The organism is Streptomyces sp. NBC_00286 (assembly GCF_036173125.1).
GTDB lineage: Bacteria > Actinomycetota > Actinomycetes > Streptomycetales > Streptomycetaceae > Streptomyces.
Genome location: NZ_CP108054.1, coordinates 394,051 through 509,393, shown reverse-complemented (window position 1 = coordinate 509,393; position 115,343 = coordinate 394,051). Strand labels below are relative to the sequence as shown.

General features: G+C 69.8%; 94 protein-coding genes (2 of these 94 only partly in view). 51 read left to right on the top strand and 43 right to left on the bottom strand.

The annotated features are described in order from the left end of the window. Positions 1–454 carry the end of an RICIN domain-containing protein gene (locus OHT21_RS02420; protein WP_328766499.1) on the top strand. 854 nt of this gene lie to the left of the window's left edge, so 454 of the gene's 1,308 nt are visible here — the last part of the coding sequence; its start codon lies off the left edge, out of view; it ends in the stop codon at positions 452–454. Between the two features lie 94 nt (positions 455–548). On the opposite strand, the gene OHT21_RS02415 is transcribed toward OHT21_RS02420, so the two are convergent. From OHT21_RS02415 to OHT21_RS02375, 9 genes are all read right to left on the bottom strand, one after another. After that, positions 549–3,662, bottom strand: a complete 3,114-nt coding sequence (locus tag OHT21_RS02415; protein WP_328766498.1) for an alpha-N-acetylglucosaminidase — start codon at positions 3,660–3,662, stop codon at positions 549–551. Between the two features lie 75 nt (positions 3,663–3,737). Further along, complete coding sequence (locus tag OHT21_RS02410) at positions 3,738–4,652, bottom strand: beta-glucosidase (RefSeq protein WP_328766496.1); 915 nt, start codon at positions 4,650–4,652, stop codon at positions 3,738–3,740. Then, the gene (locus OHT21_RS02405; RefSeq protein WP_328766495.1) at positions 4,649–5,593 is read right to left on the bottom strand and encodes a hypothetical protein; all 945 of its coding nucleotides are present in this window, start codon (positions 5,591–5,593) and stop codon (positions 4,649–4,651) included. Before OHT21_RS02405 ends, OHT21_RS02410 begins: the two co-directional genes overlap by 4 nt. Before the next feature lie 5 nt (positions 5,594–5,598). Further along, on the bottom strand, positions 5,599–7,047 hold the full coding sequence (locus OHT21_RS02400) for an alpha-L-fucosidase (RefSeq protein WP_328766494.1): 1,449 nt from the start codon (positions 7,045–7,047) through the stop codon (positions 5,599–5,601). A 45-nt stretch (positions 7,048–7,092) separates the two neighbouring features. After that, on the bottom strand, positions 7,093–8,313 hold the full coding sequence (locus OHT21_RS02395) for an SGNH/GDSL hydrolase family protein (RefSeq protein WP_328766493.1): 1,221 nt from the start codon (positions 8,311–8,313) through the stop codon (positions 7,093–7,095). Positions 8,314–8,327: 14 nt separating this feature from the next. Beyond that, positions 8,328–11,927: a beta-galactosidase gene (locus tag OHT21_RS02390; RefSeq protein WP_328766491.1), complete on the bottom strand. Its 3,600-nt coding sequence runs from the start codon at positions 11,925–11,927 to the stop codon at positions 8,328–8,330. A 44-nt stretch (positions 11,928–11,971) separates the two neighbouring features. Further along, the gene (locus OHT21_RS02385) at positions 11,972–13,846 is read right to left on the bottom strand and encodes a DUF4091 domain-containing protein (RefSeq protein WP_328766490.1); all 1,875 of its coding nucleotides are present in this window, start codon (positions 13,844–13,846) and stop codon (positions 11,972–11,974) included. A gap of 112 nt (positions 13,847–13,958) precedes the next feature. After that, positions 13,959–16,937 carry a TIM-barrel domain-containing protein gene (locus OHT21_RS02380; protein ID WP_328773936.1) on the bottom strand — a complete coding sequence of 993 codons (2,979 nt, stop codon included), beginning with the start codon at positions 16,935–16,937 and terminating at the stop codon, positions 13,959–13,961. 436 nt (positions 16,938–17,373) lie between these two features. Then, on the bottom strand, positions 17,374–18,267 hold the full coding sequence (locus OHT21_RS02375) for an SIS domain-containing protein (RefSeq protein ID WP_328766488.1): 894 nt from the start codon (positions 18,265–18,267) through the stop codon (positions 17,374–17,376). A 195-nt stretch (positions 18,268–18,462) separates the two neighbouring features. Between OHT21_RS02375 and OHT21_RS02370 the strand changes: the two genes are divergently transcribed. The 3 genes from OHT21_RS02370 to OHT21_RS02360 are packed head-to-tail and all read left to right on the top strand — an operon-like array spanning position 18,463 to position 21,577. After that, positions 18,463–19,722: an extracellular solute-binding protein gene (locus OHT21_RS02370; RefSeq protein ID WP_328766487.1), complete on the top strand. Its 1,260-nt coding sequence runs from the start codon at positions 18,463–18,465 to the stop codon at positions 19,720–19,722. Between the two features lie 26 nt (positions 19,723–19,748). Then, on the top strand, positions 19,749–20,693 hold the full coding sequence (locus tag OHT21_RS02365) for a carbohydrate ABC transporter permease (RefSeq protein WP_328766485.1): 945 nt from the start codon (positions 19,749–19,751) through the stop codon (positions 20,691–20,693). Positions 20,694–20,749: 56 nt separating this feature from the next. Then, on the top strand, positions 20,750–21,577 hold the full coding sequence (locus tag OHT21_RS02360; RefSeq protein ID WP_328766484.1) for a carbohydrate ABC transporter permease: 828 nt from the start codon (positions 20,750–20,752) through the stop codon (positions 21,575–21,577). 50 nt (positions 21,578–21,627) lie between these two features. On the opposite strand, the gene OHT21_RS02355 is transcribed toward OHT21_RS02360, so the two are convergent. After that, positions 21,628–22,416 (bottom strand): DeoR/GlpR family DNA-binding transcription regulator, encoded by a 789-nt coding sequence (locus OHT21_RS02355; protein WP_328766482.1) that lies wholly within the window; start codon positions 22,414–22,416, stop codon positions 21,628–21,630. Positions 22,417–22,580: 164 nt separating this feature from the next. Here OHT21_RS02355 and OHT21_RS02350 point away from each other — a divergent pair, with 164 nt between their 5' ends. Beyond that, the gene (locus OHT21_RS02350) at positions 22,581–23,435 is read left to right on the top strand and encodes a class II fructose-bisphosphate aldolase (RefSeq protein ID WP_328766480.1); all 855 of its coding nucleotides are present in this window, start codon (positions 22,581–22,583) and stop codon (positions 23,433–23,435) included. Between the two features lie 81 nt (positions 23,436–23,516). Here OHT21_RS02350 and OHT21_RS02345 read toward each other — a convergent pair whose 3' ends face one another. The 3 genes from OHT21_RS02345 to OHT21_RS02335 form a co-directional block, all read right to left on the bottom strand. Next, on the bottom strand, positions 23,517–25,403 hold the full coding sequence (locus OHT21_RS02345) for a glycoside hydrolase family 5 protein (RefSeq protein WP_443050614.1): 1,887 nt from the start codon (positions 25,401–25,403) through the stop codon (positions 23,517–23,519). Positions 25,404–25,631: 228 nt separating this feature from the next. Next, positions 25,632–27,155, bottom strand: coding sequence for an acetaldehyde dehydrogenase ExaC (gene exaC, locus OHT21_RS02340; protein WP_328766478.1), 1,524 nt, complete (start codon positions 27,153–27,155; stop codon positions 25,632–25,634). A gap of 172 nt (positions 27,156–27,327) precedes the next feature. Next, the gene (locus OHT21_RS02335) at positions 27,328–28,416 is read right to left on the bottom strand and encodes a GAF domain-containing protein (protein WP_328766476.1); all 1,089 of its coding nucleotides are present in this window, start codon (positions 28,414–28,416) and stop codon (positions 27,328–27,330) included. On the opposite strand from OHT21_RS02335, the gene OHT21_RS02330 reads away from it, so the two are divergent. Next, a complete protein-coding gene (locus OHT21_RS02330) occupies positions 28,403–28,726 on the top strand; it encodes a hypothetical protein (RefSeq protein ID WP_328766475.1) in 324 nt (107 codons plus the stop codon). The genes OHT21_RS02335 and OHT21_RS02330 overlap by 14 nt on opposite strands. A gap of 25 nt (positions 28,727–28,751) precedes the next feature. On the opposite strand, the gene OHT21_RS02325 is transcribed toward OHT21_RS02330, so the two are convergent. The 3 genes from OHT21_RS02325 to xylB all read right to left on the bottom strand — a co-directional run bounded on the left by OHT21_RS02325 (position 28,752) and on the right by xylB (position 32,512). After that, complete coding sequence (locus OHT21_RS02325; RefSeq protein ID WP_328766474.1) at positions 28,752–29,363, bottom strand: N-acetylmuramoyl-L-alanine amidase; 612 nt, start codon at positions 29,361–29,363, stop codon at positions 28,752–28,754. 415 nt (positions 29,364–29,778) lie between these two features. Continuing rightward, the gene (locus tag OHT21_RS02320; protein ID WP_328766473.1) at positions 29,779–30,987 is read right to left on the bottom strand and encodes an ROK family transcriptional regulator; all 1,209 of its coding nucleotides are present in this window, start codon (positions 30,985–30,987) and stop codon (positions 29,779–29,781) included. Between the two features lie 79 nt (positions 30,988–31,066). Further along, positions 31,067–32,512: a xylulokinase gene (gene xylB, locus OHT21_RS02315; protein ID WP_328766472.1), complete on the bottom strand. Its 1,446-nt coding sequence runs from the start codon at positions 32,510–32,512 to the stop codon at positions 31,067–31,069. A 164-nt stretch (positions 32,513–32,676) separates the two neighbouring features. Here xylB and xylA point away from each other — a divergent pair, with 164 nt between their 5' ends. Both xylA and OHT21_RS02305 read left to right on the top strand, forming a co-directional pair. After that, entirely contained in the window at positions 32,677–33,843 is a 1,167-nt protein-coding gene (gene xylA, locus OHT21_RS02310) for a xylose isomerase (RefSeq protein WP_328766470.1), read from the top strand. Positions 33,844–34,229: 386 nt separating this feature from the next. Beyond that, positions 34,230–34,859, top strand: coding sequence for a hypothetical protein (locus OHT21_RS02305; protein WP_328766469.1), 630 nt, complete (start codon positions 34,230–34,232; stop codon positions 34,857–34,859). Between the two features lie 67 nt (positions 34,860–34,926). Here OHT21_RS02305 and OHT21_RS02300 read toward each other — a convergent pair whose 3' ends face one another. The 3 genes from OHT21_RS02300 to OHT21_RS02290 form a co-directional block, all read right to left on the bottom strand. After that, complete coding sequence (locus OHT21_RS02300; RefSeq protein ID WP_328766468.1) at positions 34,927–36,276, bottom strand: esterase-like activity of phytase family protein; 1,350 nt, start codon at positions 36,274–36,276, stop codon at positions 34,927–34,929. Positions 36,277–36,399: 123 nt separating this feature from the next. Beyond that, positions 36,400–37,677, bottom strand: coding sequence for an SWIM zinc finger family protein (locus tag OHT21_RS02295; protein ID WP_328766467.1), 1,278 nt, complete (start codon positions 37,675–37,677; stop codon positions 36,400–36,402). Then, on the bottom strand, positions 37,674–40,538 hold the full coding sequence (locus tag OHT21_RS02290; RefSeq protein ID WP_328766466.1) for a DEAD/DEAH box helicase: 2,865 nt from the start codon (positions 40,536–40,538) through the stop codon (positions 37,674–37,676). Before OHT21_RS02290 ends, OHT21_RS02295 begins: the two co-directional genes overlap by 4 nt. Positions 40,539–40,783: 245 nt before the next feature. Here OHT21_RS02290 and OHT21_RS02285 point away from each other — a divergent pair, with 245 nt between their 5' ends. Then, positions 40,784–41,824, top strand: a complete 1,041-nt coding sequence (locus OHT21_RS02285; RefSeq protein WP_328766465.1) for an acyl-CoA desaturase — start codon at positions 40,784–40,786, stop codon at positions 41,822–41,824. A gap of 106 nt (positions 41,825–41,930) precedes the next feature. After that, entirely contained in the window at positions 41,931–42,113 is a 183-nt protein-coding gene (locus tag OHT21_RS02280) for a hypothetical protein (protein ID WP_033322903.1), read from the top strand. A 121-nt stretch (positions 42,114–42,234) separates the two neighbouring features. On the opposite strand, the gene OHT21_RS02275 is transcribed toward OHT21_RS02280, so the two are convergent. The 3 genes from OHT21_RS02275 to OHT21_RS02265 all read right to left on the bottom strand — a co-directional run bounded on the left by OHT21_RS02275 (position 42,235) and on the right by OHT21_RS02265 (position 44,338). After that, positions 42,235–43,089, bottom strand: coding sequence for a hypothetical protein (locus OHT21_RS02275; protein ID WP_328766464.1), 855 nt, complete (start codon positions 43,087–43,089; stop codon positions 42,235–42,237). A gap of 177 nt (positions 43,090–43,266) precedes the next feature. After that, positions 43,267–43,560: a hypothetical protein gene (locus OHT21_RS02270; RefSeq protein ID WP_328773935.1), complete on the bottom strand. Its 294-nt coding sequence runs from the start codon at positions 43,558–43,560 to the stop codon at positions 43,267–43,269. A gap of 178 nt (positions 43,561–43,738) precedes the next feature. Beyond that, positions 43,739–44,338, bottom strand: a complete 600-nt coding sequence (locus OHT21_RS02265) for a class I SAM-dependent methyltransferase (protein ID WP_328766463.1) — start codon at positions 44,336–44,338, stop codon at positions 43,739–43,741. Positions 44,339–44,489: 151 nt separating this feature from the next. Here OHT21_RS02265 and OHT21_RS02260 point away from each other — a divergent pair, with 151 nt between their 5' ends. From OHT21_RS02260 to OHT21_RS02240, 5 genes are read left to right on the top strand one after another with little or no spacing between them, the layout of a single operon-like run. Further along, positions 44,490–45,263: an MHYT domain-containing protein gene (locus OHT21_RS02260; RefSeq protein ID WP_328766462.1), complete on the top strand. Its 774-nt coding sequence runs from the start codon at positions 44,490–44,492 to the stop codon at positions 45,261–45,263. Between the two features lie 54 nt (positions 45,264–45,317). After that, positions 45,318–47,873, top strand: a complete 2,556-nt coding sequence (locus tag OHT21_RS02255; RefSeq protein ID WP_328766461.1) for a sensor histidine kinase — start codon at positions 45,318–45,320, stop codon at positions 47,871–47,873. Continuing rightward, complete coding sequence (locus OHT21_RS02250) at positions 47,870–48,307, top strand: roadblock/LC7 domain-containing protein (RefSeq protein WP_328766460.1); 438 nt, start codon at positions 47,870–47,872, stop codon at positions 48,305–48,307. The genes OHT21_RS02255 and OHT21_RS02250 overlap by 4 nt, the downstream gene beginning before the upstream one ends. A 16-nt stretch (positions 48,308–48,323) precedes the next feature. Then, complete coding sequence (locus OHT21_RS02245; protein WP_328766459.1) at positions 48,324–48,737, top strand: DUF742 domain-containing protein; 414 nt, start codon at positions 48,324–48,326, stop codon at positions 48,735–48,737. Between the two features lie 53 nt (positions 48,738–48,790). Further along, positions 48,791–49,396 (top strand): GTP-binding protein, encoded by a 606-nt coding sequence (locus tag OHT21_RS02240; protein ID WP_328766458.1) that lies wholly within the window; start codon positions 48,791–48,793, stop codon positions 49,394–49,396. A gap of 13 nt (positions 49,397–49,409) precedes the next feature. On the opposite strand, the gene OHT21_RS02235 is transcribed toward OHT21_RS02240, so the two are convergent. Then, complete coding sequence (locus OHT21_RS02235) at positions 49,410–49,838, bottom strand: PPOX class F420-dependent oxidoreductase (protein ID WP_328766457.1); 429 nt, start codon at positions 49,836–49,838, stop codon at positions 49,410–49,412. Positions 49,839–49,932: 94 nt separating this feature from the next. Here OHT21_RS02235 and OHT21_RS02230 point away from each other — a divergent pair, with 94 nt between their 5' ends. Both OHT21_RS02230 and OHT21_RS02225 read left to right on the top strand, forming a co-directional pair. Then, positions 49,933–50,346: a roadblock/LC7 domain-containing protein gene (locus OHT21_RS02230; RefSeq protein WP_328766456.1), complete on the top strand. Its 414-nt coding sequence runs from the start codon at positions 49,933–49,935 to the stop codon at positions 50,344–50,346. Between the two features lie 152 nt (positions 50,347–50,498). Next, positions 50,499–51,440, top strand: coding sequence for a DUF6397 family protein (locus OHT21_RS02225; protein WP_328766455.1), 942 nt, complete (start codon positions 50,499–50,501; stop codon positions 51,438–51,440). 52 nt (positions 51,441–51,492) lie between these two features. On the opposite strand, the gene OHT21_RS02220 is transcribed toward OHT21_RS02225, so the two are convergent. Together OHT21_RS02220 and OHT21_RS02215 are read right to left on the bottom strand one after the other, a co-directional pair. Beyond that, positions 51,493–52,362: an acyl-CoA thioesterase gene (locus tag OHT21_RS02220; RefSeq protein WP_328766454.1), complete on the bottom strand. Its 870-nt coding sequence runs from the start codon at positions 52,360–52,362 to the stop codon at positions 51,493–51,495. A 19-nt stretch (positions 52,363–52,381) separates the two neighbouring features. Further along, on the bottom strand, positions 52,382–54,895 hold the full coding sequence (locus tag OHT21_RS02215; RefSeq protein WP_328766453.1) for a DEAD/DEAH box helicase: 2,514 nt from the start codon (positions 54,893–54,895) through the stop codon (positions 52,382–52,384). A gap of 154 nt (positions 54,896–55,049) precedes the next feature. Between OHT21_RS02215 and OHT21_RS02210 the strand changes: the two genes are divergently transcribed. Next, the gene (locus tag OHT21_RS02210) at positions 55,050–55,844 is read left to right on the top strand and encodes a metal-dependent hydrolase (protein WP_328766452.1); all 795 of its coding nucleotides are present in this window, start codon (positions 55,050–55,052) and stop codon (positions 55,842–55,844) included. 11 nt (positions 55,845–55,855) lie between these two features. Here the strand turns inward: OHT21_RS02210 and OHT21_RS02205 are convergent, their stop codons facing one another. The 3 genes from OHT21_RS02205 to OHT21_RS02195 form a co-directional block, all read right to left on the bottom strand. Continuing rightward, complete coding sequence (locus OHT21_RS02205; protein ID WP_328766451.1) at positions 55,856–56,326, bottom strand: DUF5709 domain-containing protein; 471 nt, start codon at positions 56,324–56,326, stop codon at positions 55,856–55,858. Positions 56,327–56,610: 284 nt separating this feature from the next. Continuing rightward, complete coding sequence (locus tag OHT21_RS02200; protein WP_328766450.1) at positions 56,611–58,401, bottom strand: ABC transporter ATP-binding protein; 1,791 nt, start codon at positions 58,399–58,401, stop codon at positions 56,611–56,613. Beyond that, positions 58,398–60,197, bottom strand: a complete 1,800-nt coding sequence (locus tag OHT21_RS02195; RefSeq protein ID WP_328766448.1) for an ABC transporter ATP-binding protein — start codon at positions 60,195–60,197, stop codon at positions 58,398–58,400. The genes OHT21_RS02200 and OHT21_RS02195 overlap by 4 nt, the downstream gene beginning before the upstream one ends. A 189-nt stretch (positions 60,198–60,386) precedes the next feature. On the opposite strand from OHT21_RS02195, the gene OHT21_RS02190 reads away from it, so the two are divergent. Next, a complete protein-coding gene (locus OHT21_RS02190) occupies positions 60,387–61,130 on the top strand; it encodes a hypothetical protein (protein ID WP_328766447.1) in 744 nt (247 codons plus the stop codon). 67 nt (positions 61,131–61,197) lie between these two features. Here the strand turns inward: OHT21_RS02190 and OHT21_RS02185 are convergent, their stop codons facing one another. Further along, on the bottom strand, positions 61,198–62,697 hold the full coding sequence (locus tag OHT21_RS02185) for a glycosyltransferase family 39 protein (protein ID WP_328766446.1): 1,500 nt from the start codon (positions 62,695–62,697) through the stop codon (positions 61,198–61,200). A gap of 120 nt (positions 62,698–62,817) precedes the next feature. Between OHT21_RS02185 and OHT21_RS02180 the strand changes: the two genes are divergently transcribed. Next, complete coding sequence (locus OHT21_RS02180; RefSeq protein ID WP_328766445.1) at positions 62,818–64,446, top strand: peptide-N4-asparagine amidase; 1,629 nt, start codon at positions 62,818–62,820, stop codon at positions 64,444–64,446. A gap of 144 nt (positions 64,447–64,590) precedes the next feature. After that, a complete protein-coding gene (locus OHT21_RS02175; protein WP_328766444.1) occupies positions 64,591–66,051 on the top strand; it encodes a cation:dicarboxylate symporter family transporter in 1,461 nt (486 codons plus the stop codon). 65 nt (positions 66,052–66,116) lie between these two features. On the opposite strand, the gene OHT21_RS02170 is transcribed toward OHT21_RS02175, so the two are convergent. Further along, complete coding sequence (locus OHT21_RS02170) at positions 66,117–66,566, bottom strand: MarR family winged helix-turn-helix transcriptional regulator (RefSeq protein ID WP_328766443.1); 450 nt, start codon at positions 66,564–66,566, stop codon at positions 66,117–66,119. A gap of 94 nt (positions 66,567–66,660) precedes the next feature. Between OHT21_RS02170 and OHT21_RS02165 the strand changes: the two genes are divergently transcribed. Next, on the top strand, positions 66,661–68,460 hold the full coding sequence (locus OHT21_RS02165; RefSeq protein ID WP_328766442.1) for an ABC transporter ATP-binding protein: 1,800 nt from the start codon (positions 66,661–66,663) through the stop codon (positions 68,458–68,460). A gap of 43 nt (positions 68,461–68,503) precedes the next feature. Beyond that, positions 68,504–69,337, top strand: a complete 834-nt coding sequence (gene mltG / locus OHT21_RS02160; protein ID WP_328766441.1) for an endolytic transglycosylase MltG — start codon at positions 68,504–68,506, stop codon at positions 69,335–69,337. An 18-nt stretch (positions 69,338–69,355) separates the two neighbouring features. Here mltG and OHT21_RS02155 read toward each other — a convergent pair whose 3' ends face one another. Next, complete coding sequence (locus tag OHT21_RS02155) at positions 69,356–70,441, bottom strand: NAD(P)-binding domain-containing protein (protein WP_443050613.1); 1,086 nt, start codon at positions 70,439–70,441, stop codon at positions 69,356–69,358. Between the two features lie 129 nt (positions 70,442–70,570). On the opposite strand from OHT21_RS02155, the gene OHT21_RS02150 reads away from it, so the two are divergent. After that, on the top strand, positions 70,571–70,993 hold the full coding sequence (locus OHT21_RS02150) for a secondary thiamine-phosphate synthase enzyme YjbQ (protein WP_328766439.1): 423 nt from the start codon (positions 70,571–70,573) through the stop codon (positions 70,991–70,993). Between the two features lie 119 nt (positions 70,994–71,112). Here OHT21_RS02150 and OHT21_RS02145 read toward each other — a convergent pair whose 3' ends face one another. Beyond that, positions 71,113–71,883, bottom strand: a complete 771-nt coding sequence (locus OHT21_RS02145; protein WP_328766438.1) for a FadR/GntR family transcriptional regulator — start codon at positions 71,881–71,883, stop codon at positions 71,113–71,115. 144 nt (positions 71,884–72,027) lie between these two features. Here OHT21_RS02145 and OHT21_RS02140 point away from each other — a divergent pair, with 144 nt between their 5' ends. The 6 genes from OHT21_RS02140 to OHT21_RS02115 all read left to right on the top strand — a co-directional run bounded on the left by OHT21_RS02140 (position 72,028) and on the right by OHT21_RS02115 (position 79,984). Beyond that, positions 72,028–73,293 (top strand): ABC transporter substrate-binding protein, encoded by a 1,266-nt coding sequence (locus tag OHT21_RS02140; RefSeq protein WP_328766436.1) that lies wholly within the window; start codon positions 72,028–72,030, stop codon positions 73,291–73,293. A gap of 4 nt (positions 73,294–73,297) precedes the next feature. Continuing rightward, positions 73,298–74,284 carry a carbohydrate ABC transporter permease gene (locus OHT21_RS02135; protein ID WP_328766433.1) on the top strand — a complete coding sequence of 329 codons (987 nt, stop codon included), beginning with the start codon at positions 73,298–73,300 and terminating at the stop codon, positions 74,282–74,284. Further along, positions 74,284–75,111: a carbohydrate ABC transporter permease gene (locus OHT21_RS02130; protein ID WP_328766432.1), complete on the top strand. Its 828-nt coding sequence runs from the start codon at positions 74,284–74,286 to the stop codon at positions 75,109–75,111. Before OHT21_RS02135 ends, OHT21_RS02130 begins: the two co-directional genes overlap by 1 nt. 1 nt (position 75,112) lies before the next feature. Next, positions 75,113–76,348 carry a mandelate racemase/muconate lactonizing enzyme family protein gene (locus OHT21_RS02125; protein ID WP_328766431.1) on the top strand — a complete coding sequence of 412 codons (1,236 nt, stop codon included), beginning with the start codon at positions 75,113–75,115 and terminating at the stop codon, positions 76,346–76,348. Positions 76,349–76,387: 39 nt separating this feature from the next. Beyond that, entirely contained in the window at positions 76,388–78,424 is a 2,037-nt protein-coding gene (locus OHT21_RS02120; protein ID WP_328766430.1) for a right-handed parallel beta-helix repeat-containing protein, read from the top strand. Between the two features lie 258 nt (positions 78,425–78,682). Further along, the gene (locus OHT21_RS02115; protein WP_328766429.1) at positions 78,683–79,984 is read left to right on the top strand and encodes an MFS transporter; all 1,302 of its coding nucleotides are present in this window, start codon (positions 78,683–78,685) and stop codon (positions 79,982–79,984) included. Between the two features lie 19 nt (positions 79,985–80,003). Here the strand turns inward: OHT21_RS02115 and OHT21_RS02110 are convergent, their stop codons facing one another. The 10 genes from OHT21_RS02110 to OHT21_RS02065 all read right to left on the bottom strand — a co-directional run bounded on the left by OHT21_RS02110 (position 80,004) and on the right by OHT21_RS02065 (position 91,938). Beyond that, positions 80,004–80,756 (bottom strand): SDR family NAD(P)-dependent oxidoreductase, encoded by a 753-nt coding sequence (locus OHT21_RS02110; protein ID WP_328773934.1) that lies wholly within the window; start codon positions 80,754–80,756, stop codon positions 80,004–80,006. 32 nt (positions 80,757–80,788) lie between these two features. Next, positions 80,789–81,859: a phosphotransferase family protein gene (locus OHT21_RS02105; RefSeq protein WP_328766427.1), complete on the bottom strand. Its 1,071-nt coding sequence runs from the start codon at positions 81,857–81,859 to the stop codon at positions 80,789–80,791. After that, positions 81,856–83,058: an acyl-CoA dehydrogenase family protein gene (locus OHT21_RS02100; RefSeq protein WP_328766426.1), complete on the bottom strand. Its 1,203-nt coding sequence runs from the start codon at positions 83,056–83,058 to the stop codon at positions 81,856–81,858. The genes OHT21_RS02105 and OHT21_RS02100 overlap by 4 nt, the downstream gene beginning before the upstream one ends. A 38-nt stretch (positions 83,059–83,096) precedes the next feature. Further along, positions 83,097–83,924, bottom strand: coding sequence for an SDR family NAD(P)-dependent oxidoreductase (locus OHT21_RS02095; RefSeq protein ID WP_328766425.1), 828 nt, complete (start codon positions 83,922–83,924; stop codon positions 83,097–83,099). Next, on the bottom strand, positions 83,921–85,660 hold the full coding sequence (locus OHT21_RS02090; protein ID WP_328766424.1) for an ABC transporter permease: 1,740 nt from the start codon (positions 85,658–85,660) through the stop codon (positions 83,921–83,923). The genes OHT21_RS02095 and OHT21_RS02090 overlap by 4 nt, the downstream gene beginning before the upstream one ends. A 4-nt stretch (positions 85,661–85,664) precedes the next feature. Continuing rightward, on the bottom strand, positions 85,665–86,840 hold the full coding sequence (locus OHT21_RS02085) for an ABC transporter ATP-binding protein (protein WP_328766423.1): 1,176 nt from the start codon (positions 86,838–86,840) through the stop codon (positions 85,665–85,667). Positions 86,841–86,937: 97 nt separating this feature from the next. Next, entirely contained in the window at positions 86,938–88,002 is a 1,065-nt protein-coding gene (locus OHT21_RS02080; RefSeq protein ID WP_328766422.1) for an ABC transporter substrate-binding protein, read from the bottom strand. Positions 88,003–88,376: 374 nt separating this feature from the next. Continuing rightward, positions 88,377–89,438: an NADP-dependent oxidoreductase gene (locus OHT21_RS02075; protein ID WP_328766421.1), complete on the bottom strand. Its 1,062-nt coding sequence runs from the start codon at positions 89,436–89,438 to the stop codon at positions 88,377–88,379. Then, positions 89,425–90,861, bottom strand: coding sequence for an FAD-dependent oxidoreductase (locus tag OHT21_RS02070; protein ID WP_328766420.1), 1,437 nt, complete (start codon positions 90,859–90,861; stop codon positions 89,425–89,427). The genes OHT21_RS02075 and OHT21_RS02070 overlap by 14 nt, the downstream gene beginning before the upstream one ends. A gap of 36 nt (positions 90,862–90,897) precedes the next feature. After that, a complete protein-coding gene (locus tag OHT21_RS02065; RefSeq protein ID WP_328766419.1) occupies positions 90,898–91,938 on the bottom strand; it encodes an NAD(P)-dependent alcohol dehydrogenase in 1,041 nt (346 codons plus the stop codon). A 97-nt stretch (positions 91,939–92,035) separates the two neighbouring features. Here OHT21_RS02065 and OHT21_RS02060 point away from each other — a divergent pair, with 97 nt between their 5' ends. The 5 genes from OHT21_RS02060 to OHT21_RS02040 all read left to right on the top strand — a co-directional run bounded on the left by OHT21_RS02060 (position 92,036) and on the right by OHT21_RS02040 (position 99,867). Beyond that, the gene (locus OHT21_RS02060) at positions 92,036–92,839 is read left to right on the top strand and encodes an SDR family NAD(P)-dependent oxidoreductase (RefSeq protein ID WP_328766418.1); all 804 of its coding nucleotides are present in this window, start codon (positions 92,036–92,038) and stop codon (positions 92,837–92,839) included. Between the two features lie 184 nt (positions 92,840–93,023). Then, positions 93,024–94,178: an acyl-CoA dehydrogenase family protein gene (locus OHT21_RS02055; protein WP_328766416.1), complete on the top strand. Its 1,155-nt coding sequence runs from the start codon at positions 93,024–93,026 to the stop codon at positions 94,176–94,178. Between the two features lie 123 nt (positions 94,179–94,301). After that, positions 94,302–96,266, top strand: a complete 1,965-nt coding sequence (locus OHT21_RS02050) for an oxidoreductase (RefSeq protein ID WP_328766415.1) — start codon at positions 94,302–94,304, stop codon at positions 96,264–96,266. 478 nt (positions 96,267–96,744) lie between these two features. Next, positions 96,745–98,202 (top strand): aldehyde dehydrogenase, encoded by a 1,458-nt coding sequence (locus OHT21_RS02045; protein WP_328766414.1) that lies wholly within the window; start codon positions 96,745–96,747, stop codon positions 98,200–98,202. A gap of 135 nt (positions 98,203–98,337) precedes the next feature. Continuing rightward, complete coding sequence (locus OHT21_RS02040) at positions 98,338–99,867, top strand: GMC family oxidoreductase (protein ID WP_328766413.1); 1,530 nt, start codon at positions 98,338–98,340, stop codon at positions 99,865–99,867. Positions 99,868–100,167: 300 nt separating this feature from the next. On the opposite strand, the gene OHT21_RS02035 is transcribed toward OHT21_RS02040, so the two are convergent. Beyond that, positions 100,168–100,968 (bottom strand): alpha/beta fold hydrolase, encoded by an 801-nt coding sequence (locus OHT21_RS02035; protein WP_328766411.1) that lies wholly within the window; start codon positions 100,966–100,968, stop codon positions 100,168–100,170. A 457-nt stretch (positions 100,969–101,425) separates the two neighbouring features. Here OHT21_RS02035 and OHT21_RS02030 point away from each other — a divergent pair, with 457 nt between their 5' ends. From OHT21_RS02030 to OHT21_RS01955, 16 genes are all read left to right on the top strand, one after another. Then, entirely contained in the window at positions 101,426–102,886 is a 1,461-nt protein-coding gene (locus OHT21_RS02030) for an FAD-binding oxidoreductase (RefSeq protein WP_328766410.1), read from the top strand. A gap of 404 nt (positions 102,887–103,290) precedes the next feature. After that, positions 103,291–104,079 (top strand): enoyl-CoA hydratase/isomerase family protein, encoded by a 789-nt coding sequence (locus tag OHT21_RS02025; RefSeq protein ID WP_328766408.1) that lies wholly within the window; start codon positions 103,291–103,293, stop codon positions 104,077–104,079. A 5-nt stretch (positions 104,080–104,084) separates the two neighbouring features. Next, entirely contained in the window at positions 104,085–104,471 is a 387-nt protein-coding gene (locus OHT21_RS02020) for a Zn-ribbon domain-containing OB-fold protein (RefSeq protein WP_328773933.1), read from the top strand. Beyond that, positions 104,468–105,622: a thiolase family protein gene (locus OHT21_RS02015; protein WP_328766407.1), complete on the top strand. Its 1,155-nt coding sequence runs from the start codon at positions 104,468–104,470 to the stop codon at positions 105,620–105,622. The genes OHT21_RS02020 and OHT21_RS02015 overlap by 4 nt, the downstream gene beginning before the upstream one ends. A gap of 47 nt (positions 105,623–105,669) precedes the next feature. After that, positions 105,670–106,890, top strand: coding sequence for an acyl-CoA dehydrogenase family protein (locus OHT21_RS02010; RefSeq protein WP_328766405.1), 1,221 nt, complete (start codon positions 105,670–105,672; stop codon positions 106,888–106,890). Between the two features lie 16 nt (positions 106,891–106,906). Beyond that, the gene (locus OHT21_RS02005) at positions 106,907–107,887 is read left to right on the top strand and encodes a phosphotransferase family protein (protein WP_328766404.1); all 981 of its coding nucleotides are present in this window, start codon (positions 106,907–106,909) and stop codon (positions 107,885–107,887) included. A gap of 75 nt (positions 107,888–107,962) precedes the next feature. Further along, positions 107,963–109,219 carry an acyl-CoA dehydrogenase family protein gene (locus OHT21_RS02000; protein WP_189322679.1) on the top strand — a complete coding sequence of 419 codons (1,257 nt, stop codon included), beginning with the start codon at positions 107,963–107,965 and terminating at the stop codon, positions 109,217–109,219. After that, positions 109,216–109,992 (top strand): SDR family oxidoreductase, encoded by a 777-nt coding sequence (locus tag OHT21_RS01995; protein WP_328766403.1) that lies wholly within the window; start codon positions 109,216–109,218, stop codon positions 109,990–109,992. Before OHT21_RS02000 ends, OHT21_RS01995 begins: the two co-directional genes overlap by 4 nt. Then, positions 109,989–110,762, top strand: coding sequence for an SDR family NAD(P)-dependent oxidoreductase (locus OHT21_RS01990; protein WP_189322681.1), 774 nt, complete (start codon positions 109,989–109,991; stop codon positions 110,760–110,762). The genes OHT21_RS01995 and OHT21_RS01990 overlap by 4 nt, the downstream gene beginning before the upstream one ends. Continuing rightward, complete coding sequence (locus tag OHT21_RS01985) at positions 110,759–111,568, top strand: enoyl-CoA hydratase/isomerase family protein (protein ID WP_328766401.1); 810 nt, start codon at positions 110,759–110,761, stop codon at positions 111,566–111,568. The genes OHT21_RS01990 and OHT21_RS01985 overlap by 4 nt, the downstream gene beginning before the upstream one ends. Positions 111,569–111,598: 30 nt before the next feature. After that, the gene (locus tag OHT21_RS01980) at positions 111,599–112,747 is read left to right on the top strand and encodes an acetyl-CoA C-acetyltransferase (RefSeq protein WP_328766400.1); all 1,149 of its coding nucleotides are present in this window, start codon (positions 111,599–111,601) and stop codon (positions 112,745–112,747) included. An 85-nt stretch (positions 112,748–112,832) separates the two neighbouring features. Further along, positions 112,833–113,456, top strand: a complete 624-nt coding sequence (locus OHT21_RS01975) for a TetR/AcrR family transcriptional regulator (protein WP_328766399.1) — start codon at positions 112,833–112,835, stop codon at positions 113,454–113,456. A 201-nt stretch (positions 113,457–113,657) separates the two neighbouring features. Continuing rightward, positions 113,658–114,029 carry a nuclear transport factor 2 family protein gene (locus OHT21_RS01970; protein WP_328766398.1) on the top strand — a complete coding sequence of 124 codons (372 nt, stop codon included), beginning with the start codon at positions 113,658–113,660 and terminating at the stop codon, positions 114,027–114,029. After that, entirely contained in the window at positions 114,026–114,418 is a 393-nt protein-coding gene (locus tag OHT21_RS01965) for a nuclear transport factor 2 family protein (RefSeq protein ID WP_328766397.1), read from the top strand. Before OHT21_RS01970 ends, OHT21_RS01965 begins: the two co-directional genes overlap by 4 nt. Positions 114,419–114,482: 64 nt before the next feature. Continuing rightward, a complete protein-coding gene (locus OHT21_RS01960) occupies positions 114,483–114,803 on the top strand; it encodes an EthD family reductase (RefSeq protein WP_328766396.1) in 321 nt (106 codons plus the stop codon). Between the two features lie 106 nt (positions 114,804–114,909). Continuing rightward, on the top strand, positions 114,910–115,343 hold the start of the coding sequence (locus tag OHT21_RS01955; RefSeq protein WP_328766395.1) for a class I adenylate-forming enzyme family protein. The gene runs 1,102 nt beyond the window's last position; 434 of the gene's 1,536 nt are visible here — the first part of the coding sequence; the start codon lies at positions 114,910–114,912; the stop codon falls past the right edge of the window.

Genomic DNA, 115,343 nt, shown 5'->3' with positions numbered 1-115,343 from the left:
CTGTGTCAACCCGGCACAGCGTTTCGCCACGGGATTCAGCTGGGGCGGCGGTATGAGCTACGCACTCGCTTGCAGCCGGGCGAACGCCTTCAGGGCCGTCGCGGTCATCGCCGGCGCTCAGATCAGCGGGTGCAGCGGCGGCAGCCAGCCCATCGCCTACTTCGGAATCCACGGCATCAGCGACAACGTCCTCAACATCGGGCAAGGACGGTCCCTGCGCGACAAGTTCGTCGCCAACAACGGCTGCACTGCCCAAAGCCCGCGCGAGCCCGGGCCGGGCAGCCGAACGCACATCACCACCACCTACTCGGGCTGCCGTGCCGGATACCCGGTCCAATGGGCCGCGTTCGACGGAGGCCACATACCCGGTCCGGTCGATGGCTCGCCCAACGAAAGCGGCGTCACCACCTGGACCAAAGCAGAGATCTGGAGGTTCTTCGCACAGTTCCAGTGACACACCCGCACCACGGAGTGGAGCCAGGATCATCCTGGCTCCACTCCGGCTACGTCCGGCAATGGTCCGGATCTTGATCCGTGAGCGGGACCGATCACGCCACCGTGAATCCGTCGAACGTGGCGATGCCCCGTGCGCCGTTCCAGCCGTTGGCCGCGGTCATGAAGACCCCCACGTCCTGTGCGGCCGCCGCGCCTCCCGGCGTGGCCGTGCCCACCGTCGTCCAGGTGACGCCGTCCGCGCTGGCTTCCCCGATGTACGAGGCGCCGGACCTGGTCAGCCGCAGCCGCACCGGCGCGGTGAAGGAGCCCGACAGCGCGATCGAGTCGAAACGGCCGTCACCGTCGGCGTCCCAGCTCAGCGCGCAGCCGTTGGACGGCGTGACCGCCAGGTTCACATAGCCCACGCTGCCCTGAGCGCCCAGGTCGTTGCGGACGACGAGGCCCGCCCGTGCCCAGCCCCCGGTCGCGTCCTGGGACGTGACCATGACCTCGGCCACGGTTCCGTCGCCGTACGCGCCCGCCCGGTACACCGCCCCGAACTCGTTGGTGGCGCCCCACAGGTCGGCCCCGGCGCCCTCGACGGCGATCTCGTCGCCGGCCTGACCGAACACGGCGTCGTTGTAGGAGACCGTGCGGTACGGGTCGCCGATCCCGGCCGCGGCCATCAGCCGTACCGGCGCCACCGCCTTCCCGCCCCCCGCGTACGCCGCCGCTGCGACGACACGACCGACCAGTTCCGTCGGCTCACCCGCAAGAGAGACCTCGAAGCGAGCGGCGACCGTCTCGCCGGACGCCACCGACGCCGTGCGCACCGGATCGAGCGGCTTCACCGCCATGCCCTCGGGGGCGGTGACGGAGAGGGTCACGCCACGTGCCGCCGCGAACCCGTTCCTGTTGGTGAAGGTGACCGTCACCGTCGCGGGCGTGTCCTCGGCCACCGCTCCCCGGTCGGTCCCCGCGGTGAGGGCCGCCTGATGGGGAGTCGCGGCCAGCAGGTCGCGCACGCGGCGGGCCAGGGCGTACGGGGAGCCGTGGGGCTCGGTCGGGTGTGTCTCGTGCGCGTGAGCCCAGCGGTCCTCCAGGGCGAACCAGTCGATCGTCGCCGGGTCCTTGCCCGTGGCGAGTCCCTTGGCGAGCGCGTCGAAGTACGTCTTCCAGCGGGTCCGGTACAGGCCGCCGACCAGCCCCGCCCACTCCCGGTTCGCGTAGTCGTGCAGGCCCTCTTCGCTGCTGGCGCGTCCGCCCCAGGTGGTGAGGAGAGAGCGGGCGTCGTATTCCAGGCGGTCCTTCTCGGTGCGGTCGGCGCCCCAGGAGCGTGCGTCGGCGAGCCACCGCCCGAGCAGGTGCGGGCCGGAGGCCGCCAGCAGATCGTCGAGGAGGTTCATCCAGTGCAGCCAGGTCCCGGTCAACCTGCCGAACAGGGCCCTTTCCCCGGCCTCGTACGCGGCCTTGATCTGCGGCAGCAGGACCCGGCTGCGGTTGGACAGGACCTGCCGGGCCACGTCGACGACGTCGTAGCGATACGCCGAGCTGTCCCTCAACTCCACGCGTACGGCAAGGAGTTCGGTGAGCGCGGTGTCGAAGGCGGTGGTGTCGTAGCGGTCCTTCTCCGGGCCCCAGGAGGCGGCCTTGTTAGCCGTCAGGCTCGGACGGGCGCCGAACAGGCCGTCGGGCGCCTCGCTCCAGGAGTCCGCGCGGGACATGTTGTACGCGGTGCCGCGGATCGTCTGCCAGGCCGCGGCGGCGTGCCGGTCGGGGCCGCCGTAGCGGGAGAGGGCGTAGGCGGCGAACCAGTCGTCCAGGTCGATGACGCCGGGTGTCCAGGCCAGGTCGGTGAGGAGGGCGAGGGCGGGTGCGTTGTTGTCGGCGGCCTCCGGCATCGCCGCGATCCCGGCGAGCGCGCTGCCTTCCTTGTCACGCCACTTGGGGTACTGCTCCACCCAGTCCGGGGCGTTGGCGCCCATCGGGGTGTGGCCGCCGAAGTTCCAGATACTGCCGAAGGCGTATGGGGTGCCGTCCCAGTCGCTTTCGCGGTCGGTGACGGTGGTGTAGCGGTCGGACAGGCCGTCGACGATCAGCATCCGGGATTTGTCGACGCCGTCGAGAAGCGCCTTGGACGGGTTGGACTGCCAGCCCAGGATGGCCCAGATCGCGCCCGGGTGAGCCTTCTGGAGCGCCCCTTCGACGGCTGCCGCGGCTTCGTCCACCGGAACGTCACCGGGGTTGCCGCCCTCGTGCAGCAGGTCCATCTTGTACATCGTGCTGTCGCCGAACCGCTCCGACTGGGCCCGGTAGAAGGCGGCGGACACCTCGTCGAAGGCCGTCGTGCGCGGGTCGAGCCAGTCGGGTCGCTTGAAGGCTCCCCAGTCGCCCTGGGGGACCACGGCCGCGTCCCCGCCGTGTTTGGCGACGAAGTCGTCCGGCACGGTGCCGAAGTAACCGGGCAGCACCGGTGTCATGCCCAGTGCGCGCACCCGGTCGGTGATCTTCCGGGCGAGATCGGCGCGCCTCTCGATGAGCCGCCTGGACACCGGGCCGCCGAACCCCGACATGTTCTGCAGCAACCACCACGGCTGATGGGCCGGTGCCGGAATCCACGCCCGCATCTCGGCGTCCGAGTAGCCGAACTGCCGGAAGGTGTCGTAGTAGACGGCGTCGCCGCCGGTGTAGACCAGCACCCTGTTGATGCCGTGCAGCGCGAGCACGTCCAGCTCGCGCTCCCACGCGTCCCAGTCCCGGTAGGGGCCGGTGTAGCCGTCGTTGGTGTCGTTGAGGGCGAACCGGTGCGGCACGTTCGCCGATCCGGCGATCTCCCCGTCGGGGGCGGGCAGCAGCCTGGGGAGGTTCAGCTGTTCGCCGTTCCAGGAGATGTCGGCCTTCGCCACCCGCGCGAGATAGGTGTTGAGGCCGGTGAGCAGCACCGCCGGGCTGGTGCCCTCCACGGTGATCGCCCCGGCCCGGCCGGTGACCTTGAACCGGTCGGCACTGCCGGCGTCCAGCGCGCGCAGCGTCACCTGCCGGTGGTGGTCGGGAAGCAGGCGTCGCAGCGCGACCGATGCGGGGGTCGTGTCGAACGGCTTCGCGGCCTTGTCCGCAGCCGCTGGTGCGGCGTGGGCACCTGGCTGCGGGGTCAGCAGCACCACTCCGCCGAGCGCGGCCGCTCCGGTCAGCAGGCGTCTGCGGCTGAGGCGTTGATTGCCTGTCATGAACGTCCTCTCAGAACTTTTCGGATCTTCCGAGCCGCGGTGCGATGTGATGGTCGCACCGCGCCGCGGCTCGGTTCAGGCGACGGTCATCGCGAAGATGTGCAGAGCGGGGCCACCGCTCGACAGGCCGTCGCTGACCTTCGGCAGCACGACGGAGTGCAGTTCCTTGTCCTCCAGCTCGACGCCGAAGGTGTAGAGGCTGACCGGGTTGTTGTCCTGGCCCGAGGGGGTGTTGCGGTACGGCAGGACCGCCGCGGCCGCGGAGTTCGCCGAGTACCAGTCGGGGACCTCGACGGAGAAGGCCTGCTCCGTGCCGTCCGCGTACACGACCTTCCCTGGCCCCTTGCCGTCGCCCCAGGTGGAGGTGCCGAGGAAGGCCAGCCGCGAGCCGGTGCCGGACAGCCGTACGGTCTGCCCGGAGGACACCACGTTGTCCTTGGCCCCGGGCTCGGTGTCCGGCCAGGTGAAGGGGGTCCCGCCGTAGGTGACCGAGGCCCCGGGAGTCAGTCCGACCGAGGCCAGCGCCTGGGCGGACAGGCTGGAACGCGAGCCGTCGATGTCGGCGGTGGTGGTGGCGTCGTCGGAGGAGATGCCGGCGTTGTCGAAGGCACTGGCCAGCGAGCGGTACGGCAGCCTCAGTGACGAGGTGGCGCGGGTGCAGTCGGAGCCGTGCCGGTGGACGTCGAAGAGCGCGTGGGCGGTGCACGCGATGCGGCCCTCGGCGTCGTCTGGGAGCCGGGTCCGCCAGGTGCGGGTGACCGACCGTCCGGGGGCGAGGCCGCCGAGGCCGTCCGACTCCGCGATGTCGCCCACGGCGAGGTAGAGCACGGTGCCGCGCAGGGTAATGCCAGTGGTGTTCTTGAGGGTGGCGGTCAGGGACACGGCCTGGCCCGGCCCGGGGGTGGCCGGGGTGACGGTGAGGGAGACGGGCGGCGGGAGGAAGTCCTGTTCGGGGCGGTAGGCGGCCTGGGCGAGGCGATGGGTTGTCATCTCGTCTCCACTGAGAAGTGGTCGAACACGGCCTGCACGGTGGTGCCGGGGTAGTTGAGGTTCACGGCGCTTGCCACCACGCCGGCATCCAGGGCGCCGCTCGCGGAGGGGACGTTCACGCTCGCGATCTCGATCCAGGAAAGACCGCTGTTGGTGCTGGAGTACGCGGTGTACGTGGTGCCGTCGCGGACCAGGCGCAGCCAGGCGGGGTGGGTGGAACCGCCGCCACCGGCCCAGGTGTCGAGCCGTCCGTCGCCGTCGCTGTCGGTCATGAACTCCAGGCCGAACGACTTCGACATGGTGAGTACGGCATAGCCGCCCTTCTCCGGAGCGGTCAGGTCGTTGGCGACCGCGATCCCGTACTTGGCGGTGGGGTTGTCGCTGCCGGTGAGGCTGACCGTCTTGACCTGCACCACGCTCGCCGCGGCAGCAGAGCCGGGAAGGCGGATGCCCCCTTTCTCGTCGGTGCCGCCGGAGAAGTCGCGGCCGCCCGCCCAGATCACCAACTGGCTGCCGTACTGGCCGAACTCGGCGTCGTCGGTGGTGGCGAACGTCCGGTACGGGTCCCGCACCCCGTTGGGCTCGTAGGGCACCGTGACCGTCTTCGCGGACCGCGCGCAGTCGCTGCTGCGCCCGTCGACGTCGAAGACCACGTGCGCGGTGAACGACACGTTCCCGGCCACGTCGGCCGGCATCGCCGTCTCCCAGCGCCGGGTTGTCCTCGCGCCGCGCCGCAGGTCGCCGAGCGGGATGGTCTTCGCCGCCGTGGTGGCGCCGGGGTCGATCAGGTGGAGCACGGCGTTGCGGAGCGGGAAGGGGCAGTCGTTGGTGAGGACCGCGGTGGCGGTGACCGTGTCACCGCCGGCCGGCTCGGCGGGTTCCGTGGTGACAGTGAGCGTGGGGCCCAGGGTGTCGAACTGGGTACCGTTCCTGATTCCCATGCCGCTCACCGGGCCCAGTCGACGGTGAAGACGTTGGCGATGTCGCTGGGCAGGGAGGACGGGACGGTGATGTTGATCTTTCCGTCACGGCGGGTCCACCGCAGACTGCCGCTCTTGCCGAGCAACCGGATCCGGGAAGTGGCGCTGATGGGGATGTCGCCGGGCACCGAGAGGGTGCCGCTGGGCGCGCCCAGCACGATGATGTTGAACTTGCCCGGGGAGACGGTGTAGCGGACGCCGAGCGAGCCGCCCTCCTCCTCCGCCCGCACCCAGGGCGTGGACCCGTAGATCGCCGGGCCGTTGACCTTCAGCCAGGCGCCGATGTCCTTCAGCCGCTCCTGCATGATCTCGGGGATCGTGCCGTCCGGCCTGGGCCCGATGTTGAGCAGCAGGTTGCCGTTCTTGCTGACCACGTCGGCGAGCAGCTGGATCAGGAACTCGGAGGTCTTGTAGTCCTCGTCCGGCTCGTGCTTGTTGTAGCCCCAGGAGTAGCCCATGGTCATGCAGCACTCCCACTTCTGCGGATCCATCGTGGGGTTGGTGCGCTGCTCGTACGTCGCGAAGTCGAAGTGGGTGTCGAACCGGTCGTTGATCACCACCCCCTTGGGGTGCCTGCGGTTCTTGGCCTGGTTGTAGTAGTGGGCCAGGGGTTCCTCACTGCGCCACGGCGGTTCGCCCGTCGGCCGGAACCACTGTCCGTCCGCCCACAGCAGCTCCGGGTCGTAGCGGTCGATGATCTCGTAGAGCTGCTCGAGCTCGTAGTCGCCTATGTAGTCCTCGACCGGCTTGTAGCCGGTCATCGGGATTTCCTCGTCGGTGTAGAAGTTGCGCATCGGCCGGCCGATCGCCGGGTTGAAGTACTCGCCGAGCGAGTAGTACAGGCCTGGCCGCACGGTGCCGCGCTTGCGGGCCGCGGTCATCAGCTCACCGACGAGGTCGCGCTTCGGGCCGTACGCCACGGAGTGACGGTCCGTCACCTTGCTGGGGTAGAGGGCGAATCCGTCGTGGTGCTTGCTGGTCAGCGCGAAGTACTCGGCGCCCGCCTGCTCGAACAGCTTCACCCAGGCGTCGGGATCGTACTTCTCGGCCTTGAACTGGGGGATGAGGTCGTCGTAGGTGACGTCCTCGCCGTAGGTGTCGCGGTGATACTTCCACTCGGCGGTGTCCTTGGTGCTCTGGTACCAGAGGTACCACTCGGAGGCACTTCTCGGCGTCGCGCCGGCGATCACCGAGTAGATGCCCCAGTGGATGAAGATGCCGAACTTGGCGTCCTTGTACCAGCGCGGCACGGGATGGGTGTCGAGGGACGCCTTGGTGGGCTCGTAGTCGGGAATGCCCGCGGCGCGGGGCGTCGCCCCTCGGGCGAGGGCCTGGGCGGTGCCCGGCGGGGCGAGCAGCACCGCGCCGCCGAGGGCTGCCGCGGTGGTCATGAACTGTCTACGGTCGACTGCCATGAATGTGCCTCTCACTCGTGGGTGGAGAAGGAGTCAATGAGTGCGTCAGGAACAGCCGCGGCCGAGCCCGAGCGCGGTGAGGTCGATGGAGTCGGCGAAGGCCTTCATCCCGGCGTCGTTGGGATGCAGATGGTCGCCCGAGTCGTACGCCGCGCCGAGCCGCCGCGGATCCACCGGGTCCCGTACCGCCTTGTCGAAGTCGGCGTAGCCGTCGAAGACCCCTCCGGAGTCCCGGACGAACGCGTTGACCTGCTGCCGCCGGGCCTCCGTCGCCTCGCTCCAGCCGCCCCAGGTGAAGTCCTTGTACGGCGTGATCGTGGCGGCGACGACCCGCATCCCGCGCTGGTGCGCCCGGTCGGCGATCTCCGTCATCCCGGCGATGATCTGCTCGGCACTCGCCCCGCCGAGGTCGTTGATGCCCTCGAAGAGGATCAGGGTCCTGGCCCCCGGCTGGGAGAGCACGTCCCGTTCGAGGCGGTCCAGGGCCGAGGGGTTGGTCGCGGTACCGGCGGTGATCCGGTTGCTGGTGATGCCCGCGTTGAGCACCCCGGCGCCGGGCCGGCAGGCGTTCAGCCGGGCGGAGAGCAGGTCGGGCCAGCGCTGGTTGGTGTCGGGCGTCGAGAAGGACCCGTCGGTGATGGAGTCGCCGAGCGCCACCACCGACCGGGCACTCGGCGCGGTCACATCGACGCCGCTGAGGAAGGGCCAGCTGGTGGTGGTCCAGGTGAAGGCGTCACCGGCGGTGTCGGCCGCGTGGTCGCCCGCCCCGTAGTCCGTCCAGTAGACGGTCTGCTGCGCCCACCAGTGATCGGTGATGTGCGTCACCTGGCCGGGCAGATGGAGACTGACCACCAGGTCGGCCAGGGCCGGCACGGCGAGCCGGACCGGATCGCTGACCGCCTCGCCGCCCGCCGGGATCGTGACCTCGTGCTTCCCGCCGAACCGCACGTCGTACGGGCGCGCAACGGCAGAACCCCCATCACGCAGGCCCACGGTCGCGTGCCCGATCGTCACCGGGTCGGTGGCGTAGGCGTTGGTCAGGCGGATGCGTACGGAGGAGCCGCCGACGCTGGTGTGCACCGGCATCCGTACCGTCACTTCGGACATCCCCGAGACTTCGTAGTGCTCGCTGGCCGCCGTCGCCCAAGTTCCCGTCCAGCCGCGCCGATCGTCCTGCTGACCGGCCTCGGCGGGCGCGACCGTCCCCGCCACGAGACCCATGACCGCGAGCAGCAGCACGGTGAACCTGCCGCGTGTCGAACGCATCCCGCTCACGGGCATCAGGCACCGCCGCCGCAGGTCAGCCTCGCGTCGGCCCAGTCGGCATGGTCCGTGGAGACATCGCCGTCTCCGTCGACCAGCAGGTCCAGCCAGCGGGCGCCGGTCACGTCCACGTCGATCGCGGCGCCGCCGTCGGAGCCGTACAGCACCGGGCTGTCGAACAGGGAGCGGCCGTCTGCGATCACCTCGAAGGAGACGCTGCCGTTGTCGCCGACCTCGTCGTCCACCCCGGCGGTCGCGGTGAACCGGGTGCAGCCGCCGCCGAGATAGACCCGGACCTGGCTGTTCGCGTGCACGCCGAGGCCCTTGTCGTACGAGGTGCCGCCGACCGAGAGCGTCCGCCCGTCGCCCGCCGCGGACTCGCCGTTGGAGGCGTCCTTCTCGACCGGACCCCAGCCGTTGACCGCCTTGGCCAGGGTCAGGTCGCTGACATAGGCGTCGGCGGACAGCCCCGGCGGCGGCACCTGCACGGCCCGTACACCCGTGACGGTGCCCGGACGGCCGGGCTGTGTGAGCGTGGCGGTCGCGGACAGGACGGCGTAGTGGACCGGGTCGCCGGGCGGGGTCACGGTGTAGGCCGCGGTCACCGTGTCGCCGGGCCGGACCCGGGCGAAACGGGTGGTGTCGTCGGTGGTCGCGGTCCATCCGTCGGGCGTCGTCAGCGTCAGCTGTACGTCCCGAGCCGTGGGCGCGCCCTTCGGCACGGTGAGCGACACGGGAACCTCGGTGGCGGTACCGGTGTTCAGGAACGGCTCGGCGTCGACGGTGACATGGGCGCCAGCGGTCGGCATGGCGTAGGTCTTGGCGTCGTACGACGGCGCGGCCACCGTACCGACCTTGATCCCGCCCGCCGTGGCGCCGAGATCGACGAGCTTGGCGGAACCCGGGCCCGCGCCGCCCTCGGTGGACCACGCGGCCAGGGCGATGGTGTTCGTGCCCTGTTCGCGCAGGATGCCCTTGGGGATGACGAAGCGTGTCTGGGGTCCGGTGTCCGGCAGGTAGCGGCCGATCAGCCAGCCGTTGACGAAGATCTGGGCGCGGTAGCCGGTGCTGCCGCCGTCCGCTTCGGCGAGATCGAGTGCGACCGCGTTGTCCTGGCCCTGCGGCAGGTCGAGCCGCGCGGAGGTGCGGTACCAGCGCACGCCGGGTCCGGTCTTCTCGGTGCCCGCCGCCAGGGTGCTGCGCTTCCAGCCGCCGTCGGGGTAACCGGACAAGGACCAGCCGGCCCGCTCCCCGTACAGCCCACCGTTGTTGTACGGGCCCCGGGCGGTGTCGACCGGATCTTCGCCTCCCCGGCTGCCCTGGATCTTCCAGGTGAAGGTGGAGGCCCCGCCGATCACCTCGGCGCCGAGCAGACCGCGCGGCTCCTTGGAGTAGTCGTGGCCCCATTCCTCGTTGTGGCCCGCGTTCTCGACGAGCACGGAAAGGACGTTGTCGCCTTCCGCCTTGAGCGTCCCGGCCGGGATGTCGAAGGTGTGCGCGCCGTCGCCGGAACTGCCGAGGTAGCTGCCGTTGAGCCAGACCGCGTACTGGCCGGTCGGGCCGGTGTTGGCGTTCAACGCGAGCGCGGTCGCCCGGCCAGTGGTCTTGAACCGGCCGCGGTACCAGACGTTGCCGTGGTGGTAGCCGTACTCGTCCATCGCGAGGACCGGCAGCGACCCGGCCAGGTCTGGGTTGTTGGCGGTAAGGTGGTCGGCGGTGGTCCAAGTGGAGTCGTCGAAGCCGGGGGCCGCCTCCGGCGCCTCCTCCTTGTACTTCCACGTCGTCAGCTCAGGCAGCTCGACCGGGCGCGGCGCCTGGGTGACGGCGACCTTGCGGCCGTTCCAGGTCACCTTCTTGGCGTCCGCGATGACCTCGATCTTCGCGGCCTCGGTGGAGTCGCCGGTCAACTTCAGAGTGCCGTCCGCCTGTTCGGCCGTACGGACGAGGGAAGGGCCTCGTACGAGAACCGGGCCCGCGGCGGTGTCCTGCCGCCACCAGTGGGCGGTCTCGGCGGTGTCGGCGATCAGCAGTTCCATGCCGTTCACCAGCACCCGGGCCAGGCCCTTGTGCGTGTAGTTCAGCCGCAGGTCACCGCGTTCGGCGTCCCAGGTGGTGGTGACATCGCCGTCGAGGACGGTGACCTTCGGCCGCTCGGCGTACCGCAGCACGGTCTCGCCGGCCTCGCCGTCACGCCCGTACAGCAGCGCCACGTCCCGGTCGGCGATCCGGGCGTGCGTCATGATCTCCGAGGTGGAGTAGACGAGCCGCTGGTCCTCGCGCAAGTCATAGCCCGCGACGAGGAGTTTGGCGTCCCGGCCGTCGACGGTGATCGTTCCCTGCTGGGGTACGCGCGGATACTCGCCGTCCGCGCCCTTCAGCGACAAGGTGGTCTCGTCCTTGTCCTTCACGCGGGTGTCGGCGTGCCGGACGGTGAAGAACTGGGTTCCGGCGTCGGGATTGACGCGCCGGTCGATGCGCAGGGCGTCGTCGGACGGGGCGGGGGCCTCGGCCTTGTCGGTGCGTGCCAGCGAGGTCACGGAGTTGACCATGTATCCGAGGCGCTTGAACTCCTGGTATTTGTCGGTCAGTTGGCGGGACTCGTTGATCGGGGCCCCGTAGTCGTACGACGTGTAGACCGCGTTGGGATCGGCGAGCCAGCCCCAGTTGGTGCCGCCGTACGTCATGTAGAAGGACTGGCCGCTCACCCCGGCGGCGATGTTCATCTTGCTGAACACCCGGGTGAAGTCGGTGCCGGTGAGCTTCGCGCAGTCCTGGTATCCGGTGCCGCCCCAGGGGTCGAAGGCGCCGCCCTGTGCCTCCGGGATGATCAGTGGGGACTCGGGCTTCCACTCATTGACGTACGAGTAGTCGGGCAGGTTCTTCCAGGTGTCGGGGTCCTTGCAGTCGAAGCCCTGCGGATAGGCGTCGAAGCCGTAGATGTCCGGGGCGCCCTTGCCACTGACCCAGTTCTTGTTGGCGCCGCCGTCGTTGACGAAGGTCGGGACGTCGATGCCGTCCTGGCGCGCCCAGTCGATGAGGGTCTGCATGTAGTCGGCGTCCTGGCGGCCGCCCTGGTACTCGTTCTCGATCTGATAGAGGATCACATTGCCGGTGCCACGGGTGAGTTGGTGCCGCGCGATGATCGGGTTGATCCGGCTCATCCACTCCCGGGCCGCCTTCATGTACTCCGGCTCGGAGGTGCGGTTCACGCCGGCCTGTGTCTTGCGCCATGCGGGCATGCCGCCGCCGGAGACCTCCGCGTTGATGTACGGGCCCGGCCGGGCGATCACATACAGGCCCGCGCGCTCGGCCTCGTTCAGCAGCCGCTCCACGTCACGGGTGCCGGTGAAGTCGTACGAGCCCGGCTTGGCGGAGTGGAAGCCCCAGTCGAAGTAGAGCGAGACGGCGTTGAATCCGCCCGCCTTGATCTTCTGCAGTACGTCCCGCCACGCGTCGGGGCTGGGCAGCCGGAAGTAGTGGAACTCGGCGCCCCAGATGTACAGGGGTTTGCCGTCGACCTTCACGGAGTACTGGTCGTACGTGACGGTGCGCGGGGCCTGGGCCTGCGGCTCCGCCTGAACCGGTTCCGCGGCGGCACCTGTGCTGGTCAGGGGCATGACAGACAGAGCTCCGGCGAGCAGCAGAGATCTCCACTTGCCCCTCATGACGTCAGCCCCTTCACGACGGCCGCCCGCGCGGTCTCGATGTCGCCGACGTCCTTCGTCCGGCCGTCGAGGTTCCGGGTCGCGGTGGTGAGGGCCTCGGTCAGGGCCTCGCTGTCGGCGCCGCCGTCCTTCTTCCGCAGCTGGGCGATGAGTTCGTAGTCCTCGATGCCCTCCTTCAGCTGCTCCCAGCGGATGCTGGACATCGGGCCGTCCCTGCCCGGGTAGACCAGGTACTCGTCGCCCTGCGTGAAGACGTGCACCGGCTGCTTGAAGGGGTCGCTGGTCCAGCTGTTGTACGACCAGCGCAGGAAACCGTCCAGATTCCGCTGGGCGGAGATCCACGGCAGCATCCGCGACTCGACGGCCGGCGAGTACGACAGCGTGTTCGGGTGGGCCGGCGAGCCGTACACGTAGAAGGTCGTGGTCTTGCCTGCCTTGCGCCGCTCCGCCACCTTCTCCTTCGTCATCGCGTCGATGCCGCCCCAGTCGACGGACAGGTTGGACGCGACGCCCTCGGTGCTGATCGAACCGGCGACGGAGATACGGTCGTCGAAGACCGGTGCGACCTCGTGGACGAAGTCCTTGACGACCGTCATGGTGTCGATGGGCCGCTCGTCGAACGACAGCCAGGTGTCCTCCAGCCAGCCCTTCGCCTTCAAATGCTTCTCGAAGGCGGGCAGGAACGCTCCCCACGCCTCCCGCCAGCGGTCCCCGCCCAGGTCGACGTTCTCGTAGACGGTCTTGCCGGTGCGGGTGTCGGTGTAGGTGAGGTGCTCCTGGTCCTGGAACGCCAGCATGGAGAAGGCACCGATGTCGGGCCCGAGACCGGCGCGTCTGGCGGTCTGGACGTATTTGTCCCAGCGGCCGAAGTCGAAGGAGAACGTCTTTCCGTTCCAGCTCCAGCCCACCATGCTGGTGTACGGCGTGGCGGTCTGCGATTCCCGGGTGCCGAGTGACCACTGGTGGTGCCAGGGGTTGTCGACGATGGTGGTGTTGATGACCTTCTGGCCGCGTGACGCCAGATCGCGGTTGTACTTCTCGATCAGCTTCCAGTGCCGGTCGGACCAGAGCCTGACGCCGTGGTTCTTGGCCATCGTCTCCGGCTGCGCCCATATGTCGAGGAAGAAGTCGTAGTCCTCCGGGTCGGGCACACTCGCGTCCGCGACTTCGATGGTCAGCGGGTAGGTGGTCTGGGTACGGCCGTCGGCGTTGACCTTCACCGTGCCGGTGTAGGTGCCGGGCCGGGCCTTCTCGGGGATCTTGAAGGTGAACCACAGCGGCTGTGCCGCGTACGCGGGTACGTCGACAGAGGACCGCTCCTCGAGCGCGTCGCCGACCACATCGGGGTTGCGGTCGCCGGACACCTCCTTGCCGGAGCTGACCTGGTCGATGGTGGCGGACCAGTCGACCTCGCTCTTGGAGCGCTGCACGGGCACGTACTTGACGAACCGGACCTGGGTGTCGTCGCCGGACAGCTTCGCGCCGCCGGGCCCGGTGAGGTCGCCGACCACGGCCTTGACGTCGTCGAGATCCTGGCCGGAGGCGATCGCCAGTTGCGCCGAGACCTGCTCGTTGCGCACGGCGGAGAGCTTGAGCTCCTTGGTGTCCTTGCCCTGGATGGCGGTCATGGGGTAACGCGGGACCCGCTCCTCCGCGGAGCCGGCGAAGGAGCCGGTGGGAACCCAGGTGATGGTGTCCCTGGTGCCCATGGCGTCGGCGACCTTGACGGTCAGCCAGGTGGTGGTGGCCTTGGAGTTGAGGTCGGTGCCGGTGGTCGTACCCGTGGTACCGGTGACGGCGATCGCGGTGGTGCTCGCGGCCACGACTACGCCCGCGACAAAGCCGGCGACAGCTGAGGACGTACGTGCCATGGGGGTGGGTTCCCTCTCTCACGGACGTGCAGGGAGTGGCCCGTCCCCGGCAGGCCCCACGGGGGTGGGAGGCCTGCCGGGAAACGGGGGTGGTGCCAGTGGCAACGGCTCGTCAGGAGGTGACGGAGAATCCGCTGAAGACGGCTTCGATGTTCTCGCCGGGGTAGTTCACGTTGGCCGCGCTGGCGACCATCCCGGCATCACCTGTGCCGGTGGCCGACGGCACCTGGGCGGTGCCGACCTGCGACCAGGTCTCGCCGTCCTTGCTGGCGTACGCGGTGTAGGTGGCGCCGTCCCGGGTCAGCTTGAGATGCGCCGGGTGGTAGGTGGAGCCACCGCCCGCCCAGGTGTCGAGCTTCCCGTCACCGTCGCTGTCGGTCATGAACTCCAGGCCGTAGCTCTCGGTCATGGCCAGCACCGCGTAACCGCCCTTCTCGGGCGCCGTCAGGTCGTTGGCGAGGGCGATGCCCGCCTTGCCGACCGGTGAGGCGCTGCTCTGGGAGACCAACTGCGCCTGCACGGTGGCCTTTTCCCCGGCCGCGTCGTCACGGTAGATGACGCCCTTCTCGTCCTTCCAGCCGGACAGGTCCTGGCCGCCCGCCCAGATGGCGAACTGGTCGCCGGCCTGGGCGTACTGGGCGCCCCCGGAAGTCGTGTCGGCTGTCAGGTACGGCTCCTGAACGCTGCCCGGGGCTGCCTTCACCTGCGCCGGCACGGTGTCGGACACCTTCTGCGAGCCGTCGCGACCGGTGTAGGTGGCGGTGCCGGTGAGGTCGTGGCCGGCCCATCGGGCGTCGTCGGCCGGGGTCACCGTCCAAGTGGTGGTGAGGGTGGCGCCGTTCTTGAGGGACTTCGCGGTGGTCGGGCCGGTCGCCTTGGCGGTCCAGCCGTCGGGCAGGTCCAGGGCCGCCTTGGCGTTTTTGAGGGTCCGGGTGCCCCAGTTGGTCACCTCGGTGGTCACCTCGAACGGCTTACCGGCGTCGGTGGACGGGGCGTCCGGGGTGATCAGGACGGAGGCGGCCGGCGCGTCGTCGCGCTTGAGCGCCTTGACGGCCTTGGCGGCACCCTTGGCCTTGAGGTTGACGAAGGCCGGGGTGACGCCGAGCGGCGCCGCATACCCCTTGAGGGTCTTGGGGCCGCGGATCACGGTGCCCTGGTTGACGTCGTACCAGGTGCCCGGCGGCAGATGAACGGAGCGGGTGGCGCCGGTGCTCAGCTTGGGCGCGGCCAGCACGGCCGGTCCGAGCATCCACTCGTCGGTGACCGTGTAACTCGCCTCGTCCTTAGGGAAGTCGAAGAACAGCGGCCGCATGATCGGATCGCCGGTCTTCAGTGTGCTCTGCACCTGATCCCAGATGTAGGGGGCGAGCTTCTCGTGCGTCTCGATCGCCTCCCGGTAGAGGTCGACCGTCTCCTGGTCGTAGTCGACCTTCTGCCCGGTGGTGGTGTCGTTGGTGTCGACCGGGGAGGTCGAGGCGTACATCAGCGGCATGAGTGAGGCGGATTGCGCCCACCGAACCAGTACGTCCTTTGTCGGTGCGGGCTGGCCGCCGGAGCCGCCGATCATGTCGGACTCGACGAACGGGTAGCCGATGGTGGAGATGGCCAGGTTCTGGGTGGCGGAGGCGCGCAGGGAGTCCCAGCCGGTGCCCTTGTCGACCTGGCGGGTGACGAAGCCCGCCTCATGCGCCGTCTTGTTCCAGTGCACCCGGATGCCCGCGCCCTGGAGGTCGAACTCGTCGGCGAGTTCTGTGCCGAGCTTCTGGTAGTCCGTGGCCTGGTGGCCCTCGCGCGGCGCGCACTTCTCATCGAAGAAGCGGGTGTCGAACTTCAGCCCGTCGATGTCGTACGTGTCCATCAGCTTCTTGAGGTTGCCCTCGTACCAGGCCTTGGCTTCGGGGTTCGCCAGGTCGATGATCCCGGCCTGGCCGTTCCACCAGGTCACTTCACACGGCTTGTTCGTGTCCTTGGCGTCCATGAGCAGGTAGCCGTTGTCGACCGCGTACTGGTAATTGTCGGAGTCCAGGTTGATCCACAGGGTGACCCAGATGCCGAAGTCGAACCCCATGTCGTGGATCTTCTTGGAGAGGCCCTTGGGATCGGGGAAGGTTTTGGGATCCCAGGTCAGATTGCCGTAGTTCGACTCCCACTTGTCGTCGAGCTGGATGGTGTGCCCGTCCAGACCGTTGTCGTAGAGGTCGGTGGCGTAGTCGAGCAGTTTCTCCTGGTCGATCTTGGTGTAGAACTGCGCCCAGGAATTCCACAGCGGCTTGGCGTACTGCTCGTACGTGGCGTCACTCTTGGTCGGCTTGCCGACGATGCCGATGTAATCGCGGTAGACCTCCAGCGGGGTCGACTCGACGAACACGGTGGCTTTGTAGGTGTCGGGCGACTCGACGGTGAAAGTGCCGAGACCGTCCTTGCCCTTGTTGAGCGCCACGTCCATGACGTCCCCGGTGTCGACGCGCAGACCGGTCGACTTGGAGGTGTACCAGAACGGGTCGATCATGTTGTACGACGCCGGGCCGAAGGTCTCGTGGTCGACCTCGCCGGCGTCGAGCGGCCAGGGCTGGTTGACGCCGGGACCGCCCTGCGGGGTCTCCGCCTCGCCGTGGCCGTACCAGTGGCCGGCCGATGACAGGTCGTAGGCGAGGCCCAGTTGCTCCGCTCCGCCGCCGTGGACGTCCCAGTCGAGCTGGTAGCGGTCGGCGCGGGGGGTGATCCGGGCCTCCACCGTGGTGCCGTCGAGGGTGCTGTCGGCGGTGACGGTCAGGACGCCGTTCTTCCACGTCCAGTCGGTGACGCCGGTCGCGTGCTGCCACGTGCCGTCGGCCGCGGTGAAGCGCAGGGCGCCGGTGTCGCCGGTGGCGGTGGCGAGCACGGTCTTCCCGGCGCGGCGCGTGGTCAGGGCGAGTTCGTCGGTGGCCACGTCGAGGGTGTAGCCGGGGGCTCCGGCGGAGGCCGGTACGGAGACCGTGACGGCGTTCGCGGTGCGGGACACCTTAGGTCCGTCGGTTGTGGCCGTGGTGGCGGTGGCGGGGCGGGCGGCGGCCGTTGCCGCGGTAGAGCCGGTGACGGGCGCCATCAGCATGGCGGCGGTCAGGGCGGCAGCGAGCAACAGGCCGCCGGGATTGCTCAGTCGGGCGTGCACTCGTGTCCTCCTGTCGGACAGGACGGTGACGGTGACTCAGAAGCTGCGGTGCGTGGTGCCGGTGGCGTGCGGAGTGCGGCGGGCGGAGTGCGCGGTCACGAGGAAGCGCGGCGCTTGGGAGGCTTGATGTCTGTCTGATGCTGCTTGCAGATGCAAGATTCCAAGGGATTTCGCTCATGTTCTTGCGGTCGCCGCCACCTGTCAACCTGTGGGGCATGCGGCTTCCCAAGGGTCCCGAGGGTCCTCGTGGAACAGTTGTTGTCCCTGGTGGCAGTCGGTCCCGGGGTCCGCTGAGAGGCCTCGACGGGCCCGGAATCCGTTCGTAACGGACGGGTAAATTCTGCGACTTCCCCGAGATCCGTCCGGGGGTGCCTGGTCAGGTCAGGATCACGGAACGGGCCAGATGGCGCGGATTGTCCGGGTCCAGCCCGCGTGCCGAGGCGAGGGCGGCGGCCAGCCGGTGCACCACGACGAGGTCGGACAGGGGGTCCCGGCCGAGTGCCACCAACTGCCCGCCGGTGCGGGCGATGTCGTCGGCGAGACCGGACGGAAGGGCCGCCGGGTCTCCGAACCACCACGCCACGCGGCCGGGTCCGGTAACGCTGATCGGGCCGTGCCGGTACTCCATCACCGGATAGGCCTCCGTCCAGGCGCCCGCCGCCTCGCGCATCTTCAGTGCCGCCTCCTGGGCGATCCCGTAGGCCCAGCCCTGCCCCAGGAAGGTGAACTGCTCGGCCTCGAGCACCCCGGCCGGCAGCGGTTCGTCCAGCGCGGAGTGCCCCTGCTGCGGCAGATGTCCCAGGTCCTCGCCCAAATGCGCCCGCAGGAGCACCAGTTCCGTGCTGGCGAACCGAGTCTGGACGACCGAGACCTCGTCGGCGAAGTCGAGCACGACGACGGCGTCCGCCAGCCCCGTCACCGGCGCCTGCGGTACCGCGGTCACCGCGGTCGTGGGGGTGCGCCCGTGCAGTCGGCGGAGGAGTTCCAGCACCTCGGTCGTGGTTCCGGACCGGGTCAGCGCGACCACCCGGTCGTAGGCACGCCCGGCCGGCATCTCGGAGGCGGGAAAGGCGTCGGTCTCGCCGTGGCCACCCGACTCCCGCAGCGCCGCGTACGCCTGGGCGATGAACCAGGACGTCCCGCAGCCGACGACGGCCACCCGCTCGCCGGTTCGGGGCAGCGAGGCGAGGCCGTCGGGCCGCCGGGCCAGTGCCACGGCGTGCCGCCAGCAGTCGGGCTGGGTGGCGATCTCGATCTCGGTCTGGCTCATCGGGAGTCTCCCCTCTCGGGCGCGCGGTGTGACCGATACGTGATGTGACGGCCCTTGACGCCGTGCGCGTTTCATTGAGCATCATGTCGTTGGATGATTGATAACACCAGTAATCGAGCATAAACAAGCAAGCGAGCGCGCCATCAGGCGAGCACGCGCTTGACGAAGCACGCCATGCGTGCGGAGAGGTACTCCGTGAAACGGCACCTCGCATGCCTCGCCGGGGGACTGTCCCTGGCACTGGCCCTCACCGGATGCGGCAAGGGCAGCTCGTCGGACAGCGGCGGATCCGACGGCAGGACGATCAGGTTCGTCGCGGCGAAGTACGACGACGACACCCAGGCCTACTGGACGGCGCTGATCAAGGACTTCGAATCCGCGAACCCCGGTTACCGGGTGAATCTCGAAGTCGTCGACTGGGAGCAGATGGACTCCAAGGTCAAGACGTACGTCCAGACCAAGCAGGAACCCGACATCCTCAACTACAACAAGTTCTCCGACTTCGCCCGCGACGGCCTGGTCCACAAGGCGCAGGACGTCGTCTCTCCCAAGGTGCTGGCCGACTTCCTCCCGTTGTTCCGGCAGAAGGCGCAGTACGAGGGAACCCAGTACGGTCTGCCCTTCATCTCCAGTGCGCGCCTGTTCTTCTACAACAAGGACATCTTCGCCAAGGCGGGCATCGCCCGGCCGCCGTCCACCTGGGCCGAGGTCGAGGCCGCCGCCAAGAAGATCAAGCAGGCCGGTTACATCGGCCTCGGGCTGCCCCTGGGGGCCGAGGAGGCCCAGGCCGAGTTCCAGATCTGGGCGATGAACAACGGCGGCGGCTGGACCGACGCCTCGGGCAAGTGGGCGATCGACCAGCAGGCCAACGTCGACACGCTCACCTATCTGCGGAAACTGACGAAGGACAAGGTCACCCAGCCCAACCCGGAGACCACCAACCGCAAGGATGTCTTCAACCAGTTCGCCCAGGGCAGGATCGGCATGCTGAACGGGGCGGTCTTCATGCGGAAGGGCTTCATCGACCCGGTCGACAAGAAGCTGAACTACGGCGTCGCGCCCCTGCCGAGCAAGGACGGCAGTACGCACAAGACGCTCGGTGTGCAGGACTACCTCGTCGCGTTCAAGAAGGGTGACGGGTCGAACAAGGCAGGGGTGAAGAAGTTCCTCGACTTCTTCTACCAGAAGGAGAACGCCGCCGAGTTCGTCTCCACCGAGGGGTTCCTGTCGGTCACCAAGTCGGCCGGTGAGGTGCTCAGTTCCGACAGCCGGGACGCCGCCTACTACAAGCCGTTCGTCGACGCCCTCTCCGACGCGGAGTTCGCCCCCACCGACGACCCCGCATGGGCCGCGGTCGACGGCGCCGTGAAACAGCGCATCGGCACGGCGGTGGCGGGCGGCGACCCGGCGAAGGTCCTGGGCGAGATCCAGAAGCCCGCGCAGAAGGGCGACTGACCTCGGTGGCCGTACACGATGTCACTGTGAGCGCCACCGGGGCCGAACACCCGGCCCCGGTGGCGCCGACGCCACCCTCGCCGCGCCGCCGTCGCAGGACTTGGCGCGCGCTGGAGCCCGTGTTGTGGCTCGGTCCCGCGGCCCTCCTCATCCTGACCATGGTCGTCTGGCCGGTCATCGAGATGATCCGTACGTCCCTGACACGGGTGAGCTCCACCGGACAGTCCCAGGGGTTCGCCGGCGTCCGCAACTACACCGACCTGTTCGCCGAGGGCGACCTGCCCGGAGTACTGCTGCGCACCCTCGTGTGGGTCGTCGGAGTCGTCACCGTCACGCTCATGCTCTCTCTCGGCCTGGCCGGGCTGCTGAACTCCCGCTTCCCCGGGCGCAGGCTGGTGCGGTGGGCGCTGATCGTGCCCTGGGCCTCGTCCGTGCTGATGACGGCGCTCATCTGGCGCTGGATGCTCAACAACTTCTACGGCGTGGTCAACCGGCTGCTCATGGACCTCGGTGTGCTGGACGCGCCCGTCAACTGGCTGGCCAATCCGGGACTGGCCCTCGCCGCGATGATGGGCGTGGCGGTGTTCGTCTCGCTGCCGTTCACCTCGTTCGTCCTGCTGGCCGGTCTGCAGAGCATCCCCGCCGAGGTGTACGAGGCGGCGCGGGTGGACGGCGCCGGCCCGGTCCGCGGTTACCTGGGCATCACCCTGCCGCTGCTGCGGCCCTCACTGGTGGTCGCCGCGATCATCAACATCATCAACGTGTTCAACTCGTTCCCCATCATCTGGGCCATGACGCGCGGCGGCCCCGGGTTCGCCACCGACACGACCACCACCTACCTGTACAAACTCGCCTTCGACAACCAGTCGGTGGGGGAGTCGGCCGCCATGGCCGTCGTCAATTTCGGGCTGATCCTGGCTGTGGTGCTGGTCTATCTGCGCGTCGTCCGCCGACAAGAGGACACCACGTGAGCAGGACCGCCGGCATCCCCCGCAAAGCAGCGCCGCGCAGGAGGCGGCCAAGACCGATGAAACTGCGCACCGTCCTGCTCACCGCCGTCGGATGGCTGGTGGCACTGGCGTTTCTCGCGCCCTACGCGGAAATGCTGCTGACGGCGCTCAAACCGACGCCCGAACTGATGAAGTCCCCGCCGTCCTATCTGCCCTCCCGATGGGAGTGGTCGAACTTCACGCACATCTGGTCGCTCACCGACCCGCGCGTCGCGGACGCGCTGGTCTTCTCGCTGTACGTCGCCGGGGCGGCGACGCTGCTCGCCCTGGCCGTCGGGATGCCCGCCGCGTACTACACAGCCCGGCACCGCTTCCGCGGGCGCGGCGCCTTCCTGCTGCTCGTACTCGTCACCCAGATGTTCGCGCCGACCGCACTGCTGGTCGGCATCTACCGGGAGATGGTCAGCCTCGACCTGACCGACACCGCCGAGGGCCTCATCCTGGTGAACGCCGCGTTCAACCTGCCGTTCTGCGTGTGGATCCTCAACGCGTACTTCGCCAGCATCCCCCGGGAACTGGAGGAGGCGGCCTGGCTCGACGGCACCGGGCGGTTCGGCGCCCTCACCCGTGTCGTACTGCCGCTCGCGATGCCCGGTGTGGTGACCGCGCTCGTCTACACCTTCATCGCCGCGTGGAACGAGTACGTGGTGGCGCTCACCATCACCTCGTCCAGCAACCGGATGACCCTGACCAAGGCGATTCCCGGCTTCGTCACCTCGTACCACGAGCAGTGGCAGTACCTGTTCGCCACTTCGCTCGTCTCGATCGTGCCCGTGGTGGTGCTGTTCGTCTTCGTGGAGCGCCACCTCGTCTCCGGCCTGACCGCGGGCGGCGTCCGCGGATGACGACGGGATGCGCGTCGCGGCCGGAGCCGGCACGGGAGCGGCGTGCGGTGTCAGGCGCGGACGACCTCCACACCGGCCGCCACGAACGACTTGGTCAGCTCGTCCGAGGCGGCCTTGTCGGTCACCAGGACGTCGATCTCCTCCACCGGGCAGATGCGGGCGAAGGCCCGCTGGCCCAGCTTGGAGGAGTCGGCGACCGCGATGACCTGCTGCGCGCGGCGGGCCAGCGCCCGGTTGATGCTGGCCTCGCCCTCGTGGTGGGCCGTCGCCCCGTGGGCCACATCGATGGCATCCACCCCGATGAAGACCTGGTCCAGCGCGATTTCCGCGAGCAGTTCGGTGGCCAGCGGCCCGATCAACTCATAGGACGCCGGCCGGGCCACTCCGCCGGTCACTACGAGCTTGACGTGGCGCCGCACGACCAGCTCGTTGGCGATGTTCAGGGCGTTGGTCACCACGGTGACCGCCGTCTCCGCGCCGCCGGAACTCAGGTCGGCGCGGGTGGCCAGTGCCCGCGCCACCTCGGTGGTCGTGGTGCCGCCGTTCAACCCCACCACGGCGCCGGCCTTCACCAGCTCGGCGGCCGCGTGCGCGATCCGCTCCTTCTCCGGAGCGTTGCGCGCGGCCTTGTAGCGCAGCGGCAGGTCGTAGGCGATGGCGTTGAGCGAGGCGCCGCCGTGCGTGCGGGTGACCATCTGCTGGCGGGCCAGCTCGTCGAGGTCTCGCCTGATCGTCGCGGCGGAGACCCCCAACTCCTCGGCAGCCGCCTCGACTTCGATCCGCCCGTCGCGCGTCAGCATCTCCAGCAGCGCGCTCCACCGGGCCTGCGGTCCCGCCATGTCTCACAACTCCCTGTCGATGGTGTGCGCCACGATGTGCGCACCTCCATGGAATCACAACGCTTGATTGGGTGTTTTATGGTCGCCAAACGAGCAAAACCCTGCACCTCCCGTAAGCCCTTGCCGCTGTCGCGGCCCTCGCACGCCGCGATAGGAGGCCGTCGGTGCCGCTGACTCCCACCGCCGACGTGATGAGCTCCGCGTTCCGCGGCAGAGGGGCCGTCGGCGCGTTCAACGTGATCACCCTGGAGCACGCCGAGGCCGTGGTCACCGGGGCGGAAGCCGCGGGCTGCCCGGTCATCTGCCAGATCAGCGAGAACGCCGTGCGGTTCCACGGCAACCGGCTCGCCCCGATAGCCCGCGCCACCGCCGCGCTCGCCGAGGAGGCCTCTGTCCCCGTGGCGCTGCACCTCGACCACGTCACGGACGAAGCGCTGCTGCGCCGCGCCCCGGACTGCGGCTTCGGATCCGTCATGTTCGACGCGTCCGCGCTGCCGCACGCCGAGAACGTCGCCGCCACGTGCGCCGCGGCGCGGTGGGCACACGCCCAGGGCCTGTGGGTGGAGGCGGAACTCGGCGAGATCGGCGGCAAGGACGGAGTGCACGCCCCGTCGGCACGTACGGACCCCGATCAGGCGCGCGACTTCGTGTCCGCCACCGGGGTCGACGCACTCGCCGTCGCGGTCGGCAGCTCCCACGCGATGACCACACGCACCTCCCGGCTGGACCACGGCCTCATCACCCGCCTCGCCGAGGCGGTCCCCGTGCCGCTGGTTCTGCACGGCGCGACGGGCGTGCCAGACGCGGAGCTCCGGCAAGCGGTGGCGGCCGGCATGATCAAGGTCAACATCGGTACGGCACTGAATGCTGCCTTCACCGGCGCGGTCCGCGACACACTTGCCGCGGCGCCCACGGTCGTCGACCCCCGCCCGGCCCTCACCGCGGCGCGTCGGGCGATGGCCGATACCGTGACCTCGGCGCTGCGGACCCTGTCGGGCGGCGGGTACGGGACGAGATGAGCCAACCGGGGCCCGTAGTACCCGGCGGCGCCCCGAACCGCTCGGCGGAGCCCGGCACGGTGACCCTGGTGGCGCAGCCGGTCAGCTCAGTTTTCGGCAGTACAGCGCGTCCGGAGTCCGTGCTGAGCCCACCCGACCCGTGTACGCGATCCCGGCCGCGTACTCGTCGTCCGCGCACTGGCCCTTGTAGCGGCCCTGCGCGAAGTCGCCGCCCTTGGCGGCCGAGCCCCTGTTGTCGCCCCGGTCGAACCAGACCGTACGGCCGCCCGTGCCGAGCCCGCCGGCCGGAGCGGCCGCGCACAGGGCGGCGGAGACGGCGGAGCCGCGAACGCTGTAGCCGGTCAGGAAGTGGCCGTCGGCGCACTGGAGTTTGGTGTATCCGGACGCCCAGTCGTGGCCCGGCCTGACGTACCGGTCGTCGACGACCACCGCATGCCCGCCGGCCGGGTCCCACAGGGGGCCGGTGGACACGTCCGAGCACAGGCCCCGGTTGCCGGTGTGGCTGAGGCCGAGCAGCCGCTGTCCGTCGGGGCACACAGCCTTGCGGGCACCGGAGTCCCAGTCGGGCAGGGCCCGTATCCGTCGCGACTGGACGAAGTCGCGGTGATCGGGGCTGAGCATCGACCAGTCCGCCACGGGCTCCACCGGGCCGGTGCGGCCCTGGGCCTGGATGAGCCGGGTCCAGGCGGCGGCCCGCCAGTCGTCGCCGTCGTAGAGGCCCATGCGGCGGCCCTCGGTGTCCCAGTGCAGAAGGGCCCAGCCGTTGCCCTTGCGGTCCTCGTGCCAGCCGACGAGCGGCCAGTACGCGAAGTCGGCGTCGGTGCGGATCAGATGGTCGACGAAGTTCTCGAACCAGGCGCGCTGCTTCTGGCCGGTCTCGTCACGGCCTCCGATGCCGAACTCGCTGATCCAGACGGGCGCGGTGAAGTGCCGGTCCGTCTCCGCTGTCACGAAGAAGGCCTGGCGGTTCAGCACCTTGATCAGTTCGGCGGGGGCCAGGTCGCGGTAGCGGGGGTCGCTGGTCTCGCCGGTTCCGGTGGCGCCGCTGTGGTTCGGGCCTGTGTAGTCGTAGAAGTGGGCGGAGTACACGAGCTTGTCGGAGTCGACAAGCGTGTGCGAGAGGCGGCGTACGGGCTCCAGGGTGGGGCGTTCGTGGGGGAGTCCGTCGACGGGGATGCCGGTCCAGTTGATGCCCTCGACGATGATCAGGAGGTCGGGGTCGGCCTCCGTCAGGATGCGGTCACCGACGCGCTGCGAGGCGGCGAACCAGTCGTGGTGGTCACCGAGCCCCCAGTTGGGGTCGTCCCAGACATTGCGGCGCACCTCGTTGTAGAGGTCGGCGCCGACGACGCGCTGGTTGTCCCGGTAGCGGCGGGCCATGAAGAGCCAGTCGTTCTCCCAGGTCTGGGCGGACTGGCTCGCGTTCCAGCGTTCGTTGCCGTCAACTCCGCAGCACCAGCGGGTGGTGTTGGTGTGGTTGTTGAGGATCACCGCGAGCCCGGCGGCGGTGAGTTCTCGTACCACGGCGTCGTACACCTGGAGCGGGGTCCTGCCGCGCAGGGAGGGATTGGCGGCCACGGAATCGTCCGTGACGGGACGGCTGTCGTGGATCATCTCGTTGGAGAAGGGCAGCCGGATGCTGTTGATTCCGATCTCCTGGAAGCCGGTGATGATCTCGGCCATGGGGGCACGGTCCAGGCCGAGCGGCATCCTGCCGGAGTTCTCCCCCGCGTGGTGGTCGGCGTCCTCGTCCGGGCTTCCCGAGCCGTTCCAGGTGCCGCTGGCTCCGTGCCAGTTGCCGGACCGCAGCTTGAAGCGGTCGCCGTCCGCGTCGACGATCCAACGACCCCGCGTGCTGAGCGGCGGCGTCCAGTCCGCCGCGATCGCGGCGATTTCGGGTCGGGCACCGGCCTCGGGGGCGGGCTCTCGCCCGACTGCCGCCTCGGCGATGGGCGCCAGGGCCACCATGAGGAATACGGCGGCCAGTGTGGCCATGGCCCTGATGAAGGATCCGCGCACGGTCACCACCCTGAGGCATGCATTGTCATGGCGTCGTCATCATGGGGGACCGCGCGGCATTGGTCCAGTCCTGCGCACAGATCGGGAGTGAGGTCGCGTTTCGACTCGCGGCACAGGAGTGCGCCCAGAAGGGCGCCTGACGGTCACCTTCCCTGGTCAGGCGCCCTTTCTCGGTGTCTAGAAGAAGCCCAGCTTCTTCGGCGAGTACGACACCAGCAGGTTCTTCGTCTGCTGGTAGTGCTCCAGCATCATCTTGTGGTTCTCGCGGCCGATGCCGGACTGCTTGTAGCCGCCGAACGCCGCATGCGCCGGGTATGCGTGGTAGCAGTTCGTCCACACTCGGCCCGCCTGGATCGAACGGCCCGCGCGGTACGCCGTGTTCATGTCCCGCGTCCATACGCCGGCCCCGAGCCCGTACAGCGTGTCGTTGGCGATCTTGATGGCGTCGTCGAAGTCGGCGAACGACGTGACCGAGACAACCGGGCCGAATATCTCCTCCTGGAAGATCCGCATCCGATTGTCGCCCTGGAAGATCGTCGGCTGGACGTAGTAGCCACCCGCCAACTCACCGTCGTACTCGATACGGTGACCGCCCGTCAGCACCTTGGCGCCCTCCTGCTGGCCGATGTCCAGGTAGGAGAGGATCTTCTCCAACTGGTCGTTGGAGGCCTGGGCGCCGATCATTGTCTCCGTGTCGAGCGGGTGACCGGGCTTGATCTGCTCGGTGCGGGCGACCGCCGCGTCGAGGAACTCGCTGTAGTGGCCCTGCTGCACGAGCGCCCGCGAAGGACAGGTGCACACCTCGCCCTGGTTGAGCGCGAACATCGTGAAGCCCTCGAGCGCCTTGTCACGGAAGTCGTCGTCCTGCGCCCACACGTCGTCGAAGAAGATGTTCGGGGACTTGCCGCCGAGTTCCAGTGTGACCGGCTTGATGTTCTCGGAGGCATACTGCATGATCAGCCGCCCCGTCGTGGTCTCCCCGGTGAAGGCCACCTTCGCCACGCGCGAACTGGACGCGAGCGGCTTGCCCGCCTCGACCCCGAACCCGTTGACGATGTTCACGACGCCCGGTGGCAGCAGATCCGCGATCAGGCCCATCCAGTAGTGGATGGACGCCGGAGTCTGCTCGGCGGGCTTGATGACGACCGCGTTGCCCGCGGCGAGCGCCGGGGCCAGCTTCCACACCGCCATCAGGATCGGGAAGTTCCACGGGATGATCTGCGCCACCACACCCAGCGGCTCATGGAAGTGGTACGCGACGGTGTCGTCGTCCAACTCGCCGAGTGAGCCCTCCTGGGCGCGGATCGCCCCCGCGAAGTAGCGGAAGTGGTCGATGGCGAGGGGGATGTCGGCGGCCAGAGTCTCGCGCACCGGCTTGCCGTTCTCCCAGCTCTCGGCGACCGCCAGCTTCTCCAGATTCGCCTCCATACGGTCGGCGATCTTGAGCAGTACATCGGAGCGTGCGGTCACCGAAGTGCGGCCCCAGGCCGGGGCGGCCGCGTGTGCCGCGTCGAGCGCGCGGTCCACGTCCTCCGCCGTGCCCCGTGCGATCTCCGTGAACGCCTGCCCGTTCACCGGGCTCGGGTTCTCGAAGTACTGCCCGCGGGCCGGCGGCACATATTCGCCGCCGATGAAGTGGTCATAGCGCGCCTGGTAGGAGACGATCGCGCCGTCGGTGCCGGGCGCTGCGTAACGGGTCATGCTGTTCTGCCTCCCGGGGAAGGACCGCCCGCCGTTGGGCGGCTCTCGGGGCGAGGGTAGGAGCGGAGACGTTGCAGGTACGTTGCGTGCGTACGGCGGGGGAGCGGGCGCGGTCCGGGGCGAAACGCGAGGCCATGGCGGCGGGCGAGGCCATGGCGGCGGGCGCGGGCCGTCAGCGTCCGGTCCACCCACGCGGCGCCGACTGCTCGGCCTCCAGTTCCTTCAGGCGAGCCCGTACGGGCGCCGTCGGGCGTATCGCGGCGAGCGTCCGCCATACGTCGAGATCGTCCTCGCCCCAGGGAGCGTGCGCCCAGTCCGCCAGCAGGTCCGGATCGCGACGGGCAACGAGCGCCGCGCGCAACCCGTCAGCGAGCCTCCGACGCAGCCGCACCACATCCGGGGCCTGCGAACCGGGCAGCAGCGGGCCCGCGTACGCCCTCGCCGCCGCCGTGACCGCCCCAGTACTGAGCCCCCGCTCGACGACCGCGATGTCCGACTCCACCGGAACCGCCAGCCGGTACGGCCGTGAACCGAGCAGCCCCGCGCCGAGGAGCCGCCGCAATCGGGCCAGCTCCGCACGCAAAGTCACCGGCGTCACCGACTCGTCCTCGTACAGCGCGCACAGCAACTCATCGCCGGTCAGCCCCTCTGGGTGCCGGGACAGGAGCACCACGATCTCGCTGTGCCTGCGGCTCAGGCGCAGTCTGCGGCCACCCGCCATGAGCAGCGCCTCATCACGGCCCAGTGCGGTCAGCTCGAGTGCGGCGGTGGTGGCCGGAGCCGGTGCCAGCAGCGCCAGCTGGGACTCCGCGGCCCGCGCCACGGCCTGCACGAAACCCAGGCTGTGCGGATGCGCGAGCCCGTCCCCACCGGTGATATCGACCGCGCCCAACAGCCGTCCCGTGCGCGGATCGTGCACGGGAGCCGCCGCGCACGTCCACGGCTGCACACGCCGGATGAAGTGCTCGGCCGCGAAGACCTGCACCGGCCGGTCGAGAGCGACCGCCGTACCCGGAGCATTCGTACCGACCGCCGACTCCGCCCAGCGCGCACCCGGCACGAAGTTCATGCCGTCCGCCTTCTGGCGGGTCCCCGCGTGGCCCTCGACCCACAGCAGCCTGCCCTGCGCGTCGCACACCGCCAGGAGATGCTCGCCGTCCGAGGCGAACGTGCCCATGAGTTCACGGAACAGCGGCATGACCCTGGCCAGCGGGTGCTCCGCACGGTAGGAGCCCAGGTCGCCGTCCGTGAGCTCCACCAAGGCGGTGCCGTCCGGTCCCACACCGGCCCGCGCCGAGCGACGCCACGAGTCGGCCACCACGGAACGCACCGGCAGCGGCACCGTGCCCGCCTCGGTGAACGTCTCATGGGCGCGGCGCAGCACTCGCACCCTCTCGACGGGATCGGACCCCGGCTCCAAGGCCACCCATGGATCGGACAACTCGGCCTCCCCGGAAGGCGATGCGGCTGGGGACATCGTCACTCTGGTGACGAGCGCGGACAAGCGCCACGACCAGGCTCGTACGGGACTCGGTACGGGCGCACCCCAGGCCCGCTGCCTTGCCCACTGACTTCCGCACCTGAACGGCCCGTCCCTCAGGCGGAGTTGACCAGCCTTATATAGCGTGCCCAGTCCCAGTGCGGCCCCGGATCGGTGTGGTCCGAGCCCGGCACTTCATAATGCGCGAGGATGTGGGAGCGGTCTTTGGGGATGCCGTACTTGGTGCAGATCGCCGCGGTCAATCTCGCCGACTCCTCGTACATCCGGTCGGTGAAGTATCCGGGCTTGTCCACCCAGCCTTCGTGCTCGATACCGATGCTGCGTGTGTTGTAGTCCCAGTTGCCCGCGTGCCAGGCGGTGTCGCGCTCCCGCACTATCTGAGCGACACGGCCGTCGGCCGATCGCACGACGTAGTGCGCGGACACGTTCTTCTCCCGGTTCTGGAAGATGCGCAGAGTGGTCGCGTAGCTCGCCTGCGCCACATGAATGATCACGAAGTCGATGGGGTGGCTTTTCGGACGGTCGGAGGCCGTGTAGTTGGAGGGGCTCGCCGGAACCCATTCGGCGGGCGCGTAGTCGAACGCCGGAGTCCGGGCGCCCGCCCGTGGACTGGGCAGTAACGCGGTGGAGAGTGTGGCGAGGGCGGCTGTCTGCAGGACGCGTCGCCTGCTGGGAAGTGATGTGGGCCAGAAGCCGGCACGGTTCAAGGAGGAACTGCCTTTCGGTGATCAGTGGTGGTGAGTCGCTTCTCGCAGCCGAGCGTGCAGCACGCGAGATATCTCGCGTGCTGACAGCCACTCCCTGCGGAGCTTGGCCACGCACGGAAACCCGCCCGCCTCCGACCCGTTCCGGCACAGCGGCAGCACTACTCCTGACATGTGAATCCCCGTTCCCCCGGGTCCTTGGACACGCGGTCCATGGACAAGTCTGCGTCGCTCTGACAGCGGCGCCTCGCGTGAATTACGGTACGGCGCTTGCCGGTTGAGGAGGAAGTGGTCCCGTCAGATCCGTGGACAACACGGCCATTGTGGATAACTCGGCCACCCACAAGGGTGATTGGCGCAGGTGGCACGGCCAGGGGAGAGGCCGGACATGACTCCAAACGATCAAGCGAGTCCTGGCCTACGCCCCGCTCGCCACCGCCGCCGGATCATCGAGCACAGCCCGCACCACCGAGTGTGCGGCGCCCAGCAGCGGGCCCTCCGGCCCGAGTTGGGAGACGGCCACCGCGCACGCGGGACCGGCCGTGCGCCGCGCCAACTCCCGTTCCAGCGACGGCAGCAGCCACGGTGCGAGTTCGGACAGGGCTCCGCCCAGCACCACGGCTTCAGGGTCCAGCAGATTGACCGCGCCGGTCAGCGCGATGCCGAGCGCGGTTCCGGCGTCGTGGAGAGCTCGCCGTACGTCCTTGTCGTCCTGCGCGGCGCGCTCGGCCAGCAGCCCGACGCGGTCCTCGCCCGATTCCAACCCTGCCGCACGCAGTACGGCCTCCTCGCCCGCGTACTGCTCGAGACAGCCCCGCCCGCCGCACGCACAGGCCGGCCCGTCGGGACGTACCGGCACATGCCCCAACTCGCCCGCGAAACCGTGCCTCCCGCGCAGCAGCCGGCCGTCCACGACCACCGCTCCACCGATACCGATCTCGGCCGAGACATGCAGAAAGTCGCGCGGTGCGGCCTCGTTGAGCCAGAGTTCGGCGAGCCCACCGAAGTTCGCCTCGTTGTCGACCGTCAGCGGGAACTCGGCGGGCAGCAGCGCACCGAGATCCGTGTCCTGCCAGTCGAGGTTGGGGGCCCGAACCACGGTCCGGGCATCGCGGGCCACCAGTCCGGGCACGGCGACAGCGAGACCCGCGGGCCACAGGCCTTCCCGGTCCGCGTCAGCGACGACCTGGCGTACCAGCGCGGTCAGGTCTCTCAGCACCGGTTCGGGCGACCGGCCACGGTTGGCGCCGTGGCGCACCGCCCGTGCCCGCACCTCGCCGCGCAGATCCACCGCGCACACGGCGAGATGGTCCACGCCCACTTCCGCACCGATCCCGGCAGGACCGTGCCCGCTGACGGCCAGCGCCGAGCCGGGCCGCCCCACCCGGCCGGGGCGCTCGGGGCCGAGCTCCTCGAGGAGCCCCGAGCGGATCAGCTCGTCCACGAGGGTGGAGACAGCTGCCCGGGTCAGCCCGATGCGGGAGGCGACGGCGGCACGGGACAGCGGCCCCTCGGCGCTGACGGTGTGCATCACACGCGAGAGGTTGCGGCGGCGCATGCCCTGCTGCGTATCGGGCAGTCGGCGGCCGGGACTGCTCGGGTGGGCCTCGTGCAGCGGTGCGGTCATGCCTCCGTCAGTCCTCGTCCGGCGGCCCTGTCAGGGCTGCCCTGTCAGTGCGGGCCGAGGCCCGCGGAGTTGGGTCTCGTCAGCGCTGATCCGGTCGGCGCTCCAGCAGCGGGGCCGCGTCGGAGAGTACCCCCGCGATGCGCGCCAGGGCAGCCTCGTCCCGCTCCACCGCATCGAGTACGGGTCCGCGCGCGGTGTCCCAGCGCCGGGCCACCGCCGCCGGATCCTCGCCGGTCAGTACGCCCGCGGCCTGCGCGGCGGCGCCGAGCGCGACCAGCTCCTTGGCCTCGGGCACCTGAACGGGGCGTCCCGACAGGCGGCGTACGGTCTCCTGCCAGGCCGTTCCGCGCGCGCCGCCGCCGATGAGCAGGATGGGAGCCGAACGGTCCGCGTCCGCGTCGAGCACCAGGTCGAGGGCGCCGAGCAGCGAGTGGACGGCGCCGTCGTACGCGGCCTGCAGCAACTGCCCGGGCGTCGTGTCGTGGCGCAGCCCGTGCAGCAGTCCCGAGGCGTGCGGCAGGTCCGGGGTCCGTTCGCCGTCCAGGTAGGGGAGCAGGGTCACGCTCGTGCCCGGCTCGACGGCCTGGCGATCGATGCCCAGCAGGGTGGCGACGCGGTCCACGGCGAGCGTGCAGTTGAGGGTGCAGGCCAGCGGCAGCCAGTCGCCGCGCGCGTCGGCGAAGCCCGCCACGGTTCCGGTCGGATCGGTGGGGCGGCGCGTCGAGACCGCGTACACCGTGCCGGACGTGCCGAGGCTCAGCACCGCGGTGCCAGGGCGCAGCCCCAGCCCGAGCGCGGCGGCGGCGTTGTCCCCGGTGCCCGGAGCGACCAGCGTGCCCTTGGAGAAGGGCAGTTCGCCGCTGTCGCGCACGGTTCCGACCACCTCGCCGGGCCGGACCACCCGGGGCAGCAGCGCCGGGTCGAGGCCCACGTGGCGGAGGACCTCCTCGTCGTACGTCTCGGTCCCGGACGCCCACCAGCCCGTACCGGACGCATCGCCCCGGTCGGTCGTGCCGAGTCCCGTGAGGCGCCCGGTGAGGTAGTCGTGGGGCAGTCGCACGGCCGCGGTCGCGCGGATCGCCTCGGGCTCGTTCTCGGCGAGCCACGCCCACTTCGTGACCGTGAAGGAAGGGCCCGGCACGCTGCCCGTGCGCTCGGCCCGGGCCTTCGGGCCGCCCAGTTCGTCCACCAGGCGCCGGGCCTGCGGGGCCGAGCGCACGTCGTTCCACAGCAGGGCGGGGCGTACCGGGTCTCCCTGGGCGTCCAGCGTGACGAGCCCGTGCTGCTGGCCGCCCACGGACACCGCCGCGGCCTCGTGCGCCGCGTCGCCGCACTGGTGGAGCGCCTCGCACAGCGCCTCCCACCACTGCCGCGGATCACTTTCACGGCCCGCTCCGGAGGAGACGGTGTGCGGCGCCTGCCCACTTGCCACCACCTCTCCGGTGGCCGCGTCCACGACCAGCGCTTTGGTGGACTGGGTGGACGTGTCCACGCCGACGACGAGCGGACCCTCGGCTGCTGACATCGGGCTCTCTCCCTCTTTCCGCGGCTCGCGGGGTACGGCCTACTTCCGGGTGCCCGGACCGACCTGGTCCGGCTTTCACACCTCGTCTCTTCCCAGAGATGCCTTCGCATACTAATTTGTTAAGCGCCATGACGAAATAGTCGGAGCGAGCTAGGAGCCGCGGCATGAACTACCAGCCCACCCCCGAGGACAGGTTCACCTTCGGCCTGTGGACCGTCGGCTGGCAGGGAAGGGACCCGTTCGGCGATGCCACCCGGCGTGCCCTGGACCCGGTCGAGACGGTGCAGCGCCTGTCGGAACTCGGCGCCTACGGAGTGACCTTCCACGACGACGACCTGATCCCCTTCGGATCCTCGGACATCGAGCGCGAGTCGCACATCAAGCGCTTCCGGCAGGCACTCGACACGACCGGCATGACCGTGCCGATGGCCACCACGAACCTCTTCGCGCACCCCGTCTTCAAGGACGGCGCGTTCACCGCCAACGACCGGGACGTACGCCGCTACGCACTGCGCAAGACGATCCGCAACATCGACCTCGCGGTCGAGCTGGGTGCCCAGATCTACGTCGCCTGGGGCGGCCGGGAAGGCGCCGAGTCCGGCGGCGCCAAGGACGTACGCCTCGCACTCGACCGCATGAAGGAGGCCTTCGATCTCCTCGGCGAGTACGTGACCTCCCAGGGATACGATCTGCGCTTCGCGATCGAGCCCAAGCCGAACGAGCCGCGCGGCGACATTCTCCTGCCGACGGTCGGCCACGCCCTGGCGTTCATCGAGCGCCTGGAGCGGCCGGAGCTGTACGGCGTCAACCCCGAGGTGGGCCACGAGCAGATGGCCGGGCTGAACTTCCCGCACGGCATCGCCCAGGCCCTGTGGGCGGACAAGCTCTTCCACATCGACCTCAACGGCCAGTCCGGCATCAAGTACGACCAGGACCTCCGCTTCGGAGCAGGCGACCTGAGGGCGGCGTTCTGGCTGGTGGACCTCCTGGAGAGCGCCGGTTACGCGGGACCGAGGCACTTCGACTTCAAGCCCCCGCGCACCGAGGACCTCGACGGCGTGTGGGCATCGGCCGCGGGCTGTATGCGCAACTACCTCATCCTGAAGGAGCGTTCGGCCGCCTTCCGTGCCGACCCGGAGGTCCAGGAGGCCCTGCGCGCCTCGCGCCTGGACGAGCTGGCACAGCCCACCGCCGCGGACGGCCTTCAGTCGCTGCTCGCCGACCGCGCGGCCTTCGAGGAGTTCGACGTGGAGGCCGCCGCCGCGCGCGGGATGGCATTCGAGCGCCTGGACCAGCTGGCGATGGACCATCTGCTGGGCGCCAGGGGCTGATCGACCTCTCCTTGTGAGGCCCTGCGCGGAATTCTGCGGAATCGTGCGATCCATGCCATGAGTCCGTATCAAGTTCCGCGCAGGGGTCGCCTGATGACGGGTTCGAGGCGACTCTTGGCGGTATGGCCACGCCGCCCTTACCGCCCCAGCCTCCCCGGCCGCCGGACGACACACCGCCTTCGGGCAACGGTGGCTACGGCCCGCTGCCCGAAGGCTTCGGTCCGCCTCCCGAGGGTTACGGTCCGCCTTCCGGGGGTTACGGCCCGCCCCCTGGGGGCTACGGGCCGCCGACCGGAGGCGGTGGTCCGCCATGGCAGGGCGGCGGGGACTGGCAGCAACCGCCGCCGCCCCCTGGCCCTCCCAGCGGTCCGGGAGGGCGCCGCAATGTGCTCTTCATCGTGCTGGCCGTGATCGTGGCGATCGGGGCCGTCGCCGCGGTGGCGCTGGTGGTCACCAGCGACGACGGCTCGTCGGGCAAGAAGTTGCCTGCCGCGAGCAGCGACACCACAGGGAGTACGCCCACGCCGTCGCTGAGCATCCCGTCGGAGCTGCCCTCGCTGCCTTCCGATGTGCCCTCCCTGCCCTCCGGAGTGCCCGATCTGCCCACTGGCCTGCCCAGCGGCCTGCCCACCGACCTGGAGTCGCTGCTCCCGACTCCCGCGGGCAATGAAGTGCCGTACTACATGCTGAAGGCCGGCGACTGCTTCAACGTCGACAACAGCAAGCCCGGCCAGGCCGCGAAGCGGTCGTGCCGCACGGCGCATGACGCCGAAGTCGTCAAAGTAACCGAGCTGACAGGCACTTACTCGACCGATGCCGCTCTCAAGAAGGCGGCGACGGACCTGTGCCAGAAACCGCTGCAGGCCAAGGCGGTCAAGCAGCCGGCCGGAACCGTGCGCGGCACCCTGGTGCAGTATCCGGACTCCACGGGCTTCAAGCTCGGCATCGACAACGTCGCGTGCAGCCTGGCCGCGGACCCCAACGGGAACGGCAAACTCACCAAGCCGCTGACGTGACCCATGCGCGCGTGGAGCAAAAACGTCAGCCACGCGCGCGTGCCGGACGAAAACGCGAGCCAGGCGTTCAGATGCCGCTCCCGCGCGGCAGCCGTACGTACGTCACCGTCGTCTCGACCCCGCTGTCCACCAGGCGTCCCTGGTCGTCGAACGCGCCCTCGCCGTCCGTCATCCCGAAGTCGTTGTCGTTGATCAGGGCGAGCGTGTCGTGATCCACGCGCGCGACGCCCTCGATCTTCCCGGGCAACCCCTCGACCTTGCCGAGGTCGACGACGAGCCGCTTGCGCAGCACCGGAACACCGGAGGCGGCCGGATCGTCGAGCTGCTCCAGGGACGGAGACGTGGCGGCGTCGTCCCACTTGCCTCCAAGGATGTCCGCACCCCGGCTCAGCTTCACGACCTGCAACCTGGCCGCCTTGTCGGTGCGCTCCTCGACGAGCAGTCGGTCACGGCCGACGGCCACCACGGAGGAGATCTTCAACTCGGACGTGTCGTCCTCGCCCGGGTCGACCACGCTCACCGGATCGAAGCGGTACGCGTACTCGGCCGTGACCGCCCGCTTCTTCGGCGAGAAGCGCACCAGGCGCGTCGTGAGCGAGGCCTCTCCCGCGTCCGGGTCCGGCACGGACGGCGGGCTCTGCACGGCCATCACCAGGTCCCCGCCCGGGAGTTGGGCGAGCCCTTCGAAGCCCCGGTTGACTTTCCGGTGCAGGAGGATGGAGGGCAGTGCCTCGACGACCGGGTAGTCCGTGCCGGTCAGGTTCAGCCCCTTCGGTACGTAGCGGGTGAGCACCTTCCCGCGTGCGGAGACGTGAACCAGTGAGGGCCCGTACTCGTCAGCGAGCCAGAAGCTGCCGTCCTTGGAGCGCACGATGCCCTCGGTGTCCACACCGTTCGGGTTGTACGAGAGCGGCGTCTTCGCGTTGTACGAGTACGGTGCTTCGTCGCGTCCCTTTTGGTTGGACAGACCGGTGACGGGCTTCCCGGAGGAGGTCGTGATCGGGATCGCGTTCAGGACCTTCATAGTGTCCCCGGAGACGCGGATCTTCACGATGGCCGGATCGAAGCCGGGCACGGGGAACGTACGGCGCTTCTTGCCGTCCACCGGGATCCGGCCGTTAGGCCCGCGATCGGTGACCGTCCAGAACTCGCCCTTGCGGCCCGCCGGGTAGAGATCGCTGCCGATACCGCCGAGGTCCACACCGCGGTCGTTGTCCACCGTGCCCGGCAGCAGCGCGTTGCTGAACGCACCGAGCGGGATGTCGCCGAGCGTCGCGGTGCGCGTGACTCGCGGCGCGTCCCCGGAGGGGGTGCCGACAGCCGTGCCGGTTGCCACGAGGGTGGCCAGCAGGGCCAGCGGCACGCCCGCGGCGACGGAACGGTGGACGTGGCGCCGACCGACGGCGTGCGGGGACATCGGGCCTCCTGAGGCACAGGTGCGTGGACAGCGGCCAGATTTCGCCCCCGCACGGAACGCCCTACGACCGACAGGTGAACACGGAACGTCAACTACTCATCCGCTGGGCGGTGTTGGGATCATTCATTCGCGGCCTTCCGCAAGAGCGAGGGCTGTCGCCGGATCCTGTGCGGCCGGGCCCACGGGAGCCCATCGTCCCCATTCCTTGCGATACGGCCACCAGCGGCCGTCGAGGCCCAGGCGCAGTTGCGCCTGACCACCGTCGGCCGTCCAGCGATTGCGGGACGCGCGCAGTCGCGGCCGCTCGTCGCCCTCCCAGGCCGATTCGAGGGCGGCACGCGCGCGTGCGAGCGTTTCCGCCTCCACCGTCCACTCGGTCTCGAGCACGTCGAGGGCGGCCACACCCCCGTACTCCCAGGCGCGGACGGCGAGTTCCAGCCCCTCGCGGTCGCGGTCAGACCCTTCGCCGAGCCGCGCGGTCATCGGGGTGTCCAGGACATCCGGGACGCCCACGCCCAGCCGCACCGCGTCCTGTGCGGCCGTCAACTCCGGTTCCACGGGATGCGCTTCGTGATCGGGCCGGAGCGCCTCGGCCAGCAGTCGGTGGGCCTCGCGGGCCGTCTGTGTGGCCAGGAACGCCAGGGCGGTTGGATCGACGCCTGGTGCGGGTGCTGCTTCCGTGTCCAGCGAGGGCGGTTGTCCCGGCTCTGCGGGCAGGACGGGCGTGGCGGGCAGCGGCGGCAGGATGTCCGCCGCCGCGTACGCCTCAGCGGCGTCCACGCCCTCGTACGGCTCATCCCGCACGGGGGCGGCTTCGGCCCGGGGGCCGCTGCGCGCCTGCAACTCGTCCAGCAGCTCACGCTCTCCCCGGCCGCGCATCAACAACAGCACGAATGGGTCCTGGTCCAGCAGTCTCGCCATCTGGTAGCACAGTGCCGCCGTGTGACCACAGTGGTCCCACGCATCGCAGTCGCACTCGGGCTCCAGATCGCCCAGCCCCGGCAGAAGTTCGACGCCGGCGGTCTCCGCGTCCTCGACCAGATGCGGCGGCATCTCACGGTCGAGCAGCGCCGCGATATGCCCGGCTCGTTCGACGGCCATGTCCAGGAAGCGGTCCCACTGGTCCTCGGACAGCTGCTGGAGCAGGACATCGGCGCGATGCGGCGTACGGTCGCGGCCCTGGACCACGGCTGTGATGCGTCCGGGACGCACCGACACGGCTCCCACGGCTCCCGCGCGCGCCAGCCTGCGGCCCGTCTTCACCTGCTCCGAGTCCAGTGCCGCGTCCTCCAACGCCTTCAGCCAGGCCTGACCCCACCACGTCTGCGCGAAGCCCCTCCCGTGCGCGGGCGGCAGCGCGTCGAAGGTGCGCTCCGGGCTCTCTTCGTACGCATCGTTCATCGGGCGCCTCCTCGCAGCTCCACCAGGTCGGCCAGTTCGGCGTCGGTCAGTTCGGTGAGGGCCGCCTCCCCGGAGCCGAGCACCGAGTCCGCGAGCTCCTGCTTGCGCGCCAGCATGTCCGCGATGCGGTCCTCGATCGTCCCCTCGGCGATCAGCCGGTGCACCTGCACGGGCTGGGTCTGGCCGATGCGGTACGCGCGGTCGGTGGCCTGTGCCTCGACGGCCGGGTTCCACCAGCGGTCGTAGTGCACGACATGTTCGGCCCGCGTCAGGTTCAGACCCGTGCCCGCGGCCTTCAACGACAACAAGAAGACCGGCACTTCGCCCTCCTGGAAGCGATGCACCATGGCCTCCCGCTCGGCGACGGGTGTGCCACCGTGCAGGAACTGAGAGGGCACCCCGCGCGCCGCCAAGTGGCGCTCGATCAGCCGCGCCATCCGCACGTACTGGGTGAAGACCAGAACACTCGCTCCCTCGGAGAGGATGGTGTCGAGCAGTTCGTCCAGCAGTTCCAGCTTTCCGGAGCGACCCGCGATCTTCGGACTGTCCTCCTTGAGGTACTGCGCCGGGTGATTGCAGACCTGCTTCAACCCGGTCAGCAGTTTCACGATCAGGCCGCGCCGCGCCATGCTGTCGGCGCCCGAAATCTCTGCCAGAGTCTCGCGGACCACCGCCTCGTAGAGACCTGCCTGCTCCTTGGTGAGCGATACGGCACGGTCGGTCTCGGTCTTCGGCGGCAGCTCGGGCGCGATTCCCGGGTCCGACTTGCGGCGGCGCAGCAGGAACGGCCGTACGAGCTGGGCGAGCCGATCTGCCGCTCCGGGATCCTGTCCGCCCTCGACGGCCTGCGCGTACCGGGTGCGGAACGTGCCGAGCCTGCCGAGCAGCCCTGGAGTCGTCCAGTCGAGAATCGCCCACAGCTCGGAGAGATTGTTCTCCACCGGAGTCCCAGTGAGCGCCACGCGCGCGCGTGCGCCGATGGTCCGCAGCCGGCGTGCCGTGTCCGAGTACGGGTTCTTCACGTGCTGCGCCTCGTCCGCGACGACCATGCCCCACGACGCCCCGGCCAGCTGCTCGGCGTCGAGCCGCATCGTGCCGTACGTCGTGAGGACGAACTCACCGTCGGCCAGGTTCTCCAGGCTCCGCCGCGGCCCGTGAAAACGGCGCACCGGGGTGCCCGGTGCGAACTTCTCGATCTCGCGCTGCCAGTTGCCCATCAGGGAGGTCGGGCAGACGACGAGAGTGGGACCCGCCGCCGACTCGTCGCCCTGCCGGTGCAGATGCAGCGCGATCAGTGTGATCGTCTTGCCCAGGCCCATGTCGTCGGCCAGGCAGCCGCCCAACCCCAACGAGGTCATCCGGGCCAGCCAGTTGAGGCCCCGCAGCTGGTAGTCCCGCAGGGTCGCGGCAAGCGCTGCGGGCTGACCGACCGGCTCTTGCCCCTCCGGGTCCGCGAGCCTCTCCCGCAGCGTCGCCAGCCATCCCGTGGGCCGGACGTCGACCTGGCGGCCGTCGACCTCCGTGGAGCCCGTCAGAGCGGCGCTCAGCGCGTCGATGGGCGTGACCTTGTGGTCCTGCTGCGCGCGGGCGCGTTGCACTTCCTGCGGGTCGACGAGCACCCACTGGTCGCGCAGCCGCACCATGGGGCGGTTCGCCTCGGCGAGCCGGTCCAGCTCCTTGCGCGTCAGCTGCTGATCGCCCAGCGCGAACGACCAGTTGAAGGCCAGCAGCGCGTCGGCCGACAGGAACGACGGTACGTCCGACGACAGCCGCCCCGGGCCCTGCTCGTCATCCGGCGGCCCGATGACCGCGCGGGCCGTCAGCTTGCGCGCCAGCTCCTTGGGCCAGTGCACCTCGACCCCGGCAGACGCGAGGGCTCGCGCACCCTCGCCGAGGAGTTCGGTGACCTCCTCGTCGGCGAGTTCGACCGCGTCGGGCACGGCCGCCGACAACAGGGGCGTGAGCGGAGCCCAGGCCCGTGCGGCCCGGCGCAGGGCGAGCAGGGCGTCCAGACGCGCGCGCGGACCGAAAGCAGGTCCCGAAGCGCCCGCGTCGGCCCACACGTCGGCGGCGTCCGCGATCAGAGCCGGGTCGCTCACACTGTGCAGCTGAAGGACCGCGCGGAAGGGCAGCTGCGGCTCGTCCGCCGTGGCCGAGTCCAGGCCCGGAACCTCGATGCGCAGCGAGATCCGTACGCCCGCGTCGTGCCCCGCGGCGACGTCGGCGGCCCAGGCGCGCTGCTCGGGGATGTGCTGCGGTGCGGGCGCCGCGAAGGCCGCACCGCCCGTTGCGAGTGGCGCTGCAGGAGACCGGGGGAGCGTGTCGGCGACCGCGTCGAGGAAGGCCCGCACCAGGCGCTCCGGGTCGGGCAGACGCAGTGGCTCGGTCTTGTCGACGGGCACCGCATGCGCGTGCGGTGGCATCGCGGCGGCCAGCTCGCGGATCCGTTCCAGGTCCTCCGCGCGCAGTGGACCGACACGCCACGCGTCATGGTCTGCGGCGCTCAGACCGGGCAAGAGCAGCCCGCGCGCGGCCAGCTGAAGAGCGAGCACGGCCGCCGCGCCCCAGAAGGCGGCTGCCCTGTGCGCGTAGGCGGCGGCACGCGCGCGCGTGAGGACCGGCAGCGCGGCTCGTACCGGCAGCAGCACGGCAGGCACGGTCACCAGTTCGACACCATCGTCGCCGGGCAGGACGACCGTCAGCTCCTCGGCGGAGCCTGATTCGACAACAGGAGGGCCGTCGCCGTCGGGGTGCCAGAATGCCACGCTGCCGGTGCGGGCCGGTTCGGCGGGCACGAATACGGCGCAGCAGCGGGCCAGTTCGGAGATCTCGGAGGGAGTTGCCGCGGGATTCCTCTGCACAGGAATAGTCTATTCCTCAAATTTGACTACTGGAAGGCAAGGTTGCCGAGGATGCAGCATCGGAGGCGCTTGGGGGCGTGACGGATCTATGACGCGAGTCACATCTGCAGGGGGTGTCGTCAGGCCCACCTGAAGACGGGTGTATTCCCCAGGACGGACACGGGGGGTGCCGCCATGGTCGCCCAAGGTCACCGATCCGTACGTTTCTTCAGGTCAGCCCGTTCCCGGAGAGACCGGAGACCACCATGCCCCAGACCGCCGCAGCCGTCGCGGAACGCCCTCCCGGAGCTACCGCCAGCGAGTTCACGCCGCTCCTGCGCACCGTCAAGGGCCACGGTCTCCTCGACCGCAGGCACGGCTGGTACGCACTCGGCATCACCGTCAACGCACTGGCCCTGGCCGCTGTCATTGCCGGCATCGTCCTGATCGGCCACTCCTGGTGGGTGCTTCTCCTGGCCCCACTACTCGCCGTCCTGTGCGCGCGGACGGCCTTCATAGGCCACGACGCGGGCCACTCCCAGATCACCGCCAACCGGTCCGTGAGCCGCCTGATCGGACTCGTCCACGGCAACCTGCTGCTGGGCATGAGCTACTCCTGGTGGAACGAGAAGCACAACCGCCACCATGCCAACCCCAACCACATCGACAAGGATCCCGACGTCGCCGCCGACGTCCTGGTGTTCACCAGCGAACAGGCGAGCGGCCGGGCCGGCTTTCGCCGCTGGCTCACCCGCAACCAGGCCTGGCTGTTCTTCCCGCTGACCCTCCTCGAAGGCATCGCCCTGAAGATCCACGGCTTCAGGGACCTGCGCCGGCAGCCTCTGCGCGGGCGCATGCTGGAGGGCTCCCTGCTGATGATCCACGTCGCTGCCTACACGACGCTGCTGCTCACCTCCATGTCCATCGGCCAGGCCCTCGCCTTCGCCGCACTCCACCAGGCACTCTTCGGCCTTCACCTGGGCCTGGCCTTCGCGCCGAACCACAAGGGCATGGAAATGCCCGACCCCGAAGGCGAGCGCTGGGGGCATCTGCGCCGCCAGGTCCTCACCTCCCGCAACATTCGCGGCGGCGCTCTCACCGACTGGTTCCTCGGCGGCCTCAACTACCAGATCGAGCACCACCTGTTCCCGAGCATGCCGCGCCCGCACCTGAGGCTGGCCCAGCCCCTGGTGCGCGCCCACTGTCGAGAGTTGGGTATCCCTTACACGGAGACGGGCATCGTGGACTCCTACCGTGCGGCCCTGCGCCACATGAATGAGGTCGGAGAACCCCTCAGGGGCGAGTAGGGGTCGCGACTCAGGGTCGTATCAGGGTCGCGTCCTGGAACCGCGAAGGGCACGGACCCGTTCTCAGGACAGAGAGCGGCAGTGGCCGCGAAGGAGGCGACACAAGATGTCGAAGAACGCGAAGATCGCCGCAGGAGGCGTGGCGGCCGGGCTCATCCTGCTGATCTGGCTGCCCTGGTGGGCCGCCTTTCTGATCATCGTGGGGGTTCCGGCGGCAGCGTATCTGACCCTGGACCCCTCACAGCGGCGCAGGCTGCGCCGCGTCACACGCAAGGAGCTTGGCCGCTGAGACTTCACCGACCGGGTCAGTTCCCTTCCAGCGCACAGGAGTTGACCACACCGCCGCTCGCGGACCTGCCGACGGCACGGTTCGCGAGCGGTGCTTCATCCCGGCGATGAGTGCGTACGGGTCAGAGCGGGCGTACGGCCATCTTGTCCAGCGACTCCAGCAGGCCGGGCAGCTCCGGTCCGCGACCCACCGGCAGGATCTCTCCCGGCTTCTCGTCGAGCAGTACGAAGGCGATGTCGTCGGTCCGGGCCACCATCGACCAGCCCGGACCGTCGGCCCGCAGAGTCCGGGCGCCACCCGGCGCGAAGGACGAGCGCACGCGCCCGAGGGGCGGCGGCGTGTCCACGTACGCGCGGATCTCCGCGAGAACGCGCCGGACACCACCGCGCGGCTCGCCCCCGTCGCTCTCCTGCTTGTCGTCGTCGCGCTGCGCCGTCGCCGCATCGGGAGATTCGCCGCCCGCAGGCACGAACTCCTCGTCGTCGATCTGATCCCGCCAGGCAGCCCACTGGAGCGCTATCTCGTCGGCCCCGAGGCGCCGTTGGGCCGGACCCCAGACCGAGGTGTCCGGCGGGGACAGCGGCTCCCGTTCGGCGATTTCGGGCGCGGGGTCGTGCGGGGCGGGCACATTGGGTGCCGCGACGGCCACGGCCAGCGGCCACCCGGGGAGCGCCGCGACCATCGAGCGATCGTCGGGCGAGAGGTCGTATTCCATGCCGCAGTCCCACGATGCGATGGCGACGGCGACCAGCGACACGTCGTCGACGATGACCGTCCACCGCGCTCCGTCCCCGTCCTGCCCCAGCACCAGGCCGTATCCGTCCGCCAGGGGTGCCAGTCCGAGCGCCGCGCAGGCCTCCGGATAGTCGTCCCCCAGCACGCTGGGGAACTGCGCCGGCGTCAAAAGCACCGCCGTCAGCACATACAGCGCGTCGTCGTCCACGGCGGCGACGGTGGTCTCATCCGTCCCAGCCATCCCAGCCTCCCCATTACTTACGTCCGATCGGCGCACCTTAGTGCGATCGCTCGGCGGTTGTCACGGGACCGGGTGCGCGCGGGAGCTGAGGGCATCCGCCTGGACATGGGCGAAACGGCCATCCGCCACGGTCCGGCCGTCCACCATGCCTGGGCGCCTCGGTACACGCAGTCGGCGTCAGACGGCAGGCAGACCGAGGAGCGTCCGCGCCACCGCGGTGGGCGTCTCGTCGCGTTCCCGCGCGAGGGCGATGACGGCCCGGCACGCCAGCTCGTTCACCCCGAACGACAACGCCTCCGGCGACACCCAGGCCGCGGCCTCGTCGATCCGGTCCTGGTCGTCCTCGGCGCACGCCGACACATAGGCCGCGGCCGCCTCGAAGAGGTTGTGAGTGCGCTTCTCCGGACGCCGGTCCCCCTGAGACCCGGCCGCTTCCGGGCGCGAAAGGAACTTGCGGAGTCTGGCTAACATGCCGGACATGCGGGCCACCTTCCCCCTGTGTGAGTGCCATCGCTGATCGCTCACCTGCTGCTACTCAGCCTGCTACTCAACGTAGAGTTGAAGTCCCGGCACCAGAAGAGGGACGGTGCGGTGAAGCGGCACGGCACATCACCCCGGTGTTCCGTGCGTGGCCACTCCGGAGGGATCCTCAGCCCTCGCGTACGGCCAGTGCGAGGAACCGGGCGTTCTCGTCGACGTACGACGTCATGCGCCAGCCGGAGCCGGACAACAGCGGGCCGAGGTTGGCCTCCGCGCGCAGGTCGTCCGGTGTGATCTGCCGTCCCTGGCGAGCGGCGAGGGCCGCCCGGCCGATGGGATGGAAGAGCGCCAGCTTCCCGCCGGGCCGTATGACACGCGCCAACTCCCGCAGATTCTCCGCAGGGTTCGGCAGATGCGCGACGAGGCCCGCCGCGAAGACGGCGTCGAGCGAAGCTGTGCGCAGGGGGAGCGCAGCCACATCGGCCAGCAGCAGCCGTCCCACACGGTCCCGTCCCGCCCGCACCGCGGCCTCCAGCATGGCGGGAGTCAGGTCCGCGCCCAGAACCACACCGGAGGGCCCCATGGCCTCCCTCAACGGCGGCAGGGCCCGCCCCGTGCCGCAGACCGCGTCCAGTACGTGATCGCCCTTCCGCAGCCCCAGTTCGGCGACCGCCGCGGCGTACGCCGGACCGTCGTCGGGAAACCGGGCGTCCCACCCGGCCGCGCGGGCCGAGAAGAACTCCTGCACGTGTGCGTGGTCGTCGCTCATGCTTCGCATGATCTCGCATCGCCGTGAACCGCGAGGTGCGTACATGTTCGAGCGTGACGCGATCGTTCAGGTACACCATGGCGTCATATTCCAACAGCTTTCGAAATGCGCCCCCTTCATGCGCTCCGGGCCGGACTAGCGTCCCGGAGCCATGGGACACCTGGACCACGCCACCTTCGGCTGGCTGACCCCCGTGCTGTCGTACGTGATGGCCTGCATAGGCGCCGCCCTGGGGCTGCGCTGCACGGTCCGCGCGCTGGGCGCCTCGGGGCGGTCGCGCCGCAACTGGCTGCTCACTGCGGCCTCCGCGATCGGCACGGGCATCTGGACCATGCACTTCGTGGCGATGCTCGGCTTCAGTGTCAGCGGCACCGAGATCCGCTACGACGTGCCGCTGACCATCCTCAGCCTGATCGTCGCGATGGTCGTCGTCGGCGCGGGCGTCTTCGCCGTCGGCTATGGCCGTGACCGAGGCCGGGCACTGTTCCTCGGCGGCCTCACTACCGGCCTCGGCGTGGCGAGCATGCACTACCTCGGCATGGTCGCCCTGCGGCTGCACGGTGACGTGAACTACGACCCGGTGCTGGTCGGGATCTCCGTCGTGATCGCCGTGGTGGCGGCGACCGCGGCACTCTGGGCGGCACTGAACATCAAGTCGCCCGTCGCGGTCGCCGTCGCCTCCCTCGTCATGGGAGTGGCGGTGAGCAGCATGCACTACACCGGGATGATCGCGGTCAGCGTGCGTGTCTCCCCTTCGGGCGAGGCCCTGCCCGGGGCCACGGCGATGCAGTTCATCTTCCCCCTCGCCGTCGGCCTCGGGTCGTACCTCTTCCTGACCTCGGCGTTCGTCGCGCTCTCCCCGACCGCTGGGGAACGCGAGGCCTCCGCATCGGCCCAGCGCCCCGTCGAGAGTGCCGCCCACTAGCGCAGTGACCGCGCCCCGCAGGCGCGCCCCCGAACCACTCCGAGCGAGGAGGCCATGCGTACACCCCGTAGGACCCCAGCAGGCGGCTCACCGCCGCCGCCCTCGACTCCCGCACGGGGCCGCCGCGCGCACGCCGGACCACCGGCCGACGAAGGCTCCGGCCCGGAAGAGCAGGACGGCGCCGCGTCGAGTGAGATACCCACGCGCGCGGGACGTTGGAGCCCGCGCCCCCGCACCGTACGAGCGAAGATCGTCTGCCTGCTGATGGTGCCCGTCATCTCCTTGCTCGCGCTGTGGGCATACGCCACCGTCAGCACGGCCCAAGACGTCGCACGGCTGCGGCAGTTGCAGCGGGTGGACTCCCAGGTGCGTGCCCCGGTGGCCGCCGCCGTCGCCGCACTCCAGGCCGAGCGAACCGCCGCCGTGCGCCGAGCGACTGACGCTTCCGCCGAGAAGGAGAGCAGGCTCAAGCAGCTTGCGGGTCGCACCGACCGGGCGGTAGCGAAGCTGCGGCTCGGGGAGAACAACACCGTCGCCGACAGCCAAGAGCTGCCCTCAGGAGTGGCACAGCGCCTCGAGGCCTTCGTTACCCGTGCCGAGCAACTCCCTTCCCTGCGGACCGCGGTGCTCGAACGGCGGACGGGATGGAAAGAGACGTACGGGCAATACACGCAGACCATTTCGACGGCCTTCTCAGTGGGCGGTGCGCTCACCGGCATCCAGGACGCCGATCTCGGCTCCGACGCGCGCGTGGTATTCGAGTTCGCCCGCGCGGGGGAGGCCCTCGCGCAGGAGGACGCGGTTCTCGCCGGCGCCCGCATCGTCGGCACTCTCGACGGAGAGCGGCTGCGACTGTTCAACGGCGCAGTCCACACCCGCCGGTTGCTCACCGAATCCGCTGTCCCTGACCTGCGCGGGCACGAACAGGCCGCATGGGGTGCCCTCGCGGAGAGCAGCGCCTACGCAGGCCTACGTGCTGCCGAGGACAAGGTGCTCGCGAGCGCACCCGGCCGCAAGGCGGTCCAGGCCGCGCCCGAGGAGACCTGGACAGCACCGCACGCGCGCGTGCAGGACGACATGCGGACGATCGAGACGAACGCGGGCCACGCGGTCGCGGACCAAGCCGACCCGTTCCGGCGCGGCCTCCTCTCACCGGCCGGTGCCGCGGTCCTCCTGGGCCTCGTCGCCGTGGCGGCCTCCCTCGTCATCTCCGTACGCATCGGGCGCGGCCTCGTCGTCGAGTTGGTGAGCCTGCGCAACAGCGCACTGGAGATCGCCCGCCGCAAACTCCCGCACGCCATGCGCAGACTGCGGGCCGGAGAGGAGATCGACGTCCGTGCCGAGGCCCCTCCCGGCCCGCCCGCCGAGGATGAGGCCGGCCAGGTCGCGGAAGCCCTGGGCACCGTGCACCGCGCCGCCCTGCGCGCCGCCGTCGAACGCGCGGAACTCGCCAGCGGCATCTCCGGAGTCTTCGTCAATCTCGCCCGCCGCAGCCAGGTCCTCGTACACCGCCAACTGAACCTGCTGGACAGCATGGAGCGCCGCTCCGACGACCCGGATGAACTCAGCGACCTGTTCCGGCTCGACCACCTGACCACGCGTATGCGCCGCCACGCGGAGAGCCTGATCATCCTCTCCGGAGCCGCTCCCGGCCGGGCCTGGCGAATGCCGGTGTCGCTCTCGAACGTGGTCCGTGCCGCCGTGTCCGAAGTCGAGGACTACGCGCGCGTGGAGGTACGACACCTCCCGGAGACGTCGGTCGTCGGAGCCGCGGTCGCCGACCTCACGCACCTCCTGGCCGAAATCGTCGAGAACGCCGCCCAGTTCTCGCCGCCCCACACCAAGGTGCGCATCACCGGCGAACCGGTCGGCAACGGCTACGCGTTGGAGATCGAAGACCGGGGCCTCGGTATGGGCAAGGAGACCCTCGCCGAAGCGAACCGTCGCATCGAGCAGTCCGAGGCACTCGACTTGTTCGACAGCGACCGGCTCGGGCTCTTCGTGGTGAGCAGGCTCGCCGCCCGGCACGGCATCAAGGTGCACCTGCGGACCTCGCCCTTCGGCGGCACCACCGCGGTGGTCCTGCTGCCCACGGCACTGCTCCAGACACCCGCGCCTTCCGGTGCCCACCGGGAGGAAACGGGACCGCCCGCAGAACGCGAGTACGCGCGCGTGCCCGCCGCCGCCCCACAACAGGACTCCGTAGAGCCCCAGAACGGACGACCCGCTCTGGTGGCCCCCTTACAGGTGGCCATGCAGGCCTCCGGAGACCTGCCGAGGGCCGACGCGAACGGCTCGCACGACGCTCCACCGCCCGGCGTCACCACCCTGCGGCTGCACCGACCGCCCGACGACACGCAGGAACCGGATGAGCTCCCACGGCGCGTACGACAGGCGAGTCTCGCCCCGCAACTGCGCGAGGAGCGCCCCGCCGAGCCCACGACCGCGGCGGACCCTCAGAGCGACGAGGACCGCACCCCTGAGCTGGTGCGGGACCGTATGGCGGCCTACCGCGCCGGCTGGGCCCGCGGCGGTGGCCGCTCACCCGGCCTTGGCGCAACCCCCGACCCCGCACCGGGCGGCGACGGCAGTGAAGGAGACCTCGCATGATCCACGACCAGGGCATGGGGACCAGTCAGCGAACCCGTGAACTCGACTGGCTGCTGGACGACTTGGTGACCCGCGTCGGTGAGGTACGGCACGCCGTGGTGCTGTCCAACGACGGGCTCGCGATGGGCGCGTCCGGCGCCCTCACACGGGAGGACGCCGAGCACCTCGCCGCGGTCGCCTCGGGCTTCAACAGCCTGGCCAAGGGCGCCGGCCGCCACTTCGGCGTCGGCGGCGTACGCCAGACCATGGTGGAGATGGACGACGGCTTCCTGTTCGTGGCCGCCGCCGGCGACGGCTCCTGCCTCGCCGTCCTCAGCGCCGTGACGGCCGACATAGGGCTGGTCGCCTACGAAATGGCCCTCCTGGTCAAGCGGGTGGGCGAGCACCTCTCCACCGCTCCGCGTGCCGCCGCGCGACCGGCCACGTCCGGGTGAGCGAAGGACGGCGGACATGACCGAAGACAGAACCGGCCCCCCTGAGCAGCCAGGCAGCCAGTGGTACGACGACGAGGCCGGGCCCCTCGTCCGCCCGTACGCGATGACGGGCGGACGCACCAAACCCGGACCCACCGGAGCGCGCTTCGACCTGATCGCACTCGTCACGCTGCACACGGGCGCCCCGGACGTCGGCGACGACACCTCGCTCGGCCCGGAACACCTGGCCCTCATCGACCTCTGCCGTGCGGAGACCCAGTCCGTCGCCGAACTGGCCGCAGGCGCCGACCTGCCCGTCGGCGTGGTCCGGGTGCTCCTCGGAGACCTCCTCGAGGGAGGCCGCGTCACAGTCAGCCGCCCCGTGCCACCCGCCCAGCTGCCCGACGAGCGCATCCTGCGCGAGGTCATCGAGGGACTGAGAGCACTGTGATGCGGACCCGAACCCACGCCGGCCGTGCCCGGCACTCCCGAGAGAAGTGATCGATGGCCTCCGAGCACCCCGACGCCCCGAACGCCGAGACGGCCCCACTGGCCCTGAAGATTCTGGTCGCCGGCGGCTTCGGCGTGGGCAAGACCACCCTCGTAGGAGCCGTCAGCGAGATCAAGCCGCTGCGCACCGAGGAACTGCTCAGCGAGGTGGGCCAGTCGGTCGACGACACCGACGGTGTCGACCACAAGGTCACGACCACCGTCGCCATGGACTTCGGCCGCATCACCATCAGGTCCGGTCTGTCGCTCTATCTGTTCGGGACGCCGGGACAGGACCGGTTCTGGTTCTTGTGGGACGAACTGTCACAGGGCGCCCTCGGTGCCGTCGTCCTCGCGGACACCCGGCGGCTCGGGGACTGCTTCCCCGCAGTCGACTACTTCGAGCACCGGCACATCCCGTTCGTCGTGGCCGTCAACTGCTTCGCGGATGCGCGCACTTACGGCGCTCACGAGGTGTCACGCGCCCTCGACCTCGACCGCGGCACACCCGTCGTGCTCTGCGATGCCCGTGACCGCGACTCGGGGAAGGAGGTGCTGATCCGTCTCGTCGAGTACGCCGGGCGGATGCACACCGCCCGGCTGCTCGACTCCGTCGGCTGACGCTCCGCCTCGCTCAGTCCGAGACGGCGGCCTGGGCGAGGACCTTCTCGATGCTCACCCGCACAAGGAGTTCGCCCGGTACGCCGTTGCGGGCGGCGAACTCCTCGGCCCGGTCCTCGCCCATGTAACGCGCCCCTATCCGCCCGGCCCAGAGCCGGACCTCTTCAAGATCCTCCGAGATCCGAGCCCGCCCCCGCAGGATCACGAAGGCGTACGGGGGCCGGTCGTCGTCCACGCACAGGGCGACCCGGCCGTCCCGGGCCAGATTCCGCCCCTTGACGGTGTCCTTCCCGGTGTTGAAGACAAGGTCGTCCCCATCGAGCACGAACCAGATCGGCGCCACATGCGGACTTCCGTCCGCTCGAACGGTCGACAGCTTGCCGGTGCGGGTGCCCTCGGAGACGAACGCCCGCCATTCCTCATCGGTCATGTTCTGTGCCATGACCCCATCATGCTTGCCCCGACAGAGGCTGTGGGGAAGGCTGGCTCGTCAGAACCTCAGACCAGAGGTGACTCACAACACGGGGAGACGGATCATGGAGCAGAACCAGGGACTCGGCTGGTTGCTGGACGACCTGACCGAGCGCGTCGAACACGTACGACATGCGCTGGTGCTGTCCAACGACGGGCTGGTCACGGCGGCCAGTACGGGACTCAGGCGCGAGGACGCCGAACACCTCGCCGCCGTCTCCTCGGGGCTGCACAGCCTGGCCAAGGGCTCGGGGCGGCACTTCGGCGCCGGCCAAGTCCGGCAGACCATGATCGAGTTCGATGATGCGGTGCTGTTCGTCACGGCGGCGGGCACCGGCAGCTGCCTGTGCGTGCTCAGCGCGGCCGAAGCGGACATCGGCCAGGTCGCCTACGAGATGACTCTGCTCGTCAACCGCGTCGGTGAACACCTCGACATCGATGCGCGACAGCCGGAACACGCACCTGCCATAGACACCTGACCTGCAAGAACGTCGACCCGCTCCAGGTTATCCACAGGCCGAGCGGGAGGCGAGGCAAACCGGTTACGGTTTTTCTCGAAGCGAGCGCACGCATACGGCGCAAGCAAGGCAAAGGCACGCAAGTGCACATCGCTGTACGGGGGAGAACCACCATGTCCGGCAACACCATCACGCAATCCGCCCTGCCCACCACCACCCCGCGCCCCGCGCAGGCGGTCCGGCCGGCCCTCACACCGAGCCACGCCGCACGGGAACTGGGTCTCAAACGAGGCGAATTCGACCTCGCCGTCCGACTCGGATGCATCAGGACCCTTCCCGACGAAGGGGGCGGAGGCCGCCGCGTGGCCCGCACGGAAATCGACCGGGTGCGCTCCGAAACCGGCTTTCCCGACGTGCTCCGCGAACGCGTCAAGGCCGTGGGCACCGCCGAGGGCGCAGCCCTCATGGGGGTGTCGGCGGCCCGGTTCACGCGGTTCGCACGCCTCGGCCTGATCGCGCCCGTCAAGTGGTACCTCAACCGGTACAGGGCCGTGGTCTGGCTGTATCTGGCAGAGGAACTGCGGCAGTTCGCCGCGAGCGAGGACAACGCCCGGCTGTTGAGGGGGCGTACGCCCGAGGGACTGCGCGCCCAGTTGGACGCGGGCGTGGACCTGCGGGCCCGCAACTGGCGGGGACGGCACGTGGGGTTTCTGCTGCGGCAGACCGAGGATCCCTGGGCGCGGGCCGCGGCCGTGGCATCCCTGCTGGATCCCGTGCAGGTCGCGGAGATCATCGAGGACCCGTACGAACGCGCCTATCTGAACCGCTTCCACCCCGACCAGACGGCCCACGGCGCGCCCGATTCACCCGCCGCCCACGTCGCCGTACGGATCATGACGGCGCAGGACCCGGACGAGATCAGCTGGCTCCGCAGCGACCTGGCGAACGCGATCGAGGAGGCACGAGAGCACCGGCCCGCCCCACGTCCGACGCCGAGGGGAGCCGAGACACCGCGTGCGCGTCCGAAGCCACGACCGGTCGAGGAGCAGGGGAGCGTCGAGGAACCGGAACGGTCCCGCCGCCGCTTCGGATGGCTGCGCCGCAGAAACCTCTGACCCGTCGAGGGTTGAGCTTGGAGCCGCTGACTGATTCAGACGCCAGACAAGATCAGCCCAGCTTCCTGAACAACCCCTCCTGGACGACGGACACGATCAGCTGTCCGTCGAGGTTGTAGATCCGCCCGCGCGCCAGGCCCCGGCCACCGGTCGCGATCGGTGACTCCTGGTCGTACAGGAACCACTCGTCCGCGCGGAACGGCCGGTGGAACCACATGGCGTGGTCCAGAGAAGCCATGTCGAAGCCGCGAGGACCCCAGAGCGGTTCCACCGGGATGCGGACGGCATCCAGGAGGGTCATGTCGCTCGCGTAGGTGAGCGCGCAGGTGTGGATCAGCGGGTCGTCGCCCAGAGGGCCGACGGCGCGCATCCATACGGCGCTGCGTGGTTCGGCGTGCTCGACCTCCTCGGGGGTCCAGCGCATCCGGTCCACGTAGCGGATGTCGAAGGGCTGGCGGCGGGCCATGCGCTCCAACGTCTCGGGGAGCGCGCCCAGATGCTCCTTGATCTCCTGAGTGACGGTCGGGAGCGACTCAGGATCCGGGACCTCGCGGGCCGGCGGTAGCTGGTGCTCGAAGCTCCCCTCTTCAGGCTTGTGGAAGGAGGCGGTCAGATTGAAGATCGTGCGGCCCTGCTGCACGGCGGTGACCCGGCGCGTGGTGAACGACCGCCCGTCGCGGACCCGTTCGACCTGGTACACGATCGGCACGCCCGGCCGGCCCGGGCGCAGGAAGTACGCATGCAGCGAGTGCACCGGCCGTTCCCCGTCCGTGGTGCGGCCTGCGGCGACGAGGGCCTGGCCGGCGACCTGCCCGCCGAAGACCCGCTGCAGGGACTCCTGCGGGCTGCGGCCACGGAAGATGTTGACCTCGATCTGCTCCAGGTCGAGCAGGTCGACGAGTCGTTCCGCTGGGTTCGTCATGTGTCAGCTTCTCCTGTGCTCACAGCTGGCCGACGTCGGTGACCTTGACGATGGCACGTCCCTCGGCGTCGGAGGCGGCGAGGTCGACCTCCGCGCTGATGCCCCAGTCGTGATCGCCGTTCGGATCGGCGAAGGTCTGCCGGACCCGCCACAGGCCATTCTGCGGCTCCTCCTCGATGAGCAACAGCTTGGGGCCGCGGGCGTCGGGGCCGGTGCCGAGGTCGTCGTACTCGTCCCAGTACTTGTCCATGGCCTCGCTCCAGGCATCGGCATCCCAGCCCGACTCGGCGTCCAGCTCGCCGAGTTCCTCGACGTGGTCGAGGGCGGCGAGTTCGACACGGCGGAACATGGCGTTGCGGACGAGGACGCGGAAGGCGCGTGCGTTCGCGGTGACCGGCCTCACCTGGTCGGCCTTCTCCTGGGCCTCCTCGGCCGTCATCTCCTCCGGGTTGGCGAGCTGCTCCCACTCGTCGAGGAGGCTGGAGTCGACCTGCCGCACCATCTCGCCGAGCCAGGCGATCAGGTCCTCCAGGTCCTCGGACTTGAGGTCGTCCGGGACGGTGTGATCAAGAGCCTTGTAGGCACTGGCGAGGTAGCGCAGCACGATGCCCTCGGTGCGGGCAAGCTCGTAGAAGGAGACGAACTCCGTGAAGGACAGGGCCCGTTCGTACATGTCGCGGATGACGGACTTCGGCGACAGCGGATGGTCGCCGACCCACGGATGGCTCTTGCGGTAGGTGTTGTACGCGTGGAAGAGGAGCTCCTCCAACGGCTTCGGGTACGTCACGTCCTGGAGCCGCTCCATCCGCTCCTCGTACTCGACGCCGTCCGCCTTCATCGCCGCCACGGCCTCGCCACGGGCCTTGTTCTGCTGGGCGGCGAGGATCTGCCGAGGGTCGTCCAGCGTCGACTCGACGACGGACACCATGTCCAGCGCGTAGGAAGGGGACTCCGGTTCCAGGAGCTCGAAGGCGGCGAGGGCGAAGGTGGACAGCGGCTGGTTGAGGGCGAAGTCCTGCTGCAGATCGACCGTCAGGCGCACGATACGGCCCTGGGCATCCGGCTCGTCGAGCTTCTCGACGATGCCGCCGTCCAGCAGCGAGCGGTAGATGGCGATCGCGCGCCGGATGTGTCGCAACTGCTGCTTGCGCGGCTCATGGTTGTCCTCCAGCAGATTGCGCATCGCATCGAAGGCGTTGCCGGGCCGGGCGATCACCGACAGAAGCATCGTGTGCGTCACCCGGAACCGGGAGGTGAGCGGCTCCGGATCGGAGGAGATGAGCTTCTCGAAGGTGTTCTCCGTCCAGCCGACGAACCCCTCGGGAGCCTTCTTGCGGACCACCTTGCGACGCTTCTTCGGATCGTCGCCCGCCTTGGCGAGGGCCTTCTCGTTCTCGACGACATGCTCGGGAGCCTGGGCGACGACGAACCCGGCCGTGTCGAAGCCCGCCCGGCCGGCACGGCCCGCGATCTGGTGGAACTCACGTGCGCGAAGCGTCCGCACACGGTTGCCGTCGTACTTCGCCAGAGCAGTGAACAGCACTGTGCGGATAGGGACGTTGACGCCGACACCGAGGGTGTCGGTACCACAGATGACCTTCAGGAGACCGGCCTGGGCCAGCTTCTCCACCAGTCGCCGGTACTTGGGCAGCATGCCGGCGTGATGCACACCGATGCCGTGCCGCACGTAACGGGACAGATTGCGGCCGAACTTGGTGGTGAAGCGGAAGTTGCCGATCAGCTCGGCGATCTGGTCCTTCTCCGCGCGCGTGCACATGTTGATGCTCATCAGCGCCTGGGCCCGCTCCACCGCCTGAGCCTGGGTGAAGTGCACGATGTAGACGGGGGCCTGCTTGGTCTCGAGGAGTTCGGTGAGCGTCTCCGTGAGCGGCGTCAGCCGGTACTCGTAGGACAGCGGCACGGGCCGCGTCGCCGAGCGGACGACCGAGGTGGGGCGGCCGGTCCGCCGGGTGAGGTCCTTCTCGAACATCGAGACATCGCCGAGCGTGGCGGACATCAGGATGAACTGGGCCTGCGGCAGTTCGAGGATCGGGATCTGCCAGGCCCAGCCGCGGTCGCCCTCGGCGTAGAAGTGGAACTCGTCCATGACGACCTGGCCGACATCGGCCCGCTTGCCGTCGCGGAGCGCGATGGACGCCAGGACCTCCGCCGTGCAGCAGATGACGGGGGCGTCGGCGTTGACGGAGGCGTCGCCGGTCAGCATGCCGACGTTCTCGGTGCCGAAGAGCTTGCACAGTTCGAAGAACTTCTCCGAGACGAGCGCCTTGATCGGTGCCGTGTAGAAAGTGACCTCGTCCCGGGCGAGCGCCGCGAAGTGCGCACCGGCGGCGATCAGGCTCTTGCCCGAGCCGGTGGGCGTCGACACGATCACATTCGCACCCGACACCACCTCGATCAGCGCCTCCTCCTGGTGGGGATAGAGCGCGATACCGCGTTCCCCGGTCCACGACTCGAAGGCTTCGTAGAGGGCGTCGGGATCTGCGGTCTGCGGCAGCTGATCGATAAGGGTCACGTCCCCATCTTGCCTGTGATCCCGGGCAATGAGGGAATCGGTTGCCGGACAGAAGATCACGAACGCTACGCTGTGGCGCCGACGAGGCATCAGCGCACATCGACAACTGGGCGCGAGCACACCGAGTACACGAGGAATGGGGCGGGGCGCGGCCATGATGGGACCAGCACACTCACTGTCCGGGGCCGCGGCCTGGCTGGGCGTCGGAGCCGCGGCGGCGGCCACCGGGCACACGATGCCCTGGCCGGTTCTCCTGGTCGGCGCGCTGATCTGCGCCGGCGCCGCGCTCGCCCCGGACCTCGACCACAAGGCGGCCACCATCTCGACGGCTTTCGGTCCCCTCTCACGGGGCCTGTGCGAGATCGTCGACAAGCTCTCGTACGCCGTCTACAAGGGGACGAAGAAGCAGGGCGATCCGCGTCGCTCGGGCGGGCACCGCACCCTGACGCACACCTGGCTGTGGGCCGCGTTGATCGGTGCGGGCACCTCTGTCATCGCGATCACGGGGGAGCGCTGGGCGGTTCTGGCGATTCTCTTCGTGCACATAGTGCTCGCCATCGAGGGTCTGCTGTGGCGGGCGACGCGGGGGCAGAGCGCCGACGTCCTGGTCTGGCTGCTGGCCGCGACGAGTGCCTGGATCCTGGCGGGCGTCCTGGACGAGCCGGGCAACGGCGCCGACTGGCTGTTCACGGCGCCGGGTCAGGAGTACCTGTGGCTGGGACTGCCGGTCGTCCTCGGTGCGCTGGTGCACGACATCGGGGACGCGCTGACCGTGTCGGGCTGCCCGATCCTGTGGCCGATACCCATAGGGCGCAAGCGCTGGTACCCGGTGGGGCCGCCCAAGGCGATGCGGTTCCGGGCGGGCAGCTGGGTCGAGCTGAAGGTGCTGATGCCGGTGTTCATGCTGCTCGGCGGAGTGGGCTGCGCGGCGGCGCTCAACGTCATCTGAGCGACGCATGTTCAGCCGGACTGGGCGTCCTCGTCGACGATGTGCATGGCGGCCTCCTCCGCCGAGGCGGCGGCGCCGTCGATGCCCACATCGGTGGCGATCAGCCGGCTCTCCTCGTCCCCGTGCGCACCTTCGTCCGGGGCCACGAGACGTCCGGAGCGGATGGTGCCCACCTCGTTGTCCAGGGCCTCGCCGTCGGAATCGAGACTGTCGCCGATACCGTCCCCGTCGGGCGCCACGACCTCTGGCAGCTCCACGGCGAGCCGTTCGTCCAGCGTCTCGCCGCGAAGCCGTTCGGCCGCGGTCACGTCCTTGCGCTCCACGGCCCACGGCCGCTCCGGCGGGGACCAGCCCCGGTCCAGAGGGTCGTTCACACCGTCGGACTCCAGGGTGTCCTCGGCGCCGAGCAGCCCCGCGTCGTCCTGCACCTCGGATTGGTCGGGCTGGTAGACGTCGTCTCCCCATCCGCCGGCGCTGTCCACGGGTACCTCCAGGTGATGCGGGCCGATCCGCCGCCACCGCGTTCAGCGGCGGCAGCACGGGCCGCTGGGCTCAGGCAATCGCTCGTACGGAACCGGGTGGTGCCGGTGCGCTCCCCGAGCCCGTGCCGGTATCCAGCCTTCCACCCCTTGTCGATACACCGCAACGCCACGGAGCCCACCACCGGCCGGGCCGCCCGCACGACAGGGCTCGGGCTCTGGGCCCGGCCCCCAGTACGGCCATGGCGCCGTCCGCCCGAGCGCGGGCGGACCCGGCACGCGCCGACTCACCCGTGCCAGGACCGCCACAGCGCGGCGTACGCGCCGTCCGCGGTGACCAACTGGTCGTGGCTGCCGAGTTCGCTGATGCGGCCGTTCTCGACGACGGCGATGACGTCGGCGTCGTGGGCGGTGTGCAGCCGGTGGGCGATGGCGACCACGGTGCGGCCGTCGAGGACACGGGCCAGGGAGCGTTCCAGGTGGCGGGCCGCGCGCGGGTCGAGGAGCGAGGTGGCCTCGTCCAGGACCAGCGTGTGCGGGTCGGCGAGCACCAGCCGGGCCAGCGCGATCTGCTGGGCCTGGGCCGGGGTGAGGCCGAGTCCGCCCGAGCCGACCTCGGTGTCCAGACCGTCGTCCAGCGCCCGCGCCCAGTCATCGGCGTCGACCGCGCCGAGGGCCGCCCACAGCTCGGCGTCATCGGCATCGGTTCGGGCGAGGAGCAGGTTGTCGCGCAGGGATCCCACGAAGACGTGGTGTTCCTGGTTGACCAGTGCCACATGGGATCGGACGCGTTCGGCGGACATCTCGGACAGTTCGGCGTCGCCCAGGGTGATGTGGCCGACGCGGGGCGCGTAGATCCCGGCGAGCAGCCTGCCCAGCGTGGACTTGCCCGCGCCGGACGGGCCGACCAGTGCCAGCCGGGTGCCCGGCGCGACCTCCAGCGACACCTTGCGCAGAACGTCGACGCCCTCCCGGTAGCCGAAGTGCACACGGTCGGCGCGCACCTCGCGCCCGTCGGGGGCCAGCGACCCGTCACCGGCGTCCGGCTCGATGTCGCGTACGCCGACCAGCCGGGCCAGCGACACATGGGCGACCTGTAGCTCGTCGTACCAGCGCAGGATCAGGCCCACCGGGTCGACGAGCATCTGCGCGATGAGCGCGCCCGTCGTCAGCTGGCCGACCTCGATCCAGCCCTGGAGCACGAAGAACCCGCCGACCATCAGGACCGAACCGAGGACCGTGACATGCGTGATGTTGATGACCGGGAAGAGCACGGTACGCAGCCACAAGGTGTACCGCTCCCATGCGGTCCACTCCTTGACCCTGCGGTCCGACAGGTCGATGCGGCGCTCGCCCAGGCGGTGCGCCTCGACGGTGCGCCCGGCATCCACGGTCTCGGCGAGGACGGCGGCCACGGCGGCGTAGCCGGCGGCCTCGGAGCGGTAGGCCGACGGCGCGCGCTTGAAGTACCAGCGGCAGCCCGCCACGAGGAGCGGGACGGCGATCAGCACGGCGGGTGCCAGCGGCGGCGCGGTCACGGCGAGCCCGCCGAGGAGCAGCGCCACCCACACCACACCGATGGCCAGTTGGGGCACGGCCTCGCGCATGGCGTTGGCGAGCCGGTCGATGTCCGTCGTGATCCGGGACAGCAGGTCGCCCGTCCCGGCCCGCTCCAGAACGCCCGGCGGCAGCCCCACCGACCGGACGAGGAAGTCCTCGCGCAGGTCGGCCAGCATGCGCTCGCCGAGCATGGCGCCACGCAGCCGCACCTGGCGTACGAACACGGCCTGGACGATCAGCGCGAGGACGAAGATCGCGGCGGTGCGTTCCAGATGCAGTTCGCGCGCCGCGGCTGCGCTGTCGGAGACGCGCTCGACGAGGGAGCCCAGCAGGTAGGGACCCACCATCGAGGCGACGACGGCGACCGTGTTGACGGTGATGAGCAGCAGGAAGGCCCGGCGGTGCCGTTGGAACAGTTCGGCCACGTAGGCGCGTACGGTCGCGGGGGCGCCGACGGGCAGGGTGTTCGCCGTCGTCGGGGCCGCCGGGTCGTAGGCCGGTGGCGCCACGCCGATCATGCGGTCTCCTCGATCTCTTCGAGTGCTTCCAGGTGGTCCAGGTCGCGTACGGCGGCCTCGTCGTCGGTCTCACGGGTCACCACGGCGCGGTACCGGGGTTCGCTGTGCACCAGTTCGCGGTGCACGCCGACCGCGGCGACCTCGCCCTCATGGACGAGCACGACCCGGTCCGCGTGGTCCAGGAGCAGCGGGGACGAGGTGAAGACCACCGTCGTACGCCCCTGTCGCAGCGCGCGGATGCCGTCGGCGATCCGTGCCTCGGTGTGCGAGTCGACGGCGGACGTCGGCTCGTCCAGGACGAGCACCTCCGGGTCCGTGCCCAGGGACCGCGCCAGTGCGAGGCGCTGGCGCTGTCCGCCCGACAGCGAGCGTCCGCGTTCGGTGATCCGGGTGTCCATCGGGTCCTCGGCGTCCAGCGACCCCTGGGCGAGCGCGTCCAGCACGTCACCGCACTGCGCGGCGGCCAGCGCGTCCTCGGCACTGACGCCGCCGGAGGCGGGCACGTCGAGCAGTTCGCGCAGGGTGCCGGACAGCAGCACCGGGTCCTTGTCCTGGACGAGGACGGCCGTGCGGGCGGAGTCGAGCGGCAGCTCGTCCAGCGGTACGCCGCCAAGAAGCGCGGACGGCAGTTCCGAGGAGTCCGCGGCGTGCCCGCCGAGCCGCTCGGCCAGCACACCCGAAGCGTCCGGGTCGCCGCACACCACAGCGGTGAGCCGTCCGGCCGGAGCGAGGAGCCCGGTCGCCGGGTCGTACAGATCCCCGGCCGGCGCGACCGCCTCGAGTGAGCCCTCGCTGTCCATCGCGCGCTCGAGTGCCAGCACCCGGGCCGCACGTTTCGCGGACGGCCGGGAGAAGGAGTACGCCATGGCGATCTCCACGAAGTGGTGCAACGGGTACGACATGATCATGACGGCGCTGTACACGGTGACCATCTCGCCGACGGTGATCCGGCCCTCCCGGGCCAGGTTCACCCCGTGCCAGACGACCGCGATCAGCAGCAGACCGGGCAACAGCACCTGGACCGCGGCGATCAGCGACCACATGCGGGCGCTGCGGACGGCGGCGTGGCGTACCTCCTGCGAGGCTCTGCGGTACCGGTCCAGGAACAGCTCCTCGCCGCCGATGCCGCGCAGCACGCGCAGACCGGCGACCGTGTCCGAGGCCAGCTCGGTGGCGCGCCCCGCCTTCTCCCGCTGGAAGTCGGCACGCCGGGTGGCGCGCGGCAGTAGAGGCAGCACCGCGAGCGCCAGGACGGGCACGCCCACGGCGACGACGATTCCGAGCGCGGGCTCGTACACGACGAGGGCGACACAGACCAGGACGATGGTCAGGGCGGCCGCGGTGAACCGCGACACGGCCTCCACGAACCAGCCGATCTTCTCCACGTCGCCCGTGGACACGGCGACCACCTCACCGGCCGCCACGCGCCGGGTCAGCGCGGAGCCCAACTGGGCGGTCCTGCGGGCCAGTAGTTGCTGGACGCGGGCGGCCGCGGTGATCCAGTTGGTGACCGCGGTCCGGTGCAGCATGGTGTCGCCCACCGCGATACCGAGCCCGCACAGCGCGATCAGGCCACCCGCCAGGGCCAGCCGTGCGCCGGAGCGGTCCACGACGGCCTGGATGGCGAAACCGACACAGAACGGCAGCCCGGACACGGAGAGGAAGTGCAGCAGCCCCCAGGCCAGGGATTTCAGTTGTCCGCCGAGTTGATTCCGGCCGAGCCACACCAGGAATCGGGGACCCGAGCGAGCGTCCGGCACACCCGGGTCGGGATACGGAAGGTCTTGAATCTGCATGACGTCCCAGGGGCTCGTAGAACGGGGTTGGGGGGAGACAACAAACTGTGAAAGGTTCGCGCCACAGAGTGTCCGCAGGCAAACGGTTTTTCGTCGTCAGGCAAAGATTCGGCTCGCATCGCCCGCATATGGCCGGGATACCCCGGTGCCGGGCGCAATCGTCCGGAACACGGTGCGACGATGGATCGCATGCGAGTTGGCGGTGCGATGCGTACGACAGTTGCGGCCGCGGCCTGTGCTGCCCTTCTCATGTCCCTGACGGCCTGCGGCGGTTCGGACAGCGGAGGCGGCCACCAGAGCCAGGCGAAGCCGAGCGACCGGCCGCGCCAGGCCCAGGCGCGCACCGTCGACCTCAAGCGCATCCCCGACGTCGGGGACAGACTGCGGAAGCAGATTCCGGCCAACTCCCGCCAGGTCGTGGCGGTCTACGGCGAGGGCAAGAACTCGGCGGAGTCCAAGATCGTCCTCTACACCAAGTCCGGTTCCACCTGGGACCAGACGCGCAGCTGGCAGGGCCACAACGGCAAGAAGGGGTGGACCACCGACCACCGCGAGGGCGACAACCGCAGCCCCGTCGGCGTGTTCACCCTCAGCGACGCGGGCGGCGTCCTCCCCGACCCGGGCGCGGGCCTCCCGTACACCCGGTCCGCGGGCTTCCAGGCCCCGCGCTACTGGTCCAAGTCGCACTGGCACGACTTCGATTACGTCATCGCCATCGACTACAACCGGGTCAAGGGCACCTCACCCAACGACCCGACCCGCCCCCAGGGCCAGTCCAAGGGCGGCAGCATCTGGCTGCACATGGACCACGGCAGCGGTACGTCGGCCTGTGTGAGCCTGTCCAAGTCGGGCATGGAGTACCTGCTGCGCACCCTCGACCCGGCCAAACACCCGGTCGTGGTGATGGGCGACAAGGCGAACCTCAAGGCCTGACAAGCCCCTCGTCGACCTCCCCATCGGTGCGACCCGGCCGGCTCGCACCAGCCACAAGCCCACGTCCTCAGTAGTAGTGCCGGAGCGAGGGCCACAGCCTCGACCACGGCTGGGTCGTTCCCGAGCAGAGGACGATCGCCGCGTCCTGCTCCTCGTTCTCCACGCCCTGCCCGTTGTCGACGCGGGCGACCTGACGGCAGCCGGTGAAGTACCGCTCGAGGTCGCGCGCGTCCTCCTGCCGGACGAGGAGCACAGGTCCGTCGGCCGAGTCCGGCGGAGGACCCCAGTCGGCGTAGCTCATATGGCCCGAATAGGGCCGGGGCAGCCCGCGTGCGGGCCCGTAGCGGTCGAGGGCGCCCGCCTCACCGTAGTTCTGCGTGAACACCACGGCGCGCGCCCGCTCAGGCGCGGGAATCGCGGACCACCCTTCGCGCGCCGCGTCGGCCAGCGCGGGCCAGCCCACCTGCTCGCCCTGTTCCTTGTTGAGCGCCATCGGTACGGCGAGCGCACTCTGCGGCAGCACGGGCAGCGTCACCATCGCGTTGATCGCCGCGGTCAGCGCAACGGCAACCATGAGCCACGTACGGCCATGGCGCCGCGTCCAGGCGAGAACCGGCTCGCAGCCCGCCACCAACAGAACGACGAGCAGCGGCACTGCGTAGTACCCCTTGCCGCCCAGCCCGAGGACCAGCACACACAGCAGCGGATACGCCACGGCCATCGACCGGGCCCAGCGCAGCGCCGGATCGCGCCACAGCCGCGGCCAGCCCGCGATCCAGGCGGGCACGAACAGCGGTGAGAGATAGATGAGTTGCTCGGGGACGAAGAGGATGCGGTTCTCGGTACCGTCGTCCGAGCTGATTCCTTCCGCGACGGTGAACTGCGGCCAGCCGTGGTCGGCCTGCCACCACAGGTTGGGTGCCGCCACCGTCAGCGCGGCGGCGATCCCGGCCGGCAACCAGGGACTGCGCAGCATCCGCCGCGGCCCCACGGCGAGCACGGCCGCGAGCAGGGCCACGACCAGCAGTGCCACAAGGTACTTGTTCAGCAGACCTACCCCGACGCACAGTCCGACCGGCAGCCACCACCGTCCGTCGCCGGTGCGCAGCAGCCGCAGCACCAGCCAGCAGATCACCAGCCACGCCAGCAGATCGAAGCTGGCCGTCGACACCATGTGCCCGACCGCCAGTGGCTGCGCACCCAGAGCAGCGAGCCCCGCGGCAAGCACTTGCGTCCTTCGGTCGGCGCCCAACTCCCTTGCCAGCAGTGCGACCGTGAAGATGAAGGCCACAAAGGCGAGGGTCGCCGCGACGCGCAGCCCGACCGTCGAGTCCCCGAACAGCGTGGTGGCCGCCTGCGCGATGAGCGGCGTCAGCGGCGGCTGGTCGACGTATCCCCACGCGAGGTGATCACCGGCCGCGAGGAAGTACAACTCGTCCCGGTGGTAGCCGTACCGGCCGGACAGCGCGGTCAGAACGACGGCGAAACCGACTGCCAGAGAGGCGACCGGACCAGTGGCGAAACGAGGCAACTCACGCGGTGCGTCATCTTCCCGTGCCCGATCCATAGCGCCCCCTCGCCAACCGGTCGCACCACGGTACTGACATGGCAGAAACCCGTCGAGAGGGCTGACTCATCGCCCGAGGACTCATTGCGGGCAGCTCCAACTCCCCGTAGAACACCGGCCATGAGAAGACGGATCATCATGTCCATGCTCGCCGGGGTGACCCTCGTGGCGAGCACACTCCTCGGCGCGCCCCCAGCCCCGGCCGCCACCCCATCCCACGCCCCCGCCGCCGAACTCCCCGCCCCGCCCGCCGAGTTCGGCACCGACTGGCACGACCCCCTGACCGCCGCGCCGCCCGTCACCCGACCCGACGACGCGAAGTCCTGCGACATCACCGTTGCCGAAGCTCAGTTCCGCGACTTCACGCCGTACAAGGGCACGTACGCACCCCCGCGCGGCTGCGGCGACCGATGGAGCAAGGTCGTGCTGCGGCTCGACGGCAAGGTGAAGGGACGGCAGTTCGACCGGCTCGGCTATCTGCACATCGGCGGAGTCGAGGTCTTCCGTACGTCCACCCCGCAGCCCTCGCCGGACGGCATCGAGTGGTCTGTGGAGAAGGACGTCACCCGATACAGCGACACGTTCCGGCAGAGCCAGGACGTGGAGATGCTCATCGGGAACGTCGTCGACGACACGTACACGGGCATCATCGACGTCAAGGTGACGCTGACCTTCTACGAGGGCAGGCTCGCGGCCACCACCCCGGACCGCGTCCTCACTCTCCAGGACGGCACACTCACCACGCCCCGTAACAGCGAACGCATCGTCGCCGAGGTGTACGCCACGGGTTCCGGCGGCGGCTGCGAGGAGTACTGGTATCTGACGGTGCCCGATGCCGCGCCGTACTCCTGCAAGGCGGACGACGGGCCCTACCGCGAGGTGCAGATCAAGGTCGACGGCCAACTGGCGGGCATCGCCACGCCGTTCCCGACCGTGTGGACCGGCGGCTGGTCCAATCCCTTCCTCTGGTACGTGATTCCGGGGCCCCGCGCCTTCGACATCAAGCCCATCGAATACGACCTGACACCGTTCGCGGGGCTGCTCAACGACGGCCGTCCGCACCGGATCGAGGTCTCGGTGGTCGGTGTTCCGGAGGGGCAGTCCGGCTGGAGTGCCCCGGTGAACGTCCTTGTCCAGCAGGATGCCCACAGCAGGCAGGTGACCGGAAAGCTGACCGCGCACAAGGCCGGTAATCTCGCCAACTCCTCGACGTACACGCCTGGTTCAGAGCACCGGCTGGACACTGACGCCGGCCACGGGCTGACCGTCTCCGGGTACGTCGACACCTCGCACGGTCGCGTGACGACCACCGTGAGGCGATCGCTCGCCCATACGTCCCTGCACCGCTGGACCGACGGCGAGAACACCGACGCCCTGGAGGCGAACTGGACCGACGACGAGACGGTCGCCGTCGACGGACGCGGACCGGCCAGGTCGACCCGCACGCACCGCACGTACACGATGGACGGCACCACGACCCTCGGCGCGGGCGACCGGCTGCGGACCGTCATGTCGCTGGGGGACCGGGCCGCCGTCGTGGAGACGCGCGGCAGTCGGCGCACCGACTGGTACCGGCTCGATGACAGCTACGCGGGCGACGCGACGTATACGGCGAACGTGCCGCGCGACCAGCGGCATGCGGTCGGCACGACGAGTGAGCGCTACCGGTTGTACGGACAGGGCGGTTGCTACGACCGGAGTGTGATCACTGTGCAGGGGATGGTCACCGAGGACCGCGAGCGCTGCTGAGACCAGAGCCTGTGTGACGTGTCACACCCTCCATCATTTACATGGACGTGACACGGGCGTTGTCCGCGGTAGCAAACTCCCCCGATAGTGATCGACGCGGAAGCGCTTTTCCGCATCCCAGAAGTCTCGTTCGGAGGAGTGCCCGTGCCGCCGTCTGTACCGTCCCCTACGCGACGCGTCGCACGCATACTGCGTACCTCATTGTTCGCCCAGGTCGCCGTCGCCCTGGTGCTCGGAATCGTTGTCGGAAGGTTGTGGCCCGACACGGCCACAACCTTCCAGCCGCTCGGCGACGGTTTCATCCGGCTCATCAAGACGGTGATCTCGCCGCTCGTGTTCTGCGTGGTCGTCGTCGGCATCGCCAAGGCCGGCAATCTCAAGGCCTTCGGGCGGATCGGGCTCAAGGCCCTGATCTGGTTCGAGGTCGCGTCCACGGCCGCCCTGCTCATCGGCCTGATCGCCGCCAATGTCGTTGCCCCCGGCTCCGGCATGAATGTCGACCCGTCGCAGCTCGACACCTCGGCGGTCGACGACAAGACCGCCGGCGGCTCGCTGCCGTCGACGACCGAGTTCATCCTGGAGGCGCTGCCGCAGTCCGCGGTCGGAGCGTTCGCCGAGAACTCGCTGCTCCAGGTGCTGGTGCTGGCCTGTCTGGTCGGCGCCGCGCTGCTGCACCTCGGCCACACCAAGGTTCCCAAGATCCTGCCGGCCATCGAGCAGGCCCAGGAAGTCATCTTCGCGATCGTCGGTTTCGTGATGAAGCTGGCCCCGCTCGCCGTGTTCGGCGCGATGGTCCACCTGGTGGGGGAGTACGGGCTGGGCGTGATGAAGACGTACGGCAAGCTCATCATCCTCTGCTACGCCGTCGCCGCGATCTTCCTCGTGCTGCTCGCCGTCGCGCTGAAGCTGGTCACCGGGCTCAGCCTGTGGAAGTTCGTGCGCTACACGCGCGAGGAGATGCTGCTCGCGCTAGGCACCGCCTCCAGCGAGTCCGTCCTGCCGCGCATGATGCAGAAGCTTCGCCAGGCGGGCGCCCGCGACGACGCCGTGGGTCTGGTGCTGCCCACCGGCTACTCGTTCAACCTCGACGGCGCCTCGATCTACCTGTCCATCGGCACGCTGTTCATCGCGCAGGCCGTCGGCGTGGACCTCAGCCTGAGCCAGCAGATCACCGTGGTCCTGGTCCTCATGCTGACCAGCAAGGGCATGGCAGGCATTCCCGGTTCGGCCTTCCTTGCCCTGTCGGCGACCGCCTCCTCGCTCGGTGCCATCCCCGCCGGGGCCGTGGCCCTGCTGCTCGGCGTCGACCGCATCATGGACTCGATGCGCGTCGTCACCAACCTGCTCGGCAACTGCGTCGCCGTGTTCGCGGTGTCGAAGTGGGAGGGGGCGCTGGACACGGCGCGGGCCAAGAAGATGCTCGATGGTGAGATCGCCTTCGTGGAGGAAGACGAGGCCGGCGAGAACACGCCGAAAAAGGAGACGCTCGCGTCCGAGAGCGCGTCGGGGACGGGGAAGCCCTCCTCTGAAGACGAGGCTCCCGAGGGTGCCGCCGTCGAGAGCACGGCTCCCGAGGGCGCCGAGGTCAAGGCTCCGGCCAAGTAGCCTGCGGGCTACGTGAGTTGAGAGAGCATGGCCCGACGTGCACCGCACGCCGGGCCATGCTCTGTTCAGTCCTCCACCGCGGGCATCCCGTCGACCAGTGTGTCCAGCAACCCGCCCAGTACCTTGCGCTGCTCGTCCGTCAGCGGAGCCAGGATGTCCTCTGCCGCGGCCCGGCGCGCGCCGCGCAGCTCGCGCAGTGCCCTGCGCCCGTCGTCCGTGAGCTCGATCCGTATCACCCGGCGATTGGTCGGGTCGGGTACGCGACGCACCTTGCCGCTCGCCTCCAGGCCGTCGACCAGCGTCGTCACGGCCCGGGGCACGACCTCCAGACGCTCGGCCAGATCGGCCATGCGCGGCGGAGAGGCGTAGGGCGCGAGGGTGCGCAGCAGCCGTGACTGGGCCGGAGTGATACCGAGCCCGCGCTCCTGAAGATGACGCTTCTGGATGCGGTGCACACGACGGGTCAGCCGCAGCAGTTGCTCGGCGAGCACGCCGTCGGCGTCGGGGGTGTTCATGCGGGAACAATATCAGGACGTTGTGCATTGTGAGTATAGGTAACAATGAGCTACGCTCCATCAGTCGACTTCGTCTCACATCCCGTAGGAGCCCATGCCTTCCGACACACTCACCTGGACCCCGCCACCTGCCAAGCCCGGAGAGCCGCGACAGGTGCGCCGCATCCTGAAGCTCTTCCATCCCTACCGCGGCCGACTCGCCGTCGTCGGCCTGCTCGTCGGCGCCGCGTCGCTGGTCTCCGTCGCCACCCCCTTCATGCTGAAGGAGATCCTCGACACCGCGATCCCGCAGGGTCGCACCGGCCTGCTGAGCCTGCTCGCGCTCGGGATGATCCTCAGTGCCGTACTCACCAGTGTCTTCGGCGTGCTGCAGACCCTCATCTCCACGACGGTCGGGCAGCGCGTCATGCACGACCTGCGCACCGCCGTCTACGACCGGCTGCAGCGCATGTCGCTCGCCTTCTTCACCAGAACGCGCACGGGCGAGGTCCAGTCGCGTATCGCGAACGACATCGGCGGCATGCAGGCCACGGTCACCTCGACGGCCACCTCGCTGGTCTCGAATCTGACCAGCGTCATCGCCACGATCGTCGCGATGGTCGCCTTGGACTGGCGGCTGACGGTCGTCTCGCTGCTCCTGCTGCCCCTGTTCGTCTGGATCAGCCGAAGAGTCGGCAACGAACGCAAGAAGATCACCACTCAGCGGCAGAAACAGATGGCCGTGATGGCCGCTACCGTCACCGAATCGCTGTCCGTCGGCGGCATCTTGCTCGGCCGCACCATGGGTCGCTCCGACTCGCTCACCCGGTCCTTCGCGGATGAGTCCGAGGGTCTCGTCGACCTCGAAGTACGGTCGAACATGGCGGGACGCTGGCGAATGGCCGTCATCTCGATCGTCATGGCCGCCATGCCCGCCGTCATCTACTGGACCGCGGGGCTGGCCATGCAGTTCGGCGGACCCGCCGTCTCCATCGGCACGCTTGTCGCCTTCGTCTCGCTGCAGCAGGGCCTGTTCCGGCCGACCGTCAGCCTGCTGTCCACCGGTGTGCAGATCCAGACCTCGCTCGCCCTGTTCCAGCGCATCTTCGAGTACCTCGACCTGCCCATCGACATCACGGAGCCCGAGCGCCCGGTCCACCTCGACCAGATCAAGGGCGAAGTCCGCTTCGAGGACGTCGAGTTCCGCTACGACGACAAGAGCGCGCCGATACTGGACGGCATAGACATCACTGTCCCCGCAGGCGGCAGCCTCGCCGTCGTCGGAGCCACCGGCTCCGGAAAGTCCACGCTCAGCTATCTCGTGCCACGGCTGTACGACGTCACGGATGGCCGGGTCACGCTCGACGGGGTGGACGTACGGGACCTGGACTTCGACACCCTCGCGCGCGCGGTCGGCGTCGTCTCCCAGGAGACGTACCTCTTCCACGCCTCCGTCGCCGACAATCTGCGCTTCGCCAAGCCGGACGCCACCGACGAAGAACTGCACGCCGCCGCGAAGGCCGCCCAGATCCACGACCACATCGCGTCCCTGCCGGAGGGGTACGACACGATGGTGGGCGAACGCGGACACCGCTTCTCCGGCGGGGAGAAGCAGCGCCTCGCCATCGCCCGCACGATCCTGCGCGACCCGCCCGTACTGATTCTCGACGAGGCGACCAGCGCCCTGGACACCCGCACCGAGCGCGCCGTTCAGGAAGCCATCGACGCCCTCTCGGCCAACCGGACCACACTCACCATCGCCCACCGGCTGTCCACCATTCGGGGCGCCGACCAGATCGTGGTCCTGGACGCCGGGCGCGCGGTCGAACGCGGCACGCACGAGGAGCTGTTGGAGCACGAGGGCCGTTACGCCGCACTGGTGCGCCGGGACGCCCAACTGGAGCCAACAAGATGAAGATATGCCGGGTTTGAACCCTTATGCGGGTTAGCGTGCCCGCATGCAGACCCAGACTCCGCCACGGAGAACGATTCGACTGACGCGCCGAGGCCGGATCGCCCTCATCGCGACCGGAGCCGTCGTAGCGGCCACCGCCGTGGCGGTGCCGCTGCTGAGTACGGACGAAGCCGAGGGGCCCCAGCACGTGGTGATCCCGGAGGGCTGGCGCGCCCGCCAGGTGTACAAGGCCGTCGACAAGGCCCTTGCCCTGCCCGCGGGCACCACCGAGAAGTCCCTGGACAAGGCCCGTCTCAAGCTCCCCGAGGACGCGAGCGGCAATCCCGAGGGCTACCTCTTCCCGGCCACATATCCGATCGACGAGAAGTCGACTCCGGCGTCCCTGCTCTCGTACATGGTCCATACGGCGAACAAGAAGTTCAGCGGCGGCACGGTCACCGCCGGGGCCGAGCAGAACGCCATGAACGTCTATCAGACCGTCACCGTCGCGAGCATGGTCCAGGCCGAGGCGGACACCAAGGCGGACATGGGCAAGGTGGCGCGCGTCATCTACAACCGCCTCGCCCGCGGTATGCCCCTTCAGATGGACTCGACGATCAACTACGCGCTGAACCGCAGCACGCTCCGCACCAGCGAGCGCGCCACAAAGCTCAACAGCCCGTACAACACGTACCAGCGCATGGGCCTGCCACCCACGCCCATCGCCAACCCCGGCGAGGACGCGATGCGCGCCGCAGTCAGTCCACCGCAGGGCGACTGGCTGTACTTCGTCACCGTCAAGCCGGGCGACACACGCTTCACGGACGACTACGCCGAACACCAGAAGAACGTCGCGGAGTTCAACCGGAACCGCCAGAGCGCGTCCGCGTCCCGCTGAGCCCCGGCTCGGCGGACCTCATGCGGCGACCGGCACCTGAACCAGCAGTCGGCGGATGTCCCGTACCGCCGAGCGCCCGGCACGATTGGCGCCGATGGTGCTGGCCGACGGCCCGTACCCGACCAGATGCACGCGCGGATCGGCGACCGCACGCGTCCCCTCGACCCGGATGCCACCGCCCGGCTCTCGCAGCCGCAGGGGTGCCAGATGGTCGATCGCCGGGCGGAAACCGGTCGCCCACAGGATGACGTCGGCGTCCACGCGACGGCCGTCGTCCCATTCCACGCCGTCCTCAGTGATCCGGTCGAACATCGGCAAGCGGTCCAGGACGCCGTCGTCGATCGCCTGACGGATCGTGTCGTTGAGCGGCAGCCCGGTGACCGACACGACGCTCTGGGGCGGAAGTCCCTGCCGGACCCGTTCCTCCACGAGCGCGACTGCGGACCGCCCCGCATCCTCGTCGAAGGGTCCCTCGCGGAAGACCGGCGGTCGCCGCGTCACCCATGTGGTCTCGGCCGCGTACGGCGCGATCTCCATCAGATGCTGAGTGCCGGAGGCGCCGCCGCCCACGACGACGACCCGCTGCCCGGCGAACTCCTCGGGGCCGGGGTACTGAGCCGTATGCAACTGCCGCCCCCGGAAGGTCTCCTGGCCCGGATAGCGGGGCCAGAACGGCCGGTCCCAGGTACCCGTCGCATTGATCAGCGCCCGCGTCGACCAGGTCCCCGCCGAGGTCTCCACCAGCAGGCGCCCGCCCTCGCCCTCGCGTACGGCCCGCACGTCGACGGGGCGCCGTACGCGCAGGTCGAAGGTTCGCTCGTAAGCGTCGAAGTACTCCGCGATGACCTCGGAGGACGGGCGGACCGGGTCCGCGTCCGTCAGTTCCATGCCGGGCAGCGAGTGCATCCCGTGCACTCTGCCGTACGTGAGCGAGGGCCACCGGAACTGCCATGCGCCGCCCGGCTGCGGTGCATGGTCCAGCACCACGAAGTCCCGCTCCGGCTCGAAGCCGGTGCGCCGCAGGTGATAGGCGCTGGACAGTCCGGCCTGCCCAGCACCGATGACGACCACGTCGATCTCTCGTGCCGCGTCTTGTGCCCCGATTTCGTTCACGCTTCTACTAACTCAACCGGAGAGCGGGATCTTCCCGTCGGCGCCCACGCGCGACAAACTCCAGCCAGATCAGACGTACGGGCTGGGGATAGCACGGAACTGATGCGCCAGGATTGACCCATGTCCGATGCCTTCACCACCCGCGTACTGAACGTCGCCACCGGCTCCACGGAGAGGATCGTCGACCTCACCCACGAATGCGAGGCCTTCCTCGGGGAGGCGGCGGGCGACCGTGACGGCCTGCTGAACATCTTCGTGCCCCACGCCACCGCCGGAATCGCGATCATCGAAACCGGAGCCGGCAGCGACGACGACCTCCTCGCCGCCCTCCACACCCTGCTCCCCGCCGACGACCGCTGGCAGCACCGCCACGGCAGCCCCGGCCACGGCCGCGACCACGTACTCCCCGCGGTCGTACCCCCGCACGCCACGCTGCCGGTGCTGGGTGGCCGCCTCGCGTTGGGGACCTGGCAGTCGGTGTGCCTGGTCGATACGAACCGCGACAATCCAGACAGGCAGGTCCGGTTGTCGTTCCTTGGCTGAACCGATCGGCGCGCATCCTCTGGACGTGTAACGGCCAGGACAATCGGCGCCCGGCCCGCGGATGAGGCCGGGCGCCACCGGCGGCGCCGCCCGCAATGCGGTGCCGCCGGTGGCGCCCGTCAACGGTCCAGCCGCACCGGGTCGCCCGGTGCGCTGCGGCGGACGAGCCAGGCTTCGGTGATGTGGGTGAACATCGCCTCGGCCGCACCGCTCGGGTCGTGGGCGGCGATGCGCTCGTACACGCGGCGATGGCCGCGGTTGGACGCGATGCACATGGCGCGCTCGGGCCGGCCCATGTACCGCGCGGTGTTGACGACCTGGCTCTCCAGTGCGCGTATCACCCCACGGGCGATGCGGTTTCCCGAGGCCTGCATGATGACGTCGTGGAAGGCGCGGTCGTGCTCCGCGTACGTGACGTGGTCGTCCACGAGTTCGTCCATCCGGTCCACCAGTGTGCGCAGCTGATCCACGACGTCCTGAGTGGCCAGCCGGGCGGCGATGTGCGCCATGTCGGACTCCAACAGCCGCCGTGTGACCACGAGGTCGTCGAGGAGCTGCAGACTCTCGTCCTGGTCGATGCTCGCCGCCAGGACGTGCTCGTCGAGCATGTTCCACTTCGCCGGGGCGGTCACCATGGTGCCGGCCCCCTGGCGGACCTGCACCAGTCCCTTCTCCTGCAGGATCTTCACGGCTTCCCGGATGACGGTCCGGCTCACCGCGAAGGCCTCGCAGAGAGCGGGCTCGGGCGGGAGCGGCGTCCCCGGCGGGTGCTCCCCGCGAACGATGCGCCCCACCAACTCGGCTGTGACCGCCTTCGCAAGGTTGGTCGGCCGTCGTGCCCAGGCGGGAGGTGCCGAACTGCTCTCAGCTGCTGGCTGTGTTGCCGTCATGGCTTCCTCCGTGGTCCCGCGACCACGCGGGCGACTCGAGGCGCCATCATACGCGACAGCCATTGACGTCATACGTCATACGAGTTACGTTTCCGGGTCATCGGCGGGCGGAGAGTCCCCGCAAGGCAACGGAGAGTGATCGGCATGAAGCGGCGAGCACTATGGGCGGCCGTCCTGGTCGCGGCGATGACGCTGTCCGGCTGCGGCAGCGCGGGATCCGGCTCCTCTTCCGACTCCGCGGACGACAAGCTCGTGGTCTGGGACTGGAAGTCCGGCGAGGAGTCGGCCGCCTCCTACATCAAGCAGGCGAAAGCCGACTTCGCCGAGAAGCACCCGGATGTGAAGGTGGAGTTCGTCGCCCAGCCGTTCGACCAGTACTACACGTTGCTGGGCACGGCCATTCAGTCCGGCAAGGGCCCCGACGTCATGCTCTTCAACGGCGGCGGTGAGATACGCGACCGTACGGACGCTCTTCTGCCCCTGGACGACTACGTGGCCAAGGACAGGAAACGGCTGGCGGGTTGGGAGGCCTTCACCGCGCAGGGCAAGGTTTATGCCGCGCCGGTGACGTTGCAAGGGCATCCCGTGTACTACAACAAGGCCCTCTACAAGGACGCCGGGCTCGACCCCGAACAGCCGGCGACGACGTGGCGGGAGTTCCTCGACGACTGCAAGGCCATCGCCGAGAAGACCAAGGCCAGTTGTCTCTCCCTCGGGAACAAGGAGGGCATCGGCATCCAGTTCTTCCTCTCGGGACTGGGGCCAGGCGTCCTCACACCGCAGGAGTACGACGACTGGATCGCCGGGAACCGGGACTGGAACTCACCCCATGTGCGACAGATCTTCGAGCTCTGGAAGGAGGCCGAGGACGCCGGCCTGAACAACGACGGGGCCAACTCGACCGCGCTGTTCAACGACGCCTTCGCCCGCTTCCAGTCCGGCGAGGCCGCCCACATCGTGGGGCTGATGTCGGACGTGGGCCACTGGAAGGACTTCAGCGAGTTCCTGGACCCGGACGACATCGGCGTGATGCGGGCTCCGCTCGTCAACTCGGAAGCCGACCCCGCCCTTCCGTACGACGGCGGTATCGGCTACGGGGTCGCCGAGTGGACGAAGAAGCCGAAACTGGCCGCAGACCTGGTGCGCTCCCTGACGTCGAAGGACGCTCTCAAGGCGTTCTACGCCGACGCCGGCGCGGTCGCATCCGACAGCACCCTTGACGTGTCGGGCGGCGGCCAGGCCCTCACCACGATCGTGTCGGAGATCAAAACCGGAAAACCCGCACTGCACGTCGCGCTGTCCTCGAAGACGCTGGATCTGATGGGAAGGCTGTCCCAGCAGATCCTGAGCGGATCGACCAGCGTCGACGACGCCTTGCAGAAGCTGGCCGACTCCGACCGGAAGGGCTGAACCCGTGCCGCTCCGGGGTTCGCCCTCGTCGGTCCGCCCGGCCGAGACCGGGCGGACCGACGAGACACAGGCCGGGCAGCGCACGCGCCGTACGGATCCCGGGGTGCCTACCCCGCGGCGCATCAGTGGGCAGCGTGCCGAACGTCTCGCGCCCTACGTCCTGTTGGCCCCGGCCATTGCGATCGTCGTGGCGTTCCGCCTGGTCCCGCTGCTCATGGGCGTCAACTTCTCCTTCACCGGCGACGGCGAGCGCGACGGGACAGCGGTTGGCCTGGACAACTACGCGGAGCTGTTCCGGGACCCGCTCTTTCGCACAGCCCTGGAAAACGTCGGACTGCTCGTGCTGCTGCTTCCGGTGGCGGTGGCGATTCCCGGCCTGCTCGCGACGTTCATCTATCTGCGCGTGCCCGGGCACCCGATCTACCGCAGCGTCTACTTCTTTCCGGCCGTGCTCTCTCCGGTGCTCGTCGGTGCGATCTTCAACCTGCTGCTGGCCTTCGACGGCCCGTTCAACGCGGCTCTCGGGAACACCGGCATCGACCCCGTCGACTGGCTCGGCGATCCGGACATCGCCATGTTCACGGTGGTCGGCGTTCACGTGTGGGCGACGTTCGGGATGGCCCTGGTCGTCTTCCTCGCCGGGTTCTCCACTCTGGACGCCACACTCCTCGACGCCGCACGGGTCGACGGCGCGTCGCTGCCCCAGGTCATCTGGCACGTGATCGTCCCGGGCCTGTCCCGCACCATTCAGTTCGTCTTCGTCACCACCATGATCGGGATGCTGACGTCCATGTTCGGCCTGCTCTACGTGATGACCAGCGGCGGCCCGGAGGGGTCCACCTATCTGCCCGAGTACTACATCTGGGTCCAGCAGGGGGAGATGAACCGGCCGGCGCTCGCCTCGGCCGCCTCGACGGTTCTCTTTCTCCTGATGCTCGTGGTGGGGCTCGCGCAGATCGCGCTGCTCCGCCGCGCGGGGAGGGAGCACTGATGCGCCGCGTGCGCCTGCGTGTGTGGGTGATCGCCGTCCCGATGGCCGCCCTGGCAGTGGCCACGATCTACCCGCTGGTGTTCACCGCCAACGTCGCCATGAAGACCCGGCACGAGTACATCCTCGACCGGTTCTCCCTGACGAGTTCCCTGTCCTGGGACAACATCGCCACGGCATGGACGAGTGTGGGCCTCGGGCGGTACTTCGCCAACTCCGTCATCGTGGTGGCGTCCGCGGTCGCCCTCCTGCTGCTAATCGGCTCGATGGCGGGGTTCGCGCTGAGCCATCTGCGGTTCCGGGGCTCACGGGCCCTGTTCCTGTGCTTTCTCGCGGCATTGTTCATCCCGTTCCAGGTGATCATGGTCCCGCTTGCGCGGGTCATGGCGGACAGCGGCCTCATGGACACCTATCCCGGGCTGATCCTCGCCTACGTCGCGCAGTTCCTCCCGTTCACGATCTTCCTGATGACGAGCTACTACTCCGGGATCCCGGGCGAGATCATGGACGCGGCCAGGATCGACGGGAACACGACGTACGGCGTCTACCGGCGGATCATGCTGCCGATCGGCCGCCCGGCTCTGCTGTCGGTCGGCATCCTCAACGCCCTGTTCTGCTGGAACGACGTACTCATCTCCCTGCTGATGATGCCGTCCCCCGAACACCGCACCCTCATGGTCGGAGTCACGTCACTGCGCGGTCAGTACTCCGACGACATCCCCACCTTCGCCTCCGGGGTGCTGATCGCCGCACTGCCGGTCCTCGTGCTCTACCTGTTCTTCCAGCGCCAGATCGCCGACGGGATCACCGCCGGTGCCACGAAGGGCTGACATGCGGATAACCGGGTTTCGCACCCTCACGACCGTCCATGAATGGGGCCGGCCCATCGGTGATGCCAACGGCGTCTACGCCGACGGGATCACTCCGGTGCCGATCATCCTGGTGGACACCGACGCGGGCATCACCGGCGTCGGACTGGGACCTCACATAGAAGTGGACGCCGTCTTCTCCGCCATCGACGGCGAGGACCCGCGGTGCGTGACCGCGCTCTACGACCGCATGCTGCGGCACACGTTCAAGGCCGGCCACGCCGGAGCCCTCTTCGGAACCATCGGTGCCCTCGACACCGCCCTGTGGGACATCAAGGCGAAAGCGGCGGGCGAACCGCTGTGGCGCCTTCTGGGGGGAGGCGACCGGAGGGTCCCCGCCTACGCATCGGCCCTCGACATCGCCCTGAGCGACGACGAACTGGCCCACGTCTACCAGACCTACGCCGAGCACGGCCTGCGGGCGGCCAAGCTCAAGGGCGGCCTGGACGTCGAGCGGGACCGCGACCGACTGACCCTCGTACGGGAGGTCCTGACCGAGGCCGGACGGGGGGCGCGGCCGGCCCTGATGCTCGACGCGAACGAGACCTGGACTCGCAAGCAGGCGGTCCGTCACGTCGGGGAGCTGGAACGCACGCTGGACCTCACCTGGGTCGAGGAACCCGTCCGGCGCTGGGACGCCGAAGGAATGGCTGCCGTCGGACGGGGAATCCGGGCTTCGGTCGCCAGCGGGGAGAACCTCAGCGGCCTTGAGCAGTACCGGCCGCTGCTGGCCCGGGACGCGGTGGACATCGTCCAGACGGCAGCGGTCTGGGGCGTGACCCACTTTCTTCGGGTAGCCGCCCTGGCTCACGCCCACGACCTGCCCGTCAGCCCGATCGGCGATACTCCCGTGGCGCTCCTGCACGCCGCGACGTCCGTGCCCAACCTCATGGCCGCCGAGCTGCAGAACCTCCAGCCGCCCCTCGGCCTCTCCCTCGACCTGCACGTCGAGGACGGTGCCTTCGTCCTCGGTCACTCGCCGGGCCTGGGCATCGAGGTCGACGAGGAAGCGATAACGGCGTCAGGGCGACAGCACACAGCCGCACCCGAAGGTCCCGGCATCCGGCCCGACCACGCGGGACGACGACTGCTCACAGCAACCGATCGCCACACCGGCACGCAGCAGCACCACCCCGATTCTCCCCGGTTCCTCGTACCGCATCCCGTCAACGAAGTACCGCGCACCGCTGGGCCCTGACCGGCCCGGACCACCCCACCGCGAAGAAAGGACGTAGCCATGCACTCGCTCCTCGCACGGCCCACAAGAACGTCCGTCGTGGCGACCGCCGCGACCCTGGCCGCCGGACTGCTCGCCGCCCTGCCCTCCGACGCACACGCTGCTCCAAAGGGGTACAGACTCGTCGTCGCTCCCACCGGCGCTCCGCGCGCCGGCGACCACGGGCCAGGCACGGTCAGCCGGCCGTTGAAGACCCTGGCGGAGGCGCAGCGTCGGGCACGGGTCCTCGCTGCCCGAGGCGACGGCGACGTCACCGTGAACCTCCTGAGCGGGACCCACCGGCTCACCTCGCCGCTGCGCTTCGGCGCAGCCGACTCCGGCCGCGACGGGCACACGGTGACCTGGAAGGCCATGCCCGGAGCGAAGCCCGTGGTGAGCGGCGCGGAACCGGTCACCGACTGGGAACTCGACGACCCGGACAAGGGCATCTACAAGGCACAGGTCGGCACCGGCTTCGATACCCGTCAGCTCTACGTCGACGGCGTCCCGGCACAGCGCGCGCGCCTCGCGCTGAACCGGTCCGACATCTCGCTCAACCCGACCGGCTTCACCCTCGACAACCCGGACCTGGATCACCTGGCCACGCTGCCCGACCAGAAGCGCATCGAACTCCAGGCGATGCTGTCGTTCACCAACCGCTTCGCGCCCGTGGAGAGCATCTCCGGCTCCAGGGTCGTGATGCAGCAACCCGCCTGGGACAACAACACCTACGGATACGACACCATCCAGTCCCCGTTCCGGACGCCGAAGTTGTGGCTGCTGAACTCCAAGAGCTTCCTCGACGAGCCCGGAGAGTGGTACCTGGACACGACGGCCGGAACGCTGTACTACAAGCCTCTCGAGGGACAGGACCTGGAGAGCGCACAGGTCGAGCTGCCGCGCATGGAAACGCTGCTCGAGGTCGGCGGCACCTACGACGAGCCGGCCCATGACCTCCGGTTCCAGAAAATGACCTTCACGGGCACCACGTGGCTGCACCCCAGCTCGCCCAACGGATACGCCAACCAGCAGACGGGCGCGTTCATCACCGGCGTGCAGCCCCACCGGCCCGCCGATGCCTTCACGTCATGTGCGGTCGGCTGCCGGGGATTTGAGGGAGCACGCAACAACTGGGCACAGGCGCCCGCGGCCGTGCAGGTATCGGCGGCGGACCACATCACCTTCGCCGACAACCGCTTCGTCAACCTCGGCTCGGTCGGGCTCGGCGTCGGCAACGACGCCAACGCACACGCCACCGGCGTCGGATTGGGTGCGCGGAACATTTCCGTCACCGGCAACACGTTCACCGCGAGCGCCGGCGGCGGCATCGTGGTCGGCGGAGTGCGTCCCGACGCGCACCACCCGTCGGACGAGCGCATGACCAACCGCGACATCCTGATCGGCGACAACCGCATCTTCTCCACGGCGCTGGAGTACCTCGACCAGGACGGCATCTTCGCCAGCTACGCCACCCGGCTGACCATCGAGCACAACGACGTTTCCGACATGCCGTACAGCGGCATCGGGATCGGCTACGGATGGGGCGCCAACGATCCGGGCGGCAGCCCTGAGTACATCGCCCGCGGACTGTACGACTTCCAGCCGATCTACGACACGCCCACGACCCTGACGGACCTCGACGTGGTGGGCAACCACGTGAGCAACGTCGTACACACGCTGTTCGACGCCGGCTGCATCTACACGCTCTCCGCAAACCCCAAGGGCACCATCAAGGAGAACTTCTGCGAGAAGAGCGGGCAGCTCGGCCTGTACTTCGACGAGGGATCCCGCTATATGACCGCGAACCGCAACGTCTTCCTCAACACCGCCGGCCAGTGGGCGCACGCCAACAACCAGAACAGCAACCTCACCGGCGATCAGACCCTGATCGATAACTACGCGACCAACCCCAACATCACCGGCCTCGTCGACGGCGAGCGCGGCAATGTCGTACGTGACAACACCATCTTCACAAGCGACAACATCCCCGCAGAGGCCAGAGAGATCATGACCAAGGCGGGCGCGGCCGACCCGAAGCGCGGTCGCACCGAAGAGTGAGGGTGCCGACGGCCATGTCGACATGGTGACCTGACCGTTGTTGATCGCCGTCACCGTCACCGACACAGGCGGACGACACCCGGCCGCGCCCTCGCGCCGCACCTGCGCACGCATCGGGTGCGGCGCGAGTCGTAGAACTGAATCCGATTCAAATCTCCGGAACCTCGCGTGCTAGGGCTAGCTGTACTGAGTTCAGTTCTGTAGCGTCCCCGGCGGCGGCACGGTACGGGACCGTGCCGTGGGAAGGAGAGCCGGAGGATGAGTGCCACTCAGCAGCCCACCAAATCAGGGGAGGAGTCAGCGGCGTACGAACCGCGAACCGTGCGCCGCGCGATGCTCGCCGGGAGCCTGGGCACCCTGATCGAGTACTACGACTTCAGCGTCTACGGCTATCTCGCCGTAGTGATCGCTCCTCAGTTCTTCCCGAGCGACGATCCGGCCGCCTCGCTTCTGGCGGCGCTCGCCGTGTTCGCCACCGGCCTCGTGGTGCGGCCGGTCGGCGGCGTCTTCTTCGGATGGCTGGGCGACCGATGGGGGCGCCGAAAGGCGCTGGTCTCCTCGGTGCTGTGCATGGGAGTCGCCAGCAGCATCACCGGACTGCTGCCGACCTATGGTCAGATCGGTGTGGCCGCCGCCGTGCTGCTCCTCCTCACCCGGCTGGTGCAGGGCATCTCCACGGGCGGGGAGTCGGTCGGTGCCTACACCTACATCTACGAGTCGGCACCACCGCAGCGGAGGGCCTTCCTGGGTGCCGTCACACCCATCGGGTCCAACCTCGGGTTCATGTTCGCCGCTGCCACGGCCGGCGTGATCTCCGCGCTCGCCACCAAGGATCAGATGGCCGACTGGGGCTGGCGGCTGCCCTTCCTGATGGCCGTGCCGCTCACGCTGTTCTGCCTGTGGGCGCGGCTGCGGATCGAGGACACCCCGGAGTTCGAGGAGGCCGCACGGCGCGCCGACATCCCTACGGCTCCGATCCGGGAGGTCCTGTCCACCCACCGCGCGGCGCTGCTGCAGTCCATCGGACTGTCCATGGCGCAGGGCGGCGCCATCTTCCTCGGCCTGACGTACATCGGCATCTATCTCACCAACGACCTGGGGTACGACTCCACGCAGGTCCTCTGGCTGAGCGCGGGCGTCGTGCTCGGCACCGTGCTGCTCATGGTCCCGGCCGGATGGCTCGCCGGCCGGTTCGGCTCCCGTCGCATCCTGCTGTTCGGGATGCTGGGATTCCTCGTGACCGCCTATCCCGCGATGATGCTCATGGGTCGGGGCAGTCTGGCCCTGGCCGGGCTGGCCTACATGCTCTTCATGCTGAGCAGCGCGTTCGTGCAGGTTCCGGCGGCCAGTCTGTGGCCGCATCTGTTCGAACGCCGGGTCCGCTACACCGGGATGGCGATCGGCTACAACATCGGCACCGTCCTCGCGGGCGGCACGGCTCCGTACATCGCGACCTTCCTGGTCCAGCGGACCGGGAACCTGCTCTCCCCGGCGTTCTTCGTCATGCTGGTCTGCCTGATCGGAATCGGCGCCCTGCTCACTGTCCGCAAGGATGTGTGAGGCTGGCCGCTTCAGCGGTTCAGCGTGCGGTCCAGCCCCCGTCGACGTACAGCTCCGAGCCGGTCATGAAACCCGCGTCGTCCGAGGCGAGGAACGCCACGGCGCCAGCCACCTCCTCGGTCGAGCCGAGTCGGCCGAGCGGGGTGCCCTCGATCATCGCGGTGAGGCGGGGTGTGCCTTGCCACAGTTCCCGCGACAGGGGCGTCTCGATGAAACCGGGATGCAGCGAGTTGACCCGCACACCGCGCCCGCCCCAGTGCAGCGCCGCGTTCTTGGTCATCAGCCGTACGGCGCCCTTGGCCGCGTGGTACGAGAACTGGGCACCGAAGCCGCCGACCGTACCGAAGATCGAGGCGATGTTGACGATGGAGCCGCCGCCGGAGCGCTCGATGGCCGGACCGCCGTGCTTCATGCCGAGCCACACCCCGGTCTGTGTCACCCCGATCACCCGGTCCCAGGTCTCCCGGGTCTCGGTCTCGACCGTGCCCATCGAGGCGATCCCTGCATTATTGACCAGCACCGACAGGCTTCCCAGACGGTCGGTCACTTCGGCGACGACCGTCTCCCATGCCGTCTCGTCGGTGACGTCCAGGCGCAACCCCAGGGCGCCGCCCGGCAGTTCCTCGGCGAGCTTCTCGCACTTGTCCGCGTCGAGATCGGTGACCACGACGGTCGCGCCCTCGGCCGCCAGCCGTCGCGCGATCGCCTCGCCGATGCCTCCGGTGGCACCGGTCACCAGCGCCACCCTTCCCGAGAGCCGGTCTTCGCTCACCACTGCTCACACCCCTTCAGATACGCGGCACATCAGATACGTGGCACATCGACCGACAGACCGGAGCGCAGCAGCGCGGGCACCGCCGAGCCGACCCGGTCGAAGCCGGGGCCGACCGTGCGTCCGGCGAGATGGCGGGCGTGGATGCCCTCCGCGATGACCGCCAGCTTGAAGTAGCCGAGGGCCTGGTAGAGCGGCAGCGCGGAGACATCGCGGCCGGATCGCGCCGCGTACCGTGCCGCCAGCTCGGCGGCGGAGAGGAAGCCCGGGTTAGCCGCCGGTACGTGCCGTTCGCCGAGGACCGGCTCGCAGGCGGGATCCCAGTACACGAGGAGCAGGCCGAGGTCGGCGAGCGGATCGCCGAGTGCGGCCATCTCCCAGTCGACGATCGCGGCGATCCGCCCCGGGTCGTCGGCGCTCAGGATGACGTTGTCCAGCCGGTAGTCCCCGTGCAGGACAGCCGGAGCGGAACCGTCGTCCCGCACCAAGGGCAGTCCGCGTTCCAACTTCCCATGGAGCGCGCCCAGTTCGGGCAGTTCGCGAGTAGCGACCCGGTCCCACTGGCCGCGCCATCGCCGTACCTGCCGCTCCAGGTATCCGGCCGGGCGCCCGAAGCCGCCCAGGCCGATCTCGTACGGATCGAGCGCGTGGAGCGCGGCCAGTTGGTCGACCAGCGCCTCGGAGCACCGCCTCGCGTCGTCGGCGGACAGTCCGGCCGCCTGATCACCGTCCCGCAGCACGTCGCCGTCGACGAAGGAGACGACGGTGAACGGCGCGCCGATCACCGACTCGTCCGTGCAGGAGAGCACGGTCCGCGGTACCGGGACGTCGGTGGCGGCGAGCGCGGCCATGACCCGGTACTCGCGGTCCATGTCGTGCGCGGTCGGTGTGATCGTGCCCAGCGGTGGCCTGCGCAGCACCCAGCGGTGGGTGCCGTCGGTCACGAGGTACGTGAGATTGGAGCGCCCGCCGAGCAGCAGGCGGATGTCCAAGGGGCCGGAGCACTGCGGGACCTCGCGCTCGAAGAAGCGCCGCAGCGCGGGCAGGTCCACCCCGGCCACGGTGGCGTCGCCGGTGGCGTTCCCGGGAGCTGACGCCGTCACCGCGCACCCCCTCGCTCCCGTGCCGTCCGGACCGCGCGCTTGGCGATGGCCCACCGGTGGGTCTCCGACGGCCCGTCATAGACGCGGAACGGCCGGACCTCTCGGTAAAGGGAGGCCAGCGGCGCGTCCTCCGAGATGCCGAGTGCCCCGCAGATTTGCACCGCGCGGTCCACGACCCGGCCCACGGCCTCGGACACGAAGGTCTTCGCGATGGAGGTGTGCTGGGCGCCGGGCCTGCCCTGGTCGAGTTCCCAGCAGGCACGCCAGAGCACCGCCCGGCTCGTCTCGATGTCGATCTCCGAGTCCGCCAACTGCTGCTGCACCATGCCGAGTTCGGCCAACGGCCCACCGAAGGCCGTACGCGTGGCGGCCCGGTCCAGGGCGATGTCCTGCGCCCGGCGGGCCACCCCGAGCCACCGCATGCAGTGCGTCAGCCGGGCGGGCCCGAGACGCACCTGTGCGTACTCGAATCCCTTGTCGGCCTCGCCGAGCACCGCGTCGTCGGTCACCTCGCAGTCGTCGAAGGCGAGTTCGCTGTGACCGGCGAACAGGCCCCGGTCCAGCGTGCCGATGTTCCTGACCACCTTCATGCCCGGGTTGTCGGCGCCGACCAGGAACATCGTCGCCCCGCCGGGATCACCGGGCTCACCGCTGGTGCGCGCCATACAGATGGCGAACGCCGCCCCGTCCGCCCCGCTGATGAACCACTTGCGGCCGTTGATCCGCCATCCGCCCGGGATGCGGACCGCCGTGGTGGCCAGCGCCCGCGGGTCGGAGCCGGCGCCGGGGGAGGGCTCGGTCATCGCGAAGCACGACCGTGTCTCACCGGCCGCCAGGGGAGCGAGAAAGCGAGCTTTCTGTTCCTCGGTGGCGACTACTTCGAGCAGATGCATGTTGCCCTCGTCCGGCGCCGCGCAGTTGAGGGCCAGAGGGCCCAGCAGCGAATATCCCGCCGCCTCGAAGACGACCGCCTGACCACGCAGATCCAGACCGAGCCCTCCCCACCGCTGCGAGACATGGGGAGCGAACACCCCCGCTGCGCGAGCCGCCTCCTGCAGCCCGCGCCGCAGGGGTTCGGGGCCCGCGTGCACGTCCCCGTGGCAGTCCTCCTCCGCAGGCAGAACGGTGTCCCGGACGAAGTCGGCGGTCCGCCGCTCGATGTCGGCGACGTCCCGGTCGATGTCGAACTCGATGGCCATTCGGCCCCTCTCGATCCTGTGCTTGGTGGTGTACGAGGTCACTCCCTGACCCCACGCCACGCGAGCGCCCCGCCGTCGATGACGTACGAGGTGCCGGTGATGAACGCCGCGTCGTCGGAGGCCAGGAAGCAGGCCAGCTTCGCCACCTCCGCCGGCCGCCCGAGCCGCCGCACGAGCTGCGGCGCGGTCAACTCCCGCTCCATGGCGTCGCGGTCGTCGGCCGCCTCGAAGAAGTCCCGCGCCAAGGGCGTCTCGATGACGCCGGGGCAGAAGCAGTTGCAGCGCACCGGCGCCAGATCGACAGCGGTGACCTTGGTGAGGTGGATGACACCCGCTTTGGTGGTGCCGTACGCCGGGGCCAGGGGGAAACCGGTGAGCCCGGACACCGAGGCCGTGTTGACGATCGCGGGTCCACGGGTGGAGCGCCGCAGGTGGGGCGCGGCGAACTTCGTCGTGAGCCAGACGGCCTTGAGGTTGACCTCGTAGACCGCGTCCCAGACTTCTTCTGGGAGCGTGTCGACCGCGCGGTCCTCCGGGCGGTCCACGAGCGTGGCCTCGATCACGCCGGCGTTGTTGACGAGGACGTCGAGCCCGCCGAACCGTTCCGCCGTGCGGGCCACCATCGCCTCGATGTGGTCGCGGTCGCGCAGGTCGCAGACGATTGCCTCCGCCTCGGCCCCGGCGGCGCGTACGAGGTCGGCCGTCTCGGCCGCGGTCGCCTCGTTCCGGTCGGCGACCGCGACCGCCGCCGCGCCCTGGCGGGCCATCTCCACGGCGATCGACCGTCCGATGCCCTGGCCCGCGCCCGTCACGAGGACCGACTTGCCGTCGAGCGAGCCCATGCCCATGTCCCTGCCCCTGCTCACAGCTTCTCGAAGATGTCGGAGCCCGCGACGGACATGGCGACGAAGACGCCCACGGATGTCACCAGCGTCATGACGAGCGCGATCGCCGCTACCAGCGGATAGGAACCGTTGGCCCAGTAGTCGAACAGGATGGTGCCCATGACCTGCGTCGTGGGTGCCCGTACCAGCAGCGACGCGGTGAACTCGTGGGTGAGCAGCACGAACATCAGGGCTCCGGCACCCGCGAGTGTCGGGCGCAGCAGCGGCAGCACGATCTCGGTGTTGGTCCGCAGCGCGCCCGCGCCGCTGGTACGCGAGGCCTCCAGGTACGTGTCGCCGAGTGCCACCATTCCGGACAACTGCATCCTGGTGGCGAAGGGCAGCATCAGGGTCACGTAGACGAGGACGATCACCGTTCGGGTGCCGTACAGGATGAACGGCTCGCGGCTGTACGTCAGCAGGAAGCCGGCGCCGAAGACCACTGCGGGGATTCCGAGGGGCATCGCCACGATGAAGTCGACCGCGGCCCGGATGATGCGGAACCGGCGCCCCTTGAGCAGCAGCGAGGCGGCGATGAATCCGAGCGGCAGCGCGATGGCGACGGAGATGACCGAGGTGACGAGGCTGTTGACGATCGCGTCGGTGATCCCCGACTCCTGGAACACGCGCCTGAAGTTGTCGAGCGTGAACCCGCTCGGTTGGATCCTGCCGCTCCAGAAGGCGGAGAGCGATACGACGACGAGTGCGCCAAGCGGCAGCGCCAGCGCCACCAGGCCGTAGAGGAGGATGCCGGTGACCGCCACCCACGACGGCCGTCCGCCGGACCGGAACGCCTTGCCGCCGTGTGTGACGAAGCGGCTGTGGTCGCCGAGGATCACCTTCTGGAAGAGCACGACGGCGATACCGAAGAGCAGCAGGGGTGAGCCGATCGCGGCGGCCCTGCCGTAGTCGACCGGGCTCTGCGACACGGCGACGTACATGTCCGTGGTGAGGACGTTGACGCCGTTGTTCCTGCCGAGCAGCAGGGGGCCCGTGAACTGGCCGAGTCCGAGGAGCAGGGCCACGAAGCCGCCGTACACGAGGACCGGGCGCAGAAGTGGCAGCGTCACCCGGAAGAACACACCGGCCGGTGACGAGCCGCTGACCTGTGCCGCCTCGATCAGCTCCGCGTTGATGTTGCCGAAGCCGGCGCTGACGAAGAGGTAGACGAAGGCGGTCAGGCCGAAGCCGGTGATGAGGACGATCCACGGCAGCGTGTAGATGTCGACGGGGCCTTCGTCGAGATGGTCCCACCAGGGCAGGTTGCGCAGCGCCGCGTTGAGGTAGCCGGGGCGCGGCGAGAACAGGAACGCCCAGCCGGTCACCGCGGCCACGGCCGGGACCACGATGGGCAGGACGGGCAGGACGCGAAGCAGCCGCAGGCGGGGTGGCAGGCGGGTCGCCGCCCAGGCCAGGAACGTGCCGAGGACAAGTGCGATGACCAGCGAACCCAGCGCCATACCGGCCGTCGTGCGCAGCGTCTCGGCCATGTCCGGACTGTCGAAGGCGGCGCTGTAGCCACGGGCGTCGTCCTCGAAGGCCAGCCGTTGCAGGCCCACCAGCGGAGCGATCACCAGGTAGCCGATGGCAGCCAGGAAGGCGAGCGCGCCCAGCCGTGGCAGGTGGCGCCGCGCACGGGTCAGCACCGTCGGATGCGGCGGGGCCGGGTGCGGTGGTGTCGTCGTGGGGGAGGGGGCGGGTACGGCGGGTGCGGCCACGACGTCACGCTCCCACTGCCGCGGTGGGGGTGTGCCCGGCTGTCCGTACCCCGTCGGCGTCGTAGTAGATGGCCACGTCCTTGGCGAACCAGGCGGTCACCCGCTGCCCGCGCGACAGACTTCGGGCCCATGGCTTGCCGGTCAGCGGCGCCTGCGCGTGCAGGCGGCTGCCCGCGACGGTGACGACCACGTCCATGTGACGCCCGCCGAACTGCGCGTCGACGACCTCAGCCGGGAGGCCGACGCTGTGGGCCGGCGGTTTCTCCTCGGCGGGACAGAGCTGAAGGTCGTCGGGGCGCAGCCGCACGGCGACCTCGCTGTGCGAGCGGGGCACCGGGAGCTCGTCCACCACGGTCTGGCTTGCCGCACCCGCCTGGCCGTCGGCGCCCGATGAGGAGGCGAGGGCCCATCCCTCGCCCTGACGCAGGAGTGGAAGCCGGTTCGACATCCCGATGAAGCCGGCGACGTACTCGGTGGCCGGCTCCTCGAAGACCCGCTCCGGCGTGTCCAGTTGCTCGATCCGCCCCGCCTTCATGATCGCCAGACGGTCGCCGAGTGCCAGCGCCTCGCTCTGGTCGTGGGTGACGAACACGGCGGTGAAGCCCAGTCGTGCGTGCAGCTCGTGCAGCTGGGCGCGTACCTGGTCGCGCAGCCGGGCGTCGAGGTTGCTCAGCGGCTCGTCGAAGAGCACCAGGTCGGGCTGGGCGGCCAGACCGCGGGCCAGGGCGACCCGCTGCTGCTGGCCGCCGCTGAGCTGCGCCGGATAGCGGTCGAGCAGGGCGGCGCAGTCGACGAGCTCCGCCGCCTCCTCGATCCGCGTCCGCGCCTGCTCACGAGGCACCCGTCTGGTTCTCAGGGGATATCCGATGTTGCGGCGCACTGTCATGTGCGGCCACAGCGCGTACGACTGGAACACCATCCCGATCCGACGCTTGTTCGGAGGGAGGTTGACCTTCCCCCGTACATCCAGCACTGTCTGGTCGCCCAGCGAGATGCGTCCCTCGTCGGGCGTCTCCAGACCGGCCAGACAGCGCAGAGTCGTGGTTTTCCCGCAGCCGCTCGGGCCGAGCAGAACGATGAACTCGCCCGGCTCGATCTCCAGCGACAAGTCGTCCACCGCGACAGCCGGCGGCTTGCCGGCGAACCTTTTCGTCAGACCCTCGATGCGCACGTGGGACACGGGGGACTCCTCACATCCAAAGATCGAGTGAGTGGGCACCGTTGGTATGGGTGCCCACACTGCTGTGCACCGGCACCGGCCGACGCACCCACCGCCCCTACTGGAAGAGGGACTTCCACTTCTTCTGGTACGCGGCCACGGCCTCCGGCGTGAGCTTGGCCGGATCCTGCACCCGTACCTTGTCGTTGGTGATCACTGTGCCGGGAACCTTGGGCAGCACCGAGCCGGCGGACGGCGTGATCAGCTCCTGTCCCTCGGCGGTCACCATGAAGTTGGCGAACAACTGGCCGGCGTTGGGGTTCGGGGCGGTCGACAGCACCATGCCGTAGTACCGGGCACCCCACACGCCTTCCGGCGGCATGCGGTAGTCGACCGGTGCACCCTTTTTCTTGGCGGGATCGAGCGTGATAGGCGCTACGAAGCTGCCGGCGGCGATCTCGCCGGACTGCATCGCCTCACCCATGGGCAGGGCGCTGGGGTAGATGCGGGGCTTCTGGGCGGCCAGCTTCTTCACGAAGTCGGCGCCGTACGTCTCCTCCAGCCACAGGTAGAAGTCGACGATCGAGGGCGCGGTCGGCTCGATGACGCCGATCTTTCCGCCCGCGAGGGACGGGTCGAGCAGGTCCGGGTAGTCGGTCAGCCCTTGGGAGTGGAGCTTGGTGTTCCAGCCGAACGTGAGCACGGCGGAGTTGGTCTCGAAGTAGTTGCCGTCGTGGACGTACTGCTTGGCGTCGTAGTCGCCCTTGCCGGTGAGTTCGGGGCCGGTCGGCGCCAGGAAACGCTTGGCCTCGGCCTGCGGCTTCACCCAGGACAGGCTCGCGCTGACGTACATGTCGGCGATGCCCTTGCCGGTGTTGAACTCCGTCTCGACCTTCACCCCGAGGTCACCGTCGACGCCCCGGACGGTCTTGACGTCGATGCCCGGGTATTTGGCCTCGAAGGCCTTGGCGAGGTTGTTGAGGGCGGTCAGATCCTGGGCCGAGTAGACAGTGAGCTGTCCTTCTTTCTTCGCTGCGGCGACCAGCTCGTCGATGCCCGCCGAGGCGGGCACGACCTCGGACTCGGCGTTGTTGGCGGTGCCGCCGCCGCACGCGGCGGCCAGCAGTGTGGTGATCGACAGCACGATGAGCAAAGCCCCGCGCCGTCGCGGATCTGATCTCATTCTCGGCTCCCTTAGGTGAACCGGCCCCCGGCCGAACCGGCGCAGAACCGAGCGGACTTTGCGCTGAACGGTGGCCGGATGGCCAAGATTTCGTGGAAGTTACCAAACTGAACTCGGTTAGGCAATAGTATGCGCAGCCGCCCGACGGAAGGATTGGTGGAAGGTTCGAAAGGAGTCGCGTGCCGCGGCTTTCGTGGCATCGGTTGCCGCAGGAGTGGGTGGGCGTTGGCCGGTCTGCGCGCGGGGTCGGGCGGGAGCGGCTGGGGTGTTCGGCCGGGCCGCCCCATGGCGGCAGCTGTTGGGCTTACTTCAGTTCAGTTTGGCAGGCGGCAGGGTGCTGGGCTCGGTATGCCGGGCGCCCCACGGGGCAGGCCTCAGTCGACGGTGTTCTCACGATGCGTGCCGCCATCGATCCGCACAAGCGTCTTGCCGGTGTTGTCGCCTCGCAGTAGCCCCGCCAGTGCCAACGGCGCCCGCGGCAGCCCGTCGACGATCGTTTCGCGGCAGTGGAGGCGGCCTTCGCGGACCCATGCGCCCACTTGCCGTCTCATCTCGGGCAGTAAGTGGGTGTGGCCGCTGGCCCGGAAGCCGCGAATCGTCAGGCCCTTCGTCACCGTCAGCATGAGGTTTCCGGGGCCGTGCGGCGGCTCCTTGGCCGCATACTCCGAGATCATGCCGCAGATCGCGACGCGGCCCGACCTCCGCAGCGCCCCGAGGGCCGCCTCGAGATGGTCGCCGCCGACGTTGTCGAAGTACACGTCTATGCCGTCCGGGGCCGCCTCACGCAGGAGATCGGGGAGAGGGCCGCGCTTGTAGTTGAACGCGGCATCCAGGCCGAGCTCCTCCAGGAGGTAGCGCACCTTCTCGTCGGAACCGGCGCTGCCGATGACGCGGTGCCCGCGGATCTTCGCCATCTGTGCGGCGAGGCTGCCGACCGCGCCGGCCGCGGCGGAGACCCAGACGACGTCGCCGTCGCGCAGGCCCGCGGCTTGGAAGAGGCCGGCGTAGGCGGTGAGTCCATTGGCGCCGAGCGCGCCGAGGTGCGTCTGAGGAGGTGCAACGTCTACGTCGAGCCTCGTGAGCGTGCCGACGCCGCCGAGGGCCTGCCTCCCCGCCTCGACGACGGCGTAGTCGCGCCATCCGGAGGCGTGCCACACCATGTCGCCGGGGGAGAACCCATCGGCGCGGGACTCGACGACCTCCCCGACGGTCATGATCCCGTCCATCGGCTCTCCGAGGGGGAAAGCCGGAAAATATCCCGGTGGCGCCGTCTCCCTGAGCCGCAGCCGGAGGGCGGCGTCGACGGATGTCCATGTGTTCCTGACCAGCACCTCGCCCGGCCGTGGTTGCCGCACCTCGACCTCGACGACGCGAAAGTCCGACGCGCGGACCTCGCCGCGGGGATAGGCGACCGGCCAGACCTCACGGCCGATCATTGCCGTGCCTTCCCGGGGTGCTTGACCCGACTCGGCCAGAGTGTGCATCTGGTCGTCCATGTCGGCCGCGGCCCGCCTGCCCATGGGATGCGGCGCGAAGCGTCGCGGTGCCGGCCGCCGTGAGGCCGAACACGAGGGCTGACGCGATGCCGCCCGCGTAGGCCCGGTACCACAGGCCTCCGGTGTCCGAACCGGCCGCGAGGAGCCCTTCGATGGGCTCGCCGTCCTCTCCCCGAACCCGTGCCCGGTCGTCGATGCGGACTCCATGGAACGGGAAGGTGATGGCCGGCACCGCCTCGACGACGTAGTAGGGCGGTTCGTCGAGCGGCAGGCGGTCCAGCCGGCGGCCCGGCGCCGGATCCTCACCCGCCGCCGTCCGGGCGTTGAACCGCTCGACGGCCGCGCGGACGGCGGACCCGTCGTATCCCCACTCCTCTGGAAGGTAGACGAGTTCGTCGAGCTCCTCGGCGAAACCGACCCGACCGCCCCGTTTACCCGCCAGCGCGAACTTGTCGACGGCGACCGCTCCTTCGACGTACGAACCCACCACCCAGTCGCGGAACACGCGGGCGTCGGCGATGAGGAGCTCACGGTTCTCGGGCTGTTCCATCAGTGCCATCGTCGTCAGGTGATCGCCCAGCGTTTCGTCGGTGAACCGCTCGCCCAGCAGGTTGAACAGCAGGGCGTGCTCGCTGTAGTACAGCGACAGGTCGACGAAGTCCGACGGGTCCGCGAACGGGATGCCGCTCGGGATCAGATGTCCGTAGAAGCCGGCCCCGGGCAGCCCGGTCGATGCCCCGGCGGCGGTCGCCAGGCGGTAGCCGGCCCCGCGGCTGTGGGGGTTGGAGCGCAGTTCCATGCGGTCGGCGTGGGGGTGGACGAGTTCGTTGCGGAGGTCCACGTCCCCCTGGAAGCCTCCCGTGGCAAGGAGTGTCGAGGTGGCGCGCACCTGCCGTCGCGTGCCGTCGCTCGTGACGAGTTCCGCTCCGGCCACGGCGCCGTTCTCCACGAGGAGCCGCTCGGTGTCGGTGGTCAGCAGCAGCTCGCCACCCGCCTCGACGATGATGCGGCGGCAGGTGTCGACGTAGTGATTGGTGTCGAACTGGTGCCCCTGGCCGAAGCCGAGGATGGGCTGAGCGTCCTTGGCCTCGACCCCCGTGCTCCGAATCCAGTTGATGCCGTCTTGGAATCGGTCCACGAGGGCGCACTTGAGCGAGGCGTCTCCGCCCGGGTTGTGCCGCTCCATCTCCTCGTGGCTCGGGGCGGTCCAGGCGTAACCGGCGTAGCGCGCGGACCCCCCGACGTCATCGCCGATCTCGACGACCACGACGGACAACCCGTTGCGTACGGCTCGCGCGCCCGCGGTCAGCCCGGCCATTCCCGCCCCGATGACGAGCAGGTCGACCGTCTGGTGGTCCGGCATGCGCGTTCAACCCCTTTCTCGACGTGCGCTGCGTGGTCAGTCGGGGACGAGCACGGCCCGCCCCCGCACCCGGCCCCGGCGAAGCCCGCCGATTGCCTCCGGTGCGGCGGACAGCGGGAACTGCTCCGTCTCGACGTGGATCGCCCCCGACTGGGCCAGCGCGACGACCTCGGCGAGCTCGGGGCGGGTTCCCCAGAAGGGGAGTGAGAGCCTGAAGCCCGGCGGGAGAACGCCCGGCTTGGAGACCGTCAGCCGGCCACCTCCGCTGCCGACGACGGCGAGTTCACCACCCGGACGCAGGATGCCGGCCGCGAGTTCCAGCGTCTGCGTGGTGCCGACGAAGTCGAGCACGGCATCCGCTCCCGCGCCACCACTCCGCTTCCGCAAGACATCCGCGGTGTCCGCCCGCATCAGGGTGCCGAAGTCCGCGCCGGAGCGGTCCGCGAGAGCCAGCGCCTCCTCCCGGACGTCGACCGCCAGTACACGGCTCGGGGTGGTCGCCCGAAGGATCTGTACAGCCAGGTGACCCAGCCCGCCGACACCGATGACGACGGTGGTGGTGCCCTCTTCGAGCGCGTGCCGGAGACCGGCCACGGCGTGATGGGACGTCAGGCCCGCGTCGGAGAGCGGAGCCGCCTGATCGGCCGGCAAATCGCCGATCGGCACCAGATGGCGGGCGGACGGGACGAGTACGCACTCGGCCATTCCGCCGTCCCGGCCCAGTCCCGCGCCGTGCCAGGCGAGGGTGTCGCGCCGGTCGCAGTAGTTGTCCCGGCCGGCGGCACAGCGGTCGCAGTCGCCGCAACCCCACGGTCCGTACAGCACCACGCGGTCACCGACCGCCACCCCGTCGGCGTCGGGCCCCAGGGCCAAGGTCCGCCCGGCGACCTCGTGGCCGAGAGTGAAGGGCAGCCGGTAGGGGAGTGCTCGCGGAGCCGCGTCGATGACGTGCAGGTCGGAGTGGCACAGCCCGGTGGCCTCGACGCGTACCAGCACCTCGGCGCCGTGGGGGACGGGTTGCTCGACCTCGGTCTGTGTCGGGGGTTCGCCCCACGCCGTCAGCCGCAGTGCCCTCATCTTCACCGTCCCAGGTCTTGTCAGCCCCGCGGCCGTCACGGTAACAGAGATGAAGTCAGTTCAATAGAACGGGGAAGGCAGTGAAGGAGGGATCGGCTTGACGCACAGGGACGTCCAGGCAGAGAGGTTCGCGGGCAAGGTCGCGATGGTGACGGGCGCCGGCTCCGGCATGGGTGCGGCGGTCGCCCGGCAGCTGGCGGCGGAAGGGGCGCGGGCCGTCGTCCTGGCCGACGTGAACGGCGAGGGCGCCGCGGCCGTCGCCAAGGAACTGCCCGCCGCTGAGGCGGTCGCATGCGACGTGGCGGACGCGGCGGGCGTCGACGCCGCCGTCCAGGGCGTACTGCAGCGGCACGGACGGCTCGACGTCCTGGTGCACGCGGCCGGGGTCGACGACCCCGAGGCCAAGCAGCGCATCGCGGACGCGCTGGTCGAGGGGCGGCCGGTCGAGCTGACCGATTCCCTCGACGAAGCCTCCTGGCAGCGCGTCATGCGGGTGAACCTGGACGGTACGTTCCATGTGCTGCGCGCGGCGGTTCGGGTCATGCGGCCCTTCGGGGCCGGGGCGGTCGTGGTGATCGGCTCGTCGTCGGCCTTCGACACCCCCGTCGGCTATCCCCACTACGCCGCCTCCAAAGCGGGTGTGCACGCACTGGCTCAGGCCGTGGCCAAGGAGGTCATCGCGTCCGGGATCCGCGTGAACGTGGTGGCTCCGGGGCCGACGGAGACGGGGATGGCGGCGCGCACGCCCGAGGCGCTGCGCGCCGGTTTCGCCGACCCGCGGGTGCGTCCGTATGCGACGCCCGAGGAGATCGCCGACATCGCTCTCTTCCTCGCGAGCGATGCCGCGGCGAACCTGGTCGGCGCGGTGCTGCTCGCCAACGGCGGCCGGTTCACCGCCTGAGTGGGGTCCGGTCCGCGCGGCCTTGCCGGGAGCCGAAGGCGCCCCAATCAACTCGTGCACGGGTCTTGCCTGTCTCGCAGGTCTATGCCTAGGTTCTCGAATTGAGTTCAGTTTGTAGATCTGTTTTCACGGCTCTGAGTTCTCGGCTCTCAGCTCTCCGGCACACGAGCACGAGGGGGACCCCATGCACCGTCGCCACCCCGAGATCGACCCCCAGCTGCTGTCCGAAACCGAAGAACAGCGGCAACTGCGCACCGTTCTGCGGGACTTCTACACCGAGGCGAGCGGCCCCGAGGACGTCCGCAAGCATCTGGTCACTCCGCGCGGATACGACGAAGTGCTCTGGACGCGTCTGGCGGGCGAGATCGGCGTCCACGGGCTGGCCGTTCCCGAGGAGTACGGGGGCTCGGGTTTCACGTTCGCCGAACTGGCCGTGGCCCTGGAGGAATCAGGGCGCGCCCTGTACTGCGCGCCGCTGCTGCCCACGGTGGCCCTCGCCGCCCCCGCCCTGCTGCACAGCGGCGACCGCGCGGCATGCGAGCGCTATCTGCCGCGGATCGCCGACGGCACACTCACGGCGACGGTGGCCGGGTTCGACGCCGACGGCCCCGACAGCATCAACGTCACCGCGGAGCAGGGAGGCTCGGGCTGGGTGCTGCGCGGCCGGGCGGACTTCGTACTCGACGGGGCCGGCGCGGACCTGATCCTGGTACGAGCTCAAACTCCCGCCGGGCCGCGGCTGTTCGCCTGTGAGCCCGCACCGGACTCCTGCCATCGGACTCCGCGACGTGTCCTGGACGAGACGCGCCGTCAGGCGCTGGTGGAGTTCCGAGGGGCCCCGGCCACCACCGTGGGTACGGCGGAGGGCACCGAAGCCACCATCTCGGCGACGCTCGACACCGGGCGGGCCGCACTGGCGGCCGAACAGGTCGGCGGCAGCGGGCACGCGTTGGACGCCACGGTTGAATTCGCCGCGCAGCGCCACCAGTTCGGTCGGCCCATCGGTTCCTTCCAGGCCGTCAAGCACCGGCTGGCCGACGTGCTGGTCGCGCTGGAGGCGGCCCGCTCGGCGTCTGCGTACGCGACTGCCTGCACCGCCGCCGCCTCGCCGCAGCTGCCGGTGGCCGCCTGCGCGGCCGCCGTGGTCTGTTCCGAGACCTTTCTCCTGGCGACGGCCGAATACGTCCAACTGCACGGCGGAATCGGCTTCACCTGGGAGCACCCGGCTCATCTGTACGTGCGCCGCGCACGCAGCGGCGAGGTCCACTTCGGCACGACGGACCGGCACCGGGTCCGGCTCGCCGAACTCATCGGTCTCGCCACCCGTTCGGCCGCCTGACCAGGCGAAGAGGATGAACACATACCGGCGAAGAGGACAGACGGAGACCGGCGAGGGGGACAAACAGCGACCAGCGAAGAGGACACACGAAGACCGGCGAAGAGCACAGACGAAGAGAGCCGCATGACGCCACGCACCCCACGCGCCCTCGCCGCACCATCCCTGGCCGCACCGTTCACGCTCTGCGGTCTCACCCTCCGCAACCGCCTTGTCGCCACCGCACACGCCACCGCCGCCGTCACCGACGGCGCCCCCACCGAGACCGACGCGGCCTACTGGCGGCGGCTGGCCGAGGGCGGCGCCGGCATGGTGATCACCGGAGGCACCGCCGTGGCCCCCGAGTCGACGCTGCCGCAGCGCTACCTGACCGAAGCGTGGCGCCCCGAGATCAAAGACGCGGTACGCCGTCGCGCAGAGGCCATCACCGACGGGGGCGCCGTGGCCGTCGCGCAGCTCGTCCACCTCGGCCGGGAGACCCTGGGCGCCGGCACGTTCTACGCGCCGGTCTCGGCCGCGGCCGTTCGCTCGCCCCGCGAGGCGACCACGCCGCACCCGCTGAGCACCGAAGAGGTACGTGGTGTCGTCGACGCCTTCCGTATCTCCGCGGCGAACAGTGTGCAGGCCGGTTTTCACGGCGTGGAACTGCACGCCGGCCACGGCTATCTGCTCGCCCAGTTTCTCTCCAGGGTCAACAACACCCGGGACGACGAGTATGGCGACCCCATCGCCCTGCCGGCCCAGGTGATCGACGCCATCCGTACCGAGATCGGTCAACTCCCCATCGGCTTAAGGGTGTCGGTGGAGCCCGGCGAGGAATCCGGACTCGGCCTGGAGGACCTGATCGAGCTGCTGCCCCGCCTGTGCGCCGCCGCGCCCTTCGCGTACGTCAACGTCACCACCGGCGTCCGCAACACCTACGTTCCCGGCATGGCCACCACCCGCCCGCCGCTTCTGGAGTCCGTGGCCCGTATCCGCTCGGCAGTCGCGGTGCCGCTCCTGGTCAGTCAGGGATTCCGGTCGGTCGCGGACATCGAGCGGGCGCTGGACTCGGGGGCCGATCTGGTCGGGATGGCCCGGCCGTTCATGGCCGACCCCGACTTCGCCCGCAAGGTGATCGCGGGCGACGAGCGATCCGTACGCCCCTGCACGGGCTGCAACGAGGGCTGCCGTACCTTCGAGCCAACCGGATCATGCTCGGTGAACCCCGAACTCGGCCCGCCGGGAGCAGCAGCCCGCCCGGCCGTCCCGCTGCTGCTGACCCGGCGAGGGTCCCGCGGCGGCCCTGTCGTCGTGCTCGGAGCGGGCCCCGCCGGCATGGAGTGCGCGATGGCGCTCGCCCGGTCCGGCGCCGAGGTGACGCTCTTCGACACGGCTCGGCGAACCGGCGGCCAGGCACGCCTCGCCTCCCTCGCCCCGCACCGCTCCGGCTGGCAGAAGTTCGTCGACTACCAGCGCGATCAGCTCGCCGACCTCGGCGTGCGGGTGCGGCTGGGCACCTCCCCGGCGCCGGACGACCTGGCGGCGTACGCCCAGATCGTGCTCGCCACCGGCGCGGCGGAAGAGTCCGTCCACGTGCCGGGCGAGCTTCTGACACTCACCAGTACGGACTTCCTGAGCCGGTACCCGGACGTCGTACCGGAAGCGTCCGGCGTCGCCGTCCTCGACGACGGCTTCGGGTGGTGGCAGGGCATCAGTGCCGTGGAGAGCGCGCTGGCGGCCGGCGCCCGCGAGGTCACCGTCATCACCCCCGGCACCGGTTTCGCGACGGGCCTGTCGCCGGAGAACCGCACCCAGTTGATGAACCGGCTCACCGGTGCGCCCCTGCGCGTCGTCGCGATGAGCACCGTGACCTCGACGACCACCGACGGTGTGCGCCTGCGCCATGTCCTGGACGGTCAGGAGACGCACCTCGCCGCCGACGTCCTGGTCACCGTCGGCGAACGCCGGCCCCGCCCTCCCGACTTCGCCCCTGCCGCCCACCAGACCGTTCGCGCGATCGGCGATTGCGTCGTGCCGCGCCGTGTCGCGCACGCCGTCGCGGAAGGGCGCGCGGCGGCGGCGGAGGCCGTCGCCGCGAGGCCGCTGTGACGATCCGCGCGTGGGCGGCGATCCGTCAGTGGGCCGGGCGGCCGGTGGCGCTCCCGCCCGAGGTCTGCGCCTGCGCTGTCGGCCAGGCCGGCGTGATGCGCCTCGATGACATCGACCGCCTCGACCGCCTCGACCGCCTCGACCGCCTCGATGGCATCAACGGCATCGACGGCCGCGGCCTCGTGGGGGCGCACCCGAGAGTGAGCCGTCGACGGAGACCGGACGGCGACCGCGGGAGGCCGGACGTCGCATGTTTGAGCCCGGACGTTGGCTGCGGGAGGTCGGACGGTGCACGTTGGAGCCCGGACGTCGTCCACCGGAGACGGACGTCATCTCTCGGGCCGGTCGACTGATGTCCCGCACTTCTGACCGCACCGCATGAGTTCCGGACGATGCCTGTGCCCTCTCATGTCGTCCGAGCCGAGCACACATTCTCCTCCGCGGTACTTCCGCGCTTCCCCAGAGAGGCAGTCCCCGCATGGCACACCAATACGACCGCATCCTCATCGGAGGCCGGCTCACGGCCCCCTCCACCGACCGCGTCGCGCAGGTCGTCTCACCCAGCACCGAGGAGGTCATCGGCCACGTCCCCCTGGCCTCGACGGCGGACATCGACGCCGCCGTGGCCGCGGCCCGGCAGGCGTTCGATGCCGGCCCCTGGCCGAGGTGGAGCGTTCAGCGGCGCGCCGCGGCCCTGCGCGACCTGGCCGACCGCCTCGACACGCGCGCGGCCGAACTCGCCGGTCTGGCCATGGCCGAGACCGGCTGCCCGCGCGGCTTCGCCGAGGGGTACTTCGCCATCGCCCCCTCCAACTACCTGCGCTTCTACGCGGAGTTGGCCGAGGGATACGTCTTCGAGGAGGAGCGGGTCAACGGACCGACCCGCACCCTGGTCGTCCGCGAACCCGTCGGCGTCGTCGTGGCCATTCCCGCCTGGAACGGCCCGCTCCCGCTGACCACCCAGAAGATCGCCGCCGCCCTCATGGCCGGCTGCACGGTCATCGTCAAGGTGCCGGTGCAGGACCCCCTCGCCTGCCATGTCTTCGCCGAGGCCGTGGCCGAATCGGCCGTTCCCGAGGGCGTCATCAGCGTGTTCGCCGCCGATGCCGTGGAGAGCGAGTACGTGGTCGCCCACCCGGGTGTGGACAAGGTCAGCTTCACGGGAAGCACCGCCGTCGGCTCCCGTATCGCCGAGGCCTGCGGCCGCGACATCCGCCGTGTGACCTTGGAACTGGGCGGCAAATCGGCAGCGATCGTGCTGGACGACGCCGACATCGACGCCGTCGTCCCGGCTCTCGTGGGCTGCGGCGCCGCCTTCATGCAGGGCGAGATCTGCACCGCTCAGACCCGCATCCTGCTGCCGCGCTCCCGCTACGCAGAGTTCACCGACGCCTTGGCCCGTCACATGAGCTCCCTGCCCATCGGTGACCCGGCCGACCCCGCGACCGTGATCGGACCGATGATCACCGAGGCGCACCGGGCGCGTGTCGAGGAGTACATCGCCCTCGGCCGGAAGGAAGGCGCCACCGTCGCCTGCGGCGGCGGCCGCCCTGCGGGCCTGACCACCGGCTGGTACCTGGAACCCACCCTGTTCACCGACGTCACCAACGACATGCGGATCGCGCAGGAGGAGATCTTCGGCCCGGTCGTCGTCGCCATCCCGCACGACGGCCCCGACCATGCCGTCGAGCTGGCCAACGATTCCCCGTACGGGCTCTCCGGAACCGTCTGGACCCAGGACGAGGAAGCCGCCCTCCGTATTGCTCGCCGCGTGCGCACCGGAACCTTCAGCATCAACAGCTACACCCTCGACATCAATGCCCCGTTCGGCGGCAGCAAGAAGTCCGGCATCGGCCGCGAGAACGGCCACGAAGGCCTCGACGACTACCTCGAGCCCAAGGCGATCGCCCTGTCGGGCGCGCCGCTGACCGACTGAGCCGCGACGCCCGCCTGTCGATTCCTCGGTCTAGGTCACGTCCTGGATCTCGTACATCTCCTGTGTCTCCACGTCTCACGTCTCGTACGTCCCTTTCGTCCAATCCTTGGTCTCAAAGAAGAGAAAGAGGTAAGCATGGCGCGTCGCATAGTGGTGTGCGGCGGAGGTTCCGCCGGTGGTGTCCTGGCCGCCCGGCTCAGCGAGGACCCCGCGAACACCGTCACGCTCGTCGAGGCCGGCCCCGACTACCGCACCCCGGAGGAGACCGCCCCCGAGCTGCTCGACGCCAACCAGTTCGGGTTCACCACCCACGACTGGGGCTATGAGTCGGCCGACCACGTTGCCGATGCCGACAGCATTCCGATGTTCGGGATCGTCGAGCAGGGCATCCTGCCCGTTCTGCGCGGCAAGGTCATCGGCGGCTCCTCGTCCGTCAACGGCGCCAACGCCCTGCGGCCCACGCCCGAGGACTTCGCCCGCTGGACCGGACTGGGCAATGACCGCTGGTCCTGGGACCACGTCCTGCCGTATCTGAAGAAGCTGGAGGACGATCCGGTCGGCGGAGAACTGCACGGCACCGGTGGACCCTTACACATCGAGCGCTTCACCGAAGGCAACGGGCTGCGCCCGGTCATGTCCGCGTTCCTGGAGGCCTGCGCGCAGGCCGGCCACCCCGTCCACGAGGACATCAACGGCGTCCGCAGGCGTGGCGCGGGCCCGATCCCCTTCAACCGCAAGAACGGCATCCGGCAGAGCTCGGCCATCGCCTACCTCGGCCCGGCCCGCCACCGAGAGAACCTGACCGTATTAGGCGAACAGACCGTTGACCGCGTGGAGTTCACCGAGGACGGGACGGCCCGAGCGGTGATCCTCGCCGGCGGCACCGTTCTTGAGGCCGACCTGGTCGTCCTGTCCGCCGGAGCCATCGGCAGCCCGGCCATCCTGATGCGCTCGGGCATCGGCCCGCGGCGGCTGCTCGACAGGCTGTCCATCCCCGCGGTCCAGTGCCTGGAAGGCGTCGGCAGCAACCTCCGTGACCACCCCATGGTCTACCTCACCTACGCCGTGGACGAGGAGGCGGTCGGTGAACTCCTGCCGCCGTTGCAGACCGCCCTGGCGTTCTCCTCGGCAGGGGCAGCCGGACAGGGCGAAGTCGACCTGCACGCGCTGCCGTTCACCATGGAGCCCGGGGTGATGCTGGTGCCTCTCGCCGTGGTCCGCCCGTACTCGTTGGGCAGCGTGGAGATCACCTCGCGCGCTCCTGAGGCCGACCCGAGGATCCGGTTGGGTCTGTTCGACCACCCCGACGACCTGCGGCGCATGGTGGCCGGTATCCGGCAGATCCGGGAGATCATGGGCTCGGGACCACTGGAGAAGTACGTCCGTGCCGAGACGTGGCCCGGGCCCGAGGCGACCACGGACGCCGACCTCGCACGAGCCGTCGTCCAGGGCAAGAACACCTACTGCCACGCGGTGGGCACCTGCGCGATGGGCGGGGAGGGCACCCCGGCCGCGGTGGTCGACCAGGCCGGCAAGGTGCACGGGGTCGACGCACTGTACGTCGTCGACGCCTCCACCATGCCGGACATCCCGGCCGTGCCGACCAACACCACGGTGATGATGATGGCAGAGCGCTGGGCGGACCAACTGGGCTGCGGCGACTGACGGTTGGCGCGACCGCACCGCACCGTATGAGTGATCCGGTCGCCGGACATCCGGCGGCCGGCTTACCGGCGGCATGGAGTCGGTGGCGCTGACGCCACCGAGGTGCAGTGCAGGTCGTCACGGACGACCGCCATGTGCTTCAAGGCCAGGGCTGATGCATGAGCTCGCATGGCCGGAACCCGCCCGCACCGCATGAACCCGACCTCTTCGCCGACAGAGATGAGGACGGGGGGTCAGCGACCGGTCGGCCACGTCAGCGGCCGTCCGGGTGGTCCTCAGCCTGTCGTTCAGCCTTGTCGTTCAGCCTTGTGCCTCGACCTCACGCCAGAACGCGTCGACGCGGGCGTTGAACAGGTCCGGGACCTCCTGGAAGGGCTGATGGGCCTCCCCGGGCAGTACTTCGAACACGGCGCCTGGGATCCCCTCGGCGACCACGCGCCCGAGGCGCGGTCGTGCGGCGATGTCGAGCTCGCCGGCCAGGACGAGCGTCGGTGCGGTGATCTCTGCCAGGCGGTCGAGTGTGTCGTGGGTTGTGAACGGGGCGAGCTGGCGCTGAAAGGCTTCGACGGACTGCGGGTGAGGGAAGGCCAGCGTCTCCTCGATGATCTGGTCGACCGTGCCGTCGGCGTGCGCGCGCGGCGTATAGATCCACAGGAAGAACGCCTCGAGCATGGCACGCTCGCTCGGGGCACGCTCGGCCATCCAGTGCCAGAAGCCCGCCATGGAGCGGAAATAGACGTCGGGGCGGGCCCACGTGCTCATGAGGACGAGGCTGCGGACGAGCCCGGGATGGTTGAGCGCCAGCTCCTGGGCGATGAGGCTGCCTCCCGAGAATCCGGCGACGTGGGCCGCCGGGACCTGGAGCGCGCGCAGCAGCGCGGCGGCGTCGTCGGCCATCATGGGTACCGAGAGCGGTTCCTCGGGCAGCGGCGTACGTCCGGCGCTACGGTTGTCGAAGGCGGTGACCCGGTAGCGATCCGCGAGCCCGTCGAGCTGCGCCTGCCATGCTTCGGCGGGATCACTGAGCCCAGCGACGAGCAGGACGTCGGGCCCCCGGCCCCGGCGCTCGACCCAGAACTCGGTGCCGTCGACATTGATCATCTCGCCCATTCTCAGCCTCCGGGACACCTGATTCTGCCCATGCCCGTGCAGTCTCGTGGTGCTGCTGCACCCGTCCTCGTGGTGCTGTCGCACCGTCCTCGTGGTGCCGCTGCACGTTGAGGTCGCCGGCCTGCTGCACGTGACGCCGCCGGCCTGCTGCTCGGCGCGGTTCACGTGCAGGCGCCCGGCGCTTTCGCCGTCACCGAGCCAACTGGCTCGCCCGGGCGTGGCCCTAGACGCGGCGGCACGACGAGGCGCGCCATATCGACACCGTCCCACAGACTGCGGAGGTATGCCTGCGGTAGCTCGCGGTCCCCGGATCCTTGCGGCGCAGCCCGCCCGCTGAGGTCATCTCGCTGACCGATGCCCTCAGCGAAGAGCCACGGGCCGCGCAGCGAGATCGGATCGCGTCTCGGCCCGCAGGGGGTGATGCTGAAAAGCCTGGGAGGTTACCACCATGAGTGAAAGGCACAGCCACAGCGACGGCCCGCCAGTGAGCAGGGACGAAGGGCGGCGCGGCACGGAGGCCGGCATTCCGGGCTCCCTCGTGGAGGAGCTCGCTTCGAGGTTTCGGGGGCAGCTCATTCGGCCGGGGGACCCGGGCTACGAGCCGGCACGAGAGATCTGGAACGGCATGATCGACAGGCACCCCGCACTGGTGGCGCGGTGCGACGGTGACGAGGATGTGATCGCCGCAGTGAGCTTCGCCCGCGACAACGAGCTGCCGCTCGCGGTACGCGGAGGCGGGCACGGCGTCGCCGGCCATGCGCTCTGCGACGGTGGAGTGGTCATCGATCTGTCGGAGATGACGGCGGTCGATGTCGACCCTGAGGGACTCACAGCTCGTGCGCAGGGTGGCTGCAGGCTGGGAGACCTCGACCGCGCGACCCAACGGCATGGGCTTGCCGCCCCTACGGGGGTGGTGTCGGCGACCGGGATCGCCGGACTCACCTTGTCGGGCGGGATGGGCTGGCTTCGGCGCAAGTACGGGCTGAGCTGCGACAACCTCGTATCCGCGAAGGTGGTCACCGCCGATGGGAAGCTGGTTGCCGCCGACGTGAGCGAGAACAAGGACCTCTTCTGGGCGATCCGCGGCGGCGGCGGCAACTTCGGGGTCGTGACGTCCTTCGAGTACCGCCTGCATCCCATCGGACCCGAGGTGTTCTTCTGCTTCGTGTTCTACCCCGCGGACCGTGCCGGAGAGGTGCTGCGGTCCTGCGAGCGGTACCTGTCGGCAGCGCCCGATCAGGTGGGTCCGATCGCGGTGTTCGGCAGGGTGCCGGAAGTCGAAGAGTTCCCGGCGGAGTGGCACGGAGAGCCCTACGTGGCGCTCCTGGCGCTGTCCCCCGAAAGCCCCGCGGAGGGCGAGCGAGCCCTGCAGCCGCTCCGGGAAATCGCCGAGCCGATCTGTGACCTCAGCGGCGCCACGACATACCTGGAGGCGCAGGCAGTTCTGAACGACGACTACCCGGATGGCGGGCGCTACTACTGGAAGTCCGTGAACGCGCCCGAGCTCAGCGACGAGTTGATCGAGTCTCTTGTGCAACACGCTGCTACGGCGCCGTCGAGGGCGTCGACCATCGACGTCTGGTTTCAGGGCGGCGCGATGGCACGTGTGGGCGAGGAGGAGACTGCCTTCGCCAACCGCGGTGCGGCGTACCTGCTCGGCATCGAGGGAAACTGGGGGGACGATGCCGACTCGGTGGAGAACGTGACTTGGGTGCGAGACACCTTCGCCGACCTGCGCACGTACTCCTCAGGGGGTGTCTACCTCAACTTCCCCGGCTTCCTCGAGGAGGGGGAACAGCTCATGCGTGAGGGCTACGGCGTCAACTACGAACGGCTCTCGGCGGCCAAGGCGACATACGACCCCGCAAACCTCTTCCGCCTCAACGCCAACATCGAGCCGAAGCGCTGAGCCGCTCCAGAGCAGAGCTTGGCCTCGTGGAGGGGGCGCTGCCCGGCTTCTTGACCTCGTCTGCGATCCGCCCTTGTGCGACGGCTCCCTGCCCGCTCACGCCAACGCGTTCGCCTTCAGTAGGTCCTGGACGGTTGACCGCTTGACCGCCGGGGCGAGCAGGTAGGTGGCGAGGGCCCGGCGGCTTCTGGGGCCTGCGGGTCGGTTCAGGGATTGAACCGAAGTAGGTATGCTCATCAGGAAGCGATTTGAACCAGATTCGGTTCGATCTCCCGGTAGAACTACCTGCTGCAAGTTGCCGAACGGCGGCATCCTTCGAACTTGTCTCGATCAAAGGGTTGACAGGGCCCCTCGGTGCTTCCAAACTCGGAGTGAATTCAGTTCAGTTTGGAAGGGTGAGCAGCATGGCAGTGGAAGACGAGATCCAGTTCGAGCGTGACGGCCACGTGGCCCGTGTGTGGCTCAACCGCCCGTGGAAGAAGAACTGCGTCACGGTGCCGATCCTGGACCGGCTCGACGAGATCATCACCGAGGTCGACGAGGACCCCGAGCTGCGAGTCCTGGTGGTCCGCGGTCGCGGCGGCACCTTCTGCTCGGGCTTCGACCTCGACAGCTTGAAGGCGGAGTACGTCGGCAAGTCGAACGCGATCGATGTCGCCGTGAAGTCCGCGAAGGTGTGCGACCGCCTCTACTCGATGAAGACCCCCTCGGTCGCGGTCCTGGAGGGCCACGTCACCGCCGGCGGCTTCGAGATCATGATCTCCTGCGACTTCGCCATCTCCGCGGACGACGCCAAGATCGGCGACTTCCACATCCGCCGCGCGCTGTTCGGCGGGGCCGGCCCGATCTACCGGGTGCCGCGCATGATCGGCATCCGCAAGACCAAGGAGCTGATGCTCACCGGCAAGCTCCTCTCCGGCATCGAGGCCGTCGAGTTCGGACTGATCAACAAATCCGCCCCGGCCGACAAGTTGGACGAGACGGTCGACGACTTCATCGGGGACCTCGTCGACAAGAGCCCCTTCATGATGTGGCTGACGAAGATGACGATCGACCGCAGCCTGGACGCCGACACCCAGTCGCTGATGGTGATGGAGCACCTCGCCGTGGGCGTGGCCCTCAACTCCGAGGACGCGAACGAAGGTGTGTCGGCGTTCCTGGAGAAGCGTGAACCCAAGTGGACGGGGCGCTGATCCGGATGGCCACGGATCCGCGGAGTCCGACCGTCGCCGTCGGGCTCCAGGGCTCATGCTGCTCCGGCTGCGCGGTGACGGCCTACCCCGCGGAGGACGCGTGCCCGCGCTGCGGGGGACCGGCCGAGCCGGCGGTCCTCCAGGGCACGGGCAGGCTGTGGACCTGGACGGTGCAGCGGTACGCCCCCAAGTCGCCGCCCTACCAGGCCCCGCCCGGCGGATTCGTGCCGTTCGCGCTCGGTTACGTCGAGCTGGTGGAAGGCGTGCGGGTGGCCGCCGTACTCGAGGTCGACGACCTCGACGACGTCCGCATCGGCATGCCCCTCGCCGTGACCGCGGGCCACGGCGTCCCGCGGGCCAGGCCCACGACCCCCGGCGAGGAGGGCTCATGAGTACCGACGTACTGGTCTGCGGCGCCGGGCGCACCCCGTTCGGCCGGTCGGAGGCGAGCGGCCGGCAACTGGCCGTCGGTGCGGTGAACGCCGCGCTGGCGGACGCCGGGATCGAGTGGTCGCGGGTGCGGGCCGCGTTCGGCGGCAGTGACAGCGCAGGCCTCGCCGACACGCTGGTGGCCCAACTCGGCCTGACCGGGGTGCCGTTCATCAACGTCAAGAACGGCTGCGCCACCGGCGGCAGCGCGCTGATCTCCGCCGTGAACGCGATCCGCTCCGGCATGGCGGACGTCGTCCTCGCCGTCGGCTTCGACAAACACCCACGCGGAGCCTTCGACCCGCGGCCCGAGGACTGGGGGCTGGGAGCGGAGTACGGCAGCGACGGGCTGATGGTGACGACCCAGTTCTTCGGCATGAAGATCCAGCGCTATATGTACGACCACGGAATCACCCCGCGCACCCTGGCCCTGGTCGCCGAGAAGGCGTACCGCAACGGCGGTCTGACCCCTGAGGCATGGCGGCGCAAGCCGGTGTCGGCCGAGGAGGTCCTCGAATCCGGCATGGTCAGCGATCCGCTGACCCGCTACATGTTCTGCTCACCAGGGGCCGGCGCGGCCGCGCTGGTGCTCTGCTCGCCCGAAGCCGCGCGCAGCCTGGACACCCTGGCCGGCCCGCCGGTCGCCTTGCGCTCGGCGGCCGTACGCACCCGGCGTTTCGGCTCGTTCGAAGTCTTCAGCCCCTGGATCCCCGGTGGTCAGCTGACCAGCGTCAGCCGTGATGCCTCGGCCGCCGCCTTCGAGGAAGCCGGGATCGGCCCCGGCGACGTCGATGTCTGCCAGCTGCAGGACACCGAGAGCGGCGCCGAGGTCATGCACATGGCCGAGTGCGGGTTCTGCGAGGACGGCGAGCAGGAGCGGCTGATCGCCTCCGGTGTCACCGAGATCGGCGGAACGCTGCCGGTCAACACCGACGGCGGCTGCATCGCCAACGGCGAACCCATCGGCGCCTCGGGGCTGCGCCAGGTCTACGAGATCGTCCAGCAGCTGCGCGGTCGGGCCGGTGAACGCCAGGTCCCGGGCGAGCCCAGGGTCGGCTTCACCCATGTGTACGGCGCCCCCGGCGTGAGCGCCTGCACGGTGCTGTCCCGCTGAACGAACGTCCCCGTTGAGCGTCCCGCCGATCGGAGGTGGAAGAAGACATGAGCGATATCCCGGAAGCCGGCGCTGTCCCGGAGCCCGAGGAGTTCCGCACCCAGGCCCGGCAGTGGCTCGCCACGGTCGCCCGGCCCCGCGCCGCCGACGAGGAATGGGGCAGCGGCTCCGACTCCGTCGCCGTGTTCGAGAACTGGACCGAGGAGCAGGAGCGCGAGCACACCGCCCGCATCCAGGGGTGGGAACGCACCCGCTACGACCACGGGTGGGGCGCGCTCAACTGGCAGGAGGCGTACGGGGGTCGGGGCCTGCCCGCGTACTACGAGCAGCTCTACCGCACCGAAGAGGCGGCCTTCGACGTGCCGCACCGCACCGAGGTCTTCCCGGTGACGCAGCAGCTCGTCGCCCCCGCGATCGGCATCTGGGGCACCGAGGAGCAGAAGGAGCGCTGGCTTCGGCCCATGCTGCGCACCGACGAACTGGCCTGCCAGCTGTTCTCGGAGACCGAGGCAGGATCCGACCTCGCGGCGGTGCGGACCAGGGCCGTGCGCGACGGCGACAACTGGGTGCTGACCGGGCACAAGGTGTGGACCTCCGGGGCCCGCGTCGCGACCTGGGGCGTCGCGGTGTGCCGCACCGATCCGGACGTACGCAAGCACGCCGGCATCACCGTCTTCCTGGTGCGTATGGACGCGCCGGGCGTGACCGTACGGCCCATCCAGCAGATGACCGGCGGCACCAGCTTCAACGAGGTCTACCTCGACGGTGTGGTGGTGCCCGACACCGACCGGCTCGGGCCGGTCGGCGAGGGCTGGCGGGTCACGCTCAGTGTGCTGGCCGCCGAGCGGCTCGACTCCGGCAACCTCGGCCTTGACAACGCCGACCGGGCGCTGGAACTGGCCGGGAACCTGACCCGTCCGCTCACCGGCAGCGAACAGCAGAGGGCCGCCGACCTCCACATCCGCACCCTCGTCCAGCGGCTCATGGGACTGCGGGTGACCGCCGCCCTCGTGGCCGGACGCGAGCCCGGCGCGGAAGCCTCGGTCGGCAAGCTCTACGCCACCGAGACCATGCGGCGCACCAGCGATCTGGTCTCCGAGCTGCTGGGGCCCGGCCTCGTCGCGGACACGGGGGAGTGGGGCACCTACGCCTGGACGGAGCACCTGCTCGGCGCCCCCGGCTACAGCATCGCGGGCGGCACCGACGAGATCCAGCACAACATCCTCGCCGAACGCGTGCTTGGCCTGCCCAGGGAACCGGTCCGATGAGTAAGGAGCACGTCCGATGAGCACGGCCACCCAGGTGCCGGAGCTGTCCGTCCGCGTCCGCGACCGGCTCGCCCGCCGCCACCCGGGCGCCCCGATCGGCGAGTTGACGGTGCTGCCGGGCGGCCACTCGGGGCTCACGTACTCCGTCACGGCCGGGGATCACAGGTACGTCGTCAAGGCGGTGCCTCCCGGGCAGCGGCCCGTCGGACGCAACGACGTGCTGCGCCAGGCGCGCGTGCTGGGCGCGCTGTCCGGGTCCGTGGAGCAGGTGCCGGTGCCGGGGGTCGTGGCCGTCGACGAGAACCAGCCGGCATGGTTCGCCATGGACTTCGCGGTCGGCGAGGCCGTCGAGCCCGTACTCGACGAGCCCGAGGTGCCCGCCGCCACGGCCCGCGCCCGCATGCTGGAGATCGCCTCCGTCCTGCGGCGGCTGCACGCCACCGACACCCGTACGCCCGGGCTCGACGCGCCTGAACCGCTCGACGCGGCCGGTGAGTTGGAGCGATGGAGCCGTACCCTGCACGCCGTACCACCGGAACTCCGCCCCGGCGGCGAGGAGTTGCTGGCTCGCCTGGCCGTCGACGTGCCCGGCGGCATGCCACCGGTTCTGCTGCACGGGGACTTCCGGCTCGGCAACGTGCTGTGTGACGGCGAGCGCGTGGTGGCCGTCGTCGACTGGGAGATCTGGAGCGTTGGCGACCCGCGCATCGACCTCGGCTGGTTCCTGCTCTTCGCCGACCACCGCAACTTCCCCCAGCTGGGGCACGCTGTGCCCGGTCTGCCCAGCGAGGCCGAACTGCTGGACGCCTACCTCGACGGTAGGCCCGCGCTGCCCGCGATGGACTGGTTCCGGGCGCTCGGCCGCATGAAGATGGCCGCGATCATGGGCCACAACCTGCGCCGGCACCGCGAGGGCAAGCACCTCGACCCGGACCAGGAGCGACTGCCGCCGACCATCGCCGCGATGATCCGCACGGCACGCGACATCCTCGGCTGATCCGGACCGACCACACGAACCCCGGCACCCCGCACCCCGGCACCCCGCACCCCGGCACCCCGGACAGGAGCAATCGTGGATTTCGGATTCTCGCCACGGGCGAGTGAACTCCAGGACCGTATGCGGTCGTTCATGGAGCAGCATGTCTTCCCCGCGGAAGCGGTCTACGACCGGCAGCTCGCCGAAGGGGACGACCCGCACGCGCTGCCGCCCGTGATGACCGAGCTGAAGGAGAAGGCGCGCGCCGAGGGTCTGTGGAACCTCTTCATGGCGCACGGCGACTGGGGCGCGGGGCTCACCAACCTCGAATACGCGCCGCTCGCCGAGCTGGCGGGCCGCTCAATCATCGGCCCCGAGGTGTTCAACTGCTCGGCGCCCGACACCGGCAACATGGAACTGCTCGCGCTGTTCGGCACGCCCGAGCAGCAGGAACGCTGGCTGCGGCCCCTGCTGGACGCGGAGATCCGCTCCTGCTTCGCCATGACCGAGCCGGAGGTCGCCAGTTCCGACGCCCGCAACATCCGGACCCGTATCACCCGCGACGGCGACAGCTACGTCGTCAACGGCCGCAAGTGGTACACCTCCGGGATCCTCGACCCCGACTGCAAGCTGATCATCCTGATGGGCAAGACCGACCCGGACGCGCCCACCTACCGGCAGCAGAGCATGCTGCTCATCCCCCGGGACACCCCGGGCGTCACGGTCCTGCGCGACCTGCCGATGTTCGGCTACACCGACCGGCTCGGACACGGTGACGTGCTCTTCGAGGACGTCCGCGTGCCGGTGGAGAACATCCTCAGGGGCGAGGGGGAGGGCTTCGCGCTCGCCCAGGGACGGCTCGGTCCGGGGCGGATGCACTACGCGATGCGCGCCGTGGGCTTCGCCGAGCGCGCCCTGCAGCTGATGTGCGAGCGCGTCACCGAACGCACCGCCTTCGGCGGGCCGCTCGCCGATCAGGGCGTGGTGCGCGAGTGGATCGCCCGCAGCCGCATCGAGATCGAGCAACTGCGCCTCCTCGTCCTCAAGTCCGCCTGGCTGATGGACACGGTCGGAAACGCCGCCGCACGCATGGAGGTCGCCGCGATCAAGGTCGCGGCGCTGGAGGTCGCCCACAAGGTGGTCGACCGCGCGGTGCAGGCGCACGGCGCGGCGGGGGTCAGCGACGACACCGTACTGGCGCGGCTGTACGCGATCACGCGTGCGCTGCGCATCGCCGACGGCCCCGACGAGGTGCATCTGCGGACGGTGGCCCGCCAGGAACTCGCCAAGTACCGCAAGACCGGCCCGAAGAGCGAGCACCGGACGACCGACACGAAGGCAGGAGCAGCGTGAGTGCCAACACCCTCGACGGCAAGGTCGCCGTCATCACCGGTGGATCCCGCGGCATCGGCCTCGGCATCGCGACCGCCTACCGGGCGGCCGGCGCGCATGTGGTGATCGCGGCCCGCAAGGCGGCCGGACTCGCCGAGGCACGCGAGGAGTTGCTCCGCGTCAAGGGCGACGGCGACGTGCACACGGTGGTGGCCAACGCCGGCGAACCCGAGCAGGCGGAAGCCTGCGTCGACGAGACCATGTCCCGCTTCGGCCGGGTCGACGTCCTCGTCAACAACGCGGCGACCAACCCGTACCACGGCGACCTGCTCGACCTGGACCTGCCGCGCGCGGAGAAGACCGTACGCGTCAACCAGTACGGCATGATCGCCTGGACCCGTTGCGCGTGGCGGTCCTGGATGGCCGAGCACGGGGGAGCGGTGGTCAACATCGCCTCCGTGGGCGGGCTGATCGTCGACCCGCACATCGGCTACTACAACGCCACCAAGGCCGCCATGCTGCACATGACCCGGCAGCTCGCCTACGAACTCGGGCCGCGAGCGCGGGTCAACGCCATCGCTCCCGGTCTGATCAAGACCGAGCTGGCAAGGGCGGTGTGGGAGGTGCGCGAGCCGATCCTCACCGCCAAGCTGCCGCTGCGGCGCCTCGGCACGGTGGAGGACGTGGCGAACGCGGCGCTGTTCCTGGCCTGTGACGCCTCCTCCTGGATGACCGGCCAGACGCTGGTGCTCGACGGCGGAGCGACCGCCCTGCCGATCGGAGTGGACGAGTGAGCGCGCCGCAGTCGACCGCCGAGCTGTTCTCGCTCCAGGGCCGGACAGCCCTCGTCACCGGCGCCTCCGCCGGGCTCGGCGCACGCTTCGCCGCCGTTCTCGCGCAGGCCGGCGCCACCGTGTTCGCCGCGGCCCGCCGCATCGACCGGCTGAAGGAACTCGCCGACTCCGACGCGCGTATCCACCCCGTCGCCTGCGACGTCTCGCTCGCCGCCGACCGTACGCGGCTGGCCGAGACCGCGCTGGCCGCCACCGGCCGTCTCGACATCCTGGTCAACAACGCGGCCACCTCCGGCGAGACCCGCGCCGAGGACGAATCGCCGGATGCCTTCGCCGACGTCCTCGGCGTCAACCTCACCGCGCCCTACCACCTGGCCCGCCTCACCGCCGAGGCACCCGGTGACACGGGCGGCAGGAGCATCATCAACGTCTCCTCCATCCTCGGTCTGGTGACCGCCGCCCCCCTCGGCGGCGCGAGTTACTCGGCGTCCAAGGCCGGACTGATCGGCCTGACCCGGGAGTTGGCCGGACAGTGGGGTCGCAGCGGCATACGTGTCAACGCGCTCGCCCCGGGCTGGTTCCGCACCGAGATGACCGCCGACCTCTTCGGCGACGAGCGCTCCAGCCGCTGGGTCGAGCGCAACACCCTGCTGGGGCGCGGCGGCGACGGCCACGAACTCGACGGTGCGCTGCTGTTCCTCGCCTCGGACGCCTCCTCGTACTGCACCGGACAGGTGCTGACCGTCGACGGCGGATGGACGGCGCGATGACGGCCGGAGCGATGAGTGTCGGCATCGAGATCGACGACGACGGCCTTGCCCGCGTCACCCTGCGCCGGGGCGAGGCGGGCAACGCCATCGACCTGGACATGGCGCGCGGACTGCTGGACACGGCGCGGATCTGCGCGCGTGAAGCCGTACGGGCCGTGCTGCTGACCGGCGAGGGGGAGTCCTTCTGCGTCGGCGGTGACCTCAGGGAGTTCTCGCGCCTGTCCGGCGAGGCGCTGGAGAAGCACCTCACCGCGGTGACCGACGCGCTGCACGACGCCCTGCGTACGTTCGCCGCGGGCGACGCGCCCGTGGTGGCCGCCGTGCAGGGAGCCGTCGCGGGCGCGGGCATCGGTCTGGCCGCGGCCGCCGATGTCACCCTCGCCGCCGACAACGCCTCGTTCACCGCCGCGTACACCGGTATCGGTTACTCACCGGACGCCGGAGTCAGCTGGTTCCTGCCCCGCCTGGTCGGCCACAAGCGAGCCCTGGACCTGCTGCTGACGAACCGTCGGATACCGGCGGCGGAAGCCGCGGACATCGGACTGGTGAGCCGCGTCGTCGCCCACGACCGACTGGCCGCCGAGGCCGAGCGCACGGCAGAGGCCCTGCGCGGTGGACCCACCGCCGCCTTCGGGGCCACCCGTCGCCTCGTCGCCGCCGGGCTGACCGCGGACCTCGGTCCCCACCTGGACCGCGAGGCCCGCGCGCTCGCCGCCGCGGCCGCCTCCGACGCGGGCCGTGAGGGCGTGGCCGCCTTCCTGGGCAAGCGGGCGCCCGACTTCACGCGCGTCCCGCCCAGCAGCTGAACCCGTACCCGAAACCCCCTGGAGCCCACCGTGTCGGAAGCATTCATCGTCGGAGCCGTCCGCACCCCTGTCGGCCGCCGCAAGGGCACGCTCAGCGGCGTGCACCCCGCCGACCTCGGCGCCCATGTGCTGCGCGCCCTGCTGGAGCGCACCGGGGCCGACCCGGGCGCCGTCGACGACGTGTACTTCGGGTGCGTCAGCCAGCTCGGCGCACAGACCGGGAACATCGCCCGCACGGCCTGGCTGTCGGCGGGGCTGCCGCAGCACGTCCCCGGCACCACCATCGACCGCCAGTGCGGTTCCTCCCAGCAGGCCGTGCACTTCGCCGCCCAGGCGGTCGGCTCCGGCGCCGCCGACCTGGTGGTCGCCGGCGGTGTGGAGGTGATGAGCCTGGTGCCCATCGCCAGCCCGATGTTCGTCGGCGAGCAGGCCGGCATGGGCAGCCCGTTCGCGGGGGACGGCTGGCGCGAGCGCTTCGGTGACCAGGAGGTCTCGCAGTTCCGCGGGGCCGAGCTGATCGCCGAGAAGTGGGGCGTCTCCCGTACGGACATGGAGCGGTTCGCGCTCACCAGCCACCAGCGGGCCCTCGCCGCACAGGCCGACGGAGCGTTCGCCGAGGAGATCACGCCGACGTTCGGACTCACCGCCGACGAGGGCCCGCGCGCCGACACCACCCTCGAGAAGATGGCCGGCCTGAAGACCCTCACCGAGGACGGCCGGCTCACCGCCGCCGTCTCCAGCCAGATCTCCGACGGCGCCGCCGCCCTGCTGATTGCCTCCGAGGATGCGGTGCGCCGCCACTCTCTGACGCCGCTCGCGCGCGTGCACACCATGGCGGTGGTCGGCTCCGACCCGATCCACATGCTGACCGGTCCCATCCCGGCCACCGGGAAGGTCCTGGACAGGGCCGGGCTGTCGATCGACGAGATCGACCTGGTCGAGATCAACGAGGCCTTCGCCTCCGTCGTCCTCGCCTGGCAGCAGGAGATCGGCGCCGCCCCGGAGCGGGTCAACGCCTTCGGCGGCGCGATCGCGCTGGGACACCCGCTCGGCGCCACCGGCGCCCGGCTCATGACCACGCTCGTCCACCAACTGCGCAGGACGGGCGGACGCTACGGTCTGCAGACGATGTGCGAGGGCGGCGGCATGGCCAACGCGACCGTGCTCGAGCGTCTTTGACCTGAAAGCCGATTGGCAACTGAGTTCAGCTTGGGGCTACTCTCGGGTACGACGAGACGGGCGGCAGCCAGGAGACGAGTAGGCCATGGCGACAAGGATCGTTGAACCGGAAGCGGGACCGAGGTCCAAGCGTGCCGCCATCCTGGCGGCCGCCGTCGACTGCTTCGGTGAGACAGGCTTCGAGGCCACCAAGTGGTCCACCGTGGCGGAGCGGGTCGGCATCGGACAGACCGCGCTGTACCACTACTTCGAGTCGAAGACCCATTGCCTGCTCACCATCATGCGGCTGGAACTGCAGCGTTCCCACGACAAGTTCACGGAGGCGACCGCGGAGGCCGCGGATCCGGTCGAGGCGCTCCGGGCGGCCGTACGGGCGGCGTACGACGTCTCCGACCAGGAGGTCCTGCAGATGCGTATCCTGCAGAACCACATGGACCTGCTCTCCGGCCCGCGCAAGTCCAAGCGGGAGGAGGCCGAGCGCGTCGCGGCCCGCCAGCTGGTCCAGCTCGTCGAGCGGGACTGGACGAACCTGCTGGTGCGTGGCATGTCCCAGGGCGCGTTCCCGCTGCGGGACGCGCAGTTGCTGGGCGCGAGCGTGCTCGGCCTGATCGTCAGCGTCTGGCGGTGGTACCGGCCGTCGGGACCCACGCCGCTGTCCGAGGTCAGCGAACTGATCGAGGGTGCCTGCGTGCGGATGGTCGCCACATGATGCCCTGAGTGGCCCTCGGCTTCTCCGGTCGGCCTTCCTGCCCCCTGGTGGACAACCGTCAGGGGGCTTTGTCATCCCCGCTTCCGGCGGCCGCGCTACCGCCGCGGAAGCTTCGTGACGCACTATTGCCAGGCCTGTTTCCCCGGGATTACCATCCAAACTGAATTGAACTTGGCTCAGGTTGATCTGGAGAGGGCTCCTATGGCGTTGCGTGCGTACATGGCCAGCATGGACAGCCGGCATCCGGAGCGGACGCTGGACCTGCTCGAACCCGACTTCCGCTTCCTCATCGCCCTGCCGGGCAAGGAGGTCACCGGCAAGTCCAGGGAGGACTTCGCCGCGTACATCGCGGGCCGTAATCCCATGGACCGTGCGCACGAGATCCTGCGCTACAGCCGGGACGGCGACGTCGAAACCGTCTACGGAGTGGTGACGGAGGGCGGGCGGTACACCGGCTCCTTCCTCTCCGCCGCGGTCGTGTCGCCCGGCGGACTTCTGGCGCGCTACCAGTCCTTCTTCACCACTACCTTCGAACTGGTCGACTGGGCACCGGACGACAGGAGCCGGGCATGACGGACACCTCGACCCCAGCCCAAGGGGCCGCAGCCCCCTTTCTCACAGCCTGGTTCGAGATTCTCGACGGGGACGAGCCGTCCCGGATCCTCGAACTGATCAGTGACGACTTCTCGCTGTCCATCCTGTTCTCCACCGGCGACGGCAACGCCACCGACTTCGCCGGAGGCCGGGACGCCCTGGTGGGCTACCTCGAGCAGCGCGAGCGGGGCACACGCACCCACCATCTGCTGTCGGCGACCACGCTCGGCCAGGACGAGCTCTTCCTGGGGGAGGTACGACGGGCGGGCGTCCCGGAGGCGACCTTCGTCGCCGCCGGGCGCGTCAACGGCGAAGGCCGGCTGCAACGCCTGCTGATCGGCCGCTCGTCCGAGATCCGCTTCACCTGACCGCGTACGTCGGAACGACCACGACCGACGACGACGTACGACCGACCATGTACGGAGGACCGTCATGTACAACCTCGTCCTGCTGGCAGCCCGGCCTCCGGAGTGGACGCACGAACGGTTCATCGAGTGGTGGCGCGGCGACCACGCCGAGCTGACCTACCGCCTGCCCGGCCTGCGCGCATGGCGGCACACCGAGATCGACGCCGCTCTCGAGCCGCGCTCCGAGGGCTGGGACGGCATCTCCGTGCTCAGCTTCGACTCGCCGGAGGACCTGAAGAAGGCCCTGGCGAGCCCCGAGTGGGCCGATGCCGTCGCACAGGTCGGCGACATGAAGGGCCGCCGAATCGCGGTGATGGGGCACGAGGCGGAGATGTTCGCGGCCTGAGGCTTCGGGCGGTCCGGAGACCGGCCGGCCCGCCCCGGTTCATCAGGACGGGCAGGCACCGCAGCGTTCAGTAGACGGAGTTCGGCACGGCGCAGCGAGGGACGAGATGCGACAGGTAGTGCGAGACTTCCAACAGAAGGCGGACGAAGCCGACTTCGTGGCCGTGATCGACGACGCGGGCAGCCATACGGCCCGGCAGCTGCTCGAAGAGGCCACGCGGCTGGCCGGAGTGCTGTCCACCGCCGGCACGACGGGCGGGACCGTCCTGCTCCAGGCCGACAACTCATGGCGTACGGTCGCCGCCACCCTCGCCGTGGGCCTGAGCGGCGGCGACGGCGGTGTGGTCGCGGTGGTCAACCGGCACACCACACCGGCCGAGTTCGCCGCGGCCTGGGAGGACATCCGCCCGGACGTCGTCGTCGCCGAGCCGTCGGCAATGGCGGAGTGGGCGGTGCCCGAACGGCTGCCGGGCCCGGCGCGGACGGTGCTCGACGGCTGGCAGTGCCTGTCTGCTCCCGGTGAGCGTGACGTGTCGCGCTG

Coding starts and splice junctions, on each gene's coding strand:
- OHT21_RS02415 (WP_328766498.1), bottom strand. CDS start 3,662: ATGACAGGCAATCAACGCCTCAGCCGCAGACGCCTGCTGACCGGAGCG.
- OHT21_RS02410 (WP_328766496.1), bottom strand. CDS start 4,652: ATGACAACCCATCGCCTCGCCCAGGCCGCCTACCGCCCCGAACAGGAC.
- OHT21_RS02405 (WP_328766495.1), bottom strand. CDS start 5,593: ATGGGAATCAGGAACGGTACCCAGTTCGACACCCTGGGCCCCACGCTC.
- OHT21_RS02400 (WP_328766494.1), bottom strand. CDS start 7,047: ATGGCAGTCGACCGTAGACAGTTCATGACCACCGCGGCAGCCCTCGGC.
- OHT21_RS02395 (WP_328766493.1), bottom strand. CDS start 8,313: ATGCGTTCGACACGCGGCAGGTTCACCGTGCTGCTGCTCGCGGTCATG.
- OHT21_RS02390 (WP_328766491.1), bottom strand. CDS start 11,927: ATGCCCCTGACCAGCACAGGTGCCGCCGCGGAACCGGTTCAGGCGGAG.
- OHT21_RS02385 (WP_328766490.1), bottom strand. CDS start 13,846: ATGGCACGTACGTCCTCAGCTGTCGCCGGCTTTGTCGCGGGCGTAGTC.
- OHT21_RS02380 (WP_328773936.1), bottom strand. CDS start 16,937: ATGCTGATGGCGCCCGTCACCGGCTCTACCGCGGCAACGGCCGCCGCC.
- OHT21_RS02375 (WP_328766488.1), bottom strand. CDS start 18,267: ATGAGCCAGACCGAGATCGAGATCGCCACCCAGCCCGACTGCTGGCGG.
- OHT21_RS02360 (WP_328766484.1), top strand. CDS start 20,750: ATGAAACTGCGCACCGTCCTGCTCACCGCCGTCGGATGGCTGGTGGCA.
- OHT21_RS02355 (WP_328766482.1), bottom strand. CDS start 22,416: ATGGCGGGACCGCAGGCCCGGTGGAGCGCGCTGCTGGAGATGCTGACG.
- OHT21_RS02345 (WP_443050614.1), bottom strand. CDS start 25,403: ATGGTGGCCCTGGCGCCCATCGCCGAGGCGGCAGTCGGGCGAGAGCCC.
- exaC (WP_328766478.1), bottom strand. CDS start 27,155: ATGACCCGTTACGCAGCGCCCGGCACCGACGGCGCGATCGTCTCCTAC.
- OHT21_RS02320 (WP_328766473.1), bottom strand. CDS start 30,987: ATGACCGCACCGCTGCACGAGGCCCACCCGAGCAGTCCCGGCCGCCGA.
- xylB (WP_328766472.1), bottom strand. CDS start 32,512: ATGTCAGCAGCCGAGGGTCCGCTCGTCGTCGGCGTGGACACGTCCACC.
- xylA (WP_328766470.1), top strand. CDS start 32,677: ATGAACTACCAGCCCACCCCCGAGGACAGGTTCACCTTCGGCCTGTGG.
- OHT21_RS02300 (WP_328766468.1), bottom strand. CDS start 36,276: ATGTCCCCGCACGCCGTCGGTCGGCGCCACGTCCACCGTTCCGTCGCC.
- OHT21_RS02295 (WP_328766467.1), bottom strand. CDS start 37,677: ATGAACGATGCGTACGAAGAGAGCCCGGAGCGCACCTTCGACGCGCTG.
- OHT21_RS02285 (WP_328766465.1), top strand. CDS start 40,784: ATGCCCCAGACCGCCGCAGCCGTCGCGGAACGCCCTCCCGGAGCTACC.
- OHT21_RS02280 (WP_033322903.1), top strand. CDS start 41,931: ATGTCGAAGAACGCGAAGATCGCCGCAGGAGGCGTGGCGGCCGGGCTC.
- OHT21_RS02275 (WP_328766464.1), bottom strand. CDS start 43,089: ATGGCTGGGACGGATGAGACCACCGTCGCCGCCGTGGACGACGACGCG.
- OHT21_RS02270 (WP_328773935.1), bottom strand. CDS start 43,560: ATGTTAGCCAGACTCCGCAAGTTCCTTTCGCGCCCGGAAGCGGCCGGG.
- OHT21_RS02265 (WP_328766463.1), bottom strand. CDS start 44,338: ATGAGCGACGACCACGCACACGTGCAGGAGTTCTTCTCGGCCCGCGCG.
- OHT21_RS02260 (WP_328766462.1), top strand. CDS start 44,490: ATGGGACACCTGGACCACGCCACCTTCGGCTGGCTGACCCCCGTGCTG.
- OHT21_RS02255 (WP_328766461.1), top strand. CDS start 45,318: ATGCGTACACCCCGTAGGACCCCAGCAGGCGGCTCACCGCCGCCGCCC.
- OHT21_RS02250 (WP_328766460.1), top strand. CDS start 47,870: ATGATCCACGACCAGGGCATGGGGACCAGTCAGCGAACCCGTGAACTC.
- OHT21_RS02245 (WP_328766459.1), top strand. CDS start 48,324: ATGACCGAAGACAGAACCGGCCCCCCTGAGCAGCCAGGCAGCCAGTGG.
- OHT21_RS02240 (WP_328766458.1), top strand. CDS start 48,791: ATGGCCTCCGAGCACCCCGACGCCCCGAACGCCGAGACGGCCCCACTG.
- OHT21_RS02235 (WP_328766457.1), bottom strand. CDS start 49,838: ATGGCACAGAACATGACCGATGAGGAATGGCGGGCGTTCGTCTCCGAG.
- OHT21_RS02230 (WP_328766456.1), top strand. CDS start 49,933: ATGGAGCAGAACCAGGGACTCGGCTGGTTGCTGGACGACCTGACCGAG.
- OHT21_RS02225 (WP_328766455.1), top strand. CDS start 50,499: ATGTCCGGCAACACCATCACGCAATCCGCCCTGCCCACCACCACCCCG.
- OHT21_RS02220 (WP_328766454.1), bottom strand. CDS start 52,362: ATGACGAACCCAGCGGAACGACTCGTCGACCTGCTCGACCTGGAGCAG.
- OHT21_RS02210 (WP_328766452.1), top strand. CDS start 55,050: ATGATGGGACCAGCACACTCACTGTCCGGGGCCGCGGCCTGGCTGGGC.
- OHT21_RS02200 (WP_328766450.1), bottom strand. CDS start 58,401: ATGATCGGCGTGGCGCCACCGGCCTACGACCCGGCGGCCCCGACGACG.
- OHT21_RS02195 (WP_328766448.1), bottom strand. CDS start 60,197: ATGCAGATTCAAGACCTTCCGTATCCCGACCCGGGTGTGCCGGACGCT.
- OHT21_RS02190 (WP_328766447.1), top strand. CDS start 60,387: ATGCGAGTTGGCGGTGCGATGCGTACGACAGTTGCGGCCGCGGCCTGT.
- OHT21_RS02185 (WP_328766446.1), bottom strand. CDS start 62,697: ATGGATCGGGCACGGGAAGATGACGCACCGCGTGAGTTGCCTCGTTTC.
- OHT21_RS02180 (WP_328766445.1), top strand. CDS start 62,818: ATGAGAAGACGGATCATCATGTCCATGCTCGCCGGGGTGACCCTCGTG.
- OHT21_RS02170 (WP_328766443.1), bottom strand. CDS start 66,566: ATGAACACCCCCGACGCCGACGGCGTGCTCGCCGAGCAACTGCTGCGG.
- OHT21_RS02165 (WP_328766442.1), top strand. CDS start 66,661: ATGCCTTCCGACACACTCACCTGGACCCCGCCACCTGCCAAGCCCGGA.
- mltG (WP_328766441.1), top strand. CDS start 68,504: ATGCAGACCCAGACTCCGCCACGGAGAACGATTCGACTGACGCGCCGA.
- OHT21_RS02150 (WP_328766439.1), top strand. CDS start 70,571: ATGTCCGATGCCTTCACCACCCGCGTACTGAACGTCGCCACCGGCTCC.
- OHT21_RS02145 (WP_328766438.1), bottom strand. CDS start 71,883: ATGACGGCAACACAGCCAGCAGCTGAGAGCAGTTCGGCACCTCCCGCC.
- OHT21_RS02140 (WP_328766436.1), top strand. CDS start 72,028: ATGAAGCGGCGAGCACTATGGGCGGCCGTCCTGGTCGCGGCGATGACG.
- OHT21_RS02130 (WP_328766432.1), top strand. CDS start 74,284: ATGCGCCGCGTGCGCCTGCGTGTGTGGGTGATCGCCGTCCCGATGGCC.
- OHT21_RS02125 (WP_328766431.1), top strand. CDS start 75,113: ATGCGGATAACCGGGTTTCGCACCCTCACGACCGTCCATGAATGGGGC.
- OHT21_RS02120 (WP_328766430.1), top strand. CDS start 76,388: ATGCACTCGCTCCTCGCACGGCCCACAAGAACGTCCGTCGTGGCGACC.
- OHT21_RS02115 (WP_328766429.1), top strand. CDS start 78,683: ATGAGTGCCACTCAGCAGCCCACCAAATCAGGGGAGGAGTCAGCGGCG.
- OHT21_RS02100 (WP_328766426.1), bottom strand. CDS start 83,058: ATGGCCATCGAGTTCGACATCGACCGGGACGTCGCCGACATCGAGCGG.
- OHT21_RS02080 (WP_328766422.1), bottom strand. CDS start 88,002: ATGAGATCAGATCCGCGACGGCGCGGGGCTTTGCTCATCGTGCTGTCG.
- OHT21_RS02075 (WP_328766421.1), bottom strand. CDS start 89,438: ATGATCGGCCGTGAGGTCTGGCCGGTCGCCTATCCCCGCGGCGAGGTC.
- OHT21_RS02070 (WP_328766420.1), bottom strand. CDS start 90,861: ATGCCGGACCACCAGACGGTCGACCTGCTCGTCATCGGGGCGGGAATG.
- OHT21_RS02065 (WP_328766419.1), bottom strand. CDS start 91,938: ATGAGGGCACTGCGGCTGACGGCGTGGGGCGAACCCCCGACACAGACC.
- OHT21_RS02055 (WP_328766416.1), top strand. CDS start 93,024: ATGCACCGTCGCCACCCCGAGATCGACCCCCAGCTGCTGTCCGAAACC.
- OHT21_RS02050 (WP_328766415.1), top strand. CDS start 94,302: ATGACGCCACGCACCCCACGCGCCCTCGCCGCACCATCCCTGGCCGCA.
- OHT21_RS02045 (WP_328766414.1), top strand. CDS start 96,745: ATGGCACACCAATACGACCGCATCCTCATCGGAGGCCGGCTCACGGCC.
- OHT21_RS02040 (WP_328766413.1), top strand. CDS start 98,338: ATGGCGCGTCGCATAGTGGTGTGCGGCGGAGGTTCCGCCGGTGGTGTC.
- OHT21_RS02035 (WP_328766411.1), bottom strand. CDS start 100,968: ATGATCAATGTCGACGGCACCGAGTTCTGGGTCGAGCGCCGGGGCCGG.
- OHT21_RS02030 (WP_328766410.1), top strand. CDS start 101,426: ATGAGTGAAAGGCACAGCCACAGCGACGGCCCGCCAGTGAGCAGGGAC.
- OHT21_RS02025 (WP_328766408.1), top strand. CDS start 103,291: ATGGCAGTGGAAGACGAGATCCAGTTCGAGCGTGACGGCCACGTGGCC.
- OHT21_RS02020 (WP_328773933.1), top strand. CDS start 104,085: ATGGCCACGGATCCGCGGAGTCCGACCGTCGCCGTCGGGCTCCAGGGC.
- OHT21_RS02015 (WP_328766407.1), top strand. CDS start 104,468: ATGAGTACCGACGTACTGGTCTGCGGCGCCGGGCGCACCCCGTTCGGC.
- OHT21_RS02010 (WP_328766405.1), top strand. CDS start 105,670: ATGAGCGATATCCCGGAAGCCGGCGCTGTCCCGGAGCCCGAGGAGTTC.
- OHT21_RS02005 (WP_328766404.1), top strand. CDS start 106,907: ATGAGCACGGCCACCCAGGTGCCGGAGCTGTCCGTCCGCGTCCGCGAC.
- OHT21_RS01985 (WP_328766401.1), top strand. CDS start 110,759: ATGACGGCCGGAGCGATGAGTGTCGGCATCGAGATCGACGACGACGGC.
- OHT21_RS01975 (WP_328766399.1), top strand. CDS start 112,833: ATGGCGACAAGGATCGTTGAACCGGAAGCGGGACCGAGGTCCAAGCGT.
- OHT21_RS01970 (WP_328766398.1), top strand. CDS start 113,658: ATGGCGTTGCGTGCGTACATGGCCAGCATGGACAGCCGGCATCCGGAG.
- OHT21_RS01965 (WP_328766397.1), top strand. CDS start 114,026: ATGACGGACACCTCGACCCCAGCCCAAGGGGCCGCAGCCCCCTTTCTC.
- OHT21_RS01960 (WP_328766396.1), top strand. CDS start 114,483: ATGTACAACCTCGTCCTGCTGGCAGCCCGGCCTCCGGAGTGGACGCAC.